The organism is Aureimonas sp. SA4125, assembly GCF_019973775.1.
Lineage (GTDB): Bacteria > Pseudomonadota > Alphaproteobacteria > Rhizobiales > Rhizobiaceae > Plantimonas.
Genome location: NZ_AP025032.1, coordinates 1 through 110,532 on the forward strand (window position 1 = coordinate 1; position 110,532 = coordinate 110,532).

The window sequence follows — 110,532 nt, forward strand, 5'->3', positions numbered from 1 at the left end:
GATGCGCGCGTTTGAGCCTTCCTCGGCCAGGATGCGGAGCATGTCGAACCCAGCGAGTGCCGTCAGGGACGGACGGAATGATAGAACGGACGACGACGGCATGGCAGAGATTCAGGCGATCAGCGGCGTGCGAAGCGATACCGAGATCCTCGAGCGGGCGAAGGCCCGGCTGAAGGCGCAGCTCGGCCAGGATATCTTTGCCAGCTGGTTCGAGCGCATGAAGATCGACGAGGTCTCCAAGGGCCTGGTGCGGCTGTCCGTCCCGACGGCCTTCCTGAAGACCTGGATCAACTCCCACTACAGCGACATCCTGCTCGCCATTTTCGCCGAGGAAGTGCCGGGAACGCTGAAGGTCGACATCGCCGTCCGCTCCGCCATCCGGAGCCAGGCCGCCGCCGCCGCGCGGGATCTGGCGCTGGCGGCCTCCGCCGCGACGGAGCGCAAGACGGCTTCAGCCAGCCTCCCTTCGCCGGCCAACCAGTCGGCCTTCGATCCTTCGACGCGCGAACGGGCCCAAAACGGCGCGCAGGGTCCCCACAGCGGCAACGGCTTCGGCTCGCCGCTCGACAACCGCTATGTCTTCGACACCTTCGTCGAGGGCGCGTCGAACCGGGTGGCATTGGCCGCCGCCAAGGCGATCGCCGAAAACGGCCCGCAGTCGGTGCGCTTCAACCCGCTCTTCGTCCACGCCAATGTCGGCCTGGGCAAGACGCACCTCCTGCAGGCCATCGCCAATGCCGCGACGCGCCGGGCCGATCAGCCGCGGGTCGTCTACCTCACGGCCGAATATTTCATGTGGCGCTTCGCCACCGCGATCCGCGACAACCAGGCGCTCGACTTCAAGGAGAATCTTCGCGGCATCGACATCCTGATCATCGACGACATGCAGTTCCTGCAGGGCAAGTCGATCCAGCAGGAGTTCTGCCATCTCCTCAACGCCCTGATCGATTCGGCCCGGCAGGTGATCGTCGCCGCCGACCGCCCGGCCTTCGAGCTGGAATCGCTCGATGCGCGCGTGCGCTCGCGCCTTGCCGGCGGCGTTGCGATCGAGATGGCCGCGCCCGACTTCGACATGCGCAAGGAGATCCTGACCACGCGCACGGCGGCCCTGAAACTCGAGGACCCGACTTTTGCGATCGACGACAAGGTGGTCGACACGATCGCCCGCCGCGTCATTGGCTCTGGCCGCGATCTCGAAGGCGCGTTCAACCAGATCGCCTTCCGCCATGCCGTCGGCCAGCCGCTCTCGGCCGACCATCTCGACGATCTCCTGAACTCGCTGACGCGCACGAACGGCGAGAAGCGCATCCGGATCGAGGACATCCTCAAATTCGTCTCGCGCCACTACAACATCTCGCGCACCGACATCCTCTCGGCCCGCCGGACCCGCACGATCGTGCGCCCGCGGCAGATCGCGATGTATCTGGCCAAGACCATGACGCCGCGCTCGCTGCCCGAAATCGGCCGGCGTTTCGGCGGGCGGGACCACACCACGGTCCTCCACGCCGTGCGCAAGATCGAGGGCGAGCGGGCCAAGGACGAGAAGCTCGGCGAGGAGCTCGACCTCATCCGCCGCATGATCGAGGAATAGGCCGGCACGGCCTCTGCGCCGCGGCCGCCGCATCGCGGATGCCGCGCCGGCAAAGGCTTTTCAAGCGGTCCACGAGCCTCTAAAAGGTTCGGACTCCCGAGGGGAGCGCCTCTTCACGGCGCTTCTTCGAACGAATTGGTTGCCTCACATGCGTATCATCATCGAGCGTTCCAACCTGTTGAAGACGCTGGGCCACGTGCACCGCGTGGTCGAGCGGCGCAACACCATCCCGATCCTGTCCAACGTTCTGGTCAAGACCGAGGACGGCGCGCTCCGGCTGAAGGCAACCGATCTCGACCTCGAGATCACCGAGACCGTGGCGGCCAATGGCGAGCAGGAAGGCGCGACGACGGTTCCCGCGCATCTCCTCTACGATATCGTGCGCAAGCTCGCCGACGGCTCGGAGGTGAAGCTCGCCACGTATGCCGAGGGCACCCAGATGACGGTCACCGCGGGCCGCTCGAACTTTCGCCTGCAGTGCCTGCCGGAATCCGATTTCCCCGACATCACCGCCGGCACCTTCTCGCATTCCTTCAAGATCCCGGCGGCCTCGCTCGCCCGCCTCGTCGAGCGCACGCAGTTCGCGATCTCGACCGAGGAGACGCGCTATTATCTGAACGGCATTTTTCTTCACACCATCGAATCGGAAGGCAAGCTGCGGCTGCGGGCGGTGGCGACCGACGGCCATCGCCTCGCCCGCGCCGAGATGGAAGCGCCCGCCGGCTCGGAGGGGATGCCCGGCATCATCATCCCCCGAAAAACGGTCGGCGAGTTGCAAAAGCTGCTCGATGATGGCGGCGACGACATCCTGGTCGAACTTTCCGATTCCAAGATCCGCTTCACCATCGGCCCCGTGGTGATGACCTCGAAGCTGATCGACGGCACTTTCCCCGACTATCAGCGCGTCATCCCGCAGGGCAACGACAAGGCGCTGACGCTCGACCGGCAGTCGTTTTCAGCTGCCGTCGACCGCGTGTCGACGATCTCGTCGGAGCGCGGCCGGGCGGTGAAGCTCGCGGTCACCGCAGGCCAGCTGACGCTGACCGTGAACAGCCCGGATTCGGGCACCGCGACGGAGGAGCTTGCCGTCGGCTACGAGTCCGACGACATCGAGATCGGCTTCAACGCACGCTATCTCCTCGACATCACCGGCCAGCTCTCCGGCGACGAGGCGGTGTTCATGCTGGCCGACCCGGGATCGCCCACCCTCATCAAGGACGGCGGTGACGACGGCACGCTCTACGTGCTGATGCCCATGCGGGTGTGACGCCCGTCACGCTTCCCAACGCAAACGATCTGGCGCCCTTGCAAGGCGGCGACGAGGCGCAGGGCGGACAGCGTTCGCCGTCCGCTGCCGGGTGCTCGCGCCTCTTCAGCCTGCGGCTTGCCGATTTCCGCAATTACGAGGTGCTTCGCCTGGAGCTTGCCTCTCGCTTCACCGTGCTCACCGGGGAGAACGGTGCGGGCAAGTCCAATCTCATGGAAGCCGTGTCGCTGCTGACGCCGGGCAGGGGACTTCGGCGCGCCGCCTATCCCGAGATCGCGCGGGTCGGCGGCAGCGGCGGCTTTGCCGTGCAGGCAAGACTCCTCGGCGACGACGGCGAGGTCGACATCGCCACCTCCGCGCGCCCCGACGCTTCGGGCGCCCTGTCGCGCATCGTCAGGATCAACGAGACGCAGGCCAGGAGCGCCGACGAGATGCTGGATCACCTGCGCATCGTCTGGCTGACCCCGGCGATGGACGGCCTGTTCACGGGGGCGGCGGGCGAGCGCCGCCGCTTCCTCGACCGCCTCGTCCTCACCGTCGACCCCGCCCATGGCCGCAGGGCCGCCGACTACGAACGCGCCATGCGCTCGCGCAACCGTCTCCTGTCGGAGGACCGCGGCAATGATTCCTGGCTCTCCGGCATCGAGGCGCAGATGGCCGAGCTCGGACTCGCCATGGCGATCGCCCGCAGCGAACTCGTCGGCCTCATCCAGGCGATGATCGCCGAGGCGCCGGCCGACCAGCCTTTTCCGAAGGCCGACCTCCTTCTCTCCAGTGGCTACGAGACCGAAGACCTCGGCGGTCCGGCGGTGGCGCGCGAGGACGAGGCGCGCCTGCGCCTGGCCCGCCAGCGCGGGCTGGACCGTGCCGCCGGCCGCACGCTGGAGGGGCCGCACCGCGCCGATCTTTCCGTCACCCACCGCGCCAAGGCGATGCCGGCGGCGCTGTCCTCGACCGGCGAGCAGAAGGCGCTTCTCATCGGCCTGATCCTTGCCCATGCCAAGCTCGTCAGGGCGATGACCGGCACCGCGCCCGTCCTTCTTCTCGACGAGATCGCCGCCCATCTCGATCCCGGACGGCGGGCGGCGCTGTTCGACATCATCGACGGGCTCGGCGTGCAGTCCTTCATGACAGGCACCGATGCCTCTCTTTTCGAGGCGCTGGAAGGCCGCGCGCAGCATCTGCGCGTCGACGACGGGAGAGTGGAATGACGCAGGACAAGTCAGGCGATCCGCTGTCGTCGGACGAACTCGGCCGCTATGCCCGGCATATCGTCCTGCCGGAGGTGGGCGGCGCCGGCCAGCAAAAGCTGAAGCGGGCCAGAATCCTCGTCATAGGCGCCGGCGGCATCGGCTCGCCGGTGGTTCTCTATCTTGCCGCCGCCGGCGTCGGCACGATCGGCATCGCCGACGATGATACCGTCTCCCTGTCCAACCTGCAGCGCCAGGTCCTGCATGGCACCGCCGACATCGGACGGGCCAAACTCGACAGCGCCGCCGAGCGCGTCGCCGCGCTCAATCCGCATGTCGCGATGTCTCCGCATGGCGTGCGGATCGACGCTGCGAACGGCGCTGCCATCGTCGCCGCCTACGATCTCGTCATCGACGGCTCGGACAATTTCGCCACCCGCTACGCCCTCGCCGATCTCTGCGCCGCCGCGGAAAGGCCTCTCGTGACGGCGGCGGTGAACCGCTTCAACGGCTCGCTGACGACGCTCATGCCCTATGCCACGAACGCCGACGGCAACGCGCTGCCGGGCTATCGCGACCTCTTTCCCGAAGCGCCGCCGGCGGGCCTCGTGCCAAGCTGCGCCGAGGCCGGCATTCTCGGCGTCGTCACCGGCATCCTCGGCACGCTGGCGGCGGCGGAGGCGATCAAGCTCGTCTGCGGCATCGGTGAGCCGTTGCTCGGGCGTCTTCTCCTCGTCGACGTCCTGCAGATGCGCTTCGAGACGATCCGCTATCGCCGCAGCAAGGCGGCGCCTGCCAGGGACTGAGGCGCCCTGCGTGCTTGTCCTGTCGAGGCAAGCTCGATGCCGAGTGATGCATGCAAGGGAGGCGTCTGGCCCTGGATGGATCCGGCAGGCGACACAGCTCGCGCCGTCCATGCCCGGCGGCGACACGGGCTGGGGCCGGCGGAAAACAAAGCGGAGACCTTCCGTTACAATTGGGAGGATTGTGCAACGCAACATCCGCTGCCTGCGCGGGTTCATCCCGGGCATCCCAAGGAGATCAGTTGCATGCGCATATCCAAGCTCGCTACCCTCGCCCTCGCCACGGCCCTTTCACTCGGCAGCTTCGCGGCCTCGGCCGATGCGCGCGAATCCTCCAAGGGCCGCGATGGTTCGCCACCGAAGACCATCGAGAAATGTCATGTGGAGCGCGTCAAAGTGCGGAGGAACGGCAGGGTGGTAACGGTGAAGAAGCGGGTCTGCGAGCGCGTCGCGGCGGGCCGCAAGGGCCGGTGAACCCATCAGCGAGGCGGTCAAGGCCAACGCCTCCGCCTCACGCGCCGGCCGGGGAGGGCTCGTCCCGGCTCGCGGTCGGCTGCGAGAACGTCGCCCTCAGGGGTGGCGGTGGAGGGGGTCGACCCAGTACACGTCTTCCGGCCTTTCGACCGGGTCGATGTCGGTGATGTTGACGACCACCGCCTCGTTGTCCGAGCGCACCAGCACACATTCGAGTGTCTGGCCGGGATCGGCGTTGATCTCCTGGTGCGGCACGAAGGGCGGCACGAAGATGAAGTCGCCGGCCTCGGCCTCGGCGACGAATTCCAGCCGCTCGCCCCAGCGCAGCCGCGCCCGGCCCCTCAGCACATAGATGACGCTTTCGAGCGCACCGTGATGGTGCACGCCGGTTTTGGCGTCCGGAGCGATGCTGACCGTCCCGGCCCAGATCTTCTCGGCCCCGACACGGGCATGGTTGATCGCCGCCTGACGGAACATGCCGGGCGTCTGGGCGGTATTGGGATCCAGCTGGTCGCCCTTGATGACGCGGATGCCGTCGTGCTTCCATCGGGGCTCGGCCTGCGGGGTCTCGCTGCCGGGCGCTGCGTCGTGATCATGCGTCATGTCGTGTCCTCCGGACGTGACGCTAGCGCGGCCGGCCCGCTCATGCGAGCCCCTGTGCTGGTCAGGACTGCTCGATCAAGCCCCTCGATCAAGCCCCTCGATCAGGCCTACTCAATTGGATTGCCGACCGGGCGTCCCGGGTGGCACAGGCCTCGGCCGCGCCAGCCTCGTCCGGCGGGGCCGGTCAGGCACCCACGATCACGCCAGCATGTCGCGGACCATCGGCGCGACCTTTTCGCCGTAGAGGCCGATACATGACATGAGCCTGTCGTGCGGCAGCGGGCCGGCGCTGTATTTCAGGTCGAAGCGGGCAAGTCCGAGCGTCCGGGCCGTCGTCGCGATCTTTTTCGCCACCGTCTCGGGCGAGCCGACATAGAGCGAGCCCCGGGCGATTTCCTGATCGAAGGCGGCGCGGGCAAGCGGCGGCCAGCCGCGCCCGGCGCCGATGCGGTCGTGCATCGCCTTGTAGTCCGGCCAGAACTCCTCGCGCGCCGTCTCGTCGCTCTCGCCGACATGGCCGGGAGAGTGCACGCCGATCGGCTGCACCGCCTGTTCCAGCTGCGCGAAGGCGCGGGCGTAGAGGTCGACATAGGAGCGGAAGCGCGCGGGATCGCCGCCGATGATGGCGAGCATCATCGGCAGGTCGTATCGCGCCGCCCGCACCACCGATTCCGGGCTGCCGCCGACGCCGATCCAGGTCTTCAGCCGGCCATTCTCGATCTTCGGAAAGACCTCCTGTCCGGCGAGGGGCGGCCGCGTATGGCCCTGCCAGTCGATGCGGTCGCGGCTGATCAGGGCCGAAAACAGGTCGAGCTTGTCGTCGAAGAGCGTCTCGTAGCGGTCGAGCGCGAAGCCGAAGAGGGGAAAGGATTCGGTGAAGGATCCCCGGCCGAGAATGACCTCGGCCCTCCCGTTCGACAGCGCGTCGAGCGTCGCGAAGCGCTGGAAGACGCGGATCGGATCGTCCGAGCTGAGGACCGTGACGGCCGAGCCGAGCCGGATGCGGCGCGTCCGCGCGGCGATGGCGGCGAGGACGACCTCGGGCGCCGATACGGCGAAATCGGCGCGGTGATGCTCGCCGACGCCGAAGAAGTCGAGCCCGACCGCGTCCGCAAGGACAGCCTGGTCGACGAGATCGCGAATCACCTGGGCCGTGGTCTCAGGATTCCGGTCGGATCCCCGGGTCACGTCGCCGAAAGTGTCTAGTCCAAGTTCGAGAGACTGGGCCAAGGGGATCTCCGCCGATGGGGACTGCGACGGCAAAAGCCGCGTCATGCCGTTGCCTGCTGGCCCGGTGGGAGCGGAATTAGGTTTTCCGTGTATGGCGCGCAACCGCGTCTGCCCGTGAAAGACGGTGCCGTGGTTGAACGAAGCGTCAACCAGACCTGACGTGGCACCCCTTGGCTCGGCGGCACTCGGTCCCGGCCCAGCCAGCGCGGCCGCAGGAGAGGGGCCGATTGCCGCCGCATCTCCGGGCCGCTGTCTCGCGCCGCATTCGGACGCGAAGGCGATCTTTGTGCGGCAGGCTGGCGATCGTCCGCCTGTCGCAACCGAGGGGAGAGCGGGCCGGGTATCAGCGCCGACGGAGCCTGGCGAACCGGCCGACCGGCGTCTCGGCCGACCGTCCGGTTTTCAGGCTGGACGAATTCAGAACTCTTCCCAGCCCTCGGCCGCCGGGGCGGCGCCGCCTTGGCCGGTGGTGCGCATCTGCGTCACCGGGCGGGCGGACGGCCGGGACGGCTGGCTGCGCGCCGGGGCGGCCTTGCCGGCGTGGCCGGTCCTGGTGGTGAAGCGCTCGACCATGGCGGCGAGCTCGTCGGTCTCGTCCGACAGCGTCTGCGCCGCGGCCGTCGCCTCCTCGACCATCGCGGCGTTCTGCTGCGTGACCTTGTCCATCTGGTCGGCCGCGCCCGAGACCTCGCGCAGCGAGATCGCCTGTTCCTTGGCGCTGCGGGCGATCTCGGCGACCACCGCCGACATCTCCGCGACCTGCGTGACGATGGCATCCAGCGACTTGCCCGACGCCGTCACCAGCTCGACGCCCTCGCCGACCTGTTTCGACGAGGTCGAGATCAGCGCCTTGATCTCCTTGGCCGCTTCCGCCGAGCGCTGGGCGAGCCCGCGCACTTCCTGCGCGACGACGGCAAAGCCGCGGCCCGCCTCGCCCGCCCGCGCCGCCTCGACGCCGGCGTTGAGGGCCAGAAGGTTGGTCTGGAAGGCGATCTCGTCGATGACGCCGATGATCTTGCCGATTTCCTCCGAGGAATGCTCGATCTGGCTCATCGCCGCGACCGCCTTGGCGACGATCTCGCCGCCCTTCTCGGCATTCTTCTGCGCCGCCGTCGCGCCGACCTGGGCCTGGGCTGCGCCCTCCGCCGTCTGGTTGACGCCCGTCGTCACTTCCGACAGCGCCGCGACCGTCTCCTCGAGGCTCGCCGCCTGCTGCTCGGTGCGCTGGGCGAGGTCGTTGGAGGCGACGGAGATTTCGGCAAGACCGGTGCGCAGCGTCGCCACGCCCCCGGCGACGCCGCCGATGGCGGCTTCCAGCTCGGCGACGCTGGCATTGAACTTCTCCCGGATCGGCTCGAACTCCGGCGCCACGGCCTGATCCATGCGCACCGTCAGATCGCCCGCCGACAGAGCGTCGAAGCTGTTCTCGACCGCGTGCACGAAGGTGCGCAGGTCCTCTTCCTTGGACTGATCGATGGCCGACTGCCGCTCGCGCTGGCTTGCCTGCGCCGCCCGCGCAGATGCCGCCTCGGCCGCCAGACGTTCCTGGTCGATCGCCGCCTGCTTGAAGGCCTCGACGGCGCCGGCCATCAGGCCGATCTCGTCGCCGCGCCCGGTGGCGGGAACCTCGATGCTCTTGTCGCCCGCCGCCAGCCTGCGCATGGCCTCGGTCATGGCGACGACGGGGGTCGCGATGCCCCGTGCCAGAAGCCAGCCCAGTGCGACCGAAAAGAGGATCAGGAAGCCGATGCCGGCCACCAGCGCCGTCACCGAGGTGGAATTGGCCTCGGTCTCGATCGTCCAGGCCTCCGCGACGGCGGCCTGCTCCGAAGTCACGATGGCGTCGATGGCATTCTCGGCGTCTTCGATCGCCTTGTCGGCGGCGTCGCTGGCAAAAAGGGCCAGCGCCTGCGGAAGCGTTGCCTCGTCGCGCGAGAGGGTGATGATCGGCGCGGCGACATTGCTGCGCCACGCAGCGACGGCAGCCGTGATCGCGTCGAGGTCTTTGGCGCGATCCGGGTCAAGGGCCCGGATCTTGTCGACATCGGCGGCGATCGCGGCGGCGCGCTTGTCCATCGCCAGGGTATAGCGGTCGTTGCGTGTCAGCATGAAAGCCCGCAGTCCGGCCTCCATGCGCGACAGGCCGAGCCGCGTCGCGGTGCTGATCGTCGTGACTTCCGTGTGGTGCTTGATGTTGTCGGTGGCGGCACTCATTTCGCCGAGCTGCGTGTAGACGGTCCCGCCCATGCCGGCCGCCGCCACAACGAGGCAGACGAACGCCGCCGAGATCTTTTGCGAAATCTTCAAATTGGCCAAAAACATCGTTCTTCCCACCTCGCACATGTCCCGCACTGACGAAGCGGGCACCGATCAGACCGCTTTACGGCAAAGAGTCTAAGGTTCTGTTGCCGATCGGGGCCAGATCCGGGCCTGATGATCAGCTTAAGAGTCGGTTTTCTGCCGACTATTGTTGACGACGCGGGTGCGTCTCTGCCGGCACGGAGAGACGTCGCGGCTGCGTCCGGCCCGGGAACCGCAGGCCGGCCGCCGCGATGTTGCCGGCTCCGAGTCCCGAGCGCGATGGCTTCTCTTCCGTTGCCGCGATTCCATGTTCCGGCAGGACACCGGAGAGCCGGGAGGTTGCCGTGCCGGATCGTGCCCGCAGAGCTGGCTTTCAAGTTGCCGCGCCGGATACTGCGAAAAACCGGTTCCCACTTTTTCGCCCGACGCTCTAGAACTCCGCCCAACTTTCCTCGCTCAGCCGGGACTGCGGTGCGACGCCGTCTCGGCCGTTGTTGCGCAGCTGCGCGACGGGTTGCGCTGGTCTTGGCGGGCTTGCCCGTGTCGGCCTCATGCCGGACGACAGGGTGGCCCGGGTCTGGAAGCGGCCGATCAACCCTGCCAGGTCCTCGGTCTCGTCCGAGAGGTTCTGCGCGGCGGCCGTCGTCTCTTCCACCATCGCGGCGTTCTGCTGCGTGACCTTGTCCATCTGGTCGGCGGCGCCCGAGACCTCGCGCAGCGAGATCGCCTGCTCCTTGGCGCTGCGGGCGATCTCGGCGACGACCGCCGACATCTCCGCGACCTGCGTGACGATGGCATCCAGCGACTTGCCCGACGCCGTCACCAGCTCGACGCCCTCGCCGACCTGTTTCGACGAGGTCGAGATCAGCGCCTTGATCTCCTTGGCCGCTTCCGCCGAGCGCTGGGCGAGCCCGCGCACTTCCTGCGCGACGACGGCAAAGCCGCGGCCCGCCTCGCCCGCCCGCGCCGCCTCGACGCCGGCGTTGAGGGCCAGAAGGTTGGTCTGGAAGGCGATCTCGTCGATGACGCCGATGATCTTGCCGATTTCCTCCGAGGAATGCTCGATCTGGCTCATCGCCGCGACCGCCTTGGCGACGATCTCGCCACCCTTCTCGGCATTCTTCTGCGCCGCCGTCGCGCCGACCTGGGCACGGGCTGCGCCATCCGCCGTCTGGTTCACGCCCGTCGTCACTTCCGACAGCGCCGCGACCGTCTCCTCGAGGCTCGCCGCCTGCTGCTCGGTGCGCTGGGCGAGGTCGTTCGAGGCGACGGTGATCTCGGTCAGGCCGGTGCGGATGGCGGTGATCGAATGAACCACCGATCCCATCGCCTCCTCCAGCTTGCCGACGCTGTCGTTGAACAGGCCGCGCATGGGCTCGTAGTCGGACGAGAAAGGCTTGTCCAAGCGGGCCAGAAGGTCACCGGCCGCCAGACGCTGGAAGCCCGTCTCGACCTCGCTCATGAAGAAGGCGTGCGCCTTGACATAGCCCTCGCCCAGCGCCTCCTGCTCGATGCGCTCGGCCTCCTGGGCGGCAACGGTTGCGGCGGCCTCCGCTTTCAACCGCTTCTGATCGAGCACCGCATGGCGCAGATGCTCCACGGATCCGGCCATGCGGCCGATCTCGTCGCCGCGCTGTTGTCCGACGACGACGACATCGGTCCTGCCGTCGGCAACGGCCGCGACGGTCTCGGCAAGGCTTTTGAGCGGCGCAAACATGCGACGGGCGAGCCAGAGCGCGACAAGACCGATGACAAGGGCCGCCACCACGGAGATCAAACCGAGGCGCCACTGCAATGCGGTGATCCCGGAAACGAATTCGGCTTTCGGAATGCCGACGTACAGGACGCCGATGGTCTTGCCGGCAGCATCCTTGATCGGATCATAGGCGGTGTAGAAGGGCGTGCCGAGAATGTCGGCCTCACCACGAAAAGGCTGGCCTGCGACGAACAGCGCGTCGTGCACCGGGCCGGGTGCGAGCTTGGTTCCGACGGCGCGGCTGCCATCCGGCTTCTTGACGTTCGTGGCGATGCGCGTGTCGCCCATGAAGACCGTCGCGGTGCCGCCGACCAGTTCCGTCACCCTGTCCACCGGCTCGAAGAAACCGTTCAGCTTCTGCGCGCCGGCATAGAGGCTATCGCTCTCGACGCGAAACTCCTTGCCATAGGTCGTCAGCACCTGCCAGGCGACACCCATGTTCGTCATCTGCCGGGCGGCAGCCCGTTCGACGCCTTCGCCGCGCAGGAGAAGGCTACCGGCGATGCCGAAAAGCAGCGTCAGGATCGCCAGCGACCCGACGACCATCAGCGAAACCCTGGCTGACAATGAGACTTTGCTGAGCATGGAAGGGCCCCCGGGACTACGCCGTCGCCGCCAGATCAGGGGCTTGGCAAGGTCGATGTCTGTCAGCGGATGATCCGGCGCTCTGTCCGGGCACGGCTGCTCTTTCCCCATTGATGGCCGCAAGAACTTAAAATACTGCCGCTGTCCAGCGGATGGTTCTTCCATGGTCCGTACCAGGCAATCCCGGCAATCGACGGTCGGCAGACATGCCAACGTCCGCGCGGCGGATCGACCGCCGCCTCTCGCGCTTTTCCCGGACATCCCGCTATAAACGGCGAGCGAATGTGGAGACCAACATGACGGCAGCGACGCGAATCGACGGCAAGGCCATGGCGGCCGCTATCATCGACGAGGTGAAGACGGCGACGGCGGCACTCGCGCCCGAGACCGTGCCGGGCCTTGCCGTCGTGATCGTCGGCGAGGATCCGGCCAGCCAGGTCTATGTCGGCGCCAAGGCGAGGATGGCCGAGGACTGCGGCTTCCACTCGGTCAAGCGCGTCCTTCCGGCGGAAACAGCCGAGGCGGCGCTTCTTGCCGTCATTGCCGACCTCAACGCCGATGCGGCGATCCACGGCATCCTCGTTCAATTGCCGCTGCCGCCGCAGATCGACGCCAACCGCGTCATCCAGACCATCAATGCCGACAAGGACGTCGACGGTTTCCATCTCCTCAATGTCGGCCGGCTCGGCACCGGCGCGATCGAAGAGGCTTTCGTGCCCTGTACGCCGGCCGGATCCATGGTGATGCTGAGAAAAGTTCTCGGCGACGACCTCTCGGGCAAGACGGCGGTGGTCGTCGGGCGCTCCAACATCGTGGGAAAGCCGATGGCGCAGCTGCTCCTGGCCGCCAACGCCACGGTGACGATCGCCCATTCGCGCACGAAGGACCTGGCCGCGGTCTGCCGCGCCGCGGACATCCTCGTCGCCGCCGTCGGCCGCCCGGAAATGATCCGCGGCGACTGGGTGAAGGAGGGGGCCGTCGTCATCGACGTCGGCATCAACCGCGTCGACGCGCCAGAGCGTGGCGCCGCCAAGACGCGCCTCGTCGGCGACGTCGCCTTCGCCGAAGCGTCCGAACGGGCCGCCGCGATCACGCCGGTGCCCGGCGGCGTCGGCCCGATGACCATCGCGATGCTGATGGCGAACACGGTGACGGCCGCCTATCGCGCGGCGGGCAAGGTGGCGCCGCGGTTCTGAACAGCCGTCGGTCGTATGGTCCGATTGGGGGCCGCCTATCGTGCGGCACCATTAGATGCGTCATCCCGGCTCAAGGCCAGGATGACTAACGTGATCGGGCCGCGGCTCTCGGTTGAAGGGGCCGCGATCCCAGCTTGAATGGACGGCGGCCCAGCCTGAACGGGCTTCAGCCGCAGCCTGAACTGGCTGCCGCCGTCGCTCCTCAGGCTGCGTCGTCGCTCGTCCCGTCCACAGGCTTCGGCTCCGCCATCACCTTCGGGCCGCCCTTGGCGACACCGACCATGGCGGGGCGCAGGACCCGGTCGCCGATGGCGTAGCCGTCCTGAACGACCTGGACGACGGTGTTGTTGGCAACCTCGGCGTTCGGAACCTCGAACATCGCCTGGTGGAAATTCGGGTCGAAGCGTTCGCCTTCGGGCTCGAGCTTCTTGACGCCGAACTTCTCCAGCGTCGCCAGCATGCCGCGCTCGGTCAGTTCGACGCCGTCGAGAAGCGTCGCAAGGCCGGTCTCGCCACCCTCGCGGGCGCCTTCCGGCACGGCGGCGATGGTGCGGCGGAGATTGTCCATGACCGACAGCATCTCGCGGGCAAAGCCGGTGACCGCGTAGGTACGGGCGTCCTTGACCTCGCGCTCGGTGCGCCGGCGCAGATTCTCCATGTCGGCGGCGAGCCGGAGCATGCGGTCCTTCAGATCGGCGTTCTCGGTCTCGAGCCCCTCGATCCGCTCGGCGGCGATGCTGGCGATGAAGGCCTCGGCCTCATCCTCGGAATAGTCGCCGCGCTCGAATGGCGAGCGCTCGCGGGCACCCTGCGATGCGGCCTCCGGCGCCGGGTCGACGTGGGTCTCGTTGCCGCGGTCTTCGGTGTCGCTCGTCATGATGGTCAAAATCCTCGCGTTTCGCACCCTCGCTGCCGACTCTCGCAGGAGGATCGGAAGGGGTGGATCGTTGAAATGTGCTGTGCCCGGGATATCGAATGCGGCGAGCGGAAAATCAAGGCTTTCGGCAATCCGATCGGCCCGGACGGCTGGCTGGCGCCACCCGTCCGGGGCCTTCGGCGATCAGGACCGCCGCGCCGCCGCGACCTGCGCCAGGAGCCGCGAGACGAGGCGGGCGGTGTAGTCGACCATCGGCACGATGCGGCGATAGTTGAGCCGTGTCGGACCGATCACGCCGACGGCGCCGATGACCTTCTGGTCGCCGTCGCTGTAGGGCGCGACGACGAGCGAGGAGCCCGACAGCGAGAACAGCTTGTTCTCCGAGCCGATGAAGATCCTGACGCCATTGCCCGTCTCGGCAAGGTCGAGCAGTTCGATGATGCCGCTCTTGGTCTCCAGCTCGTCGAAGAGGAGCCGCAGCCGGTCGAGGTCGTCCGACGCCGTGACGTTTTCGAGGAGGTTGGCCCTGCCGCGGACGATCAGCCGTGACGGCTGGCCGGAGGCCGCTCCCGACCAGACGGCAAGGCCTTTTTCGACAAGGCCCTGGCTGAGGATGTCGAGCGCCGTCGCGGCCTCGTCCTTCAAGGCCTGCACGCGGTCGCGCGCCTCGCCGAGAGTGCGGCCGACGACATGGGCGTTGAGGAAGTTGGAGGCCTCGACGATCTGCGCGGCCGTGACGCCGGCCGGGAGGTCGATCACCCGGTTCTCGACGTCGCCCTTTTCGCCGACGAGGACGGCGAGCGCCTTCGTCGGCTCCAGCCGGATGAACTCGATGTGCTTCAGGCGCATGTCCGTCTTCGCCGTCAGCACGAGACCTGCGCCGCGCGAGAGGCCCGACAGGAGTTGGCTCGCCTCCGTCAGGAGCGAATCGAACGGCCGGAGATCCCCCGTCGCCTTGACCTTTTCCTCGATCGCCTCCCGCTCGCCCTGCGGCAGGTCGCCGATTTCGAGGAAGGCGTCGACGAAGAAGCGCAGGCCAAGCTCGGTCGGCATGCGTCCGGCGCTGATATGGGGCGAATAGATGAGGCCGAGTGTCTCGAGATCGCTCATCACGTTGCGCACCGAGGCCGGCGAGAGCGCCGTCGTCAGCAGCTTGGACAGAGCACGCGATCCCACGGGTTCGCCGAGGTCGAGATAGGATTCGACGATCAGGCGAAAGATGTCCCGCGACCGCTCGTCCAGCATCGCGGGAAAATCCGGTGCGGGCAGTCTGAACTCGTTCATCGGGCGTTCTCTCAGCATCGGCCATCACTATACGGTGCTTGAAGAAACTGTCCAAGTGGCAAGGATGGGCGACGCCGAGTCGGACGGTGGCCGGTTCGCCAACAACCCATGGCAGCGCGTTTCGAACCGCTTTGGCCGGATTTATTTTGCCCATGGCCCCCGGCTCGTGGTTAAACGCCGGTTCGACGGGAATCGCATGAGCATGCGCCCTCACACAGTAGCGACCAGGGATCTGAACCATGCGGCCTTCCAAACGCGCCAATGACGAATTGCGCGCCGTCTCGCTCGAACGCGGCGTGTCCCTCCATGCCGAGGGCTCGTGCCTCGTCAAGTTCGGCAATACGCATGTCCTGTGCATGGCGAGCCTCGAGGAGCGCGTGCCGCCCTTCCTGAAGAATTCCGGCAAGGGCTGGGTCACCGCCGAATACGGCATGCTGCCGCGCGCCACGGGCGATCGCATGCGGCGCGAGGCGTCGAGCGGCAAGCAGTCCGGGCGCACCCAGGAAATCCAGCGCCTGATCGGCCGCTCGATGCGCGCCGTGGTCGATCTGGAAGCCCTCGGCGAGCGCCAGATCACCATCGACTGCGATGTCATCCAGGCCGATGGCGGCACCCGCACGGCCGGCATCACCGGCGCCTTCGTCGCCCTCAACGACTGCCTCGCCTGGATGGAAGGGCGCGGCATGGTCACGCGCTCGAAGGTCCTGAAGGACCACATCGCGGCGATCTCCTGCGGCATCTACAAGGGCGAGCCGGTGCTCGACCTCGACTATCTCGAGGATTCGGCCGCCGACACCGACGCCAATTTCGTCATGACCGGCCGCGGCGGCATCGTCGAGATCCAGGGCACGGCCGAAAAGGAGCCGTTCAGCGAGGCGGAGCTGGCGAGCCTGCTTGCCCTCGCCAAGGGCGGCATCGGCACGCTCGTCGAACTGCAGCGCCAGGCGATCGCCTGAGGGATTTCGAGATGAACCGCAGGATCGACGGCAAGAGGCTCCTCGTCGCCAGCCACAACAAGGGCAAGATCCGCGAACTCGACTTCCTGTTCGGCGGTCTTGCGATCGACCTCGTCACCGCCGGCGAGCTCGGCCTGCCCGAACCCGACGAGACCGGCACGACCTTCGTCGAGAACGCCCGGATCAAGGCGCTCGCTTCCGCGACGGCGGCGGGAGAAGTGGCGCTTGCCGACGATTCCGGCCTCTGCGTCGACGCCCTGGACGGCGCGCCCGGCGTCTACACGGCCGACTGGGCCGGCCCCGACCGCGACTGGTCGATGGCCATGCGCCTCGTCGAGGAGAAGCTGCACCAGGCCGGCGCCACCGAGCCCGCACGGCGCGGCGCGACCTTCGTCTCGCTGCTCTGCCTCGCCTGGCCCGACGGCCACACCCAGGAATATCTCGGCGAGCGCCGGGGAACGCTGGTCTGGCCGGGGCGGCACGGCGACATGGCCTATGGCTATGATCCGGTCTTCATGCCGGATGGCGAGACGCGCACCTATGGCGAAATGAGCGCCGAGGAGAAGCACGGCTCGATCTGGACCGCGCCCGGCCCGCTGTCGCACCGCGCCCGCTCGGTGCAGAAGCTCGTCGCCGAGGCCTTTCCGGAGGGCATCCGACCCGCCGCCCGGCCGGACGCCGTCGGATGAGCGCGGGATGACCGAGACGCCCGCTTTGCCCCCGGACGCTTCTGCCCCGTCTGCGACGGTCCGCAGCTTTCCGCCCGTGGCGCGCGAACCGGGTTTTGGCGTCTACGTGCACTGGCCGTTCTGCGCGGCGAAGTGCCCCTATTGCGACTTCAACAGCCATGTCCGCCACCAGGCGATCGACCAGGAACGCTACACCGCGGCCTTCACCCGCGAGATCGGCGAGATGGCGCGGCGCTCGGCCGGCGAGCGGGTGACCTCGATCTTTCTCGGCGGCGGAACGCCGTCGCTGATGCAGCCGCGCACCGTCGGGGCGATCCTCGACGCCATCGGGCGCGCCTGGCCGGTCGATGCGGATGCCGAGATCACGCTCGAGGCCAATCCGTCCAGCGTCGAGGCCGAGCGCTTCCGCGGCTACCGCGCGGCCGGCGTCAACCGCGTCTCGCTCGGCGTCCAGGCGCTGAACGATCGGGATCTGAAGTTTCTCGGCCGGTTGCACAATGTCGGCCAGGCGCTGCAGGCGATTGGCCTCGCCCGCGAGATCTTTCCGCGCCTGTCCTTCGACCTGATCTATGCCCGGCCTGGCCAGACCGTCGAGGGCTGGCAGGCCGAACTCACCCAGGCGATCGACCTCGCCGCCGACCATCTGTCGCTCTATCAGTTGACCATCGAGGAGGGCACGCCGTTCTATGCCTTGCGCAAGGCCGGCAAGCTGCCGGTGCCGGACGGCGAGCTGTCGGCGGCACTCTACGAGGCGACGCAGACCCTGACGGCGGCCCGCGGCCTGCCGGCCTACGAGATCTCCAACCATGCCGTGCCGGGCGCCGAATCGCGCCACAACCTCAGCTACTGGCGCTACGGCCTCTATGCCGGCGTCGGTCCCGGCGCGCATGGGCGGCTGATGGGTCCCGATGGGCGCCAGGCGATCGCCACCGAGCGCCATCCCGAGACCTGGCTGAAGATGGTCGAGGACTGGGACAATGGCATCGTGACCGACGACACGCTGTCGCCGTCGGAGGAGGCGGACGAGTTGCTGCTGATGGGCCTCAGGCTGACCGAAGGCATCGACCTCGCCCGCTGGCGCCGGCTGACCGGCCGCGACATCGACCCCGTCAGCGAGGCCGATCTCAAGGCGCACGGCATGGTCGAGCGCCTCGGCCCCGACCGCATCCGCGCGACGCCGGCCGGCATGCTGGTCCTCGACGCCGTCGTCGCCGATCTCTGCTAGGCTGGCGGCATGACCCCCGAGCGAAGTGAAGACGACCTTCCCGAGGCCCTGGAGCCCGCCGAGCCGTCCCGTGTCGACGACCGCGGTGCTGCCGGCGGCGCGGACGCGACACTCGGCTTTCGCGTCCGCGACAAGGCGTTTCTCGGGCACCGGCCGGAGCCCGGGCTCTATCTCGTGGCGACGCCCATCGGCCATCTCTCCGACATCACGCTCCGGGCGCTGGAGGTCATCGCCGGTGCCGACCGGCTGGCCTGCGAGGACACGCGCGTCACCGCGACGCTGCTCGCGCGCTACGGCATCAAGCGGCGGATGACGCCCTATCACGAGCACAATGCGGAGGAGTCCGGCGCGGGCCTCCTCGCCGAGCTCGTCGCGGGCAAAAGCGTCGCGCTGGTCTCGGATGCCGGCACGCCGCTCGTCTCCGATCCCGGCTTCCGCCTCGTCGGTCTCGCTATCGAAGCCGGCATTGCGGTGATCCCGATCCCCGGCGCCTCGGCGGTGATGGCGGCGCTCCTCGCCTCCGGCCTGCCGTCGGACGCCTTCTTCTTCGCCGGCTTCACCCCGCAAAAGCAAGGCGCGCGGCGGGCGCGGCTGACGGAACTGACGCGCATCCCCGGCACCCTCGTCCTCTTCGAGGCGCCGCACCGCATCGCCGACGCCCTCGCCGACATGGCCGCCGTCTTCGGCGCCGATCGCCCCGCCGCCGTCTGCCGCGAGCTGACCAAGGCCTACGAGACGATCTACCGCGGCACTCTCTCGACGCTGGCGGCTGAGTTCGCGGCGATGGAGCGGGTGCGCGGCGAGATCGTCGTCTGCATCGCGCCGCCGCCGGCGGAGGCCGCCGCGAGCTTCGAGGACACGGATGCGATCCTTGCCGGGTTGCTCCAGGAGATGAAGCCGACGCAGGCGGCGCAGGAGGCCGCACGCCTCACCGGCCTGCCGCGCCGCGACCTCTATGCCCGCGCCCTGGCGCTGAAGGCGCCGCGCTAGCGCCATGGCGCGGCCGGCGGCCCCGCGCGGACCCGAGGAACGCCGCCGGCGCTTCGCCCGCGGCCACCGCGGCGAATGGCTCGCCGCCTGGGCGCTGCGCCTCAAGGGGTATCGCATCCTCGCCACGCGGCACCGCACGAAACTCGGCGAGATCGACCTCATCGCCCGCCGCGGCGACCTCGTCGCCATCGTCGAGGTCAAGGCCCGCGCGAGTTTGGAAGAGGCGATGGACGCCGTCGGCCCGGCAGCGCAGCGCCGCATCGAGCGCGCCGCCGACCTCTGGCTGGCCCGGCAGCGCGACCATGCCAGGCTCTCGCTGCGCTTCGACATCGTCGCCGTGCTGCCGCGGCGCTGGCCGGTGCATGTGACGGATGCCTGGCGGGGGAGATAGAGCTAGCTAGTTTGCCGACGCGATCCACGGATTGCTGAGTGCCACCCCGGTCTGTTGAAAATCAGCCGTGTTTCGGGTGAGTACGGTCAAGCCATGACAGATGGCGGTGGCCGCGATCGGTCCGTCGGCAAGTCCGAAATGGCGGCCACGAAGACGTGCGTGGGCAGCCCTTTCGGCCCATGTCCTTGCCACCTGATGGTCGATGCCGATGATCCGGTCGGCATACCATTCTTCGGTTCGTTTCGCCCACGCAGCCAATTCACTTCTTCTTCGCCCCTGCGGAAGGATCAGGAGACCCCGACGGATCTCCGCGAGCGTCGTCACGCTCACAAAGAGGTCCTCGGACCTCTGGCTTTCGACGACCCGACGAACGTTGACGTCGGGCGCCGGCTTGTAAAGCTCAGAGATGACACAGGTGTCGACGAGAAACGGCATCTAGAATTCAAAGTCCACTTCGCGGGGAGAGCTTTTGTCGCGCTCCAGATCAAGCCCTTCGAATGAGGGACCGTTCAAGAGGTGCTCTTTGAAGCTCGGCTGTGGGACAAGCCGTGAATAATCCGCCGCCTTGACGACCACCACCGCCTCGCCCTCGCGCAGAATCGTCTGCGGTCCCTCGCTGAGGGCGCGGTCGATGATCTCGCCGATCCGGGTCTCGGCATCCTTCATGCGCCAGTCCATGATCGCCTCCTCGGATCGTCTCATCGCCTGCTTGGTCGTCGCGGCGCCATGCTTAGCACGTCCACCGCCACCGTTCACCGACGGCGCGATTGCCAGCGGCGCGTTTCCCCGATACCTCCCCGGCAACCAATGCCCGAAGGAGCGCCCCATGGCCCTTACCGTCGCGGTCCAGATGGACCATGTCTCGTCGATCTCGATCAAGGGCGACAGCACCTTCGCCCTGTCGCTGGAAGCCCAGCGCCGCGGACACAGCCTCTACCACTACACGCCCGAGCGCCTGTCGATGCGCGATGGCCGGGCCACGGCGCGGGCCGAGCCGATGGTGCTGCGCGAGGAAGAGGGCAACCACTTCACGCTCGGGCCGCAGGAGCGCATCGACCTTGCCGATACCGACGTGGTGCTGCTGCGCCAGGACCCGCCTTTCGACATGGCCTACATCACCTCGACGCACATCCTCGAGCGGGTTCACCCGAAGACGCTCGTCGTCAACGACCCGGCCGCGGTACGCAACGCGCCGGAGAAGATCTTCGTCACCGAATTTCCCGACCTGATGCCGGACACGCTGATCACCAAGGATCCGCTGGAGGTCGCCGCCTTCCGCGCCGAGTTCGGCGAGATCGTCATGAAGCCGCTCTACGGCAATGGCGGGGCCGGCGTCTTCCACATCACGAAAGAGGACCGCAACCTCACCTCCTTCATGGAGACCTTTGCGCTGCTCTTCCGCGAGCCTTTCATCGTCCAGCGCTATCTCAGCGACGTGCGCAAGGGCGACAAGCGCATCATCCTCGTCGACGGCGAGTTCGCCGGCGCGATCAACCGCGTGCCGTCGGAGACCGATGCCCGCTCGAACATGCATGTCGGCGGAAGGGCCGAGGCGACGGAACTGACGGAGCGCGAGCGCGAGATCTGCGCGCGGATCGGCCCCGCGCTGAAGGAGCGCGGCCTTCTCTTCGTCGGCATCGACGTCATCGGCGACTATCTGACCGAGATCAACGTCACGTCCCCGACCGGCATCCGCGAGGTCAAGCGCTTTGGCGGCGCCGATATCGCCAGCCTTTTGTGGGATGCCATCGAGGCAAGGACGGGCACCGGCCGCTGACATGCAAAGTTAATTTGATTTTAAGCAAATTTTCGAGCGCGTCGGCAAAACCGATTCGGCTGGTTTTGTTCACTTCTCGTTCTTGCTTTATCCAGATAAGTAAGATAGGTTTATCTTAGGAGAACATCCACGGGTTGCGGGCGCCGGACGGCGCCTGCGGTGGGAGGGCGCCGGATGGTGTCGCGGGTGAGGACGGTGGCATTCCAGGGGGTCGAGGCGATCCCCATCGATGTCCAGGTGATGATCGCGCCGGGCAAGATGGGGATGCAGATCGTCGGCCTGGCCGACAAGGCCGTGGCCGAGAGCCGCGAGCGGGTCCAGGCGGCCCTGCATGCTTCCGGCCTGTCGATGCCGCCGAAGAAGGTGACGGTCAATCTCGCCCCGGCCGACCTCCCGAAGGAGGGAAGCCATTACGACCTGCCGATTGCCCTCGGACTGATGGCGGCGCTGGGCGCCATTCCGTCCGACGCTCTTGCCGGCTTTCTCGTTCTCGGCGAGCTCTCGTCGACGGCATGATCGCCGCCGTCGCCGGCGTCCTGCCCGCCGCCATGGGAGCGAACGCGATCGGCGTCGGCCTGATCTGCCCGGCAGCCTGTGGATCGGAAGCGGCCTGGGCCAGCGCCGACATGCCGATCGTCGCGCCGCGCAGTCTCATCCAGCTTGCCAACCATTTTCGCGGCACGCAGGTTCTCGGCCGGCCCGAGCCGGCGATCCGCAGCGCGCCCGAGGGCGGCGCCGACCTCAGCGAGATCAAGGGTCAGATCGTCGCCAAGCGCGCGCTCGAGATCGCGGCCGCCGGTGGCCACAATCTCCTCATGGTGTGATACATAAACAGCAGGATCGCGGGTCTTGACGACTCAGTGGAGTGTTCTCCATGGGCGTAGCCTATACACGACTGGATTCCTGCTCACGATGGCACACGACAACGGTCAGGTCGTGACGATCGGCTGCAACTTGTGCAGGACGAGCCACCACTACCTACCTGCGGATCTGCGGACGTTGCTCGGCGACATCGACATCGATACGATCCCGCGTCGATCGACCTGCGAGGCATGCGGTCGACGGGACTACCTGCGTATCCGCGTATGGTCGCCGGTTCTGCCGGAGGAGCGAGCGGGCCTAGTGGTCCGACGACTTCAATGGGTCGTCACGATCCGGCGCCCGATCTGGCGCGAAGAGGGGTGGGAATGATGGGCTGGCGCACGGATGACGCATACGAGAAGACGCGGCAGGCCGACCATGCGGCCTGGCTCGCGTCGTTGTCCCGGCAAGATCGTCTGCGGGTCCTGGCTGGCGAGTGGTTCCGGCTGGCTGCCCTCGCCGGGTTCGTCGGCTTCGCCGCGTACCTGCTGACGCGCAGCACCCCGCCGACGTGAGCCGTCGCTCTCGTCGGCTTGAACGCGGACTCAGAGTACCGGAGCGGCGAGCATCGCGACCGCCCCTTGGCGGACGACGCGGGAGTTCTCGGGTGCGAGATCGGTTCCCGGGGTAGCCGCAGGAGCGGCGCCGCAGGCGGGGCGGGACCGACCACCCCCGACGAGCACACCACGCCCCCGGCAGGGTCTTCCGTCCTTGCTGGCCTCTTCCTGCGCGTCGGCGTTCGACAGGAGCGGCAAAGACGGTTCGGGTGGTGTCCAAGCCCACCCAAGGAGGCGAAGCGCTTAAAACGGCCTTCCTGCGAGCCGCCTGAGCGACAAGTTTGAGGCGGGTGGCACTTTCCTACCCCGGCGAATCCTTGCGACGTGGCAGGCATGCCAACGCCGTCAGACGGCCGCTAAGCTCCGCTTGCCCGTCCCTCGCGCCGCGAACTTCCCGGCGAGGGGGCCGCTCGCCGGGCCGGGTTCTCCCGACACCGCGGCGAGGAGGCGCCGGCCGCGAGCGCGCCAGTCCGACAGGCAGCGCGACGGGGCGCGGTCGGCGGCGATGAAAAGGTGTCGCCATCCGCTGAGGTCGTCGTCGGCGAGGGTCGCAAAGACGGCCTGGAGGGTGTCGTCGGTCGCGATGCTGAGGTCGCGGCCGAGGGTGCTGCACCAAGGCTCGCCGGGCTGGCGGACGCGGCGCCACTCGCGTCCGGACGACGTCGCCGTGACCTCGTCGGCGGAGAGCCAAGCGCCCAAGGATTCGTCGAGGACGATCCATTCGGTCGCGCTGCGGCCGGCGGCGCGTTCGCGAGTGTATTGCCGGAGCGCCGTGGCTTCCCGGCGGGATTCGAGAACGTCGGCGATGCCGGTCACGTCGGACGCCGTTCGTAGTCGTCCACCCGGGCCGGAGCTTCGGACTGCGCGACGACGGTCGCGGCATTCGGGTCGCGCTCGATTTCGGCTTTCCCGAGTTTACGGAAGGCGGGCAGGCTCGCCGTGACCTCCTCGCGGTCGGCCCGCACGAGGTCGCGGCGCTGGTCGTCGTCCAGGTGCGACGCGACGAATGCCCGGAGCGGCGGGTCGAGCTTACGCAACGCGGCGACATCTCCCGCGGCTGCCGAAAGGAGGAGGTCGGCCTCGCGGGTCTCCGAACGCACGGCCCGTAGTTTCGTTGCCGTGTCGGCAACGGAACCCGACTCGGCCGCCCAGGCTGCGGCCACGGCGGGCGGCGGCGTGTAGCCCGCGAGGTCGATGCCCTGCCTCTGGCACTCCAGCCAAAGGCGGGCCTGCGCCTCAGCCGGCCACGGGCCGTCCAGCGAGAGGCTGCCGCCCCAATCTTCGGCGGATTTGCTCGCGAGGGCGCGCAAGGTTTCGTCGCTGACGGGGCCAAACAAATCGACATGGTCGCCGCTGTCGAGGAGCTTGGATCGGCCGCTGAGGCCGACGCGGACCCCGGCGGGACTTTCGGTGACATCATTGAAACCTCGGCGGCGCCATTTGTCAGCCAGCGAGATCGCCTCGTCCTCGGAAACGGCTGATTTCCTTCGGGTCTTGCCCGGCTTAGCGGCCGTGGCGGTGCGTGCGAGGTGATCGATGCCGTAGCCGGTGGACTCTGCGATCGCGTTCGCGAGGGCGGCGGCATTCGCGCTGCGCGGTCCCCACATCGAGACAGTGCCGGACTCGTCGTCGGACTCCACCCAGGCGCCGTCGCGCATGAGGACGCGGACCTTCCGCGGGTCCTTGGCATCCACGAGGTACAGGGAGTCGGCGGTGCCGGGCGGGAGAACTGCGTCCGGAAAGCGATCGCGGAGCAAGCCGAGCTTGTAGTCTTGCCGATGCGGCGCCTTCGTCCGGCGGGCGGGGGCGCGGGCGAATCCGCGTGCTGAGAGTGCCATCTGTTTTTCCGTTTCCACGAGTTGGTTTTCAAGGATTCGCGTCTGACGCATCCCGGTGACGAGGGCGGATCGGCGATCGTGCGAGCGGCGTCTCCGGATCGCCGCGACGCGATCTTCTCCGAGCTTCGGTTCTGGCTCGCGAAGGTCACCACGGGCCGCGTAGGAGCGTGGATCGGCCCGGCGCCTGGAACCAGCGGCACAAAGGTGGTCGTTAATGATCGACGCGATGCGTCCGCGCTCGGCGGTCATGGCGTCGGCGAGCTTGCCGTCGCCGAAGCGTCCGCCGCTTTGGAAGATCGCGACGACGGCTGCGTTCCGGCTTGCGGCGAAGCCGGTCTCGGTGCCGGGGTCGAGCGTGCGAAGCGAGATGAGGAGATGCGCGTGGGGCTGCACCTCGTTGTCGCTCGCCATCGGGACGTGGATCGACGTGTCGACGATCGCGCCGGCCGCGACATAAGGCGCGGCGACGTCGGCGAGGAAGGCCCGCCAGCGGTCAGGCGGGAGGTCGCGCGGGATGGCCACTTGGGTCTCCCGCGCCGTATGCGCGTCGCGGCGTTTCTCGGCCAGTTCCGCGCGGCTCCATAGGGCCTCTCGGTCGTGGGCCCAGGCGGGCGCATCGGCGGGCGCCGTAATGAAGGAATCAAGGACACCCTTCTTCCGGCCGTAGTCCCAAGTCTGCCCCGTCCGCGCGTCCGTCAACCGCGTGCCGGCGCGGTAGGCGGCTGCTGCGACGGCGGACCTGCCGCGGCTTCGCTGAACGACGGTGAACCTCGTGCAGAGGTGAGCTTCGTGGGCGGGGAGCGAGGTCACGTACGGATGTCGGGTCCGTCGAAGGTCGCGAAATCGACCTCGCGGTCGTAGGAGTCCGGCATGACGAAGGAGTCGTCCGCCCCGTAGTCGAGAGCCGCGAGAACCGAGGTCGAGCGGCACCGCCGGTCCTCCTCACGCCGTGCGCAGGAGTCCGCACGGTGCCAGCGGTCGCGCGCCGCATCGGCGTAGTCGGCGAGCGCGTCATGATCGGCGCCGCGGACGCCAGCGAGCCGGGCCGAGACGAGGAGAGCTGAGGCGTGGTCCCAGGCTGTGCGCGTGGCCGCTGCGATCTCGCGATGGACGTCCATGATCTTCTCCCTGCCGGCGGCGGGGAGGCCTGCCCCGAAGGGGCGCGTGCGTCGGTCGAAGACCGATGTTGTAACGCGCCTTTGCCAGGAACTGGTTTCCCCTCTCGATGGTGCGGGCGCCGATTTGCTCGGTGCAACCTCCGCACTCACGCTTGATGTCGGGCGCTCCGCGTTGGGCGCCCCCCGGGCCGCGCGAAACCTCGAAAAACGGGGCGGCGGCCTGATCGACGGGAACGGATTCGGCCGTTCTGCGCGATGTGATTCCGCCGGCGGCTTTGGTCGACCGGCGCGACGGGGAGGACGGTCCAGATGGTTGACTTGTCGAAACTCTTGCAGCGGCGGGCACGACTGGAAGCGAGCCTCGCCGCGGCGACGACGACGTTGCGCGATGCCCAGCGGCGCGACGACACCCGCAGGAAGGTCGTCGCAGGCGCGTCGCTTCTGAATGCGATCCGGGATGGAGCGATCTCGGCTGACGTGCTGGCGACTCTCGTCTCACGGATGCAGCCTCGCGATGCCGCGTTGTTCGCCGACGTGGTATCGGTCGCGCAGCGCGACGGGGAGCCGAGCCAGTGAGTCCCGCTGATCTTCTCCGCGAGCCGCCCGCGACCGATGTCGCATGGGGAATCGTCACCACGATCCTGCCGCTCTCGTCGGACGCGACAGCCTTCGCCACCGTCATCCGATACCTGTCGGCGGGCCTACTCGTCGTCGCCTGTGGCTATCTTGGGTACGCGATCCTGTCCGCCGTCCTGCGAGCGGCGGAGCGCGGCGAGGCGTTGTCCGACCGCCAGTCCGGAGCGGTCGCCATGCTTCGCGTCGTGATCGGCCTCGGGTGCCTCGTGCCGGTCGCGGGCGGGTTGTCCGTGGTCCACTACATTCTGCGCGACGGTTTCGCCCGTCCGGGCATCAACATGGCAAACGCGGCGGCGGCATCCGCGGCGGAGTTCGTGCTGCGCGACGGTCATCCGCTGTCCCCTGTGAGCGCGGGCGGGCGCGATCTGGTTCTCGCCGTCGTAGAGTCCGAGGTCTGCGCGAGGGCATATGCCGCCGCGCGCGCGAACCAGGTGATCGGGGGGATGGGGGCGGCTGCGCAGCCATCCCCGTCAGGAGCGGAGGTCGTGAGCCCGGCGCGGGAAAGCTGGTTCCCGTGGAGCGAGGATCAGCCTGCGCGAACGACGGGTTACGTGTGGGATTGGGGGCGGGCCTGCGGGTCCGTGTCGCTCTCGACGGCAGAAGGATTCGGCGACGGCGAATTCGGGACCGCTCGGCGCGAGGCCGTCGCCGCGGTCGTGCGCGAGGTCCAGGCGATGGCATGGGTCGATCGTCTCGCGGGCGCGGTCAGGACGGCATCGGCGACGCATGTGGCCGGACCCGATGCCGAGGCAGCATTCGCCGGCCTCGGCATCCTGCGCGACGGCATCGACGCCGCGCTGCGCGAGGCGGGCGATCGGTACGACCGGGCGCTCTCGGCCGTCGCCGCGCGGCTTTCGACGGGCGACAACGGCGACATGCGCGCGCTCGTCCTCCGCGACATTGATGAGCGGGGCTGGTACGCCCTCGGCTCGTACTACCGGGTCATGGCGCATGCGTCCCTGGTGTCGGCCGAAGCCGTCGCGGAACGGCCGGAGCGGACCAAGCCGGACTCGGCTGCCTGGGAGTCGCTGGCCGGGCCGGTCGGCACCGCGCTCGCACTGGTCGACGGCCAGCTACGGCGAGGAACAGCCCTTGCCGCACTCTCGACGGGCGAGGCGCTGACGGGCGAGGCCACGGAAGGCGGGAATCTCTTCGCGACGCTAATGCAGTCGGCAACCGTGCCAGTGACCGACTTTCTCACGGGATACGACGGCCCCCGGGCGGACCCGATCGGCGATCTCATGTCGCTCGGATCGGTTCTTATGGTGTCCGGCCAAGGCGCATGGGCGGTCTCGCTTGCGGCCTACGGGACGTCCGAGTTTTTCATGGGCGCCGGCCGAGGCGTTATCGATTTCATCATGCTCGCGGGCTGGCCCCTCATCGCCCTGCTTTGGACCGTGGGCGCGATCTTCGCCTATCTCGTGCCGCTTATCCCTTTCATTTTCATGACCTTCGCCCTTGCGGCTTGGGCATGGGAGATCGTCAAGGCCGCGATCGCCGTTCCGATCTGGGCCTTCTTGCACGTCCGAATCGACGACCCCGAGATCGTCGGCCAAGCACAGCGGCAGGGGTACATCTCGCTCCTCGTCGGGGTGCTGCTCCGCCCGATCATCACCGTCGCGGCATTCATCGCCATGCATATGATCAATGCGGTGATCCTCAACGCTTTCCTCGCGGGCTACAACGCGGCCTTCAAAGGCTCGCAGATCGGCTACACGATCGGCGGGACGGGCGTTCTGATCTCGGTCGCTGTCATGCTCTACGTCGAATGGACGATCATTCTATGGAGCTACAGGATGACGACGCAGATGCCGCAAAAGGTTGCCGAGTTCATCGGGTACACGGCCTCGTCGTGGGGCGACGACGATGCCGGAAACACGGTCGTCGGGAGCGTGGCAGGCGGTGCGCGACACCTGCCGAAGCCTAGTAGCGGCTCGTCGTCCAAGGGAGGCGAAGGCGGGTCCGACGACGGCACCAAGCGCGCGGCGAAGGGTGCGGCGAAGCTCGGCGCCAGTGCGGCAGGCGGTCCCAGAGCGGGCGCGCCGGCAGGGGCGGCAGCCGAGAAGGTGTAGCGGAGGAATGGCCTACGCCAGAACGACGAAGGGACGCCGCAGGGTGCCCCTTTTCGGTTGCCGGGTCAGGCGTACAGGACCTTCCAGACGGCGAAGACGGCGGGCAGGACACCGAGGATCAGGAAAGCCGGTGCGGCCTTGGCGAGGATGATCAGGAGAGCGCGGCCGAGGCGGTTTCCGATGCTGGGGTTCATGGTCGTCTCCTGTTCGTTTGTCCGCCGCCCTGGCGGCCGTTCCGACCTCGTCCATCGGCATCGGGCCGGGGTAGCTGCCTCGTCCGCGTAGCGGTCGACGCCCCGCGCTTGGGCATGAACGTCAGCCAGCATGGTGCCGTAGAGTTGTTGAGGAACGGCATCCCGGACGTTCAGGATTCGATCGGATCGGGCTTGCTGGCAGCGGATTCGGCTATCCGTCCGGTCCTAGACCGACAAAAGGGCACCCGCTTGGGGCACCCGTTTTGTTACCCTCCCGCAGATGGGGAGATCGCTTACGAAACCCTGCTGCACATGGGCCGATGGGGTTTGCCCTCCCGCAGATGGGGAGAAATAGAGCCGCCTGTTCGGCGGATACAACCCCCAGAGGGGACCAATCATCTGGGTCGATCGGCCTTGCGGCCTTTCTCTCTCCTGACCCCTGACGGGATCAATCACATGCCCTTTGAAGGGAACCGGAACGGTAGATCGTCGCGGCCGAAGCCTTGATTTTCTAACCCCACGAGGGGGACTGAAACGGTGTCTCAGGGGCTAACCCCGTCAACGCATTCTTTGTCCCATATGGCTCGATAGGCGTCAACAGGATTGATCGAAAAATCATTTGAATCAAATTGTTACGCGCCGTTGAGCCGGGTCTGCCGTGCCGTCAGGACTTGCGTTCAAACGACCGGACAACTGTCCAATAGAGCCAAAGGATCCGAGCGGCAAGCGCCACAAATAAGAATCTCGCAACCAATAGTGTTCCGCTGTTTTCTTTCCACGCATGGTAAAAGAGCCAGGGAATCGAGAACCCAAAGAACAGAAAGAAAAGGACCTTGTCTCGAGCGGTGATCAGCATTTCTCTTTCTCCTGATAGGCGATCGTGGGGTGCAGGTGGAGCACATGCCATGCCGCCGCCTCGGCGAGGGACATGGCATGGCCGGAGGTCCTGGCCGGGAGGTCCATGAGGACCGTGCCGCTCCGGCCGATTACCAGAGCGCTCCAAACCCCGGCGACAACGGTTGCGTGGAGGGTCAGCCGCTCGTCGGCCTCCTCGTCCTCGTAAGGCGTGTCGGCGCCGTGGACGGCGGCGCTCCAGTCGCCCCGGTCCTCCATCCAGACCCCGACTCGAACGTCGCGCCGGACGGGGACGCCGACCGCGAGCGCGGATTTCTTGGGATCGACGCGTTCGTATCCGACGCTCGCGCGCTTCCAGCGGGCCTTCGCGATGTGAGTGACCTCGGCCATGCTACCGCCCCGCCGGGGCGTAGGACGGGTCCGCGGCGCGCACGATGGCGCGCTGGCGGTCGTCGAGCCGCCCCCACGCAACCGAGGGCGTTTCATAGCCCGTGCCGACGAGCTGATCGTGCCGATCGAGGGCGAGGCAGAGCGTGAGCCATTCCGAGCACGATGCCGTGCCGTAGTCTTCGATCGTCCTGTCGCCCGCCTTGATCGCGGCGAGCGCCTTGGTCTCCATACGCATGATGCAGTCTCCAGAGGGAACAGCCCCTCGCCGAGCCGTCGCGCAGCGCGACGGCCGGGACAGGGGCGGGCAGGATGCCCGCCGCCTCGTCAGCCCTTCGCGGCGCGGTAGGCGTTCGTCGCCGCGTCCGCCTCGCGGGCGATCTCGGGATGCCGCGCGCGAACGCGGTCGGCCCCGTCGCCCGTGCCGCCCCACATGCCGCGGCCGTACTCGTCCATCGCCACCCGCCACCAAGCCTGGCGCGTGCCGTCGAGCGCGATGTCGGTGTGGCCCAACGGGATCGCCGCGCCGTGGGTCAGGACGAGGTAAAACCTGGCCATCGCGCGACCGGAGGAGCAGCCCGCCGTCCCGCCCGTCGCAAAGGCCAGAATCTGGTCGGCGACCGTACCGGATGTCCGGGCTACGGTCTGGAGGTCCAAAGCGTGGCGGATCGCACCCTCGCGGACGCGCGGGCGCATTGCAGTCTCGATGTCCATGGGTCTCTCTCCGGGGGGGGGGGGAACCGCTCCCCGATGCGGCGCCGGTAGTCCCCGGCAGCTTGGTGGAGGGCGGCGGGCCGCAGCCCGCCGGGGTCGTCGTCAGGCAGCCTCGCGCTGCTCCCACATCTCGGCGGCGAGGTCTTTCGGCTCCCAGATGTAACGGCGGTAGAGGTCCATCCTCGCCGCGATGTCGTCGGGCCGGCTCACGACCGAAACCGTGCCTGGCTTCTCGGCGGGCGGGTAGAACATGGCGATCGCCTCGCCGTCGTCCACGCAGAGGTGGACGGTCCAACCGCGCGGGACGCCGGCAACGTGATCGACGGCGATGCCGGTCATCGTGTGGGGGTATGCGTCCGACCAGAAACGCTGATCCTTGGAGCGCAGGTTGACGCGCATCCAGTCGGACAGGGTGTGCCACCTGTCGGCATAGGGCGGCCGATCGCCCTCGCGCGAGGGCGTCAGATCTTTCTCGATGTCCATGGGGTGTCTCTCTGGAACTCCGCGTCCCGCTGCGGCGCCGGTCAGCCCGGCGGCTTGGTGAAAGGCGGCGGGCCGTAGCCCGCCGGGAACGCTAGAACGAGCCGTCGTCGGCGGCGCGATCGCGTGCGGCCTGCTGGTGCTGGACCCGGCGTACGAGGTCGTCGGCATCCAGGTCCTCCGGGACCAAGCGTCCGCCGAGGTAGAGGCGCACGGAGTCCACGGCGGCGAAGTCGGCATCTTCCTCGCGACGAACGTAGATGCCGACATCGACGAAAGGCCGTCCGCCGACGCGGCCGCATCCCTCCGTCATGTAGCGGGTGTCGCCGACTTCGCAGCCGTCGTTCTGAGTCGAAACGCGCATCAGGCCACCTCTTCCGTTGGAGCGGCCTTCGCGAAATCACGGGCGGCGCGTAGCGCCTGGGCGGCGGTGCCGTGCCACTCGACGGTCATCTCGTCGATGCCGTCCTTGGCGAGGATGAGGTAGAAGCGGCGGTCGGGAATGCGGCGTCCACGACCCGTCATGTAGTCGCCGCCGAACTCCAGCACCTGTCCCGGCTGCACGTCGGTGAGGTCCACCGTCGCTCCGCGGGCGGCAAGGAAGCGCCGCTCCATGCGAGCCGCGTTCGGACCAGTGAGGACGGCAGCCCAATTTCTCCCGCGTTTGTGCCGCTCGTACGCGGGGTTTTCGAGAGCACCGCCGTCCAGGGCGATCACTTCGCCCCGCCCCGTCGTCTGCGCCGCGTCGCCCGCGGCCTGCATGTCGTCCACGTCGGACATCGCAAAACTCCTTTCTGATCCATCGATCGACGGACTTGCCTGCGACCAAGCGGCTCCGTCCTTTCAAGATGCACATCAGAACATCCTTCGTCCAGGCCAAAAATGAGAAATATGGGATCAGTTTCAATATGGTTAACGGCCATCCTGTCTCCCAAATCCAAGGCAGAGGTAAGACTACATTGTTGACATGAGCGGTCCTCATTCTGAGGCATTGCATCGAGATGAGCGTTATGTCGGCGGAGTAAGCATGGCGAATACTTCACCCGAATCCTTTGCATGAACCGAATACAAGGATTCAAATCAGGTCCCTCGAAGGATTCGCAGGGGTTCGAGCCGCGACGGTCCTGGCCGCGGCAAGGATTCGTCGCGGCGGACTGCGTGACGATCTTGCCGACAGACGGCATCCCGACTGACGCGGCCGGACGGTCTCAGTGGTACGAGGTCGCCAGAACCGAGAGTGTTCCCGAGCGCGTGAACTTTTTTTCGATCAGGCCTCGCCCGCCATCCGCTTTGGCTTGATGAGGGTCGGCCGCAGGGATCCGGAACGGCAGCGAGCGCGGACGGTCCCCGGCACCCCGCCCCGTCCAGTGAAGGCGGCGGCGAGGGCGGACATGATCTGCGCGGCGCCGGGCGCGTCGGTCGCAAGGATCATGAGGGCGGCATCGGCAAGGGCAGCGCGGATCGCGTCGTCCGTCGCCAGCGGCGAACCGTCCGCGGATGCCGCGCGCTGCCGTTCCCGGGACGTGCGCTTGGCCTCGCGCATGTACGCGCGGCGCTCGTCGGCGGGCAGGTCGCGGACGGCGGTCGGTCGCGCTGCCTGCCGGGCGGCAACGGCCTCGTAGAGGGCGTGGAGAGGGTCGGTCGGCGGGGAGATCATGGGCGGATTCCTCGATCGTGTCGAAGAATGGTGCGGGCCGGATGAGCCAGATGCAATCTGTGTTTGACATGTCAAACACGATTTCAAAAATCGGCACTGAAGCTTGGGCCGGGCGGGAGAGGGTGTCGGGGCGTGGAGGCCTTGTCAGGCCCGTAGTGGCGGGAGTGGTGCGGGCGCAGGGCCGCAGGCCCGAGCCACGGTCCCGCCGCGGAGCGGCTTGACAAGGGCGGAGCGCTTCCAAGCTTTCGCAACCGGGGATGGACTGGACAAGGGCCGCAGGCCCGCCGACCTGCCCATCCCCGGACTAGCCTCGCGGCAATGAGCGATGTGTCCCCGTCCGGCCGAAGGCCGGACCTGGCCTACTTCCCGTGCGCCGCAGGCGCACAGCGCCGAAGGCGCTTACCCGCTTTCTGTGTCGGGGGTCGGGCTTGGCGCGAAAAGCCTTGCTCAGCAACGCCACGTCAACGGTTTATTGTCACACATCTAACGAACCATCCGACGTTTAATCGCATATCTAACGTCTCCGCTCTTCCCTCGTCCAACGGCACCGCCACGGCCGCAGAACCGTCCGCGCCGCTGAAACGAGCCTGGGCTTGCATGCTTTCTGTATCGGGTGTCGGGCTGGGCGCGAAAAGCCTTGTCCAGCAAAGCCGCGTCAACGGTTTATCGTCACACATCTAACGACTCGCCGTGCGTTTGATCGCACATCTAACGCCCTTGCGCCTGCCTCCGATCTGCTTCAGCATTTGATCGTAGGCCAACTCGATCGACGCGACGAGAAGGCGCGATCGGGAAGGGAATGAGATGAGTGTAGGGCACCGCCGCCGAAGGGCGCGTCTGCCGGCCGCGGTACTGGCCGAGGCGGCATCCGTTGCCCTCGTCGCTGACGGGTACGACGAGCCGAAGTTGGTTGAGGGGCTGTTCGCTCCTGCATCGCGCGGCGCACTCGTCGAAGCGTTCGCCGATGGCGGCTCCTTCGACCGCGTTGCCCCCGAGACCCCGCGTCCCGCCGAGATGCTGGAAACCGTCACGGTGTCCGGCGGCGCCTCGTTGACGGCCCAGGACCTCGCGCTGCACGAGTTCCTCGTCGCCTCGGCCTACGAGGCCGCTCTCGCCGCTTCCGAAGCGGGCGACGCCTTCCGCATCGTCGGGCGGGAGATGCGCATCCCGATGCGGTGGATTCTGCGGTTCCTCGGGCCGTCCGTGCGGCGGACGCATGTCCTGAAGTCCCTCGCTGCCCTTCGCTCCACGACGGTCTCCTATGGCCTGTCCGGCGGACGACGGTACACCGACGTTCCAATGCTCGTCGGCTGGGCTGAGGAGGACGCGAGCGCCGGGTCCGATGTCGTGGCCTACAGCTTGCCGAGTCCTGTCTGGCACCTCATGGCCGTCCAACCACGCTACGCCTATCTCGAACTCGCCGCGCTCGCCGGGATGGGGACACGGTACGGCATCTACCTCTACCGCCGCCTCGCGCTGCGCACGAACCTGGAGAAGTGGACACTCGACGAGACACCTCTCCGGATCGAGCTCACGCCCGAGGATGCCGCGAGCTGGATCGGGTACGAGGCCCGGCCGATCGTGGCGAGCCGCCTGACGACGACGTTGAAGCGTGCGGTGCAGGACATGGGATCGGTGCGGCGGTTCCAGGTCGAATGGTGCGACCCCGTGACCAAGCCGGGGCGCGGGGCGCCGGTCGCCCGATACGCGCTGAGCGTCACCCTCCGCCCGCCGGGGCGCCACGAGGTGCAGCCCGTGTTCGTGGACCGTGCGATCGTGCCTGTCGTCGGGGGCATGGACGTGCCGGAATACCAGGTGTCCGACGTCGTGTGGCGCAAGATCGACGCATTGGCGCGGAGGCAGCGCGTCTTCGCCCATCACGCCTACGTCCCGGACGCTTGGTTCGTCGCTCTTCAGGAGGCGCTGGTCGGCACGCCCGTCACCAACGACTTCGGCAAGCGGGAGTACCGCGGCCACGCCCTGATGGAGGCCATCCGCAAGCTCACTGCGGACGAGGCCGCCTATCGCTGGGCGGTCGAGGAACTGCGCAACCCCGACCTCATCCTCTTGTCGGAGGCGGTCGGGTCCGACCGCGCGGCCGAACTCACCCGGGAAGCCAAGCGCGCGCGGTTCGAGCGGGTCAACGACAGACGGTTCGGTGTCGACCGCAAGAAGAGGCACCGTCCGGAACGACGGACGCTGGAGGTTCAGGCCGATCGGGCGAAGCGAGCTCGCGAGGAGCGGGCTGCCGAGAGGCGGCGTCGCTGGCCCGAGGCGAACGTGATCTATCTCGAAATGTCCCGACCGGACGATCCTGATCGCGAGGTGGCAAGGCTCCGGCGACACCGCTGGTCCGGCGACACGCTGCGGCTGCTACGCATCCGGTACAGTGTCGGGCCAGAGTTCGTTATGCATGAGGTCGGCGGCGTCCCGGCGACGCTCGACGATGTCGAGGCGTTCCTTACCGGGGACGACCGGACGGCGTGGACCGCCCACTACGTCGCCGATCCGCGCCTGCTGCCGGCGACGCCCGTTACGTCGATCAAGAGGAAAATCGCTCCGTCCCCTGCCTTGGCCGAGGACGAGCCGCAGAGGATGGCGGATTGGGAGAGCGACTACCTGTTCGGCGACATCGAGGCACCCGATGCGATCGATTTCGACGACGACATGGAGACGACGGATGACATCCCGTTCTGAGGCGAGGCCCGTTATGGTGTTAGCGCTTTCGGCAACGATCCATCCCACGTCCGACGTAACGAACATCTCCACTACGAGATGGGGGCCGACTTTGGTTTCGCAATTCAAACCAGAGGTTCGGCATGAGACCGAAAGGGCGCGAGTTAAGTATCGAGCATGTCCCAGTCGTCGCCCAAAACCCATCGCAAGGCGCTCAACTTGCCATTGATCATGCCCCACTCGAAATCGTCCCAAGGGCCGAGGTCGTCGGGATACTTGGCCTCTACACGTTCGGCGGCTTTCAAAGCGCCTTCCCAAATATCGCGAACGACCACGTCCTGAGGGTAGCGACTCCCGGGCTTCCAATCGACCTTCTCGACGATCTTGATCCGACCGGACTCGACACCGTTCCTCAAGCCCCAATGTCGATTGTACCAAACTTTGTCGAAGAGCTCATCGATGGCAGCTAAGATCTCCGAAAGGCGCTTAGGCTCTTCGAACGACTCCATGTCTACATCGGGAAAATCGACGAACCAGTCTGGTGCGTGACCAGTCAGGACCTCCTGGAGATTCACCGAGAATGCGACGTCTTCCTCCTTGAATATGTCCTCAATGTCTGGGTGGGGATGGCGGCGGTCAGTTCCGCTAAAATCATGGTGGTTGTCGGTGACGAAGGCGAAGGTGACACCCGCCCCTCGTTCAGCCTTGACGACATCTGCGAAGGTCTCGATCAGGATGGCATCATCAACGCTGTTCTTCGACTTGTGAAAGGGTGCCCGCTTCTCGATCGCCCTAGTGGCAGCCTTGATCTTCAGGGAGTCCGTCGTCTCCTCGACATGGGATGTGGCTAGTTCCAGCCATATGCAAGTGTCGATCAGGAGGCGCATCATTCTGAGGATGTATCATGCGTTTGGCGGAATGTCCGCCCCAGCCGAGAACCGCGCCTCCGCCACGATGCGGCTGACGGTCGGTTGGCTCACGCCATAAAGCCGCGCCATGTCGGCTGCGGTCTTCCTCCCGGTTAGGACGCTTTCCGCAACCTCCTCGCGCTGGCGAGCGGTCAGCTTCGGTCGACGCTCACCGACCCGGCCTTCGATTCGGGCTTGTCGGAGACCGACCGCGGTTCTCTCTCGGATCATCGATCGCTCGAACTCGGCGAATGCGCCGATCATGTGTGCCATCATGCGCCCGGCTGGGGTCGTAGTATCGACGGCCTCCGTCAGCGACCGGAACCTGGCCCCAACAGCTTCGACACGCTCTATGATCGTCAGGGCGTCGCGGAGGGACCTCGACAGGCGGTCCAATTTCCACACGACCAAGGTATCGCCCGGCCGAAGGTGTTCGAGCAGCCGTTGAAGCTCCGGACGATCCCAGCGTCCGCCCGACGCGACCTCCTCGTAGACCCGCTCGCATCCGCCCCTCCCCCAGGGGAGGGTCTCACGCCTCTCGCGGGGGCGTTGCCGGGTTCGGACGGTTCGCGTCGGCTACGCCGACGCTCGCCGTCCGCGAATCCTTTGCAGGACACGGAGAGCCTTGGCCTCCTCGTCTGGGCGGGGCCTTTCCTCGACTCCGGCAAGTCCGGACGGGTCCGAGTCGTCGTTGAGCCAAAGGCGCCATGGCTGCATGCGGCTCGCGCCGACGATTGCTGGAACCTGATCGGCCGGGATGCCTGGGCGCGGTGTCAGGAGCGCCAACACTCCGATGCCGGGGTCGAAACTGACTTCGACAACAAGCTGTCGAAGCTGCTCGGCAAGCCGCGTGCGGATAGCATGGCGGTCGTCTCCGTCGGCCTCGTTCATGGCCCGACCTAGGTTTACCGCTTCGGCAAGCCGAACATTCAAGCCGGGGTCGGCGGCAGCCGACGCTGCGGCCTTCGCCGCTTCGGCGAGTTCCTTCTTGACCACATCAGCTTCCTCGCAGAGCGCAAGGTATCGAGACTTGGCATCGGCGCGGCCGTCTTGGACAAGGTCGAGAAGGTTTTCGCGGCCGACATCGATCTTTGCCAGTCGGGCGACGAGGATCGCCATGCGGTCTGCCTCCGCGGTCGACTGAGCGCCATGCAAGACGGCGCCGGCATCCAGGTAGGCGAGGCCTCGCAGAAGCCGGGCTTCGATGTGGTCAACGCGCCAGCGGCTGGAGTTTTCGCACCCGGCCTTCCGGCTGGCACTGGAACACGCGAAGTAGGTCCCGCCCTTCGGCTTGGCCCCCTTGTTCAAAATGTGCATCGCGCCGCCGCAGCGCGCACATTTTCCGCGACCAAGGAGAAGATGCGCAACTCCCTTCCCCTTTCGCCCACCCGCCACAAGGCGTCCTTTCGAGGCGACTTGCGCCCGGCCGTGAACACGTTCGTCGATGATCGGGGGGTAAAAGTTGGCGATCGGGGTCCCTTCCGGCTGACGGGTTCCAGCCCGGGCGCTACCCGAATGAGGCTGGTACTCGCCGAGAACAAGACGGCCGGTCAGGATCTTCCCGACTGTTGAGGTTTGCCAGCCGACGCCGCCGCGCCATGTCGGCGTGCCCGCGTGGTTCAACTTGGCAACGATCTGCCGTCGGCCGTAGCCCTCAATGGCCCACTGGAAAATCGTTCGCACTATCTCCGCACGGTCCTCGCGAACAACGAACTGCCCGTCTTCGATTGCAATCCATTCTGGGCAGCGCGACGTCAGCGGTCTCTTGTCCGTGCGTGCAGCCTCCTTCTTTCGCGCCCAAGCTGCCCCCACCCGTTCGCTTTTGAGCCGGGACTCCTCATGGGCGCGCGCCATAACCGTAATCGAGATGAGTAGCGGCATCCAATTCGTCCGCAGGCTCGCTTCGGAGTACACCTGCCCGTCAGATAGCGTCACCACAACGATACCTTCGCGGATCAGGTCAGTCAGTTGGTACACCGCATCGACTACAGCCTCGCGCGACAGGCGATCCAAGGACTCAACGATCAGGAAAGAACCGCTCGGAACCCTTCCCTCTGCAACCAAGCCGTGGAATCGTCTGAGGGCGCCGATGTCCCTGTTGGCTCCCTTAAACGCCGAGATGCCCATGTCCCGCAGGCTGTCGTCGAGTTCTACGCTGTTCTCGACACACCAAGCTCGGGCCGCGGCAAGGGTAGTGTCCGCGCTGGTGGTGGAAACTCGGATCTCAGATGGTGCGACGGAGGTGGCCACCGGATTGGCCGGCTAAGGTGGAGTTGCGAGACTTCAACCTGACCGGAGCACCCGATGACCGAGGACAGATTACCGCTTGCCGAGCTTCTGGCAAAAGCCGGAGACGGCGATTTCCTGAGGACGATAGCCGAGAGCGTGATGCAGCTTCTCATGGAGGCCGACGTGGAGGGCATGATCGGCGCCGGGCGCCATGAACGCACCCTGGAACGGGCGACCTATCGCAACGGCTACCGGGACCGCTCGTTCGATACCCGGCTTGGCTCCTTGCAGCTTCGCATCCCCAAGCTTCGACAAGGCAGCTACTTTCCGCCGTTCCTGGAACCGAGAAAGCTCTCGGAGAAGGCGCTTGTCGCGGTCATCCAGGAGGCCTGGATCAGCGGCGTGTCCACGCGTCGCGTCGACGATCTGGTGCAGGCCATGGGACTGTCGGGGATCGGCAAGAGCACGGTGTCGAAGCTGTGCAAAGATATCGACGACCGCGTCGGCGGCTTTCTCGATCGCCCGCTCACCGGCGACTGGCCCTATCTCTGGCTCGACGCGACCTACCTGAAGCAGCGCGAAGGCGGCCGTATCGTCTCGGTGGCGGCAATAATCGCTGTCGCCGTCAACACCGACGGCAAGCGCGAGATCGTCGGCCTTCACATCGGGCCCTCGGAAGCGGAGACCTTCTGGTCGACCTTCCTCAAGAGCCTCGTGCGCCGCGGCCTTTCCGGCGTGAAGCTCGTGATATCGGATGCCCATGAAGGGCTGAAGGCCGCCATCCGCCGGGTGTTCAGCGCCTCCTGGCAGCGCTGCCGCGTCCACTGGATGCGCAACGCCCTGTCCTATGTCCCGAAGGCGCAGCAAAGCATGGCGGCTGCGGCCCTGCGCCAGGCCTTCATCCAACCCGATCGCGCCGGCGCGGCCCAGGCGCTGCGCCACGTCGCCGACCAGCTCCGGGGAAAGTGTCCCAAGCTCGGCAGCTTCATCGACGACAGCGAGACCGACGTGCTGGCGCATCTGGACTTTCCCGGTCAGCATCGGACCCGGATCCATTCGACCAATTCCCTGGAGCGCCTGAACAAGGAGGTGAAGCGGCGCGCCGATGTCGTCGGCATCTTCCCGAACGAGGGCTCCATCATCCGCCTCATCGGCGCCGTCCTCCTCGAGGCCAACGACGAATGGCAGACGCAAAACCGCTACATGCAGACCGAACCCATGGCCGAACTCATGTCCAACAGCACCAAGCCCGAAACCGTACGTATTTCCACCGCAGCCGCCTGAAACCGAGCCGCTTCAGTTACACCCCAATTTCCACCACGTTGACGGACACGACCGCGGCAAGCTGGCGACGAAGGGAGTCCCCTTGTGCTTGCTCCGGGGTCGAGAAGCGGATGTATGAATATGCCTTCTTCAACGTCCGGTCTCCTTTTCGTCGATTCGGTTTATGTAGCACACCTTGCTGACCAGCAGGCCGCCCGGAAACCGCTGAGCGTAACGGATAAGTCCATGACGATCTAAGGCGTGAGGACAGTTATCTTCCAACCTGTCTCGAGTTGCCTTCGCCCAGTCGTGAACAACTCCACGACTGAAAGCGCTATCAAAGATGCGTGCGGCGAATCCAATACGTCATTGAAGATGCCTTAAGGGGAACAAGGCATTGTCTGACTTCCTCACTGCGCGTCCGTCTATGTCGCGGTAGTGTCGAGGGATCGGGAGAGGCACTTGGATCGTGACGATCGTCCGCGAGGTGCGCAGGAAATGCTTGCGGACGCATCGGCGCCGCCGCGTGACGTTGAGTTTCGCAGAGCCCGAATGCGATTGGACACACGCATAGCAACCGTTCTGGGCAAGGTCGGCCTGCGCCCCCGTCTCCTCTTCCTGCTCTTCCTCGCGATCGTGCCCCTCACGGCCCTCGTCGGCTATGTTCTGTGGTCCGAACAGCAGCAGACGCTGCAACGGGCAAGGGACGGCGTAAGCGAGGCGGCCCGCCTCGCCGCCTCCAGCCAGTCCAGCGTTTTCGACGAGGCTCGGTCAACCTTGAAAGTGTTGCAGGCGCTGCCGCAGGTGAGGGTGCCCGTGAGCTTCGCGGCCTGCTCCGCGATCGCCGCGAACCTGCATGCCGCGAACCCGAACTTCAACACCGTGGGTGCGGTGGATGCCGAGGGCATGATCACGTGCCACAGCAAGTTGACGCAGAGCCAGAGGTTCGGCGGCCTCGATCTCCTAGAGCAAGCCAGGACCGCCTTGGCCTCCGACTTCCTTGTCGGGCGCTTCACCATCGAGCGCGCGAGCGGCAAGCCGACCCTGATCACGTTGATGCCGCTCGTTGCCACGGACGGCTCCTTCGCGGGAGCCGTATTCGTCAGCCTCAGCCTCGAGCACATGTCGGCGGCCGCCGAAGCGTTATCGAACGGCGGCAGCCGAGTCGTCACGATGGTGGAGTCCGATACCGGGCGGATGCTCACGCGCTATCCACCGCTTCCCGTCCCGTTCGGAACGGCGTTTCCCGACCATCCGCTGGCCCGCGCGATGCGAGCCATGCCCAATGGCGGCGTCGTCGAAGCCAAAAGTCTCGACGGTGTCGAACGGATCTTTGGCTTCTCCCCGATGCGCGGCATCGAGAAGACGGGGATCATGCTCTCCATCGGCGAGCCCCGCGACCCGCTGCTGTCACCCGTGCGGACGCACCTTGTCGTTTCCGTCTCCATCCTCGCCGCCATCTTCGTCCTGGCCTTCGCCAGCACTTGGTGGCTGGGCTATTGGACACACTTGCGACCGATCAATCGTTTGCGGAAGACGGCCGAGCTTGTGGGCGATGGTGACCATGCGGCCCGGGCGACGCTGGAGCCATGGCAGGCACCTGAGTTCCAGCTCTTCGGCAAACGCCTCGACGAAATGGCGACGAAGCTTGCCGCCGGACGTGAAGCCGAGCTGGCCGTGGCCGAAAGCCACCGCTACCTGATGATCGCCGAGCGCCTCGCGCAGGTCGGATACTGGCAGTACGATCCGCGCACCGACCGGAGCACGTGGTCGGACGAGGTCTTTCGCATCTATGGCTTGCCCATCGGATCGCAACCGCCGTCCTTCGAAGACTGCGTCGCGGCCTGCCATGCCGACGAACGCCAGCTCGTAGGGTCCTCGTTCTCAGCAGCAGTGACCGCGGGAACGGAGTTCGAGATCCAGGTTCGCGTCATCCGTTCGACAGGGGAAGTCCGGCACACGCTGAACCGGGCTTGCGTCGAGGTGGACGAGGCAGGAAAGGTGTCGTTGGTTTATGGCGCGCTCCTCGACATCACGGACCTCAAGCAGGCGGAACTGAAGACCCAGGCAGCGAACGCCATGCTCCTGATGGCCGAGGAGGTTTCGGAGGTCGGCCACTGGCGTCTCGACCTGCGCTCGGGCTCGCTCGTGTGGTCGGAGCAGATCTACAGGATCCACGGCCGCGATCCCGGGACATACGTTCCCCTGCTGGATTCGGCCATCGATGCCTATCATCCGCACGACCGGGAGTCCGTCTCCATGTCGGTGTCGTCGGCCGTGGAGAGCAACGGGTCATTCGAGTTCCAGAAGCGAATCGTGCGACCAGACGGTGAGGTCCGCGAGGTGATCTCGCGCGGGCGCTGCGAGGTCGATCCCATGTCCGGAAGCGTCGTGGCGATCTTCGGCGTCATCATGGACGTGACGGCCGCCAAGGTTGCCGAACGCGAACTGCGGGCGAAGTCGACGCTCCTCGAGACGACGCTCGACACGATGGATCAGGGCCTAATTATGGTCGGGACGGACGGACGGCTCGACATCGGCAACCGACGGTTCGCCGAACTCCTCGACCTGCCCGATGAGTTGCTTCGGGAGGATCGCCCCGACTTCGACGACATCCTTGCCTTTCTGGACGCCCGAGGCGAGTACGCCGACGTCGATCCGGACTTCCGCCAGCATGTGCGCACGCGCGGAGCTCCCTTCACGCTGGGGACTTACGAGCGTCGGCGGCCGAACGGGCGCGTTCTCGAGGTGCGGACGATCGGCCTGCCGAATAACGACGGCATCGTGCGTACCTACACCGATATCAGCGACCGGCGGGCGGCCGAGAGGGGCATGAGGGAAAGCGAGCTGCGCTATCGCATGCTCGTCGAGAACGCCTCGGACATGATCTTCCGCCTCGACCGCGAACTGGTACGAACCTACGTCTCGCCCGCCTCGACCGAGATCATCGGGTACGCGCCGGAGGAGCTCGTAGGCCGTACCGCCGCGACGATGAGCCATCCCGACGAAGTCGCGTTGGTCGCGCAGACCTACGCGGACGTCCTGGATGGCCTCGAGCGTACCGACGTCACAAGCCGCATACGGCACAGGGACGGACGCTGGATCTGGGTCGAGGTGGAACTTCGCGCGTTGCGGGACCCCGTCACGAACGCCGTCACGGGCATCCTCGGTGCGCTCCGCGATGTCTCTGACCGCAAGCGGGCGGAGGAACTCGTGGCCGAAAGCGAAGCGCGGTTCCGCTTGCTTGCAGAGAACACCGCCGATCTCGTCACGCACGTCGACGCGACGGGCAAGCGCATCTTCGCCTCTCCCGCCGCCCGCGACCTTCTCGGGTATGAACCAGAGGAGCTGGTCGGCGGCCGGCCCATAGACCTCGCCTACCCAGACGATCGTGCCGTGCTTGGCGCTATGCTCACCGCCCTTGCGGAGGGGCAAGCCTCCGAACCCGTCCAGTACCGCGCCCGGCGCAAGGACGGCATCTACCGCTGGATCGAGGCGACGGGGCGGCCCCTCGGCCCGGAGCGCGGATACATCCTCGCCCTGCGCGACATCGAGCGCCGCAAGCAGGCGGAGGACGAGCTGGGAGCGGCCGTGCTGCGGCTCAACGAACTTGCGAACTCCGACGGCCTGACGGGACTGGCGAACCGCCGCTGCTTCGACGAGAGCCTAGAGCGGGAAATCTCGCGTGCGGCAAGGAGCGGCGCGCCCATCTCCCTCCTGCTGGCCGACGTCGATCATTTTAAGGCTTACAACGATACCTATGGCCATCCTGCCGGCGATGCCTGCCTACGTTCGGTCGCCGATATCCTAGCTCAGACGACCAGACGCCCGGGAGACGTGGCGGCACGATACGGCGGCGAGGAGTTCGCCGCGATCCTCCCTGAGACCGACGCCGCAGGTGCACTTGCGCTCGCGCAGTCTTTCCGTACGGCCGTTGCCGCGGCTTCGCTCGAGCATGTGCGCAGCGGCTTCGGCGTCGTCACGATCAGTGTCGGGATTGTGACGCTTGTGCCGGATCCCAGAATGACGAGGCCGTTAGACGTAATCGGGTCGGCTGACAGTGCGCTGTACCGTGCGAAGGGCAGCGGACGGAACTGTGTCATCCAATTCGAACGAGAAGAAACTACGCTGCCGAAGGCGAGCTGATCCGCTCGTCTTCGTGCGGGCGGCAGGCTTCATCACAAACCCGACGAACTAGCTTGTCGCAGTAGCCTTGAGTTGGCCGAGACTGTTTTTGCAATTATCGGGCGTACGTTTCGACTCGACTGCGCTGAACCCGCCCACCATCGCGGGCGGTTATGTATCACACCATCTTAATGCTGAGCCGCCCGGACATCCCTAACGTACCGAAGAAGTCCATGACGGTATTGGACGGAAACCGTCTATTCCGCGAACGCATGGACCATAGAACGCCAGACATCGGTTCGGTCGCGTGATCTGGCTTAAACCAAGCCCTGTACCAGTTGCCACAACGCACCCGCCGTCGCGCACCCGAGAAGGGTCGGCACAACGCCGATCCTGAAGCGGAACAGCGCGACGGCGGCAGCGACGGCAAGGATGAACGCGGGAACGTCAACGGTCGAGAGAACGGGAACATCTAACGAAATCGGTCCCGATGATCTGTCATCCACCTGTCTGAAGAGGACGTGCAGACCGAACCAGACCGCAAGGTTCAGGATCACCCCGACCACCGCTGCGGTGATCGCCGCGAGCGCTCCTGACAACGCCCGGTTCCCGCGCAGGCGCTCGATGAAAGGAGCGCCAAGGAATATCCACAGGAAGCACGGGGTGAAGGTCACCCAGGTCGTGAGCAGCCCGCCGAGCGTCCCGGCGACGTAGGGGTTCATCGAGCCCGGATCGCGGAACGCGGCGAGGAAGCCAACGAACTGGGTGACCATGATCAACGGCCCTGGTGTCGTCTCGGCAAGGCCGAGTCCGTTCAGCATCTCGCCCGGGGACAGCCAGCCATAATGGTCGACGGCCTGCTGCGCGACATAGGCGAGGACCGCATAGGCGCCGCCGAAGGTGACCACTGCCATCTGGCTGAAGAACACCGCGATGTCGGCAAAGACGTTACCCGACCCAAGGGCGAGGACGAGGAGCGCGACGGGCACAAGCCAGAGTGTCAGGAACACAGCCGAGATGCGAAGTGCCCAGCCGACGTTCGGCCGGGCATGGTCCGGCACACCCTCGCCGAGGGCGGAGTCGGCATCTGCGAGAACCGCCCCCTTGGACGGGCCGTGGCCGCCACCTCCGGAGAAGGCGGGCAAACCCGCGCGCGCTCCGAGGAAGCCGACGATCCCGGCGACGAGTATGATGGCGGGGAACGGTACGTCCAACAGGAAGATCGCGGCGAAGGCGCTGGCCGCGATGGCCAACATGGTCCTGTTGCGAATGGCCCGCTTTCCGATCCGGTGAACGGCCTCCAGCACGATCGCGAGGACGGCCGCCTTCAAGCCGAAGAACAGCCCGGCGACGATGCCGACGTTCCCGAAAGCGACATAGACCCAGCTCAAGGCCATGATCGCGAGAAGCCCCGGCAGGACGAACAGGGCGCCGGCGACAAGGCCACCCTTCGTCCGGTGCAAGAGCCAGCCGATGTAGGTGGCAAGCTGCTGTGCCTCAGGTCCCGGTAGGAGCATGCAATAGTTCAGGGCGTGGAGGAACCGCTCCTCGCCGATCCATCGCTTCTCGTCGACGAGGATGCGATGCATGAGAGCGATCTGCCCCGCCGGGCCGCCGAAGGACAGGCAGGCGATCTTCGCCCAGACGCGGACAGCCTCGCCGAAGGGGATGCCGTGCTCCGGAGCGCGGACGGAAGCGACGGCCGCTGGCTTGCTGGAAGTGGTGACATCCGTCATCTCAGGTTCCTCCCTTCCTGACTGGCCAGTTGTGCGTCTCGTCAGTGGCGTCCCGGCACCAGCGGTAGAATGCGTCGTAGAGGAGGAGGCCCGCCTCCAGTTGCTCGAGGTCGTCGGCGAACATGCGCGACAGGCCGAGAGACGCGGCCAAAAGTCCCGGTGCTTCAGGCGCGAGATCGGGCCGTGCGGTGTCGGCCCCGCGGACGAGCGTCGCCAGCCGAAGCAGCGCCGGGGTGCCAAGGCCCAACTCCTCGACCATCGTATCGAAGGTGCAGCGTTCCCCGCGGTGGCTCCAGAAGACGTTCTCGACGTCGAACGGCGCCGCCTCGAACCGTTGGCCCACCGCCTCGACCTCGGACGGCTGGACGAAGAGGAACACGGCGAAGGGGTCGACGAAGCGGCGGATCAGCCACGGGCATGCGATCCGGTCGACCTTCGGCCGGGCACGGGTGACCCAGACCGTCCTGCCGCGCCCGTCACGTTGGGGGAGCTTCGCTTCCGGAACCGTCGGATGACCGGCGGCAGTCCACGCCTCGTGGCCTCCCTCCAGCACCTCGGCGGCGACTCCCTCGTGCCGCAGCCATGCCGCGACGCCGTGGCTGAGCTTGGCTCCGGCCTGGCAGACGACGACGACCGGGCGTGTTTGAAGGTCGGCGCCCCATGACGCCACGGTCGCATAGTCCCTGCGCACTGCGCCGGGGACGAAACGCGGATCGGCGGCGAAGTCCTCTTCTGTGCGCACGTCGACAACGAGCGGAGCCTTCGGGGTGCCGACGAGGCGGAGGAGCTTGTCGCAAGAGATGGTGATCGTCGAAGCCATGACGCGCCCTTCCAGGATGGAGATGTGGACGCGATTCTTCGGCCGTGGCCTCGTGGGGAGATCGCCGTCCCCATGGCCGCATTCAGCCCGAGTACCCAAGGATGTCAAGCACGGTCTCCGCGACCTTGACCCTGCCACGATCCGCGCCGACAAGTTTCGCGCTGGGAGTGGAGACCATGCTCCGGCAAGCCCCGATCCATCAACGAGACGCATGCCTGTCGCGCGCGGCCCGCATTCCCTCGTCCTCGTCCGATGGTGCCAGATCGACTCACGACCGGACGAACCACCATCCGGCGGCCAAGTCGCCGCCGAAGTCGAGATCGGTCGCTCATTGTGCCGACGTTTATGTAGCACATCATGCTAGTGCTGAGCCGCCCGTGCAGCCCCGACGTACCGGAGGAAGCCATTACGACTTGGGGTGCAAAGGCGACAGGCAGCGGCGATTTAAGCGAAGGGCGCCCCCCCACTTCGTAAAGATGCGGCGCTATCCTCCGCTCATAGCGCCACGAAAGTCTGTTACGTCTGTGCTCGGAAAAATGCTCGACAGCCCATCCGGCAATGCAGGAGCAAAATCCGCATCGCGCCGTGTAACGAACGGCCTGGGCGCGACGAAGAGGGGACATGATGCCTGCGTTCCCGCCTCGGTTCGAAGGTCTCGACGCACTTCTGCGGGCGGCCCTTCAGGGAGACGACAGGGCCTATGGCGCGTTCCTGAGGGAGGCGGCGGCGGCCCTGCGGGCGTTCGCGTTCCGCCGCGCCCCGGCGGCACCCGGTTATGACCCGGAAGACCTCGTGCAGGAGATCCTGATGGCCGTGCATGCCAAGCGCCACACATGGAGGCAGGACGAGCCGCTTGCGCCTTGGCTCTTCGCCATCGCCAGGCACAAGGCCGTTGATGCCTACCGCAAGCACGGCCGCAAGCTTGAGATCGACATTGAGGACTTCGCCGAGATCCTCACCTGTCCGGGGGCAGAGGCTGTCCCGACACCGCGGGACGTCAGCCGTGCGGTGGACAGCCTCGACGGGCGTCAGCGCGCGGTCGTCACATCGATCTCGGTCGAGGGACAATCCATTGGCGAGACGGCGGAAAAGCTGAAGATCACAGAGGGTGCCGTCAGGATCGCCTTTCACCGGGGTCTGGCGGCCATCGCCGCCCGCTTCGGGAGCCATTAGGATGAAAACCGACACGCTGATCGAGACGCTCGAAGCCGATGCGCGCCGAGCACCCGTCCGTAGCCTGCCGTCGTGGGCGGCTGCGGTTCTCCTTTGCGTCGGAGCGGCAGCCCTCATGCAGTTCTTAACGAGGGGTTTTCGCCCCGACTTCATCGAAGCGCTCGGCTCGATGCGGTTTGACCTCAAGTTCGTCCTGACGGGCCTGACGGCGCTGGGCGCGCTGATTTCCGTCCGTGACCTTCGCCACCCAGGATCCTCAGGAGGACGCGGGCTGGCATGGCTGGTCCTGCCAGCGGTCCTTCTCGCCGCTGCCGTCATCGGTGAACTGATGGTGGTGCCCGCGAGCCTGTGGGAGCTGCGGCTCGTCGGATCGAACGGCCTCGCCTGCCTCGTCGCCATTCCGGCGATGGGTGGCATCCCGCTGGCGATCCTCCTCTGGTCGGTCCGCAAGGGCGCGACGACCCGGCCCACTCTGGCTGGCGCCCTCTGCGGCCTAGCCGCCGCTGCCGTCTCGGGCTTTTTCTACGCCGCCCAATGCATCGACGACTCCCCGCTCTTCGTAGCCGCCTGGTATCCGCTCGCGGGGGGCGTCCTTGTCGCGATCGGGATGTTACTCGGCCGAAGGATCCTTCGCTGGTAACCAGCCGTTCCATCGGAACCCTACTTGAATGGAGATGACCATGATGCGCCGTGCTTTTCGACCCGCCGTTCTTTCGCTCGCCATTCTCGGATACGTGGTCGCGGCACATGGAGCGGAAGGCTTGAACGTCCGCGATGCGGCGGGATCGGTCGACGAAACCGTCTCGCGCCTCACGACTGCGATCGAGAGTGCAGGAGCGAAGGTCGTCGCCGTCGTCGACCACGCGGCGAATGCGCAGTCGATCGGCGAGACACTACCGGAGACGAAGCTCGTCATCTTTGGCAATCCCAAGCTCGGCACGCCGCTGATCATGGAAAACCCGCTCGTTGCGCTCGACCTGCCCCAGAAGATGCTCGTCTGGCGCGACGAGGGCACCACCAAGGTTGGATATCTTGAACCGGAAGCCATGGCGAACCGCTACGGCATCGCTCCGCAATTCGGGCCCGTGACAGCGATGAAGGCCGCGATGGACCGCCTGGCCATCGCGGCGGCCTCTCGCTGACCCTCGATCAAGAGGCTACCGGTGCCTCGGCGGATGCCAACACCACGATCGGCGTCCCGTCGGGCACTCGCTCGTAGAGATCGGCAACGTCCTGGTTCAGGAGACGGATGCATCCGGAGGACACCGCCCGACCGATGGACCATTCCTGATGGGTGCCATGCAGGCGATAGAGCGTGTCGCGCCCGTCCTGGAAGATATAGAGGGCACGCGCGCTCAGCGGATTCGTAAGGCCCGGGGGCATCCCGCCGTTGGCGATCGAGTAGCGTTCGAGCTCGGGCTGGCGAGCCACCATCTCGTCCGGCGGCGTCCAACGTGGCCATTTGCGCTTGTACTGGACCTTGGCGCGACCGGACCATGAAAAGCCCTCCCGCCCGACGCCGATCCCGTAGCGCATGGCCGAACCGTCGGCTTGCGTGAAGTGGAGGTATTTGCCGTCCGTATCGACAACGAGGGTGCCGGGCGGCTCGTTCGTCGTGTTCCTGACTTCCGTGCGCCAGAAGCTCGGATCCACCTTCGAGACATCGACGGCCGGCACGAAGAACGCTTCGTTCGGCATCGCATCATACATGAGAGGGCGCATGGGTGGGGGTGGAGGTGCCGAGGGGGCGGGCGCGCGTTCCGGCGAGCGTGAAGTGCCGACGCATCCCGTCAGCGCGAGTCCGGCCAAGCCAATGACGACGTGGCGGCGCGACAGCGCCCAACGGTCAGTGGTGCGTACAGTCAAAGTGGGACTTTCGTTCGAGTCGCGAGGTGCGGGAGGCGATGCCGAAGCGTCGCTTCGCAAGAGCAATCAGTCGGTGGCGGGAACCGAGCCGCGGACTGGGTAGTCGTTCGCGATGACGAACTTCAGTCCCTCCAGGAGGTCGTCCAGGCAAGGCCGCGCGAAGGGGACGTTCTGGAGGTGCAGCGCGTAGATGCGTCCGTCGGGATATACGACGGCGAAACCGGGCTCGGCGAAGCGATCGGGCTCGGTATCCTTCGCCTTGGCAGAGATGAAGAGGCCCCAGTCTCGTGCGCTCTCCTCGGACAAGCCGTATCCGATCGGGAGTGCGCCGACATTCCACTCGTTCGCCTGTCGCTCGGCACGTTCGGGGGAGCCCATCGAGATCGCGTAGACCTCGACGCCGAGCACTCGGAACGCCTCGAGCTTGCCGGAGAGCTCTTCCAACTGGCTCTTGCAGATCGGGCAGTGCACGCCGCGATAGAAGAAGATGGCGGTGAAGGCTTCGGGCTTGGCATCCGAAAGGTCGAACGCCGCCCCTCCGAGGACCTGGAACCTGAGCGTGGGGGCGCGGTCGCCGGGAAGCGGGGTCGTATGGTTCATGGTCTTGTCCTTACGAATTCAAATGGGCGGGCTGGCGAAGTGAGCGTCTCAGCCCTCGCCCGAGGAACCCCCGGATCGGCCGCCGCTCGGCGTAGCGGGCGCGAGCATCGCGATCTGGCTGTCGGCTAGGGCGCGGAGATAGGCCGTCCCGGAGGCGGTTCGCGACATCACGCGGATGGACACGATCGTGCCGAGGATGGCCTTTGCGAAGGCCGGAGCATCCAGGCGGTCCGAGATGGATCCGTCGGACTGGCCGCGAACCACGGCGCGGTGAAGGGCCTCCTCCACCTCGCGCAGGCCTGCCGCGACGTCTTCGCCGAGTTCCACGTCGTGGGCGGCAACCTCTGCTGCCGAGTTGACGAGGAGGCAGCCGTCCCGGCTCTGCGAGGACGCCTCGACGATCGCATCGAGGAATGCCTCGATCGCCTCGCGGGGAGAGGGGCTGGCATCGAGTAGTGCCACACGCTGGCGGCTCGATCGGTCGAGGTAATGTTGGAGCGACCGCTTGAAGAGCGAGCGCTTGTCGCCGAACGCATTGTAGAAGCTTGCCGAACTCATGCCCATGGCCCTTTCCAGGTCACGCACGGAGGTCGCGCCGTAGCCATGTGACCAGAACAGCGATACCGCCCTGTCCAGTACTTCGGTCTCGTCGAAGCTTCTGTTTCGTCCCATCACTCAAAATCCTCGATCGATCACGACAGCGGCATGCCACCGTCGAGTGCTTGTCATTTAAGAACGACCGCTCCAAAAAAGAAGCCCCAATCACTTGCGAGGACAACACATGAGCGTCACCACATTCAGGACCGCGACAGCGGCCATCCTTCTTTCGGTCGTGGCTTTCGAACCCGGGCTTGCCCTTGCCGCAGAGATCCTGCCCTTCGAGACGGCCGCCTTCGAGAAGGCGCAGGCGGACGGCAAGCCGATCGTCGTCGACGTCGCGGCACCGTGGTGCCCGACCTGCGCGGCGCAGAAGCCGATCATCGAAAAGCTGGCGGCCGATCCTGCCCACGCCGACATGCAGATCTTCCAGGTGTCCTTCGACGACCAGAAAGAAGTCGTGCGGGCCCTCAACGCGCAGAGGCAGTCGACGCTGATCGCCTTCGACGGGACCAAGGAAACCGGGCGCTCCGTCGGGGACACGAACGCGGACTCCATTGCCGCCCTGTTTGCCTCCACTAAGGGAGAGTGACCGTGACCGCGCTGTTCGCACTCCTGGCGGGCGTGCTCTCGACGTTGTCGCCATGCGTCTTGCCGCTCTTGCCTGTCGTGCTGGGCACCGCGGTTTCGCAACACCGCATGGGACCCGCCGCGCTCGCCGCGGGTCTCGCCATATCCTTCGTGACGATCGGGCTGTTCGTCGCTCTCGTGGGGTTCTCGATCGGCCTCGATCTCGGCGTGTTCCGCACGATCGGCGGCTTCGTCCTCATCGGCATCGGCGCGGTCCTGATGGTGCCCCAGCTTCAGATGCGGCTGGCAACCGCTGCAAGTCCCGTCGGGTCATGGACGGAGCGTCGGTTCGGCGGAATCGAGGGAGGCGGTCTCAAGGGTCAGTTCCTGGTCGGCCTGCTCTTGGGAGCGGTTTGGAGCCCCTGTGTCGGACCCACCCTCGGCGCAGCATCGATGATGGCTGCGAACGGCGAGAACCTCTGGCAGGTCGCGATGACCATGTTCGCTTTCGGCGTCGGTGCTGCCCTGCCGCTTCTCGTGCTTGGCGCCCTGTCGCGCGAGGCGCTGCTTCGCTGGCGAGGTCGCCTGCTCGGAGCGGGCAAGGGCGGCAAGATGATCCTAGGTGCCGTTCTCGTGACGGTCGGCATCCTCGTGGTGTCGGGTCTCGACAAGCGGGCCGAGGCGGCCCTCGTAGCGGCGTCGCCGCAATGGCTCACCAACCTCACCACTCGCTTCTGATGCGGCGGCTTGTGGACGTTCCGGCCCGGACACTGGGGTGAGCAACGAAATCCGCTGCGACGTCTGCGTCGTGGGAGCTGGATCCGGCGGCCTGGTAACAATCCTGCGCAAGCTTCCGAACTGGTAGCGGGACAGCGGCGCAGGGCGCCTCCTTGCGGCTCGCCCATTGAAAGGTACGGTGCATGTCCCGTCGCGGGTGGCTTCTTATCCTCGTTCTCGCCGTGCTCACGATTGGCGCCTATGCCATGGGCGTGTCCGACCTTCTCAGCATCGAGACAGTCAAGGCGTGTCGGGGTGATCTTCTCGCCCTGGTGGAGGCCCGTCCCCTTGTGTCGGGAGCGGCCTTCCTCGTCGTCTACGTCGTCGTCGTCGCCATGTCCCTGCCAGCCGCATCCGTCATGACGTTGCTCGGCGGCTTCCTTTTCGGCACGCTGGTCGGGGGCACCTTGGCGGTGATCGCCGCAACGGTCGGGTCTACCGTCCTTTTCCTGGTGGCGCGTTCGTCGTTGGGCGGAGCCCTGCGCGAGCGGGCCGGGCCGCTGGCCGAGCGTGTGTCGGAGAACCTCCGGCGAAACGCCTTCGAATACCTCCTGTTCATGCGCATCGTGCCGCTGTTCCCCTTCTTTGCGGTGAACATCGTGCCGGCTCTCATCGGCGTCGGGCTGCGGACGTTCGCCGTGGCGACGCTCATCGGCATCATTCCCGGAACATTCGTCTATGCGCATCTCGGACGAGAGCTGGGGACAATCTCCAGCCTGTCGGACCTCATGTCGATGGATGTTCTCGTGGCCTTTATCCTGCTCGGCCTCGTCGCCCTTCTTCCAGTCGGCTATCGCCGTTGGAAGTCGGCTCGATCGGGTCCTGCCCTTCTGCTGACGCTGATCGCCTTGGGTCTCGCGGTTGCAGGCGGGACCGGCTCGCGCACGGCGTTGGCGGCAGACGCCCGTTACGAGGCATTCGTCGCGACCTATGACGGCCTCCTGCGCGACCATGTCCGTCCGGCTCGTAAGAACGCCATCGCTTACGCCGGCGTCGACTACGCCTCGTGGCGTAAGGATCCAAGGCACGCCAAGGCGCTGTCAGCCCTGCTGGCCTCCGACCCGGCAGAGGCCTCGTCGCGTCCGCAGAAGCTCGCCTACTGGATCAACGCGTATAACTTCCTGACGGTCGACCTCATCGTCAGGGAGGGCGAGACGCGCTCGATCAAGAACCTCGGCGGCGTCCTCTCCAGTCCATGGAAAAGGTTCCGCTGGCCGATCGGCGGGAAGGAACGCAGCCTCGACGACATCGAGCACGGCATCATCCGCAAGCTCGGCGATCCAAGGATTCACTTCGCGGTCAACTGCGCTTCGATCTCATGTCCGGACCTTCGCGCCGAACCGTATGCCGCCGGAATCCTCGACGCGCAGCTCGGCGACCAGGTCGCGCGTACCTTCGCCAACCCTTCCAAAGGTTACTCGACCGACGGCTCCGCCGTCCGTGTGAGCAAAGTCATGGACTGGTATGCGGAGGACTTTGACACTGGCGACGTCGCGGGCTGGATCCGTGCCAACGCTCCCGTCGCCTTGCCGAAGGGCGCAAAGGTCGGCTTCATCGCCTACGACTGGGCATTGAACGACCGTTGAACGGAGGTGCAGAAACGTGTCGATCCTACCTTCGCATTTAATGTATCACACTATGCTGATGATCGGCCCGCCAGGATCGGGCAAGTCGATGCTGGCGCAACGCCTGCCGTCGATCCTGCCGAACCTCAGCCCGCGCGAGCTTCTGGAAGTCTCGATGATCGCCTCGATCGCCGGCGAACTGGCCGGCGGCAAGCTGTCGGACCGGCGGCCGTTTCGCGCCCCCCACCATTCCGCCTCGATGGCCGCCATGGTCGGCGGCGGGCTCCGAGCCCGACCGGGAGAGGTCTCGATGGCTCACCGCGGCGTGCTGTTTCTCGACGAATTTCCCGAGTTCAACCCGGCCGTTCTCGACTCCCTGCGCCAGCCGCTGGAGGGCGGGGAGAGCGTGATCGCCCGGGCCAATCACCGCGTCACCTATCCCGCACAGTTCCAATTGATCGCCGCCATGAATCCCTGTCGCTGCGGCATGGCCGGCGAGCCCGGCCACAGTTGCCCCCGCGGGCCGCGTTGCGCCGGCGATTACCAGGCGCGCATTTCCGGACCATTGCTCGACCGCATCGACCTGCGCGTCGACGTGCCGGCCGTTACCGCCTTCGACCTGATCCGTCCCGCCCCGGCGGAAAGTTCCGTGACGGTGAAGGCGCGAGTTTCCGCCGCCGGTGCCCTGCAGAGCGAGCGCTACGAGAGCCTCGGCCTTCCCGCGCCGACGCTGAACGCGCAGTGTTCCGCAGCGCTGATCGAGACGGTGGCCGCTCCGGACGAAGCCGGCGCGCGGCTCCTGCGCGATGCCGCCGAGCAGATGAAGTTCTCGGCCCGGGCCTATCACCGCATCCTCAAAGTTGCGCGGACGCTCGCCGACCTCGAAGGCGAAGAGACGGTGCGGCGCATTCATCTCGCCGAGGCGATTTCCTACCGGATTGCGGGAGAGCGCACGCAGGCGGCGGCCTAGAGCATGATCCCGAAAGCTGGGTTCCGGCTTTCGGAAAAGACCATGCGAGGACGATAACCTAAAGCGGGTCGGCGATTGGAGGAAAAGCCATCCCGCTTTAGCGGCTGAAACGACTTCCCGCCGCGAACCCCGGCCCGGGATCACCACGAGCGGGTTGCTGGAGGATGTTTCAACGGTACCGCGCCGGTCGCATGTTCACCTGACGTCTCTATCAAAAGACGCGAGGGCGGCATGTCGCTGAAAGGAGCCATACGGATGCTGTCGACACAGCGAATGCCTTGAAAGTCGACCGGCGAAGCTGTGCCCCGCCGGCTTGAGGGGATAGTGCGAAACGTCAGTCCACCGGCGCGACGCGCATGATCTCGCCGCCGGAACCGTCGGTGAGGACATAAAGGGCGCCGTCCGGACCCTGCTTCACGTCCCGGATGCGCTTGCCGAGATCGCCGAGGAGGCGCTCCTCGCCTTTCACCGTCCGCCCGTCGAAGGCCACCCGGACCAGATCGCGGCTGGCAAGCCCGCCGAAGAAGGCGCTGCCCTGCCAGTCCGGCACGCCGTCGCCCGTGTAGAACGCCATGCCGGAGGCGCCGATGACCGGGGTCCACTGGTGGAGCGGCTGCGTCAGGCCTTCGCCCTCGGACTTGCCGGTGCCGACGGGTGTGCCGTTGTAGTTGACGCCGAAGGAGACGAGCGGCCAGCCGTAGTTCTTCCCCGCCTCCACGACGTTCACTTCGTCTCCGCCCTTCGGGCCATGTTCGGAGAACCAGACCTCGCCCGTCGCCGGGTGCAGCGCGCCGCCCTGGATGTTGCGCTGACCGTAGGACCAGATCTCCGGCAGCGCGCCCGCCTGGCCGATGAAGGGGTTGTCTGCCGGCACCGACCCGTCGCGGTTCAGCCTGACGACCTTGCCGAGGTGGTTGTCGAGCTTTTGCGCGCCCTCGCGGATCGGCGTGTCGGAGCGTTCGCCGAGGCCGATGAAGAGATGACCCTCGCGATCGAAGACGATGCGCGAGCCAAAATGCTTGTTGCCGGCATGTTTCGGCAGCTGCGTGAAGATCTTTTCGAAGCCCTCGAGGCGGGTGCCGTCGTCGGCCAGGCGACCGCGCCCGGCCGCAGTGGAATTGCCGCCGTTGCCGGCCTCGGAATAGGTGAGATAGACGAGGCGGTTGGTGGCGAAGTCCGGGTCGAGCGCGACATCAAGCAGGCCGCCCTGGCCACCGGCGTCGATGTCGGGAAGGCCCTCCAGGGCCGGTCCGACGGTGCCGTCGGCCGCGACGAGCCGCAGTGTGCCGCCCTTCTCCGTGACAATGAGGGAGCTGTCGGGAAGAAATTCCATGCCCCATGCCGAATCCAGGCCGTCGGCGATCGTGGTGACCTGCAGATCGCCGATCTGGCTGGACACGACCGTGTCGACCGCCCATGCGTTCGTGGGAAGACTGGCGGCGGCAAGGGCGGCGAATAGGCGCGTCGGTGTCATCGTGGGTCTCCTCTGGGGTGTCGTCCGCCCCTTACCTCGGAACGGACGACCGCGAGACCAAGCCTTCTCAAGCCAACGTGATGGCCGCGTGCCCCGAGCGCCGCAAAGCCGCGCCGGTATTGCGGCCCTGTCAGGCCGGGATGCCGGCGAGGATCGAGGCTGCTGCCGGCAGCAACTTCAGTGCCTGCTGCGGGCGGGGGCCGATCTGCTCGATGATGTGGCCGGCGGCGATGGCGCCGAGGGCGGCACTGTCGGCATGGGCCAGACCGGCAGTATAGCCGCGCAGGAAGCCCGCGGCGAAGAGATCGCCGGCGCCGGTGGTGTCGAGAAGGCGCGCGAGCGGGACGGCCGGGACGGTCGTGTGGGCGCTGCCCTCGACGATGACGCAGCCCTTTTCGCTGCGGGTCACCGCGACGAGGCTTGCATCCTCGCCCAATTTGGCGAGCGCCAGGTCGAAATCATCGGTCTCATAAAGCGCCAGCGCCTCGCTCTCATTGGCGAAGACGATGTCGACCGTGCCCGAACGCATGAGTTCGAGGAACTCGTCGCGGTAGCGATGGACGCAGAACGAATCCGACAGCGTCATGGCGACCTTGCGGCCGTTTTCACGGGCGATCCTGGCGGCCTTGCGGATGGCATCCTTGGCGCGCGGCGGGTCCCAGAGATATCCTTCGAAATAGGTGACTTTCGCCGCGGCGACGAGCGCCTCGTCGATGTCGTCGGGGCCGAGCTCGACGCAGGCGCCGAGAAAAGTCGACATCGAGCGCTCGCCGTCCGGGGTGACGAGGATCATCGAGCGCGCCGTCGGCGGGTTGCCGGCGAGCGGCGCGGTCTCGAAGCGCACCTTCTGGGCACGGATGTCGTGGGTGAAGATGGTGCCGAGCGCGTCGCTCGAAACCTTGCCGATATAGGCGCCGGTACCGCCGAGGCTGACGACGCCGGCGACCGTGTTGGCGGCCGAGCCGCCCGACGTCTCCACCGCCGGTCCCATGGCATCGTAAAGCTGGTGCGCGCGGGCCGTGTCGATCAGCGTCATGCCGCCCTTCTGGACGTCGTGCGTGGCGAGGAAGGCGTCGTCGGCCTGCGCGATGATATCGACGATGGCATTGCCGATCGTCAGGACGTCGTAATCGGTCATGGAAACTCCAGGGTTTGATCGCCCTGCCCCATAGCCGGATTGGCCGGAAATGGCGAGGCTTCGCCGTCGGCCGGTCGCTCGCCTGCTCTCGGATTTCTGGCCCCGGGATTGCTGGGAGCGACGGGGCCGCTTATCTCGGAAGCACAACCGGAGCCCGTCCATGATCCTCGTTTCCGCCAGCCGTGCCATCGCCGACATCTTCACGGCGCCCTTCCGCGCCGCCCTGTGGAAATCCCTCGGCCTGACTCTCGCGGTCCTCGTCGCCCTCTGGTTCGCCCTCAGCGCCGGTTTCGAGACCTGGCTGCTGCCGATGCTGACGGGGTTCTTTCCCGACATGCCGGCCTGGATCGACAGCCTCGGCAGCCTTGCTGGCTGGGTCGCGGGCTTGGCGCTGGCGGTTCTCCTCGCTTTCCTCATCGGACCGATCTCGGCCGTCATCGCGAGTCTCTTCCTCGACGACGTAGCCGAGGTGGTGGAGCGCGAGAGCTATCCTGCGGTGCGGCCAGGCGAGGCGATGCCCTTCGTCGCGGGACTGGTGATGTCGGTAAAATTCTTCGGCATCGTGATCCTCGGCAATCTCGCCGCGCTGTTCCTGCTGCTCATTCCCGGGATCAATCTCGCCGCCTTCTTCCTCGTCAACGGCTACCTCCTCGGGCGGGAATATTTCGAGTTCGCGGCGCTGCGATACCGGCCGGAAGTCGAGGCGAAAGCGCTGCGTCGGCGCCATGCCGGAACGGTGTTTCTCGCCGGCCTCGTCATCGCCGCCTTCCTCGCCGTGCCCTTCCTCAACCTTCTGACGCCGCTCTTTGCCGCGGCGATGATGGTGCACCTCCACCAGCGGGTTGCCGCGCGGGACGGTGGGCTGCCCGCGGCCCGGATCGGGGCTGGCGTGATTGAGGCTGGCCTCACGCCATCGGCGGCAGGCTCTGCGTCGCTGGAGCCGGCTCGTCGGCCATCGGCACCAGCAGCGCCGGAACGTCCGTCGTCTTGATCTCGGCCCTGCAGAGGTCGGCGATGACGCAGATGGCGCATTCGGGCTTGCGCGCCTTGCAGACATAGCGGCCGTGCAGGATCAGCCAGTGATGGGCATGGCGGAGATACTGCGGCGGGATGATCCTCAGGAAGCCGCGCTCCACCGCTTCCGGCGTCGTGCCCGGCGCGAGCTTCAGCCGGTTGCCGATCCGGAAGATGTGGGTGTCGACGGCAAGCGTATGCTCTCCGAAGGCGGTGTTGAGGACGACATTGGCGGTCTTGCGGCCGACGCCCGGCAGCGCCTCCAGCGCGGCGCGGTCCGCTGGCACCGCGCCGCCATGGTGCTCGACGAGAAGGCGCGACAGCGCCACGACGGCCTTCGCCTTGTTGCGGTAGAGCCCGATGGTGCGGATGTGCTCGCGCACCGCATCCTCCCCGAGCGCCAGCATCCCGGCCGGCGTGTCGGCGGCGGCGAAGAGGCCGCGCGTCGCCTTGTTGACGCCGACATCCGTCGCCTGGGCCGACAGGACGACGGCGACGAGGAGGGTGAAAGGATTGGAGAAGTCGAGTTCCGGCCGCGGTTCGGGCCGCTGCACCGAGAACCGCCGAAAGATCTCGGTGACCGCGGCCTTGGTATAGGAGATGCGGCGGCGCGGCGGGGCGGCGATGCCGTCCCCTTCCGAAGCGCGGCGGGGCGATCGGTCGCGGCCGCCGGGGGTGGTCGAAGGTTTGGCGGGGGGAATGTTTTCTGCCATGCTGACGACATAGCGAGCAGGGCCCATGACTGACAACGCCTCGAACGCCCTTTCCGACGAAACCGGAGCTCCGGCCGACGCCCCGCTGTTCCGGGCGCTGCTGATGCCGCACCGCTCGCTCGGGCGGCGCGGCTTCCACACTCTGATGCTCTTCGTCGGCGCGGTGAGCCTCGCCACCGGCATCGGCTTTCTCCTGAAGGGGGCCTGGCCCGTGGTCGGCTTCTTCGGCCTCGACGTCCTCCTCGTCTTCCTCGCGTTCAAGGCGAGCTACCGGGCGGCGCTGGCGCGCGAGGAGGTGTCGGTCTCGCGCACAGATCTCTGCGTGCGCAAGACCTCGCCGAAGGGGACGGTTCTGGAAAGCCACTACAACCCGTTCTGGGCGCGTTTCCATGTGGCCCGGCATACGGAAATCGGCATCACCCGCATGGCCGTCTCCGGTCAGGGACGGTCGACCGAGATCGGCGGGTTCCTCAATCCGGACGACCGGGAGAGCTTTGCCGATGCGTTTGGCCGCGCTCTGTCCCAGGCGCGGAGAGGCTAGGCCGACCCTCCCGGGGGCACTCAGGAAAACGGGTGGCGGATCGGGACGCCAGCTGCTGTGATGCCGGCAACAGACGAGGATTCCCTGATGTCCAGCCTATCCGCCATTGCCTCTGTCCAGCCCCGCCGGCTGCCGACCCTTCATGCCGATGGCGCCAATGCCGACAGTTCGGACTACGGCCTGGTCAGGCGGGCGATCGAGTTCATTTCCGTGGAATACCGCGACCAGCCGTCGCTCGCGGCGATCGGCGAAGCCGTCGGCCTCGAGCCGGAAGCGGTCCAGGCGCTTTTCCAGCGTTGGGCCGGCCTGTCGCCAAAGGCGTTTCTGCAGGCGGTGACGATCGATCACGCGCGCCGGCTCCTCGGCGAGGGTGCATCGCTCTTCGACGCCGCCTACGATGTCGGCATGTCCGGCCCATCCCGGCTGCACGATCTCTTCGTCAAGCACGAGTCGATGTCGCCCGGCCTCTACAAGGCACGCGGTGCCGGGATCGAATTTGCCTATGGTTTCGACGAATCGCCCTTCGGCCGGGCGCTGGTCGTGGCGACCGACAGGGGCCTGGCGGGTATCGGCTTCTCCGAAGGCGGCGAGGACGGCGACGCGATCGCCTTCGAGGATATGCGGCGGCGCTGGCCGATGGCGCGCTTCACCCGCGACGACGCCCGCATCGGGCCAATGGCAGGGCGCGTCTTCCGGCCGGACGAATGGGCGGAAGACCGGCCGCTCCGGATCGTGCTGATCGGGACCGATTTCGAGATCCGCGTCTGGCAGGCGCTGCTGGCGATCCCCGTCGGCCGTGCGAAAACCTATTCGTCGGTCGCCGGCGAGGTCGGCCTGCCCAAGGCGGCGCGGGCGGTGGGAGCGGCGGTCGGCCGCAACCCGATCTCCTTCGTCGTCCCCTGCCACCGGGTGGTCGGCAAGTCGGGGGCGCTGACGGGCTATCACTGGGGCATCGCCCGCAAGCGCGCCATGCTCGGCTGGGAGGCCGGCCTCCTGGCGCGGGAGTGAGCGAAGGCACGGCGCCGCGGCAGCAGTTCGCGACCTGTTATCCTTGCGGTCTCTGCCGCTGGTTCGCCGCCACCCGAGGCGGTGGCGAACCAGCCTCCGGCCTCAGTGGCTGAGGACGGTTTTTTCGGCGACGGTCGAATCGGCGTTCAGGCGGTAGACGATGGGAATGCCGGTCGAGATCTCCTCGGCGACGATGTCGGCCGGCGACATGCCTTCCAGCGCCATCACCAGCGAGCGCAGCGAGTTGCCGTGCGCGGCGACGACGACGTTGTCGCCCGACAGGACCTTCGGCAGGATGCGGTGGATGTAGAAGGGCCAGACGCGCGCGCCGGTATCGCGAAGGCTCTCGCCGCCGGGAGGGGCGGTGTCGTAGGAGCGGCGCCAGATCAGCACCTGCTCCTCGCCCCATTTCGCCCGGGCGTCGTCCTTGTTGAGGCCCGACAGGTCGCCATAATCGCGCTCGTTCAGGGCGGCGTCGCGGATCGTCGGGATGTGCGGCTGGCCGAGTTCCTCGAGGAGGATGCTGAGCGTGCGCTGGGCGCGGAACAGCTCGCTGGTGAAGGCGGTGCCGAAATGCAGCCCGTATTCCTTCAGGCGATAGCCGGCGACGCGCGCCTCCTCGACGCCCTTCTCCGTGAGGTCGGGGTCTTTCCAGCCGGTGAAGAGGTTCTTCAGATTCCACTCGCTCTGGCCGTGGCGGACGAGGACAAGGGTACGGGTCATGCGGTGCTCCCGGGAATGGTGTCGGTTGTCGCGGCCGTCGTACTCTCGATCGATCCGTTGCGGCAGTCGCCAACGGGTTTTGCCGCATGCCGGGCCAAGATGGAAGAGCGCGGTACCCAGGCTTCCGGTTCGACGTCAGCCCCGGGCAAGATGTCCGGTAGAATCAGGATGATAAGGCGGGCAACGGGTGCAGTGCACGCGCTCCCGCCGGCCGCCCTCGAGCCTCAGGCGGGCCGCGGCGCGGCAAGTCCGAGGACGTCCTGCATGGTGTAGAGGCCGGCCGGGCGACCCTGCGCCCAGAGCGCCGCGCTGAGGGCGCCGCGGGCGAAGATCGAGCGATCCTCCGCACGGTGGACGAGTTCCAGCCGCTCGCCGTCGGCGGCGAAGATGACGCTGTGCTCGCCGATCACCGAGCCGCCGCGCAAGGCGGCAAAGCCGATCGCGCCGGGAACCCGCGCGCCGGTCTGGCCTTCGCGCGAGAGCACCTCCACCGAGGCGAGATCGACACCGCGCCCGGCTGCGGCGGCCTTGCCGAGCAGCAGCGCCGTGCCGGAAGGAGCGTCGACCTTGTGGCGATGGTGCATCTCGGCGATCTCGATGTCGACGCTCCCGGCCGGCAGCGCCCGCGCGGCGAGTTCGACGAGCCCCGCCAGAAGATTGACGCCGAGGCTCATATTGCCGGATTTGACGATGCGCGCCCCGTCGGCGGCGAACCGCGCGATCGCGGCATCGTCCGCGGCCGAGCAGCCGGTGGTCCCGATGACATGCACGAGGCCCGCCGCGGAGGCCCGCGCCGCCAGCGCGACGCTCGTCGCGGGTGCGGTGAAGTCGATGATGCCGTCGGCCCCGGAGAGTGCCGCATCGAGGTCGGCGGTCACCGCGAGGCCGAGAGACCCCGCGCCGGCGAGGATCCCGGCATCGACCCCGACCGCCTCTGCGCCCGGCCGCTCGACGGCTGCGTGCAGAGTCACACCCTTGGTCTCCCCGATCAGGGCAACCAGCGTCCGGCCCATGCGTCCTGCCGCCCCGACGACCACCAGCCTCATTTCGTCCATCTCGGCGTCTCCCTGCCGTGGCGGCCGTCCAGACCGGGCGGGCCGCATGTCGTTGCCGTCTGTTTCGTGCTCCGGTTCAAGCAATCTCCGCCGGCGCAAAACCCTGACCAAGCGGTGTAGGACCTCGGCGCCTAGCCGGCTGCCGACCGGGCGGCGCCCTGCATGCCGTGAAAGGACGAATAGAGCCCCTCGGTGCGGCCGAGAAGCTCGCGGTGCGTCCCCTGCTCGACCACCTCGCCGCCGTCGACGACGAGAATCTGGTCGGCGCCGACGATGGTCGACAGGCGGTGCGCGACGACGATCGTCGTGCGCCCCTTCATCACCGTCTCCAGCGCCGCCTGAACCAGCGTCTCCGAGCGCGTATCGAGGGCCGAGGTCGCCTCGTCGAGGAGAAGGATGGGCGCCTGTCGCACCAGAGCGCGGGCGATCGACAGGCGCTGGCGCTGGCCGCCGGACAGGCTGGTGCCGTTCTCGCCGAGCGGCGTGTCGAAGCCCTTGGGCTGGGTCACGATGAACTCCGTCGCCTGGGCGAGCGCTGCGGCTTCCTCGATCTCGGCGTCCGTCGCATCGGGCCGGCCATAACGTATATTGTCGCGGATCGTGCCTTCGAACAGGTAGGGCTGTTGCGAGACATAGGCGATATTGCCGCGCAGCGAGGCCTTGGTGACGCCGGCGATGTCCTGTCCGTCGACGAGGATGCGGCCTTCCCAGCTGTCGTAGAAGCGCTGCAGGAGGGCGATGACGGTCGACTTGCCGCCGCCCGAGGCCCCGATGAGTGCCGTCGTCGCGCCGGCCGGGGCGGTGAAACTCAGCCCCTTCAGCACCGGTTCGCCCGGATGGTAGCCGAAGACGACATTCTCGAAGACCACTTCGCCGCTCGCGACCGACAGCGCGGGGGCACCCGGCGCGTCCGGCTGGCGCGGCTTCAGGTCGAGAATTTCGTAGATCATCTGCGCGTTGACCAGCGCCCGCTCGAGCTGGACCTGGAGCTTTGCCAGCCGCCGTGCCGGATCGTAGGCGAGGAGGAGGGCGGTGATGAAGGCGAACATCGAGCCGGGCGAATAGCCGTAGGCGATGGCGCGGTAGCCGGAATAGCCGATGACGGCGGCGATCGCGATGCCGGCGACGGTCTCGGTCACCGGTCCCGAGCGCTCGGTGATCGCCGCGATCCGGTTCGAGCGCTCCTCGGCGGCCAGGATCAGCTTTTCGATCCGGCCCCGCAGCGTCTCCTCCATGGTGAAGGCCTTGACCACGGTAATGCCCTGGGCGGTCTCCTGCATCGAGGCGAGGACGCGGGCATTGAGGTCGATCGACTGGCGCGTGGCGACGCGCAGCTTGCGGGCCAGGCTCGCGATCATGAAGGCGATGGGCGGGCCGGCCAGAAGCGCGATCGCCGACAGGACCGGGTCCTGGACGATCATCACGCCGATCAGGAAGACGAGCGTCAAGAGATCGCGGGCAATCGAGGTGACGGTGAGGTTCAGCGTGTCGCGGATGCCCGAGACGTTCTGGTTGATGCGGGCGGCCAGATGCGCCGACCGGTTCTCTCCGAAGAAGTCGACGGAGAGCTCGGTGAGATGAGCAAACAGCCGGCGCTGGTAGCGGGCGACGATGTTGTTGCCGATTCGCGAGAGGATCACGCCCTGGAAATAGGTGGCGATGCCGCGCAGGAGAAAGGATGCGAAGACGGCCAGCGGCAGGGTGAAGAGGACGGCACGGTTCTGCTCGACAAAAATCTCGTCGATGACGTCGCGCATGATCCAGGCGAGAAATGCCGTCGCGGCCGACACCACGACGAGGCAGGCCACGGCAATGGCGTACTGGCCGATATAGTCTCGCCCGTTCTCGGCGAAGACCCGCTTCAGAAGACGCAGCACGAGGCCGCGTTCCTGGGGATCGGACAGGGAAATCTTCTGCTTTTTCACGCTGGGCTTCGCCGATCGGGACTGTCGTTCCGGCGTCTATAGACCGTCGAGCCGCCCCTGCCTATGGCAGCAGGCGGTGCTCAGGCCGAGACCGTCCAGCGGCGGCCCGTCGTTTCGATGCCGAAGAAGCGCGGGGAGCGGGCGAAGGTGGCAAGCCCCGTCAGCGCCGCCAACGGCTCGGTGATGACGTAGAGCGGGATACCCTGCAGGAGCGCGCCGTGGGGTGCCTTGTCCTCGAAAGCCTGCCGGAGCACCTCGGCCTTCACGATCGGCAGGAGGCGCTGGAAGATGCCACCGGCGATGTAGACGCCGCCGCGCGCCATGAAGATCAGGGCAAGGTCGCCCGCGACGCGGCCGAGATAGGTCGCAAACAGCTGCACCGCCTCCGACGACTGCGGGTCGCTCGAGGTCATCGCGGCTTCGGTGATCTCGGCCGGGTCGACGCGCACCGGCTCGATCCCGTCGGCCCGGCAGATCGCCTCGTAGAGGTTGACGAGGCCGCGGCCGCACAGGATCTGCTCGGCCGAGACGCGGCCTTCGATCGTCTTCAGATGCGGCCAGATGGCCCGATCCCGCTCGCTCCGCGGTCCGAGGTCGACATGACCGCCTTCGCCGGCGACCGGGATCCACATCTTGCGCGCCCTGACGAGACCGGCGACGCCGAGGCCGGTGCCGGGCCCGACGACGACGCGGCTCGCACCCTCATGCGGAACGCCGCCGCCGATCTTCTGGCGTGATGTCTCCGGCAGCGAGGAGACGGCCAGCGCCTGCGCCTCGAAATCGTTGAGGACGATGATCTCGCTGAGGCCGAGGGTCTCGAGCATGGCGCGCGGGCGCACCACCCAGGGACAATTGGTGAGGTCGATCTCGTTGCCGTCGATCGGGCCGGCGACGGCGAGGACCGCCGATTTCGGCTGCAGCGACGTCTTGTCGAGGACGCAGGCCTGGATGGCGTCGTCTAGCGTCGGGTAGTCGGCCGTCTGCGCGATCGGAAAGGTCTTCGGATCGGCGAAGGCGTCGACGAGAATGGCGAAACGCGCATTGGTGCCGCCGATATCCCCGATCAGGATCGGAAACTTCAAGGCTTGGCCGCTGTCGAGGGTCAGGGACATGCACCACCTGGGTTCAATCGATTAAGTGTATACCGGCGGTTACCGCATTCCGGCAGCGAAAGCAAAGGTCGGCCAGACGCCTGAGAGCGTCCGTATCCCGACTCTCACGGCAGCGGCCGCGGCGCGGGGATCGGCACGGCACCGGGTAGAGGCGGGAAACTGGTTCCGCCGTCGGGCGCCATGGCGGCGAGCGTGGGGGCCGCCGGCGCAACCTGGCGCGGGCCGCCATCGGCTGCCGCCAGCACGGTCTGGCACGCCTTCGGCAGCGCCGCCATCGTCATCGGCGCCGGTCGCTTCCAAGGCTTGGCGCCGGGCTTCGGCGGCTTCAGCGCGACATTGAACCAGTAGTCGAGATCGTCGCAGCCGTCCTTCGCCACCACGGGCTCCTGTGGCTGGCAGCCGGGCGAGCCGGCCTGACAGAACAGGCGGATGTGGAAATGCTCGTCATGCCCGTACATCGGCCGCACCTTGGCGAGCCAGGAACGGTCGCGGCCGGCGACCTGGCAGAGCTTCCGCTTCACCCCGGGATGGACGAAGATACGCTGCACCTCGGGGCTCTCGGCGGCGAGCCGGATCAGCCGGCCATAGCGGTCGTCCCAGGTCCGCTCGTCGACCTGGAGCGTGCCCTTGCGCAGGACCGAGCGGAAGGGAAAGTCCTCGCGCTGGCCCGCGGTCAGGCGCTGGGCCGGCATGGGCTGGGCCCAGATGTCCACGTCGAGGCCGATCTGGTGCGATGCGTGGCCGGAGGGCATGGGTCCGCCGCGCGGCTGGCTGAGGTCGCCGACGAGAAGACCCGGCCAGCCGGTCTCGGCGACCGCCCGCTGCGCGAACCTATCGAGGAAGGCGACAAGGTTCGGATGGCCCCAATGGCGGTTGCGCGACAGCCGCATGGACTGCCAGTGCGGCCCGTCGGCCGGCAGTTCCACCGCGCCCGCGATGCAGCCCTTGGCGTAGGAGCCGAGGCTCTGGGTACGGAGCGCCGCCGGTCTTTCCACGGCGCCGAAGAGCTCCTTGGCCGGAACGCTCTGGGCGGCGGCGGGAAGGGGGAGAAGTCCCATGCCCAGCAGCGCGGCCCATCCCGCGACATATGCAAGCTTCATCGAATCCAATCCCCGCGAAACCGTCACCCGACCCTGGCACAGCGCATGCGGCCGTTTCGTGACCGCCCAAAGGACGCCGTCAGCCCTGCGCCAGCCTGTCGCGTACCGCGCGATGAGAGGAGGCCGCTCAGCCGCGCAGCACGCCACCCGTCGCCTTGGCGACCTGTGCGACGATCCTTGCCGAGACCGCCTCCAGTTCCTCCTCGGTCAGCGTCCCCTCGCTCGGCCGCAGCGTGACCTCGATCGCCACCGACAGTTTTCCCTCGCCGAGCGAGGGGCCGGTGAAGAGATCGAAGACCCGGACCTCGGAAACGAGCTTGCGGTCGGCCCCTTCCGCGGCGCGCACGATCTTCTGCGCCTCGGTGCCGGCATCGACGACGAAGGCGAAATCGCGACGGACCGGCTGGAAGCTGGAGAGGGACAGCACGGGCTTGGTGCGCGTCGCCTTCTTCTTCGGCTCGGGGATCTCGCCGAGGAAGACCTCGAACCCGGCAAAGGCGCCCGCAGCGTCCAGCGTCTTCAGGGCACGCGGGTGAAACTCGCCGAACTCGGCGAGCACGACCTTCGGCCCGAGCTTGATGCGGCCGGAACGGCCGGGATGATACCAGTCGCTCGCCCCCCGCTCGATCTGCAGGTTCGCGACCGGCGCGCCGGCGGCCTCGAGCGCGGCCAGCGCGTCGGCCTTGGCGTCGAAGACGCCGACCGGCTCGGCATGGCCGTTCCACGAGCGCCCGGCTCCGGCACTTCCTGCCGTGCCGCGGCGGATGCCGGCGGCGACGCGGCGCTGGCCTTCCGGCTCCGGCGAGGCATAGACGTGGCTGACCTCGAACAAGGCGACGTCCGGATGGCCGCGCGCGGCATTGCGCGTCGCCGCCGCGATCAGGCTCGGCAGCAGCGAGGGGCGCATGTCGGAAAGGTCGGCAGAGATCGGGTTGGCAAGCCTCAGCGCCGCCGACCCGCCGCCGAACGCCTTTGCCGGCGCTTCGGCGATGAAGGAATAGGTCACGGTCTCGACCATGCCGCGGGCCGCCAGCGCGCGGCGCGAAGCCTTGTCGCGGATCTGCGCCGTGGTCAGAATGCGACGCGACACCGCGCCAAGGCGCGCCAGCGGCTGCGGTTCGATCAGGTCGACGCCCTTGAGGCGCATCACCTCCTCGACGAGATCGGCGCTGCCCTCGATGTCCGGCCGCCAGCTCGGCGCGACGACGTCGGCGCCGGCATCGTCGGTCGTCACGGCAAAGCCGAGGCGGCGCAGGAGGCCCACCTGCTCGTCGGCGGAGGAGGCGAGGCCCGTCAGCCGCTCGACCTCGGTGAAGGGAAGGCGGATCGTCGGCGTTGCCCGCGCAGGCGGCGCGATCACCGTCGCTTCCGACGCCGTGCCGCCGCAGATCTCCAGCACCAGCTGCGTCGCCCGGTCGAGACCCGGCTGCATGAAGTCGGGGTCGACGCCGCGTTCGAAGCGGTAACGCGCATCGGTGATGATGCCGAGCGCGCGGCCGGTGCGGGCGATGTTCAAGGGCTCCCACAGTGCCGATTCGATCAGCACCTCGGTCGTCGTCTCGTCGCAGCCGGAAGCCTCGCCGCCCATGATGCCGGCAATGGATTCCACACCCTTGTCGTCGGCGATGACGCACATGCCGGGCGCGAGCGCATAGGTCTTGCCGTCGAGGGCGAGGATCTCCTCGCCGGCCCGGGCCGACCGGACGACGAGATTGCCGGCGACCTTCCTGGCGTCGAAGACGTGCAGCGGGCGTCCGCAATCGAAGGTGAGATAGTTGGTGATGTCGACGAGAGCGCTGATCGGGCGCAGGCCAATGGCGATCAGCCGCTTCTGCATCCAGTCCGGCGACTTGCCGTTGGTAACCCCCGTCACCTTGCGCAGGGCAAAGCCGCGGCAGAGGCTTGCGCCCTCCGGGAAGTCGAGCGTCACGCTGACGGGACAGGGGGCGGCGGCAGGGATGGCGGAGACGGCCGGCGTCTTCAGCGTGCCGAGGCCGGCGGCGGCGAGATCGCGGGCGATGCCGTGCACGCCCGTCGCGTCCGGGCGGTTCGGCGTCAGGCCGATCTCGATCACCGGATCGGCAAGGTTGGCATAGTCGGCGAACGCGGCGCCGACCGGCGCATCCGCCGGCAGGTCGATGATGCCATTGTGCTCGTCGGAGAGTTCGAGCTCGCGCTCCGAGCACATCATGCCGTTGGATTCGACGCCGCGGATCTTGCCGACGCCGAGCGTCGTGTCGAGGCCGGGGACGTAGGTGCCGGGGAGACCGAGCACGCCGACGAGGCCGGCGCGGGCATTCGGCGCGCCGCAGACGATCTGCAGCGGCTTGCCGCCGTTCACTGCGGGCCCGGCATCGACCATCAGCACCTGCAGCTTGTCGGCATCGGGATGGCGCTCGGCGCTGATGACGCGGGCGATCGTGAAGGGCCGCATCGCCGCCTTGTCGTCGATGCCGTCGACTTCGAGGCCGAGCGCGGTCAGCTTGTCGGCGATCGCGGCCAGCGGCGCCTCGGTCTCGAGATGGTCCTTCAACCAGGACAGGGTGAACTTCATGTTTCGTCGACCTCGAATTATCGGCCGGGACGTCGCCGCGGCGGAACAGGTGTTGGCGGCCATGCCGCCGTGGCGCCCGGAAGGGCCGCCGCGAATGGTAGTTCAGAGCGGCGCGCGGGGCGGCGGGTCGCGCGGCAGGGGCGCTTGCGGCGCCTGATCGCGGTCGGTGCCGAGGCCGGCAACCCGGGTGAACACGAAGCGATAGACCAGGAGCGACGACAGCGCGAAGCCGAAGACTGCCAGCAGCGGCCCGATCGTCGTCGCGGCATTGCCGATCAGCACCGCTCCCGCCAGAACCGGCAGCACAAAGCCGACGAAGAAGGAGGCGAGCGCCGCGGGAGTCTGCGACAGATAGTGGTAGAAGACGGCAAAGATCACGCTCGCCACCACCGCGACCGCCATGCCGCCGAACCCGTCGACCAGAGCGAGATAGTCGCCGGCGAACAGCCAGGCGAGGATCAGGAACACCAGGACGCCGATCACAGCACCGCAGATGACGCCGATCGCTTCCAGAAAGATCAGTCGGATGTTCATCAGGACCCCGTCGATGGTGTTGGTGGAGCCGGCAGTGGCGGAACCGCACCGGGCGCCTTCTGGCCTCGCAGGATGCTGGCGATCGAGATGTCCTCGTCCAGCGTCGGACAGTGCAGGCCCATCGGCGACAGCTCTACCGCGACCAACGCGGCAGGGTCGGCGCCCGCCAGACGCGGGTACCACCATAGCGGCGCCTGCAGTTCGCGGCCATCCAGCAGCCGCACGCGCAGCGCACCGTCACGGCACACTGCTTCGACCGGCCTGATGGTCTCGATCTCAACTTCCAAAATCGTCACGCCAGACCTCCAGAAAACTCCCTGACGCTCCCGGGCGACACTCATAATCTGGTTGAGGTCCGCTCGGAAAAGCCGGCATTGGCCGCAAGACGAATGTCCCGCAGCCAGATCTTCGCTTCGCGCCCGTTCTTCACGACATGGATATGGGGCGGTTACCCGTCATCTGCAGAATAGAAGAAGAAGCGATATCCCTTCCACCGCAGAAGCGTTGGCATGTCAGTTGCTCAAGCCGCCGAACAGCGTCGGCACGTCGAGCGGGCGAAACCCGTAGTGTTCGATCCAGCGCACGTCGGCCTCGAAGAAGTCGCGCAGGTCCGGCATGCCGTATTTCAGCATGGCGATGCGGTCGATGCCCATGCCCCAGGCAAAGCCCTGATATTCCGCCGGATCGAGCCCGACGCCCCGGAGGACATTCGGGTGCACCATGCCGCAGCCCAGGATCTCGAGCCAGTCCGTGCCCTCGCCGAAGCGAATTTCCGAGCCCGAGCGGTCGCACTGGATGTCGACCTCGAGGCTCGGCTCGGTGAAGGGGAAGAAGGAGGGGCGGAAGCGCATGGCGAGGCTATCGACCTCGAAGAAGGTCTTGCAGAACTCGGTCAGCACCCATTTCATGTTGGCGACATTGGCCGTCCTGTCGATGACGAGGCCCTCGACCTGGTGGAACATCGGCGTATGCGTCGCGTCGGAATCCTGCCGGTAGGTCTTGCCGGGGATGACGATGCGGATCGGCGGCTTCTGCTTCTCCATGGTGTGGATCTGCACCGGCGAGGTGTGAGTGCGCAGAAGCTTGCGCTCGCCGTTTTCGTCCGGCGCGAGGAAGAAGGTGTCGTGCATCTCGCGGGCGGGATGGCCTTCGGGAAAGTTCAGCGCCGTGAAGTTGTAGTGGTCGGTCTCGATGTCGGGCCCCTCGGCGATGGCGAAACCCATGTCGGCGAAGATGGCGGTGATCTCGTCGATGACCTGGCTGATCGGATGGATGCGGCCGCGCGAAGCGGGCGAGGCGCGCACCGGCAGCGAAACGTCGACCGTCTCGGCCTTCAGCCGGGCTGTGATGGCGACGTCCGCCAGCGCCTCGCGGCGCCCGGCCAGTGCCGCCTGGACGCGATCGCGCAGGCCGTTCAGCTTCGGCCCTTCCTCGCGGCGCTCGTCCGGACTCATCTTGCCGAGGCCCTTCAGGAGCTCGGAGATCTCGCCCTTCTTGCCGAGCGCGCCGAGGCGCACCGCCTCGAGCCCGGCCTCGTCGCCGGCGGCCTCGATCGCCTGCGTCAATCTCGTCTCAAGCGCCGTCAGATCGGTCACATCGCACTCCATGGCAGTCGCGGCGGGGGCGCCCCGCCGTTGCGTCTGGCCGCCTTCTAACGCGGGGGGGCGCCGAAGAAAAGCCGAGCCCGGGCGGCCATCCTTCGGGCCCTGTCCAAAAGGTTACGGGCCAGCGGAGATTTGACGCCCGAGAGCACGCGCGACACGTTGTCGGGAGAGAGACAGACATGCGTTGCGGCGCGACCGCAGGCCATGGAATCGTTCCGCCGTCCCGCTTCTTCGGAGGAACCCCGCCATGATCCCGCTGTCCCGTCTCGCCGGCGCCATCGCCGCAGCGAGTTTCGCCGTCACCGCCGTCACCGCCTTCGCCGCCGAGACCCGCCCCTATGACGCCCAGAGCTTCGCCGCGGCGCAAGCGGCCGGTTCGCCGATCGTCGTCGAGATCAGCGCCCCCTGGTGCCCGACCTGCAAGGCGCAGAAGCCGATCATCGAGAACCTGGCGAAAAGCGATGCCTACAAGGACCTCGTCATCTTCGAGGTCGATTTCGACAGCCAGAAGGACGCCGTGCGCAGCCTGGACGCCCGGATGCAGTCGACGCTGATCGCCTTCGACGGCGACAAGGAGACCGCCCGTTCGGTCGGCGACACCAAGCCGGACTCGATCGCGGCGTTGTTCCAGAGCGCCATCGCGCAATAGACGATGGCCAGCAGCGCGCTTTTCGCCTTCCTCGCGGGTGTCCTGTCGGTGCTGTCGCCCTGCGTCTTGCCGCTCCTGCCGATCGTCCTCGGCACGGCGGTGTCGCAACACCGCTTCGGACCGGCGGCGCTGTCCGGCGGCCTGGCGCTTTCCTTCGTCGCGATCGGCCTGTTCGTCGCAACGATCGGCTTTGCCGTCGGCCTCGACGCCGGGCTCTTCCGCAGCATCGGCGGCCTGATGCTGATGGGTGTCGGCATCATCCTCCTGCTGCCGGTGCTGCAAGTGCAAATCGCCGCCGCCGCCGGGCCTTTCGGCAACTGGACGGAACAGCATCTGGGCGGCTTCGACACCGCGGGGCTGCAAGGCCAGTTCGGCCTCGGGCTTCTGCTCGGCGCCATCTGGAGCCCCTGCGTCGGACCGACGCTCGGCGCCGCCTCCGTGCTGGCGGCCAGGGGCGAGAATCTCGGCGAGGTGGCGCTGGTGATGGGCGTGTTCGGCCTCGGCGCGGCACTGCCGCTGCTCGTCCTCGGCATGCTCTCGCGCGAGACCATGCTGCGCTGGCGCCATCGGATGATGGGTGCCGGCAAGGGCGGCAAGCAGGTCCTCGGCGGCCTGCTGGTGACGGTCGGCCTGGCCATCGTCACCGGTCTCGACAAGCAGCTGGAGGCGATCCTCGTCGGCGTGTCGCCGGCCTGGCTGACGCGCCTGACGACACAGTTCTGACCGGCAGACCGCCGCGACGCGCTCTGGGCCGAAAGCCGCGAGACGGAAACGCAGACAAGCAAAAGGCCCGCCGGCGATGCCAGGCGGGCCTTTGAACGTCAGGCGCCGAGGCGCAGCTGTCAGGCGGCGACGGTCGTGACCGGCTCGCGAACGGCGCGCTCGAACGAGCCGGGGTTCTGGCCCTTCAGGTATTCCAGGGCGGCCTTGGCCGAATCGCAGAGCGCGGCGAAAGCCTCGGGCTCGTGGATGGCGAGGTCGGACATGACCTTGCGGTCGACCTCGATGCCGGTCTTCGACAGGCCGTCGATGAAGCGGGCATAGGTCAGGCCGTGCTCGCGGACCGCGGCGTTGATGCGCTGGATCCAGAGGGCGCGGAAATTGCGCTTCTTGGTGCGACGATCGCGCGTCGCGTACTGCTTCGACCGGTCGACGGCGGCGAGCGCCGTGCGGATGGTGTTCTTGCGGCGGCCTCGGAAACCCTTGGCCTGCTCGAGAACCTTCTTGTGCTTGGCGTGCGAGGTGACGCCTCTTTTAACGCGTGCCATGATCTTGCTCCTTGATCTTTATGTCTGCCGGACCGCTCAGCGGTTGTACGGCATGTAAATCTTGACGATCCGCTCGTCGGGCTTGGACAGAATCATCGTCCCGCGCGCATTGCGAAGAAAGTCGTTGGAGCGTTTGATCATGCCATGGCGCTTGCCGGCGGCACCGGCCTTGACGTGGCCGTTGGCGGTGAACCGGAACCGCTTCTTGGCGCTGGCCTTGGTCTTCATCTTGGGCATTTTGCTCTCCTTGATGGGAAGCGCGACGGCACCCACCGCGCCGCGGTGGAGGGTGCCTGCAATACGAAGGACTTCGGATTGACGCGCATAGCGTTGGGAGCGAACACGGCATGCCCTGCCGGCCCGCTCGCTAGACGGCGCTGCTATAACCGGTTTGTGCCTGCCAAGGCAAGACCGGGATCGTGCGACATGTCCACTTGGCGCGCCACCGGCAGGCCGGCTCTCGCAGGCTGCCGGCAGGGGCCGGTGGACAGGGCGCGGCGGCTCAGGCGCGGGGAGCCAGAACCATCATCATCTGCCGGCCCTCGAGCTTGGGCTCGGCTTCGACCTTGGCGATCTCGGCCGTCTCCTCGCGAACCCGGTTCAGCAAGACCATTCCGAGGTCCTGATGCGCCATTTCGCGGCCACGGAACCGCAGCGTCAGCTTGACCTTGTCGCCCTCCTCGAAGAAGCGGCGGACCGCCTTCATCTTGGTCTCGTAGTCGTGATCGTCGATGTTCGGACGCATCTTGATCTCTTTGACCTCGACGGTCTTCTGGCGCTTGCGCTGCTCGGCGGCCTTCTTCTGGCCTTCGTATTTCAGCTTGCCGAGATCGAGGATCTTGCAGACGGGCGGATTGGCGGTCGGCACGATCTCGACGAGATCGAGGCCGGCCTCTTCGGCCATGGCAAGAGCCTCGGCGGTCGGTGTCGGCCCCCGGTTCTGTCCGTCGGTATCGATCAACTGGACAAAGGGAATCCGGATGTCCTTGTTGGAGCGCGGCCCCTCCTTCTGGGCGGGCGGCGCGCGAAATGGTCTGCGAATGGTCGTCGTCTCCTGGCTGTTTACGGTACGTCCTGGCTTCTGGTCCCAGTTCCGGATCGCCGGCATTCGCCGGGCGCCCGAGGCTGGTGGACGGGACAAGATCGGCGCCGACATGCCGGCGCCTGATCCCGCCGAATTCGTCGTCACCTACGCGGCACAAACCGTTGGTTTACGCGCGCCGAGCCCATATCTCCCATGATATAGCACGTTCGATCGAGGTTTTCACCTCGTCAAGCCAAGAATTGGCACTCCGCTGCTTCGAGGCCCCCGCCGAGGTTCCCGTGATGTCCCCCCTGCAACCGATCGATCTCCCACCTGAGTATCTGGATGTCGGCACGGGAACCGATCGCCGCGCCGTCGCCTACCGCGTCCAGTCGGGAGCGACGCCGTCGCTGCTGTGGCTCGGCGGCTACGCGTCCGACATGAAGGGCACCAAGGCTGCGCGGCTGGCGGCACTGGCGGCACGCGAGGGCTGGGGCTTCTGCCGGTTCGACTATTCCGGCCACGGCGAGTCGGCCGGCCCGTTCGTCGACGGCACGATCAGCCGGTGGTGCGAAGAAGCCGAGTCCGTGCTCGCAGCGACGCTTTCCGGCCCCGTGATCCTCGTCGGCTCGTCGATGGGCGCCTGGATCGCGCTTCGCCTCGCCGCCGGGATGCGGGCCCGGGGCGGCGGCCCGGCCGCGCTTCTGCTTCTTGCCCCGGCACCCGATTTCACCCGCCGGCTCGTGGTGCCGAACCTCTCCGCGGCCCAATGCGCCGATCTCGCGGCAAAGGGATACTGCACCGAACCCTCCCCGTATGGTCCGCCGATGATCTACAGTCGCGCCCTGATCGAGGACGGCGAGAGAAACCTCGTGATGGAAGGGCTGATCGAGACCGGCTGCCCCGTCCACATCATCCAGGGCATGCAGGACCCGGACGTGCCCTATTCCCACGCCCTCGATCTCGTCAGCCTGCTGCCGGCCGACGGCGTGACGCTCACTCTCGTGAAGGACGGCGATCACAGGCTGTCGCGCGCGGAGGATTTGGCCAGGATGGAGAGCGCGGTGAGGGCCCTCAGAGCCGAGGCGCAGATCACCCTGTCGCGATAGGTTCCCGCTGCCGGCGTGGCCGTTTCAATTCGTCTTGCAATTGAGATAATTTTGTCACACCGGCCCGCGCCGGAGTGGCGATGGATCCGCAGTCCATTGATGGGCAGGGGATTTTCGCTGAAGCCTTGTTTCCAGCACCCGCGCGCGGACATTGTGCACCCGGCCGTCCAACCCGTTCGCACCCGCTCTACTTGTGTGAACCCTGTGTCACCACCGCGGCCCCCAGATTGCAGGCGTTGACAGTTTTCTGCAACGCACTCACCATCCCTAGATCAACTTTCGCATCCATCCGCTCACCGGAGGATATAGAATGCATAAAATCCGCGCATATGGCGCCGGGTTAGCGCTTGTTCTTTGCCTTGTACTGCCGTCTCAAGCAGAAACGGTAGCGCCGGACTTCATGTCGATAGGATCGAGCGCCGTTGCGCCACTTGGTCATCGCTTGTTCTGCAAGGCGCAGCCGAATGAGTGCCGCACGGATACGCCGGCTCCGGCAGAACGGCTAGAACTCGAACCGGAGATCATGAAAACGATCGCGGAGATCAACACGGCGGTCAATCAGATGATCCGTCCGGTATCGGACCAAATCCAGTTCGGCGTCGAGGAACACTGGACCTATCCCGACAACAGCGGCGACTGCGAAGACTATGCCCTCTTGAAGCGTCGCAAGCTCCACGCTGCCGGGATCGCCCTGTCGGATCTCCTCATCACCGTGGTCCGAAAGGCCAATGGCGAAGGCCACGCGATCCTGACCTTGACCACCACCTCCGGCGACTATGTGCTCGACAATCTGGACTGGCGGGTGAGGCCATGGCGGGAGGCCCCCTATACCTACTTGAAGCGGCAGAGCAGCGACGATCCGGAGAAGTGGCAGACCATCACCGCCGATACCGACGTCCTCGTCAGCGCCGTCGCGCGCTGACGCCGGCCGACCTTCCGGCAGGCCTGTCGCGAATGGCCACGCATGGGCCATTGCGCTTCGACGGGCGTTGCCGCGCTGCCGGCGGGAGGCGCCCCCAAACTTTTCGCCGATCAGCCGCGCTTTATAAACCAGTTAAGGGACGGCTTCGCTAGGAGGCTTATAACCTCGACTTTCCATCGATGAGGATGGCAGACGTCGAGGACCCAAGCCCGATGACCCAAGCCCGATGATCGACGATCGTTTTCAGGATGACGCGTTGAGCGACGCGGCGCTGGCGAGAGCGGTGGAAGCGGCCCTGCGCCGACTGCGGATCGTCGCTGTCGGATCGGACGAGGCACGGTTGCGCTCGGCCGTCGACGAACTCGGCAGCAAGAAGACGCCGCGCCTCGCCGCCCCGAAACTCGCCGACAATCCTTACGCGGAAACGCAGATCCAGCCGTTTTGCGCCGAATCGGCGAGGGCCGATCGTCGAGATCCCGCCTGAGCCGGCATTGCAAGCCGGGTAGAATTCAGGTCTCGTCGTCGCCGGACATTTCGTCCGACGGTCCGGGAATTACATAGCGGCCTGACAGCCATCGGTTCAGGTCCACGTCCTTGCAGCGGGCGGAGCAGAACGGATAGGCCTCGCGATCGGAAGGTCGTCCGCATTCAGGGCATTTGCGCTTCGGCCGGAGCGGCGTGACGACGCCGTCGCTCATGTCGCAGCGGCCGCCTGGCCGGCCTCGCGCCACGGCGCGTGGATGTCAAATCCCTCGCCGCCGATCAGAGCGATCGTCTCGTAGAGCGGCAATCCGACGACATTGGTGTATGAGCCGACGAGGCGCACGACGAAGCTGCCCGCCAGGCCCTGGATGGCATAGCCACCGGCCTTGCCGCGCCATTCGCCGGAAGCGATGTAGGAGTCGATGTCGTCGCGCGACAGCCGCTTGAAACGCACGCGCGTTTCCACCAGCCGCTGACGCTGCGTGCCGTCCGGGCCAATCAGGCAGACCCCGGTATGAACGCGGTGGGTGCGGCCGGAAAGGATGCGCAGATTGGCGACGGCTTCCTCGGCAAGTTCTGCCTTCGGCAGGATCTGTCGTCCGACGGAGACGACGGTGTCGGCGGCAAGTACCATACGTCCCTCCCTCTCGCCGCGCTCGTTCAAAACGTCGAAAGCTGCTTCCGCCTTGGTCTTGGCGAGCCGTTTGGCCAGGGATCGCGGATGTTCGCTCTTCTGCGGCGTCTCGTCGATATCGGCCGGCAGCAGGCGCTCCGGCTCGATGCCGGCCTGCTGCAGAAGTTCCACGCGCCGCGGCGAGCCGGAGGCCAGGACGAGGTAAAGCCGCTGTGCCATCGGCAGGGTGGCCCGCCGACTACTTGAAGCGGTAGGTGATGCGACCCTTGGACAGGTCGTAGGGGGTCATCTCGACCAGCACCTTGTCGCCGGTCAGCACGCGGATGCGGTTCTTGCGCATCCGACCGGCCGTATGAGCGATGATCTCGTGGTCGTTCTCGAGCTTGATGCGGAAGGTCGCATTCGGGAGGAGTTCGGTCACCAGACCCGGGAATTCGAGAACTTCTTCTTTCGCCATAAGCGTCTTAACCTCAAAGGGGCCGCGATCGGGCAGGCCCGTACGGCAGGGAATCGCCGCATCCTGCGGCGGCCATGCATTTCAGAATTGGCCCTAGATCAGATGGATTGGCCGAAAAAGCAAGGCGAGATGGCGCTAATACACCATCGTGCCAGCGAAATCAGCTTCCCTGCGATCTGTCGGATCGCCCTGGGTGGAAGCGGTCCCGGCCCGTCGCTAGCCGGAGATACGCTCCACGTCGGCGCCGCAAGCCACGAGCTTCTCCTCCAGCCGCTCGAAGCCGCGGTCGAGATGGTAGACGCGGTTGACCGTCGTCTCGCCTTCCGCGACGAGTCCGGCGATGACCAGCGACACCGAGGCGCGCAGATCCGTCGCCATCACCGGGGCACCGGCCAGCCGCTCCACGCCCTCAATGCGCGCCACCTGGCCGGAAAGCGAAATCTTCGCGCCGAGCCGGGCGAGTTCCTGGACATGCATGAAGCGGTTCTCGAAGATCGTCTCGGTGATGTGCGAGATGCCGGACGAGCGCGTCATCAGCGCCATGAACTGCGCCTGAAGATCGGTCGGAAATCCGGGGAAGGGGTCGGTGATGACGTCGACGGGGTGCACCCCGCCGCCGTTGCGCGTTACCCGGATGCCGTTCGGCGCCTGGCTGATCTCGGCGCCGGCCTGGCGAAGGGCGGTGAAGGCGCTCTGCAGGAGGGCGGCATCGGTGCCTTCGAGAACGACGTCGCCGCCGGTCATCGCGACGGCCATGGCATAGGTGCCGGTCTCGATGCGGTCGGGCAGGACGCGGTGGCGGGCACCGGACAGGGAGGTCACGCCCTGGATGGTGATGGTCGGCGTGCCGGCGCCCGAAATCTTCGCGCCCATGGCATTGAGGCAGGTCGCAAGGTCGACGACTTCCGGCTCGCGCGCGGCGTTCTCGATGACGGTCTCGCCCTTGGCAAGCGAGGCCGCCATCATCATCACATGCGTCGCGCCGACCGAGACCTTCGGGAAGACGAAGCGGTTGCCGACGAGGCCGCCCTTGGCCTCGGCGTTGATGTAGCCGCGGTCGATGTCGATCGTGGCGCCGAGCGCACGCAGGCCGTCGATGAAGAGATCGACCGGACGCGTGCCGATGGCGCAGCCGCCGGGAAGCGAGACCTTGGCCTTGTGCATGCGGGCCAGCAGCGGACCGATCACCCAGAAGCTCGCGCGCATTTTCGACACCAGCTCGTAGGGCGCGGTGGTATCGACGATGGTGCGGGCGGTGAAATGGATGGTGCGCCCGTTCGCCGGCGTCTGGCTGAGACGCTTGCCGGAAACCGAATAGTCGACGCCGTGATTGCCGAGGATGCGGATCAGCTGCTCGACATCGGCCAGATGCGGCACGTTCTCGAGCGTCAGCGTGTCGTCCGTCAGGAGCGAGGCGATCATCAGCGGCAGGGCCGCGTTCTTGGCGCCGGAAATCGGGATCACCCCGTTCAGCGTGTTACCGCCCCTGATGCGAATACGGTCCATGAAGTCGGGTCCAAGCTTGCCGAGAGTGCCAGAAGTGCCGCCACTGGTAGCGATCTGCACAGGGATGGGGGGCCGGCGGATGCAGGACGTGGGGCAGAGCCCCGTCCGTCGCGGCCGCGCGCACAGCCCCTATGATGGCCCGATCTACACCAGTGCCGCCTTACATTCAAATGCGTTGCCCATCGACGGAAACTTCGGCCGGGAACCTCCGGCGGATCAGGGCCGCACGAGGATGGTGAGCCCGAAGACGACGAAGGCGACGACCGCCAGCTTCCAGAAATCGCCGCGCTTGCGCAGGCCCGGCAGGCCGAGCGGCCGGATCAGCTGGACCAGCATCAGGAGAATGAAGAGGGCGGAGAAGAACTTGGTCATCGGGTGACCGTCTTAGCGAAGCGCACGAGGCTTAGCCAGTCGCCGGACGGAGCGGCAGTCCGGGACGCGGCCGAAACCCCTGTCTGGTGTTTTCGCGATTTTCGCGAAGGAACCGCGCCAGACCCTCTCGGGGATGCGGAAAGGGTGAACACTGCCGCCAAGGTCCGCGCCTCGATGTAGGGCTTTAGATCGCCTGCAGTTCGCCCTGGGCGACGACGGGACCCGTCGGATTGCCGGTCGGCGATCCGCCGAGGGGTTCGAGCGTGATGGCGAGAACGCCGCCCTTGGCGACCAGCGCCGGCGGAATCTCGATGCGCAGTGTTCCCTGCTGTGCCAGGACGCCGAGCGAGAGCGGCGCCTTGCCGGGTTCGATCAGCCAGAGCTCATGCGCATGCGCCGGGTCGGCGCCGACGGCGATGGGGACGAGCGTCGCGCTCGCCGAGCCGGGATAGACCACCGCCGCGTAGAGCGGCGGGCCGCTTTCGCCGGCGAGCGAGGCCGTCAGCGGTTCGACCGGCGGACCGGGGCTGGCGGCGACGAGGAGTGCGGCAAGGCTCGCGGCGGCGACGCCAAGCGAGCCGAGCCCGAGCCACTGCCAGGCGCCGGAGACGCGGCGGCCCGTTGTGGCGCGTGCCTCCGCCCTTGGGGGAAAGGCTGCCCGCACCCGCAGGATGCGGCCGAGATCGCCGTCGATCGACTCCCAAAGGCCGGCGGGGGGTGCCACGGACTGCGCAGCAGCAACCATCGGACCGAGGCGGTTCTGCCAGTCGTCGACGGCGCGAGCGAAGACGGCGTCGTGGCGCATCCGCCGCTCGGCCTTGATGCGCCCGGCACTATCGAGCACGCCCAGAGCATATTCCGCGGCGAGCATGTCGTCTTCGGGAGGATCGGTGAATTCGCTCATGGCTGCAGGCAGTTCTTCAGGCGCTGCAGGCCGCGGCGGATGAGGCTCTTCATCGTGCCGAGGGGCAGGCTCTCGTCGGCGGCAAGGGTCTCGTAGGTCCGCCCGCCGAAGAAGGCCGAAACGATCGCGCCGCGTGTCCTGGCGTCGAGTGTCTCGAGGCAGGCCGTGAGCTGCCGGTTCTCCTCGACGCGCTCCATCTGCGTGAGGACGTCGGGCGCATCCTCGGCGACGTCGAGAGCATCGTCGATGGCGCGGTGGAAGGCCCGCGGGCCGAGGGCGCGCTGGCGGTCGATCGCGCGGTTGCGGGCAATGGTGGCCAGCCAGGTGATCGGGCTGGCGCGCGAGGGATCGAACCGCTCCGCCTTGTTCCACACCGTAAGGTAGACATCCTGCAGCACGTCTTCCGCCTCTTCCCTGTCGGGCAAGATACGCAGGCAGACGCCAAATAGCTTCGCGGACGTCCGCTCATAGATGTCGCGCAAGGCGGCGCGGTCGCCCCCTGCCACGGCTTCGAGCCGTTCCACCAGATACTGCCGCCCCTCGTCCGGTGTCACCGCGTCAAAACTCACCTGTCTCCATCCCGGCCACAGCCGAACAGCCCCGTCCGACGAAAGTCAACCGCCGGCCGCGGCGTCGGGCCTCAATAGGGCGCCTCGGCCGTCCCCATCTCGACATAGACCGATTTCAACTGGGTATAATGTTCGATCGCCGCCCGTCCGTTCTCGCGGCCGAAGCCCGAGCGCTTCATGCCGCCGAACGGCATCTCGACCGGCGTCAGATTGTAGGCGTTGATCCAGCAGGTGCCGGCCTTCAGCCGGGCCACGACGCGGTGGCCGCGGGCGATGTCGCGGGTGAAGACGCCGGCGGCAAGTCCCATCTCGCTGTCGTTGGCGCGGGCGATCACCTCCTCCTCCCCGTCGAAGTCGAAGACGCACATCACCGGGCCAAAGATTTCCTCGCGGCCGATCCGCATCGTGTCGGTGACATCGGTGAACACCGTCGGCTCGACGAACAGGCCGTCGGCGAAGTTCTCCGGCCGCGCCGCCCGGCCACCGGCGGCGAGCGTCGCACCCTCGGCCTTGCCGAGGTCGAGATAGGCGAGGACGCGGTCGTACTGGGCGCGCGAGACCAGCGGGCCCATTTCGGTCGCTTCGTCCAGCGGATCGCCGAGGCGGATCTTTTCCGTGCGGGCGACGAGCTTTTCCACGAAGGCTGTGCGCACCGAGCGCTCGACGAAGACGCGCGTGCCGTTCGAGCAGATCTGCCCGGTCGAGTAGAAATTGCCGAGAATCGCGCCGGAGACGGCCGCGTCGAGATCGGCGTCGGCAAAGACGATGATCGGCGACTTGCCGCCGAGTTCGAGCGTGACGGGCTTGAGGCCCTCGCTCGCCGCCTGCATCACGCGCACGCCGGTGGCGATCGAGCCGGTGACGGACACCTTCGCCACCTTGGGATGGCCGACAAGCGCCGCGCCGACCTCGCCGCCGCCCTGGACGACGTTGAAGACACCGGCGGGCAGGCCGGCCTCGACAAGAACCTCGGCGAGCTTCAGCGCCGAGAGGGGAGTCACTTCAGAGGGCTTGAAGATCATCGCATTGCCGCAGGCGAGCGCCGGCGCGGCCTTCCAGCAGGCGATCTGGACCGGATAGTTCCAGGCGCCGATGCCGACGCAGACGCCGAGCGGCTCGCGGCGGGTGTAGGCGAAGGAGCCGCCGAGATCGATGTATTCGCCCTTGATGTCGGCAGCGAGCGCGCCGAAGAATTCGAGGCAGTCGGCACCGGAGGCCGCGTCGGCGACGAGCGTTTCCGCCAGCGCCTTGCCGGTATCGAGCGTCTCGAGTTCGGAGATCTTGCGGTTGCGGGCCCGCAGGATGTCGGCCGCACGGCGCAGCACCCGGCCGCGCTCGGCGCCGGTGCGGGCAGCCCATTCGGCCTGTCCGCGCGCGGCGGCGGCGACCGCCGCCTCGATCAGCGCCGGCGTCGCCGCATGCAGGCGCGCGATGACCTCGCCGGTGGCGGGATAGAGGCTGTCGAAGCCTGCGCCCGCTGCGTCCTCGACATAGGCGCCGTCGATGAAGTGGGAGTGTGTCGGCTGTGCGCGCATCGGATCGCCCTTTTCTTCCGTCGTCGCGGCACTTCTACAGCGACGCGGCGCCGAGGCTACCCCATTTGCGACAGGTACCCTGCAAGCCAGGCTTCGGAACTCTCCGGCGAAAGCTCGGTTTGACGACAGGCAACCCGTCAACGAGGAGACCAGAGATGAGCACGCTGCAACCGACGCCGCATATCACCGTCACGCCCGAGACGCGGCCGGTGAACGTCTTCCTGAACGACAATGTCATCGCCTCGACAAAGCAGGCGCTGGTCCTGCAGGAGGGAAACGCCCAACCGGTGCTCTACATCCCGAAGGAGCATGTCGCGATGGAATTCCTTCTGCCAACCGATCGGCGTACGACCTGTCCCCATAAGGGCGAGGCCAGCTATTGGACGATCTCGGCCGGTAATGCGTCGGCCGAAAACGCGGTCTGGGGCTACGACACGCCGAAGGACGGCGTGCTGGCAATCGCAGGCCATGTCGCCTTCTATCCCGACAAGGTCCGCATTCAGGTGGGCTGACCGCAAGGCCACAGGGCGACAGGCCGGGCGGAACCGTTGGGGGTGCAACGGGTTAGGGCTGCCAGGGACGTCTCACTGCAAGGAAATTCCAATGCGCAAGCTTCTTCTCGCCACCGCAGCGCTCGCCGCGCTCGGTGCCGGTTCCGCCATGGCTGACCAGATCGTCGTCAAGGACAGCGGGCCGATGGCCGGGCCTGTCGTCGCCGTCGTTCCCGCGCCGGACAGTGTTCGCAGCTACGTCGTCGCCAATCCGCGGCCGGCCGTTCGCCTCGAGGGCGAGATCGTGCAGGGCTATGTCGTGCCCGGCGATGTCGAACTCGTGCCGGTGCCGGATAACCCCGACTATGTCTACTTCTACGCCGGCGACAACCGCCCGGTGATCGTTCGCGCTGAGGATCGGTCGGTCGTCTATGTCGACGCCGACACGGTGGTCGACGACGGCATCCCGGACGAGCTGATCGGCTATGTCCGCGACAACCCGGTCGATCCCCTGGTGCTCGAGGGTGACATCGCCGTCGGCTACGAGGTGCCGGTCGATGCCCGGCTGCAGCCGGTCGACGGCTACAAGGGCTACAGCTACTTCTATCACAACGGTCAGCCCTACGTGGTCGACCAGACGAGCCGGCGCGTCGTCTACTACCCGCGCTGAAGCGTCAAACAGACCTTAGGAAACGCCGCCTCCGGGCGGCGTTTCGCGTTTGCGCTAGAGCATGATCCGGAAAGGTGGCTTCCGGCTTTCGGAAAGAGATCATGCGGAAACAAAGGACGAAAGCGGGACGGCGAGTCGAAGAAAAGCCATCCCGCTTTAGCGGTCGCTGTGCCCGAGGTCGCGGCCGGGATCCATGACGTCGCGCACCCTCTGCTTCAACACCTTCGCCTCGGGAAAGCCGCCGTCGCGCTTGCGCTCCCAGATCAGCGCACCGTCGCAACTGATCTCGAAGATGCCGCCCGTTCCCGGGATCAGCGCCACTTCCCCAAGATCCGGTCCGAAGGTCGACAGAAGCTCCTGCGCCATCCAGCCCGCGCGCAGCAGCCACTGGCACTGGGTGCAATAGGTGATGGTGATCCGGGGTCCGGGCATGTCGATCCTCGCTGGCGGTTGTTCCAGACATGGCTGGGCCCGGCGCCGCTGGCAAGCGGTCCGGGCCCACACGTGGCATTCCGGGAGGAGCGGCTTCCGCCGAAGGAGCGGCCGGCCGATACGCGCCGGCCTTCCTATCCGCTGGCGACTGCGTGGAATCAGCTCTTGGCGCTGGCGACGAGCACCGGCGTGTTGCGAAACTGCTCGGGGAACATCTCTTTCAGATTGTCGATCTTCGGCTGGTCGTGGATGACGATGTAGGGATAGGTCGGATTCTGCACGAGGAAGTCCTGGTGATAGGCCTCGGCCGGGAAGAAGCGCGCCCCGTCCTCGAGCGTCGTGACGATCTTGCCGGGATAGACGCCGGTCTTGTCGAGCTGGGCGATATAGGCCGCCGCGACCTTGGCCTGCTCGGGCGTCGTCGGAAAGATCGCCGAGCGGTACTGCGTGCCGCTGTCCGGGCCCTGCCGGTTCAGCTGGGTCGGATCGTGCGCGACCGAGAAATAGATCTGGAGAAGTTCGCCATAGGTCACTTCCCGGGGATCGTAGGTGATCGCGACGGCTTCGGCATGGGCGCTCCGTCCGCCCGAAACGGTCTCGTAGGTGGCTGTTTCGGGCGTGCCGCCGGCATAGCCGGAGACGGCATTGCTGACGCCCTCGACATGCTGGAACACGCCTTGGACGCCCCAGAAGCAACCGCCGGCGAGGATCGCGGTCTCCTGGGTCTTGCCGGCGCTCTCGTCGACGGCCGGGGCGGGAATGACGAAGGCGGCATCCGCCGCCTGAGCCGGAAGCCGGCCCATGAGGGTCGCCCCGCCGGCGACGACCAGCGTGACGACCGCGGCAGAGGCGGCGAAACGCAAGCGCCGGGAGCGGCTGGCTGAAGTCGAGGACATCGATGTTTCCCTTATCTGGTGAGCGTCTGGTCGGCGTCTGGCAAACGGCGGGGCGCCCTCTGGCGCGATGCGGCGGCCATACCGGCCACGCCTGCCACTGATGAGCGGTGACCCGCCGCATTCCGGCTTTGGTGAAGAACTCCGCCCATCGATAAATGCGCATGCCGCGCATCCCGTGCAAATCACAGCTGCGGCAATGACGATGACAGGATCGAAGGGTGGCCGGCCGCCCCGACCCCGCGCGGGATCGGGGCGGGGTCGCAGGTCAGCTCGGGCAGTCGGTCTTCGCGGGATCGGATGCCGTCGCGGCGGTCGCCATCGCATCGGTCGACGCCATGGCGTCGCCGGGCTTCATGGCGTCGGCGGTTTTCATCGCATCGCCGGCTTTCATGGCATCGTCGGCTTGCATCGCATCCTCGGCTTTCATGGCATCGGCAGGCGCCATCGCGTCGGCGGCTTTCATCGCATCGGCCGACATGGCGTCGTGCGGCTTGGCGCAGTCGGCCATCGCATCCATGGCCAAAGCCCCGCCCGAAAGCGCGGCGGAGCCGCTCAGGACGAGGAGCGTCAAAGCGATGGTACGCAGGAGCATGGTCATGACAGTTTCCTTCATTGCGGGAATCGCGCCCGTCCCGGGTCGCGCTTTGCGTCGCCGCGAATGCGGCGCGACGCGCCTGTTGCAGCGGCCTGCCGACCCGCGGGGACGGGCCGGTCGCTGCCATTGCCAAAATCGGCGCCAAAATCGGCGCCGGAACCGGCGGACTCTCCTCCGATCGTCGCGTCTTGCGATGCGACTGAAGCCGCCGGCTTCGTCAAAGGAGAATTCGCAGAAGCAACGGGATCGGTTACGCTCTCACCCCTTCGTGATGGGCGCTCGCCTCACAGGCCGCCCCGCTGTGCCCCGGCACCCGGCATTCTCGTGTTATATTTTCGTGCTATCGTGTAACCGGAGGGCCCGTTCCCACGAACTCATCGTGGTGTGGAGGCCGAACGGACATGGCGTGATCCCCATCGAAACACGGATGAAGGCGCTGATGATTGCCGGCCTCGGGGGCGACGCGGTCTCCTATCGCGCTCTCCTCGAGGAACTCGGCCGTTATCTCAGGCGCTATTTCGTCCGCCGTCTGGGGCCGGGCCGCGTGGACGACGCGGAGGATCTCGTGCAGGAGACGCTCATCGCCGTCCATGACCGGCGGGGTACCTACGATATCGAGAGGCCCTTCACCGTCTGGCTGCATGCGGTGGCGCGCTACAAGCTGATCGACTATTTCCGACATCATAAGGTTCGTGCCGCCGTACCGATCGACGATGTCGACGGCTTGTTCGCCGCCGATGCAGCGGAGGCGGCCATGGCTCGCCTCGACGTCGACCGCCTGCTCGAATCGATTCCGCCGCGCTCGCGTGCCCTGATCCGCAGCGTCAAGTTGAACGGCGATACCATCGCCGAGACCGCCGCCGTCACCGGCATGTCGGAATCGGCGGTGAAAGTCGGGATCCATCGCGGCGTGAAAGCACTGGCCATGAGAATGCGAGGGCAGGTTGCGCGGCGCGACGAATGAACTCATCGACCGGCTGAGCGCCGATCTCGCGCCCGTGAGCCGACATGCGCTGGCGCGGCGGCTTGGCATGGGGCTTCTTACCGGTGCGCTCGTGGCCGTGGTGGCGATGCTCGTGGGCATCGGTCCACGGGCCGATTTCGTCCCCGCGCTCGCCCTGCCGAGCTTCTGGATCAAGCTGGTCTATACGGCGCTGCTGCTGCTGGCCGGCTTTCTGTCGCTCGGCGACGTGGCCCGGCCAGCGGGGTCGGCGCGACGCGGTGCATGGCTCGCCCTCGTCGTGCTGGCGATCGTCGCGGTCATGGGCACGGTGCAGTATCTGACGACGTCGCCGCCGGCCCGCAATGGCGTGCTGTTCGGGCATTCCGCCAACGTCTGCCCCGTCGCCATCCTGGCGCTGTCGGTGCCGATCTTCCTCGGTGCGGTCTGGGCGCTGCGGGGACTGGCGCCGACACGGCTGACGCTTGCCGGTGCCGTCGCCGGCTTTTGCGCCGGCGCCGCGTCTGCGCTGATCTACTCGTTTTCCTGCGGCGAGACCGGCATCGCCTTTCTCGCCAGCTGGTACACGCTGGGAACGCTTGCCAGCGCCGGCCTCGGCGCACTTTTCGGGCGCCTGGCGCTGCACTGGTAGCGCCCGTCGACGGAGCGGGCGAAATCGACCGCCCGGCCGATTGATCCCGGCTGCGTCCACGCTATGTGAGCGCGATGCTTCTGGCGCGGACACGGCGCGGCTGCTAGCCTTTTCCCACCGCAATGGACTGATCGCAGCCGATGGCATCGCTGTACAAATACGCCTGGAAGCACACAAAGCGCGACCAGATCTGGATGCTGGTCGTCGTGGCCCTGTCGATCCCGGCGCTTTTCTTCTCGCTGAACCTCCCCAAACTCATCGTCAACGGCCCGATCCAGGGCCAAGGTTTCGAGCGCGGGATGAGCACCCAGACCTATCTCGGGATCTCGCTGCCCGATTGGCTGCCGCTCGGCGGCGGCCTCTCCTTGTTCGACGGCTTCACGCTCGACCGCCTGATGGCGCTCTACGTCCTCAGCGGCCTCTTCCTCTTGATGGTCATCGTCAACGGCTGGTTCAAATACTACCTCAACACCTACAAGGGCCGGCTCGGCGAGCGCATGCTGCGCCGCATGCGCTTCGAGTTCGTCGATCTCGTCCTGCGCTTTCCCATCCTGCGCTTCCGCCAGCTCCGCTCGCCCGAGGTCGCCTCGATGATCAAGGACGAGTTGGAGCCGATCGGCGGCTTCATCGGCGAAGCCTTCGTCACCCCCGTCTACCTGATCAGCCAGGTGCTGACGGCGATCGTCTTCATCTTCGTCCAGAGCGTCCAGCTCGGCATGGTGGCGATGGCGGTGATGGTCATCCAGATCGTGCTGATCCCGCGCATGCGGCGGCGCCTGCTCGTTCTCGGCCGCCAGCGCCAGCTGACGGCGCGCATGTTCGCCGGCCGGGTCGGCGAGATCGTGGAGGGCATCGCCAGCGTCCACACCAACGACACGTCCAACTACGAGCGCGCCGGGGTCGCCGAAGAACTCGGCCGCATCTACCTGATCCGCTTCGACATCTACCAGTGGAAGTTCCTGGTCAAATTTCTGAACAATTTCCTCAGCCAGGTGACACCCTTCATCTTCTATCTCTTCGGCGGCTATTTCGCGATCCGCGGCCAGCTCGACATCGGCCAGCTGGTCGCGGTGATCGCCGCCTACAAGGACCTGCCCTCGCCGCTGAAGGACCTGATCGACTGGGACCAGAGCCGGCTCGACGTGACGGTTAAGTACGAGCAGGTGGTCGAGCAGTTCGACGTCGACAACATCGCTGATGCCGCGCTGCAGAAGCCGGTGATGGAGCGCATCCCGGCGCTCGCCAGCGGCTTCGCCCTGACCAGCGTCGGAGCCAAGGACGATTCCGACGGGCGCCTGTTCGAGCAGGTGACGCTCGACCTGCCGCTCGGCGAGCGGGTCGCCGTGGTCTCGGGCATCGGCGAGGGGGCCGAGCATGTCGCCGAGGTGCTGGGGCGGCTGCGGCCGGCTGATGTCGGCCAGATCATCCTGGCCGGCGAAGCGCTCGACAAGCTGCCGGAGGCCGTGACGGGCCGGCGCGTGGCCTATGTCGATGCCTCGCCGTATTTTCCAAGGGCGACGCTGCGCGATACGCTCCTCTATAGCCTGCGCCATTATCCCGTGAAACAGGGCCCCCGCGGCAAGAACGCCGAGGAGGCGAAAATCCGCCACGAGACGAAACGCTCGGGCAATACGCTGCTCGACGTGCGCGACGACTGGATCGACTACGAGGCGCTGGGGCTTGCCTCGCCTGAAGAGCTCGGCCACCGCCTCGCGGAGATTCTGAAGCTCGTGATCCTCGATCGCGACGTCCACCTCTTCGGCCTGCGAACGCGCGTGCCGGCCGAATTCCAGGAAGAGGTCGCCGCGACGGTGCTCCAGTCGCGGCATGCCTTCCGCGACCTGCTCGCGGCCGAGGACATGGAGGCCTATGTCGAGCCCTTCGATTCCGATCGCTACATCGCCAATGCCTCGATCATGGAGAACATCGTCTTCGGCGCGCCCGTCGACCAGCGCCTCGGCCTGTCGCAGTTCTATGTCCACCCGTTCGCCCGCGACACCCTGCGCGCCACGGGGCTTTCGTCCGACCTCTTCGAGATCGGCCGCAACATCGCCGCGACGATGATCGAACTGTTCGGCGAGCTCGAGCCGGGAAATCCGCTGCTGCAGCGCATCTCGGTGATGACGCCGGAGGAACTCGGCGACTACCGCCAGGTCCTCTCGCGCGCCGCCGGGCGCACCTACGAGCAGGCGGGCGATGCCGAGCGTGCGGCCCTCGTGCGGCTCGCCCTCAGCTATATCGAGCCGAGCCATCGCCTGGGGATCATCGACGATGCCTTCAGGCAGCGCGTCGTCGAGACCCGCCGCATCTTCCGCGAGAAGATCCCCGAGGAACTGGCCGGCATGCTGGTCTTCCACGATGCGGACGCCTTCAACCCGGCCGCCTCGATCCAGGACAACATCCTCTTCGGCCGCATCGCCTACGACCTCGCCAATGCGACCGCGGCGGTGGAGGGCCTTCTCCTGCGCACCTTCGACGAACTCGGTCTGTCCGACATCGTCCAGGCGGCCGGCCTCTACTACGACGTCGGCGCCGGGGCCAAGCGCCTGTCGGTCGGCCAGCAGCAGAAGCTCGCGCTCGCCCGCGCACTGATGAAGGCGCCGGACTACCTCATCGTCAACCGCGGTCTTTCGGCGCTCGATGCCGACAGCCAGTCCCGCATCATCGAGGCGACGCTGGCCTATGGGAAGCGTGCCGAAGCGCCCTTCGGCACCTTCTGGGTTCTCGCCTCGGCGCAGCACGCCGAGCTTTTCGACAGGGCGATCGAGTTCAAGGCTGGCCGCGTCGTCGCCGATGCTCCGATCGAGGGCAAGGTGCCGGCCTTCGTCGAGGAGGTCGAGGAGATCGAGGAAGCCGAAGCGGGGCAGGCGAGCAACGGATCCGCCGGTCCACAGGCCGGCAAGACCCGCCCGGAGATGGCAGGATCGCCCACCGAGGACGAGGCGGAAGTGCCGGGGGAGACCCCTTTGCCGCCCCCGCCTGAAGCCGGAAGCGCTGCGACGGTTCGCTGATGGGCCCGTCTTCGCTCCGTTCCGGCTGTGAACTTGGCACGCGACGGGGCTTGTCACCTGCTTTGGGATGACGGACAGTCACGCAGGCACCATATAAAACGTGATCTGTCATCAAGCGGATCAAAGACTTCAGTAGAGCAAGGCGTTTCATCTCTTGCGGAGATCGTTGACGACATGAGCCAGTTGAAGAACGAGGTCGATATCCTGCGGCGGGTGCCGCTGTTTTCGGGCGTCGATTCGCCGAAACTGAAGCTCCTCGCCTTCACCTCGCAGGTGGTCCGCTACCGCAAGGACGAGACGCTCTTCCGGGAAGGCGATGTCGGCGACAGCGCCTATGTCATTCTCAGCGGCAATGCCCGGGTCTTTGCGACCACGCCCCAGGGCCGGATCGACCTTGCCGAGGTCGGCGAGACCGATTTCGTCGGCGAGATCGCCATCCTCTGCGACGTTCCGCGCACGGCGACCGTCGAGGCGACGTCGGATCTGACGGCGTTGAAGGTCAACAAGGAGTGTTTCGGCGAACTCCTGACCACTTTCCCCTCCATGGGCATCGCGATGCTTCGGGAACTCGGTTTTCGACTCAGCCGGACGACGGCGGACCTCGTCGCGGCCGAAAGCCGGAACGCCCGTGGGTGATGCCGCAGAGGTAAGGTCGGGAAGGCGCGCGGCGTCCTTTCCCGCCCGCAGGGGCTGATGGCGGTGGACGGGGCGGACGGCGGTGCTTTCACCATCAAGGTCTGGGGTGCCCGCGGTACCTTGCCAGGCTGCGGCGAGGGGCAGACCGCCTTCGGCACGGAAACCTGCTGCGTCGAGATGCAGATCGACGGCCACCGGCTGATCTTCGATGCGGGAACCGGCATCGTCGCGCTGGGCCGTGAGATGGCGGCCGAAGGCGCCGGCGGTGCCGATCTCTTCTTCAGCCATGTCCACTACGACCACATCATGGGCCTGCCCTTCTTCCTCCCGCTCTACAAGCCGGGATGCAGGATTTCCGTCTCGGCCGGGCACATGCTGGACGGGCGATCCTGCGCCGACATCGTCACCGACTATATGCGCGCGCCCTTCCTGCCGATCACGCCGAAGGTCTTCTCCGCCGACGTGGACTATCGCAGCTTTCAGCCGGGGGACGGGCTGACCCCGCAGGCCGGAATCGAGATCGCGACGGCGCGGCTGCGCCATCCGAACGGCGCCGTCGGTTACCGCGTCAGTCATCGGGGTCGCGTGGCCGCCTATGTCACCGATACCGAGCACGAGCCGGGCGAGACGGACGCAGCGGTGCTCGGCCTGTTCGAGGGGGCGGACATCGTCTTCTACGATACCACCTACACCGATGAGGAGATGGAAAAGTACCGGGGCTACGGCCACTCTTCCTGGCAGGAGGGCGTTCGCCTGGCCGAGGCGGCCGGCGCCCGCCAGCTCGTGCTTTTCCATCACGCCCATTACCGCGACGACGCCGCCCTGGCGCGCATCGAGGCGGAGGCGCGCGCCGTCTTCCCGAACGTGGTCGTCGGCCGCACCGGGCTCGCCTTCCGCCTTGCCGAGCCGGTCGATCGCCGGGAGGACGTGGATGGCGGTCACGACTGAAGAGGACGATGCGCAGCGCGTGACGGGTTGGATCCGCCCATCGGAGATCCTGGCCCAGCTTCGCGGCGCCGATCTCGCCCAGACGCTGTCTCCCAGCATCAGGGAGCAGGTGGTGCGCAAGGACGATGTCGGCGAGGTTCTGGTGAAGATCATCCAGATCTTCATCGTCTCCTTCGTGGCGCTCCTCTACGTGCTGGCGCCGCGGCCGACCGACATCGGCACGCTGTGGTCGCCGACGCCCTATTTTCTCTCCGCCTATCTCGTCCTGACCTTTGCCGGGCTCCTCTGGGCCCTGCATCCGCCGGTGCCGGCCTTTGCCATCTACGCCTCGATCGCGCTCGATTTCATCCTGCTCTACACCCTGATCTGGAGTTTCCACCGGCAATACGGGCAGCCGCCGAGCTTCGTCTTGAAGTCGCCGACGCTCCTTTACGTCTTCCTGTTCATCGCCATCAGGACGCTGCGCTTCGAGGTCCGCTTCGTCGTCGCGGCGGGCGTGATGGCGGCGCTCGGCTGGGTCGTGATCCTCGCCTGGGTCATCCTCGTCGACCCCGAGCATGCGATCATCACCCGCAACTACGTGACCTATCTGACCAGCAACACCGTTCTAATCGGCGCCGAGATCGACAAGATCCTCCTCATCACCATGGTGACCGCCGTGCTGGCGCTGTCGCTGACCCTCGCCAAGCGGCTGCTCGTCTCCTCGATCAGCGAGGCGCAGGCGGCCGGCAACCTGTCGCGCTTCTTCGATCCGGCTGTCGCCAGCGACATCCGCGACCAGGATGGCGACACCGCCCCCGGCGACGGCGAGCTTCGCAACGCTACCATCCTCTTCATCGACCTGCGCAATTTCACCACGATCGCCGCAAGCCGCCCGCCGGCGGCCGTCATCGGGGCGCTGGCGGCCGCCCAGGCGGTGCTGGTGCCGATCGTGCGCGAGCATGGTGGCACGATCGACAAGTTCATGGGCGACGGCATCATGGTCACCTTCGGCGCCGTCAGGCCGAGCGTGGGGCACGCCGCCGACGCGCTGCGCTGCGCGATCGCGGTTCTCGACGGCTTTGCCGACTTCGCGCGGGCCGAGGACGGATCCTGGTTCGCGGCGGAAGGGCTCGGCGTCGCCGCGGTGACGGGGCCGGTCATTTCGGGACTGGTCGGCGTCGAGGGCCGCCTCGAATTCACCGTCATCGGCAGCGCCGTCAATCTCTGCGCCAAGCTCGAGAAGCACAACAAGGTGCTGGGCTCGCAGGGGATGACGACGGCGACGACGCTCGCTCTGGCAACAGGGCAGGGCTATGCCGCCGAGCCTGACCTTTCCTCCGAGATCGTCGCCATTCCCGGCATCGTCGACCCCGTCGAGATCGTCGTCCTGCGCCGTCCGGGAGGGATGGCGGGCGGCCGAGAGCGATGAGCGAGGACACGCTCGTCGAGCGGATCGGCGACTGGCTGATCGAACAGGCGCTGGCCGACAGCCCCTTCCCGGGCACCTTTCGCCAGTTCTGCCTGCGCTTGCGGTCGATCGGCATCCCCGTGGTGCGCGCCCGCGTCATCTGGCCGACGCTCCACCCGCTCTTCCGCGCCGAGACGCTGCTCTGGCATCTGGACGAGCCGCTCGAATTCCAGCAGTTCAACCATCAGGACAGGGAAAGCGAGGCCTGGAAACAGAGCCCGATCCGCTGGATGCTGGAAGAGGACGTCACGGTCATGCGGCGCCGGCTGACGGGCCCCGATCCGCAGCTCGATTTCGCTCTCCTCGAGGAACTGGCGGGGGAAGGCTATACGGATTTTCTGGGCATCCGCACCTCCTTCACCGGCAGCCGCCCGGCGCTGCGGCCCGACGGCCGGGCCGATTTCGGCCTCCACGTCACCTGGGTGACGGAGCGCCGGTCGGGCTTCTCGGACGCGGACATCGGCGCGCTTCAGCGCCTCCAGCCCTATTTCGCGGTGGCCTGCAAGACCGCGATCCAGCCGAGGATGACGGCCAACATCACCGATGCCTATCTCGGGCCGACGGTGGCGCGGCAGGTGCTTTCGGGCCAGATCCAGCTTGGCAGCGGCAGCCATACGCTGGCTCTGGTCTGGTACTCGGACCTGCGCGATTCCACCCGTTTCTCGGAGACCCTCGACGAGACGCGCTATCTCGCCCTCCTCAACGCCTATTTTGGCTGCGTCGCGACGGCTGCCATCGAGGCGGGCGGCGAGGTGCTGGCCTTCATCGGCGATGCGGTGCTCGCGATCTTTCCGATCAAGGGCGAGGGCTGCGAGGTCGGCGAGACGCTCGACGACGTCGTGCGGGCCGCGACGGAAGCGGCGCACCAGGCGCGGGCGGCCGTGGCGGCGCTGAACGCGACGCGGCAAGCCGATGGCGAGAGGCCGATCGGCTTCGGCATCGCCATGAACATCGGCGAGGTGATGTTCGGCAATGTCGGCATCCCCCGGCGGCTCTCCTTCTCGATCGTCGGCCCGACGGTCAACGAGGCCGCGCGGATCGAGAAGATGACGAAGACGCTCGGCACCGGCGTCCTCGCCACGCACGCCGTCGCCGCGACCGACCCGTCGGCCTGGACCTCCGTCGGCGCCCATTTGCTTGCCGGCCTGGAGCACCCGGTGGAGCTCTACGCGCTGCTGGAAGCGGCGGCCGTCGACCCGCTCCGGCTCGCGGCACCCGCGGCGGAAGGGTTTCGCTGAGGCTCCAAGGTCGGTCTGCGAGCCCGCGAAATGGCTCCAGCAGACCTTCTCACGGCCTCACTCCAGGTCTTCGTCATGCCTTTCCCAATCTTGATGGCAAAAAGCCGACTGCACTGAACCCGGTCGCGAAGGCGAAGCCACGCGGCATGGGTTCTCCAGCCCGAGAATGACTATCCTCATGCGTTTGGCGTTTCAGCTCTCCGGGTTGCTACTGCCGCCCGAGCTTCCCTCTCAGTTCGACGAATGCGGATCCACCGCGTCGCGCAGCCCGTCGCCGAGGAAGGAGAAGGCCAGCACGGTGAGCATGACCGGGAGCATCGGCATCAGCAGCCAGGGATAGAGCGCCACCGCCTCGATGTTCTGCGCTTCCGACAGGAGGACGCCCCACGAGGTGATCGGGGGGCGCAGGCCGAGGCCGAGGAAGCTGAGGGCGGTTTCCGCGAGGATCATGGAGGGGATTGATAGCGAGGCCGAGGCGATGAGGTGGCTCATGAAGTTCGGCAGGAGATGGCGCGAGATGATGCGGCCGGGGGTGGCTCCCATCACGACGGCGGCGGCGGTGAAATCCTCCTCGCGAAGGGACAGGAGCTTGGAGCGCACGGCGCGGGCCAGCCCCGGCCAGTCGAGGAGGGCGAGGATCAGCGTGATGCCGAAATAGACGAGGATCGGGCTCCAGGTGACCGGCAGCGAGGCCGAGAGGGCCAGCCACAGCGGCAGTTCCGGGATGGAGCGCAGCGTCTCGGTGGTCCGCTGCACCCAGTAGTCGATCCTGCCGCCGAAATAGCCGGCGATGCCGCCGAAGAAGAGACCGAGGGCAAACGACATGGCGACGCCGACGAGGCCGACCGTCAGCGAGATGCGCGCGCCGTAGATCAGACGCGACAGCATGTCGTGGCCGAGCCGGTCGGTGCCAAGCGGGAACAGCGTGCTCCCTTCCGGCGGACAGACGAGGTGGAAGTCGCCGGGCACGAGGCCCCAGAAATTGTAGGAGTCGCCGCGGCAGAAGAAGCGGATCGGCCGCGGCTCGGTGCCGGCCGTGTAATGGCGCTGCAGCGTATCGAGATCGAGTCTGCCCACCATGTCGTAGACGAAGGGGCCGACGAAGCTGCCCTCGTGGAAGAGGTGGATCGCCTGCGGCGGCATGAAGATATGCGTGGTGTTGCGCGTCTCCAGCCCGTAGGGCGCGATGATCTCGGTGAAGAGGACGCTGAGATAGGCCGGCACAAGGAAGGCCAACGCGATCAGCGCGATGCGGTGCCGCCGGAAACGCCACCAGATCAGCTGGCGCTGCGAGGCCTGCATGTATTTTTCGGAATAGTACGACCCCTCCGCCATCGTGCGCTCGGGATCGAAGGGCTCGGTCGAAACGGTGTGCGGGAGCGCGCTCATGCCTTGCGCGTCCCGGTCAGCCGGACCCTCGGGTCGATGATGGCGAGCATGACGTCGGAGACGAGCATGCCGATCACGGTGAGGACGGCGAGAAACATCAGGAAGGATCCGGCCAGGTACATGTCCTGGCTTCTGAGGGAGGAGAGCAGCATCGGGCCCGTCGTCGGCAACGACATCACGGCGGAGACGATGACCGAGCCGGAGACGACCTGCGGCAGCAGCGTGCCGATATCGGCGACGAAGGGGTTCAGCACCGCACGCAGCGGATACTTGCGCAGGATCTTGCCCTCCGACAGGCCCTTGGCCCTCGCCGTCACGACATAGGGCTTTTGCAGCTCGTCGAGGAGATTGGCGCGCAGGCGCCGGATCATGCCGGCCGTGCCGGACGTGCCGATGACCAGGACGGGCACGACGAGATGGCCGAGAAGCGAGGCGATCTTGGCGCCGGTCCAGGGCGCGTCGGTATAGATCGGATCCATCAGCCCGCCGACCGAGATGCCGAAGAAGCTGTTCGAGGCATAGAGGAGGATCAGCGCCAGGAGAAAGTTCGGGGTGGCGAGGCCGAGATAGCCCAGGAAGGACAGGCTGTGATCGGCGACGGAATACTGGTGCGTGGCGATGTAGACGCCGATCGGAAACGACACGGCATAGATGAAGAGGATGGTGACGAAGTTCAGGACCAGCGTCAGGAACAGCCGGTCGCCGACGACCTCGGATACCGGCATGGCATATTCGAAGGAATAGCCGAGATCGCCCTGGAGAAGGCCGGTGACCCATTCGAGATATTGCAGCGGCATCGGCTTATCCAAGCCGTACTGCTCGCGAAGGAAAGCGATCTTATCGTCGGTGACGGACTCGCCCCCGGCACGGAGCTCGGCGATGTAGGTCGAGAGATAGTCGCCCGGCGGCAGCTGAATGATGATGAAGACGAGCACGGAAATGACGGCGAGCGTGCCCAGCATGGTCAGGACGCGACCGGTAAGGTAGCCGAGCATGAAGGCCTCTTTTTATTGCGGCACTGAAGCCTGTTGCTGCTGCGGCTCGCCGAAGAAGAAGGTGTCGGGACGGTAGACGCCGAAGAAGGCGCCGGGATTGTAGTTGAAGACGGCCGTCTCCGGCACGTTCTGCAGCCGGTCCGAGACGATGACGATCTGGTCGACGCCCGACACGATCCCGATGCGGAAAGCCTCGTCGGCGTCGATGGTCAGCATTTCCCGCCAGATATCCGCCTTGGCCGCCACATCGGTGGTCACGCGCCAGGCCTGGTTCAGCTCCAGGAGTTTCTGCGCGGCGGGAAGTTCCGGGGCGGTGCCCATCTTGCCCTTGGTCTCGTAGTGCATGCCCCAGACCGGCCATTCGTTCTGCTCGGAATTCGTCGGCGCCAGCTCGGCCGGGCTCGATTCCGGCGTCGGATAGGCGTTTCCGAGGCCCGTCCAGACCGACATCAGGGTGGCACCCGAGGCGAGGCGCCGGGACAGCATGTCGCGCTCCGTCGGCTTGGCGAGAATCTTGATGCCGATCTTGCGATAGTCCTCGGCGATGAGGCCGAGGACGTCGATCTGCTCGATGTCCTCGCCGGCGGTCTCGACGACGATCATCATCGGCCGCCCGTCCGGCAGGAGCCGGATGCCGCCGCCGTCCTTTTCGGTGAGGCCGAGGCCGTCGAGCAAGGCATTTGCCTGGTCCGGATCATAGGATGCCCAGCGCCCGGCGAGCCTTGCGTCGTAGAGCGGCGATCCCGGCATCACCGTGTCCGTCATCGGAACGGCGAGGCCATAGTAGATCGCCTGGTTGATGTCCTCGCGGTTGATGCCGAGCGACAAGGCACGACGGAAATCGGCCTGGTGAAAGAGCTTGCGCCAAGTCTCGTCGGCGGAGTTGAGATTGGGAAAGATGGCGATCTTGGCGCCCTTGCCGTTCGTCCAGCGGCGGACCGCGTAGCCTTTGTCCTTGGCCGCGCGCTTCAGGAAGGCGTAGTTGCCGAAGGAGAGATAGTTCGCCTGGAGATCCGCCTCGCCGGCGCCGACCTTGGCCGGGATCAGACGGGAGCTCGAGATCGTCATCGCCACTTCGTCGATATAGGGAAGCTGGTGCCCGGCGGTGTCGACGCGGTGGAAATAGGGGTTGCGGGCGAAGATGAAGCGGTCCGATGGGGGCTCGGTCGCCAGTACCCAGGGCTGCAGCGAGGGCATGTCGATATTGGAGTTCTTGTAGGACTGGTCGTATTTGAAATGCAGCGCCACCCAGTTGCGCTGGCCCTTCTTTTCGATCAGCGCGGCAAGTTTTTCCGGATTGGCATATTTCTTGTGGAATTTCTTGAGGTAGTGGGCCGGGCGATAGATGTCGAGCGGCTGCGCGCCGGCCAGCGCGGGCAGGAAGAAGGGGTTCGGCTTCGACCATTCGTAGCGCACGGTAACGTCGTCGACGAAGGTGACGATCGGCGGCTCGCCGTCGACGATGAGCTCACGCGGGGCGCCGTGCGGCGTCATCTCCGCGTCGCCGACGATGTCTTCCCAGTAATAGCGGAAGTCGTCGGTGGTGAAGGGCTTGCCGTCCGACCAGCGATGGCCGCGCCGGAGATGGATGGTGAAGATGCGGCCCTCGACGACGTCGACGGCGCGCGCGATGTCCGGCACGATCTTCTGATCGGGCGTGTAGCCGACGAGCCGGGCATAGCCGTAGACGACCATGCGCCTCGTATCCTTGGCCTGCGCCTCGACGATGCGCAGCGTGCCGCCATAGTCGCCGACCTGCTTGCCTTCGGTGGCAAGGTCCGACACGAGCGGCTCGGCCGGGATGCGTTCGGCGACCGGCGGCAGTTCGCCGGCGAGCACTTTCGGGGCGAGCACCGGCGGCTCCAGCATGTCCGCGGCGCCGGCAGAGCCGGTGATGCCGAGAGCAAGCGTGATCAGGAGAGCGAGACGCGTGCGGGTTCGGTGAGCCGCGCCCGCATGCCTGCCGGTGTCGGTTGCGCGGATCATCGTCGTCCTCCTCGTCAGTCGCCGTCCGGCGCGATCAGATAATTGGCATGGCCCTTGTCCGAGAAGATCCGCTCGACACGGTATCGATGTTCCTTCAGCCAGTCCCGGAACAGAAGGGTGTTATCACCGGCAATTTCGATGAAGATGACAGGACGGTTCCGCGCGATGGTTCTCCGCGCACCGGCCAAAACTTGCAACTCCATTGATTCTACATCGATCTTCAGAAAGTCCACGGGCGTCGTCAAGGTCTCGTCGAGCGTCGTGACGGCGATCTCGCCCTCCGGGTCCTCGACGAGGCGCGACGCGCCGAGGCCGCCGCGCTCGGAGCGCACGATCCCCATCCGGCCGCAACGGTCGGAAAGGCCAAGGCGAAGCCGGGACAGGTCGACATTGCCGAGCCGGTTCTCCGCAACCGCCCGCTCCAGCACCGACGCGATTTCAGGCAAGGGCTCGAAGGGCAGAACCGAGACCGCCTGCATCGGTCCGGCGAAATAGACCGTGTGGTTCCCGGTATTGGCGCCGATGTCGACGATCCGGCGGCCCGGTCCGAGCCGGATCCGGAGCGCGCCGAGCTCTGCCGCCTCGAAGAAGTCTCCGCGCGTCTGGTCGCGCTCGATGCCGGCATTGCGACCGGTATAGGGCAGCCGGTAGACCGTTTCCCCGAAGGCGACGGGCAGAAAGGCGGGATTTGCCGCCAGCCGCGCCAGCACCTTGTCCCGCTCGGCCGCAGGCAGGGGCGGGGGAACTGTCGCCATATCCGTCAGGGGCGCGGCGAATTTGATGCAGCGGTGCGCCGACCAGAGGCGGAAAAGGGCGCCGATCCAGTCGTCGGCCGGCTTCCGATCGCCGGTGAGCGCCAGCGCGACGTCCGTGCGCACGAAGGGTGTCTCGCCGATCCACCAGTTGAGGATCGCATGCGGCAGCCGCTCCGCCTCGTCGAAGGCGAGGCGCGACGGACGATGGACGGCGTCACCGCTGCCCCTGACATGCACCGCGCCGAAGACCGCGTCATACGGGCCGATCGCCGGCGCGAGGAGGGCGAGCGCGTCGGCCCGCAGGCTCTCGCCGGAGCCGGGGGCCACCAGCCAGCCGCATCCGGCCTCGGCCGCCAGCAGCGCGGCGGCGGCGAGACGATCAAGCGCGCTCTCGCCCTCCGGTGCTGTCCGGAGAATGCCGACCACGCTATCGAAGCCGCCGGGCGCAAGGCGCGTCGGCGGCGTCTCGGCGACGATGGCGAGGTGCGGCGAAGCCGACCGAGACGTCACGCGACCTCGGGCGTTCGCACGACTGCATGCAGCCGGCTCGGATCGACCGCGTCGAAACTGTCGCCGCGGCTGTAGTTGTCATGGAAGGCGACGAGCGGGTTTTTGATCGGCCCGCTGGCATAGAGGCCGAGCTTGAAATAGGGCTGCTTCACCTCGTTGCGGTAGCCGAGCGGTCCGCTGAAGGAAAAGAGCGGCCTGCCACCGAGAAAGGCTTCGATTGCCGAGGTGCCGTGGCGCGACCAGACGATCTTGAAGACGAAGTCCATCCACGTGCCGAGCGGCGGCGCCGGCATGCGGTGGAAGACGTAACGCTCGGCCGGATCCGACGAGGCGACCGCGTCGAAGGCGCCGGTGAAGCGCAGGCCGCCATCGAGATAGCGGATCGCCAGCGGCGGCTTGCCGGAGGGATCGCCCAGCGCCGCCTGGTCGTGCCATTGCGCCAGCACCACGCCGGTATCGAAGGGCGGCGCGAAGTTTTCGGGCAGCAATGTCGAGAAGCCGTACCAGACGGGCGTCTCGTGCGGCGGATTGTACCAGTCGCGCAGCTCGGCCCGGAGCCCCTGGCTGACATGGTCGCCCGGCCGAAGCTCGAAGCGGCAGGCCTTCGACCCCGCGCGAAACACGTCCGACTGGACCATGGCCGAATGCGGGCCGGCCAGGCGCCGGACGCTCCACCCGTCGAGCGTGCCGGCCTCGAAGTCGAGATGGACGCTCGGCTCGCCCTTCGGGTCGGTCCACAGGGCCGCTGCGATCTCGGCATGCTCGGACTCGCTGCGCCCACCCCGGTCCATGCGCGGCGGGATCTCGTGGGCGCGGACATAGTGGTCGTCCTCGACCTCGATCAGATGCGGCTCGCCGGTGGCGTCGGCGGCAAAGGGCACGCCCCAGGCTTTCGGATCCGACTGCCGCTCTAGGCTGATCTTGTCGAAGTCGAGCCGGCGATGCGGATCGGGCTGCGGCACGGCGGAAATCAGCGCCCTGGTGTAGGGATGCAGCGGCTCGCGGAACAGCGCCTCCCGGCTCGCCAGTTCGACGATGCGCCCCGCGGCCATCACGGCGATGCGGTCGGCGAGATAGTCGACGACGGCGAGATTGTGCGAGATGAAGAGGTAGGTGAGGCCCAGAGCTGATTTGAGATCCCGCAGCAGATTCAGGATCTGCGCCTGGATCGAGACGTCGAGCGCCGAGACCGGTTCGTCGAAGATGATGAGTTCGGGCTCCAGCGCCAGCGCCCGGGCAATGCCGAGGCGCTGCCTTTGCCCGCCGGAGAAGGAGTGCGGATAGCGGTTCATGTGCGTGTCGTCGAGGCCGACGAGCCTCAGAAGTTCGCTTACTCTTTTCCGGCGCGCGGCGGCATCGCCGATGCCGTGGATCACCAGCGGCTCGGACAGGATGCTGAGAACCGTCATCCGCGGGTTCAGCGCCGAGAACGGGTTCTGGAAGACGTATTGCACGCGCGTGCGCCATTGCCGGAGCGGCACGCCTTCGAGCGCGAGGACGTCGATCACCGACGTGCCCTCGACCATCTCGACGGTGCCGGCATCGGCAGTCTCCGAGCGCACGATGATCTTCGACAAGGTGGTCTTGCCGCAGCCGCTCTCGCCGACGAGGCCGAGACACTCGCCGCGGCGGATGTCGAGGCTGACCTCGTTGACGGCGAGCGCCGACGCCTCGGCCTTGCCACCGAACCAGCGCGTCTCGCTGCGGTTGACGAAGCCCTTCGAGACGCCGCGCACCTTCAAAAGGACGTCGTGCGTGCCGGCTTCGGGCGCGGCATGCTTGCGCCGCCCGGCGGCGCTCGCCATGTCGACCTTGATCTCGCGGATCGGCGTCAGCCGCTCGCCCGGCTTCATGTCGAAGCGCGGCACGGCATTGAGCAGCGCCTTGAGATAGGGGTGGCGCGGCTCGGCGAAGAGTTCGTTCGCCGTGCCGCTTTCCATGATCTTGCCGTGATGCACGACGACCATCTCGTCGGCCATGTTGGCGACGACGCCGAGATCGTGGGCGATCAAGAGGATGGCCGTCCCGTGCTTGTCCTGCAGCGCGCGCATCAGCTTCAGGATCTCGGCCTGAACCGTCACGTCGAGCGCCGTCGTCGGCTCGTCGGCGATGAGGAGTGCCGGCTTGCAGATCATCGCCATGGCGATCATCGCACGCTGGCAGAGGCCGCCGGAAAGCTCGAAGGGATAGGCGTCGACCTTCTTCTCGGGATCGGGAAAACCGACGGCGGCCAGCGCCTCGATGGTCGTGGCGCGCGCTGTCTTGGCGTCGGCGCCCTCGTGGATCTTCAGCACCTCGCCGATCTGGTCGCCGATCGTGTGCAGCGCCGAGAAGGAGGTCGTCGGTTCCTGGAAGATCATCGAGATGCGGCCGCCGCGGATGGCGGCATACTGGGGCGACCGCGTGTCGAGGGCGGCAAGATCGATCGCCTCGCGGCCGGCGTCCTTGAACAAAATGCTGCCGCCCAGGCGCCGTGCGATCGGCGGCAGGATGCCCATGATCGCCTGTGCCGTCACCGACTTGCCGGAGCCCGATTCCCCGACGATGGCGACGGTCTTGCCCGCCTCGACGCGAAAGCTCAGGCCGCTGACCGCCCGCGTGCGACCGGCCATCGTCTGGAACTCGACGGTCAGGTCCTCGACACGCAACAGATCGCTCATCGGGCGGTGGCTCCTTTGCCTTCTGCCTCAAGACCTAGCAGCGTTGCGGCTGAAAGCCAGCGGCAGAAGTCGTGCCTCGTCGTTGCCTGCAAGAGATTTCTGACGAAACCGAAGGTTTCGTCGTCCTGCACGAGATGGTGGGTGAGAATTCCCGTCGCCTCCCGCCTGTCGGCCTCGCCGGTCGACAGGCGTCGAAGCCGCTCGCAAAGCCGCCCGAGCACCCGCTCTTCGCCGAGAAAGCCGCGGCCCCCGTGCCAGTCGACCGGATCGACATGGGTGTTGATGCGCGCCAGCCCCTGGCCGCGCGGGAAGGCGTCGGAGGGCACCGGCCGGTCGCCATAGACCGACAGCGCCTCGAATCCGAGCCCCGGCAGGCGGGTGACGATGCTGTCGTCGATCCGGTTCCAGGGCGGCACGAGGATCGGCGCCGTCAGGGCGAACATCGACAACTGGTCGTGGCCCCTGGCCAATTCCCTGAGGACGACGTCAGCCGGCCGTTCGGACCCAAGCTCGCATTTCTTGGCGCCGGGGGCGCTATGGTCGGCATGGGAAAAGCCGTGCTGCAGGACCGTGACTGCGGCAAGCGGACACAGCCGCTCGGCCAGCGCCGGCGTCGCGCCGGCCGGGATGACGGCGAGTGCCAGCGGTGCGTCGTATTCTGCGGCAAGGTCGATCAGCCGCTCGAGGGCCGGTCCCGGCGCCACGGCATCGTCGTCCCGCAGCCAGAAATCGACCGGTCGCCCGTCGGCGGCAAGAGATGTGAGAGCCGCGTCGAGGGCATCCCAATGCTGCCCCCGAGGCCCTCTCGGCATCATAGCGAGCGTCGCCGTGCGTGCAGGGCGACGATCTCTGCCGTCCGGGCGGCCCCGTCGAGGGCAAAATCGACCGGCGCCATGGCGCGGCGGCGCGGTGCGTCGGCCAGTGCGGCGTCGATCGCCTGGGCGAGCGTGCCGAGCGCGGATTCCTCCAGCACCTGGAGATATCCCCGCTCGGCAAGACGCCGCGCGCGGTCCTCCTGCTCGGTTTCCTCCTCGGCGCCGAAGGGCACGACGATGGCCGGCACGCCCGCGCGCAGGAGGTCGATCGTGGTGTTGTAGCCGCCTTGCGACACCGACAGCGCCGCCGTCCGGAGCAATTGGGGAAAATCGGGACGAAACCGCTCGACGGTCACCGTACCGCCGCCCATGGCCTCGGCTGCCGCGGCCTGCGCAACGACGGCCTGGAAAGACGCTTCCGGCAGACGAGGCCCGGTCAGGAGGCGCCAGTCGAGCGCGGCGGCCTTCGTCTGGGGGCGGGCGGCGAGCGCCGCCTGCATCAGCGGCAGCCCGGCCGCACCGCCGCCGGCCGAGACGATCACCTCGCCGGGCCCCTCGGCCGGCGGCGGCTCGCCACCGGTGCGGATCTCGGAGCTGACATAGCCGGTATAGCGCAGCCTGTCGGCGATCCGCTCGGCGGGTCCAAAACTGTCGCCGAAGGAGACGAAGGCGGGGTCGCCATGGACGAGGATCTCGTCGAAGGCGCGGGCGATGAGGTCGGCCGCCTCGGTCTCGCGCTCGGCCTTCACCGGCCGGACCAGGATGTCGCGCACCGAGGAGAGGATCGCCGGACGCGGCGACCAGGTGCGCACCTCCTCGATCAGCGGCAGCAGCTCGAAACGGAACTGCCGGCGGCCGAAGGGAAACAGCTCGAACAGGACGACCTGGGGCCGGAGCGTCCGGGCAAGGCCCAGAAGATCGTCGCGGCGCCGGGCGCGCCACGCGTCGTCGGCATCGTTGCCGTCCGCGTCGACGAGGTTTGAGAAGTCGTTGCCGCGGATGCCGGCGGGCGGCAGCTGGTGGACGGTCGCGCCGGGATAGGCGACGTCCGCCACCGCGGCGCCGCCATGCGCGACCGTGACGGCGAGCCCGGCATCGGCCATCGCCGCGGCGATCGCGGCGGCGCGCTTGAGATGGCCGATGCCGAGGAGATGCTGGACATAGAAGAGGACGCGGTCACTCACGGCAGGACTTCCTTGTCTGGCCTGTCTGGCCTGTCTGGCTTGTCTGGCGCTTCCGGCCCGGCGGGAAGAGCGGCAGCGCCTGCGCAACGCCGGAGCGGGATGTTCGGTTCGGCCAGCGCCAGCGTGCCGGCCTCCAGGGTGAAGCGGTGGCAGCAGCCATCGCGGATCTTGATACTCGGCGCCGCCCGCATGTCCCAGCCCGTCGCGAGGGCAAAGAGCGGCCGCAGCACGCCCTTGTGGGTGACGACCACGCTGTCCTCCTGCAAGGCCGCAAGGCCCGAGAGAGCCCGACGCCCGACCTCGCGCGGGCTCTCGCCGTCCGGCGGGCGAAAGTCGAGGCCCTTCGCCTCCTCCGCGGCGAAGGCCTCGCCGAATTCCTGTCTGAGGTCGGCGAGACGTCGGCCCTCGTAGCGGCCCCAGTCCATCTCGATCAGGGCGGCAGAGACCCGCGGCACGAGCCCCATCGCCGCGGCCGTCTGCACCGCCCGCTGCAGCGGGCTCGACAGGCAGTGCCAGCCCTTGGCGAAAGGCGGAAGCCTCCAGGTCGCCGCCTCTGCGGCGCCGTCTCCGGACAGCGCGATGTCCGACCGGCCCTGGATTCGCCTGTCGGCGTTCCACGGCGTCGGCGCATGCCGTAGCAGCAGGAGCTCGATCATGGCCGCCTGCTTTCTGTACGCCGGCTTATCAAATCTGCGAGATCGGAGGCGAAAAGCCCGGCTGCCGCCGAGATGTCGTTGACTTCGGCAGCCCGGCGCGCGCCCGCGACGCCCATCGCGGCCCGTGATGACGGGTCGTCGAGCAGGCTCGCAACCGCCTTGGCCAGCGCAGAGGCATCGCCGGCGGGAACCACGAGCCCGGTCGCGCCGGCGGCGACGACGTGGTCGATGCCGCCGGAGCGACCGGCGACGACCGCAAGGCCTGATGCGGCCGCCTCCAGGAAGACGAGCCCGACCGCCTCCTTCACCGCCGGCCAGACGAAGAGGTCCGCCCCGGCATAGGCGTCGAGAAGCCTTTCTCCCTCGCACAGGCCGGCGAAGACGACACGGGCGCCGAAAGGCGCCATCAGATCCCGCACCGCCGGAGCCGCCGGGCCGTCGCCGACGACGAGGAGCTGCCAGGGGCGGCTGCCGAGAAGCGCCAGGGCCTTCGCCAGGACGGCGTAGGAGCGCAGCTTCTGGTCGTCGCGCATCATCGCGACGGTGAGCAGCAGCGGAACCTCGGGGAGAAGCCCGCAGGTGCGTTCCAGTTCGTCCCGCGCCAGAACCCTTGCGCCTTCCGGACGGCGGTAGGGCGCGGTGTCGACGAAGGGCGGCAGGTCGGCGAGGACGTCCGGCCCCGCCACCACGGGCGCGAGGCAGGCGGCATCGACGGGGTTCAGGCAGTAGATGCGGTCGGCCGCCCGGATGGCAGCTTCCGCCGCGCGAAAACCCTGATCCCAGGGCCCGCCGGCCTGCTTTGGCGCATGCGAGGCCTCGGCGACGACATAGGGAATGCCGAGGGCCGCGGCGACGACGGGGCCGAGATGGTCGGGCGCCTTGTGGTAGAGATGGTAGGTGAACCAGAGGTCGGGCTTTTCCGCCGGCCGCGCCCGCCAACGCGCAAGCAGACGCTGGGCGAGCCGCCTGCCGAGCCCTGCCAACCGTTCCTGGCGCACGGGATCGCCGCGGTCATAGGCGCGAAAGGACGAAGCCACCGTCACCGTGGCGCCGCCCCGCTCCAGTGCCGCGACGAGGAGGCGCGCGACGCGGCGGTCACCCGAGGGCACGGGATCGCCCGGCGGCTTCATCGGGGCGTAGAAGGTGACCCTCATCGGCCTCGCCCGAGCGTCTCCCCGATCCGCCGGAAGATCGTCTTGACGCCGGCGGCGTAGCCGAAATGCCGGGTGACGCGGTCGAGCCCCGCGGCGGCGAGGCGTCGGCGCAGCGGCGGATCGGCGATGGCGCGCGCGAGCGCCTCGGCGAGCGCCCGCGGATCGTTCGGTGGCACGAGAAGACCCGTCTCGCCATCGACGACGAGCTCGGGCACCGCCGACACCCGTGTCGAGACGCAGAGGAGCCGCTGGCTCTGCGCCTCCATCAGGACGTTCGGCAGGCCGTCGCGGTCGCCATCGTCGGAGACGCGGCAGTTCAGCGCAAAGATGTCGGCGGCCCGGTAGCGCCCGAGGACCTCCGCCTGCGCCATCGCGCCGAGAAAGGCCACGCGATCGGCGATGCCAAGGGTCTTCGCGCGCGATTTCAGCTCGGACTTCAAGGGACCGCCGCCGATGATGTCGAGGCGCCAGTGACAGTCGGCGGGAAGAAGCGCGAGGGCGTCGAACAGGCCGCGATAGCCCTTCTTGTCGACGAGGCGACCGACGGTCAGGAGGCGGACGGGGCGGGTGGGATCGCTGCCGTCCCTGCTATCGACGTCGGGCGCATCCGCCGCCGGCGGCGGAAACCGCCCGAAATCGAGTCCGTGATAGACGAGGCCGACGCGCGCCGGGTCGGGCGCCAGGCCCTTGAGGTGCACGGCATTGGCCTCGGTACAGGTGACGAGGAAGGCGCAGTCGGCAAGCTTCTCGCGCTTTTCCCAGTCTTGAAGCGTCCAGATGTCCTTGGCATGGGCCGAGACGGCGAAGGGGAGGCCCAGCATGCGCCCGGCATAGCGCGCGACCGAGCCCGGCGTGTGCAGGAAGTGCACATAGATCAGCCCGACATCTCCGGGCATTTCCGCCGCGAGCACGAGGGCCTGCCCGAAACGGCGGCCGCGATTGTGCGTCGGGTCGCGCCGCCAGTCCTTCAGGAACTGCCGTCTCGCCTCGGCATAGAAAGGCAGCTTGCGGGCGATCCGCCAGGAGCGGAAGACCCGGAGGGGGTCGGTGTAGAGATATTCCGGCAGGTAGTTGGGCACCTCGGCAATCTCGCCATGCACGGGGTGCTCGCGCTCGTCCGTCGGCAGGCGCAGAGAGACCAGCGCCATCGGCAGCCCGAGTTGCTTCAGGCCGAGGATCTCCTGGGCGATGAAGGTCTCCGAAAGGCGCGGATAGCCTTTGAGGACGATGGCGACCCGCGGCCGCGCGATGCCGTGCTCCATGTCTTGCGTCAGTCGCTGATCAGGGCGGGACGCCGACTGCGCTCGCCCACGGCGGCACTGAAGAGAGTCTCGATCTGCTCCAGCCCCGACAGGAGCCCCGGCAGCTGTGCCACCGAGGGCTTCGGCTGGAAGGGAAGGCCGTGCAGGGCCTCGGCCATGCGCCCGGCGTCGTTGGTGTCGCCCTCGGGCAGCATCATCCGGGCAAGGCCGAGTTCCTGCGCCCGCGACGCCCGGATGTACTGCTCCAGCCGCGGATGCGTGCGCGGCACGATCAGCGCCGGCTTGTCGAAGGAAATGATCTCGCAGAACGTGTTGTAGCCGCCCATGGTGACGAGACCGGCGGCGCCCTCGACCATGGCCTCCATGTTGGTGTGGAAGTTGATCGCCTGGATGCGGTCGAGCCGCGCCACCCGGTCGCGAAAGACCTGGCGCTCGTCGCCGGACAGGAAGGGCCCGAAGACGATCTTGGCCCGGTGCGGCAGGCTCGGATCCGCCTCGTAGGCGCCGATGAGCCAGTCGAGCATGACCGCCCCGTCATTGCCGCCGCCGGCGGTGACGAGGATGTACGGCTCTTCCTCGTCCGGCGTCTCTTCGGAAAACGCGCCGACGGCGCGGCGGAGATAGCCGGTGTAGCGGATGCGCTGCATGGTTCTGTCGGCCAGGCCGACGCCCTCCAGCGGCTCGAAGACCGCCTGCGGCCCATAGACCCAGATCTCGTCGTAGAGCTGATCCACCGCGTCGATGGCGCCCTTGCGCTCCCACTCTTCGCGCAGCCGCGCCGGATCGTCCATGACCTCGCGGATGCCGAGAATGTTGCGCGTACCCGCCTGCTTCAGATGGATCAGCGTGTCGTTCACCTCGCCGCGCAGGCCAAGCGGCTCCTTGTCGACGAGGAAGACGTCCGGCTTGTAGCGTCGCGCCGTCTCCAGGATGATCACCGAGCGGATTTCCATCAGCTCCTCGGTCGTCACCCCCAGCGCCGTCGGCGCATAGGTGTTGTTGTCGACCTTGACGATTCCGGGCACGCGGATGAAGTCGACGCGCGGATGCAGGTCGAAGGATCCGACCACCGGCGAGCCGGAAATGATCAGCACCGACAGGTCGTCATGCCGCGAGGAGAGGTGGTTGGCGATTGTCTGGCAACGCCGGAGATGGCCGAGACCATAGGAATCATGACTGTAGATGAGAAGCCGCTTACCGGTCATCCGAGGTCATCCAGTTGGCCGAGCGTGCGTCGGTTCGGGCAGGGGCGTCTGGTGGGCATCCTATCCCGCCATCGGCGCAGTTTTGCAAGCCGGGCACGCCATTAAGACGGGGGGCGGCGCAGGACGCCGGGGTCGGTGCCTCGGCAAGGGCCGGGCTCGATCCCCTGCCCGTCGGTCCTCCCCCGCCTTTCGGGCTGTCCGGGCTTCATGCCACGCCACTCCCCGAACAATGGGGGGGGCGGTCTTATCCAAGTTTCAATCACTTTTGTTCACTGATGGAAACGATTGGCGGCGCCTTGGCACCGTCACCCATTCGACGACAAGGCCTGCCGAAAGTCCTGAAACAGGCGACCGAAAGCGAGATACTGATGAGCGACGCGCCAATCAAGCGACCCCTATGGATCCGGATCACCGCCTATGGCTTTGCCGCGGTGCTGTTCGCCAGTGCCGCGATCGGAGGCCTCGCCTGGTATCGCCAGTCGATCATGAGCAGCCAGTTCATCGCCTCCGAACTGACCGACGACATGGCCCATATCCAGGCCGACATGGACGCGCAGAAGCGTGTCGCCTCGGCCCTCGCTCTTGCCCTCGCCGGCGAACCCGAAACCGGCTATCTCATTCAGTCATACGCCCGCGAGGACATCATCCGGCGCTACGCCGACGCCTACCCGGCGATCGTCGCCAACGGCGCGCTGCAGCTGATCACCTTCGTCGACGCCAAGGCGGAGGTCGTCGCCCGCATCCACGAGCCCGACAAGTTCGGCGACAACATGACCGGACGCCGCAAGATGGTGGTCAAGGCGATCGCCGAGGGAAAGCTGATGGCCGGCACCGAGCCCGGTCGCACCGCGGTCAGCATGTTCGCTTCCGCCCCGGTGATGCAGAACGGCGTCGCCGTCGGTGCCGTCGATATCGGCACCAAGCTCACCAATGATTACTTCGCCCGCCTCGCCGACGAGGTTCAGGCCGATGTCGCCGTCTACATCAACGGAGCCGAGGGCCTGGTCAGCCAGGCCTCCACCTTTGCGGACAAGCCGCTGCTGACGCCCGAAGAGCTGAAGGCGACCCTCGAGGGCACGGTGATCCAGCACACCGTCACCACCGCGACGGGAACCTATGCCGTCACCGCCCTGCCGTTCGCCGACTTCTCCGGCACCAAGGTCGGCGTCATGGAGCTGGCCTCGGACATCACCGCGCTGGTCGAGGAGCAGCAGGCGGCCCGACTGGAAGCGATCATCGGCATGATCGCCGTTTGCCTCATCTCGCTCGTCGGCTTCCTGCTCTTCGCCCGCTCGCTCGGGGGCCTGATCCAGCGCCTCACCAAGACCATGGGAAGCCTGGCGGCGGGGTCGCTGACCGTCGAGGTCGTCGGCCAGGACCGGCCGGACGAGATCGGGGCGATGGCCCGGGCCGTTCAGGTGTTCAAGACCGCGGCGCTCGAGAACAAGCGCCTGGAAGCGGAAGCTGCATCGGCGCGGGCGGCGCAGGCGAGCCAGCGCGAGCGGCAGTCGGCCATCGATCAGTCCAAGGAAGAGGACCTGCGCACCTTCGTGCACGCGGTCGAGAACAGCTTCGACGCTCTGTCGGCGGGCGATCTGACGGTGCGCATGGATCAGGCCGTGGCGCCGGAGTTCGAGCCGATCCGG

Annotated in this window: 109 protein-coding genes and 4 pseudogenes (1 of these 113 only partly in view); 46 read left to right on the forward strand and 67 right to left on the reverse strand. The window is 67.1% G+C overall.

The window, feature by feature from the left end:
• Positions 1-100: 100 nt before the first annotated feature.
• The 5 genes from dnaA to Sa4125_RS00025 all read left to right on the forward strand — a co-directional run bounded on the left by dnaA (position 101) and on the right by Sa4125_RS00025 (position 5,325).
• Entirely contained in the window at positions 101-1,591 is a 1,491-nt protein-coding gene (gene dnaA, locus Sa4125_RS00005) for a chromosomal replication initiator protein DnaA (protein WP_224002310.1), read from the forward strand.
• A 148-nt stretch (positions 1,592-1,739) separates the two neighbouring features.
• Complete coding sequence (gene dnaN / locus Sa4125_RS00010; protein ID WP_224002312.1) at positions 1,740-2,858, forward strand: DNA polymerase III subunit beta; 1,119 nt, start codon at positions 1,740-1,742, stop codon at positions 2,856-2,858.
• Positions 2,859-2,968: 110 nt separating this feature from the next.
• Positions 2,969-4,069 carry a DNA replication/repair protein RecF gene (recF, locus tag Sa4125_RS00015; protein WP_224008192.1) on the forward strand — a complete coding sequence of 367 codons (1,101 nt, stop codon included), beginning with the start codon at positions 2,969-2,971 and terminating at the stop codon, positions 4,067-4,069.
• On the forward strand, positions 4,066-4,854 hold the full coding sequence (gene moeB, locus Sa4125_RS00020; protein WP_224002314.1) for a molybdopterin-synthase adenylyltransferase MoeB: 789 nt from the start codon (positions 4,066-4,068) through the stop codon (positions 4,852-4,854). Before recF ends, moeB begins: the two co-directional genes overlap by 4 nt.
• A 243-nt stretch (positions 4,855-5,097) precedes the next feature.
• Positions 5,098-5,325, forward strand: coding sequence for a hypothetical protein (locus tag Sa4125_RS00025; RefSeq protein WP_224002316.1), 228 nt, complete (start codon positions 5,098-5,100; stop codon positions 5,323-5,325).
• 96 nt (positions 5,326-5,421) lie between these two features.
• Here Sa4125_RS00025 and Sa4125_RS00030 read toward each other — a convergent pair whose 3' ends face one another.
• From Sa4125_RS00030 to Sa4125_RS00045, 4 genes are all read right to left on the reverse strand, one after another.
• On the reverse strand, positions 5,422-5,928 hold the full coding sequence (locus Sa4125_RS00030; RefSeq protein WP_224002318.1) for a cupin domain-containing protein: 507 nt from the start codon (positions 5,926-5,928) through the stop codon (positions 5,422-5,424).
• Between the two features lie 198 nt (positions 5,929-6,126).
• Positions 6,127-7,158: an LLM class flavin-dependent oxidoreductase gene (locus Sa4125_RS00035; RefSeq protein ID WP_224002320.1), complete on the reverse strand. Its 1,032-nt coding sequence runs from the start codon at positions 7,156-7,158 to the stop codon at positions 6,127-6,129.
• Positions 7,159-7,575: 417 nt separating this feature from the next.
• Complete coding sequence (locus Sa4125_RS00040; RefSeq protein ID WP_224002328.1) at positions 7,576-9,480, reverse strand: methyl-accepting chemotaxis protein; 1,905 nt, start codon at positions 9,478-9,480, stop codon at positions 7,576-7,578.
• Positions 9,481-9,889: 409 nt separating this feature from the next.
• Entirely contained in the window at positions 9,890-11,800 is a 1,911-nt protein-coding gene (locus tag Sa4125_RS00045; RefSeq protein WP_224002336.1) for a methyl-accepting chemotaxis protein, read from the reverse strand.
• Between the two features lie 296 nt (positions 11,801-12,096).
• Between Sa4125_RS00045 and folD the strand changes: the two genes are divergently transcribed.
• Positions 12,097-12,996 (forward strand): bifunctional methylenetetrahydrofolate dehydrogenase/methenyltetrahydrofolate cyclohydrolase FolD, encoded by a 900-nt coding sequence (gene folD / locus Sa4125_RS00050; RefSeq protein ID WP_224002338.1) that lies wholly within the window; start codon positions 12,097-12,099, stop codon positions 12,994-12,996.
• A 202-nt stretch (positions 12,997-13,198) separates the two neighbouring features.
• Here the strand turns inward: folD and grpE are convergent, their stop codons facing one another.
• Positions 13,199-13,873, reverse strand: a complete 675-nt coding sequence (gene grpE, locus Sa4125_RS00055) for a nucleotide exchange factor GrpE (protein WP_224002340.1) — start codon at positions 13,871-13,873, stop codon at positions 13,199-13,201.
• A gap of 183 nt (positions 13,874-14,056) precedes the next feature.
• Positions 14,057-15,157: a heat-inducible transcriptional repressor HrcA gene (hrcA, locus tag Sa4125_RS00060; RefSeq protein WP_224002342.1), complete on the reverse strand. Its 1,101-nt coding sequence runs from the start codon at positions 15,155-15,157 to the stop codon at positions 14,057-14,059.
• Between the two features lie 239 nt (positions 15,158-15,396).
• Between hrcA and rph the strand changes: the two genes are divergently transcribed.
• Genes rph through Sa4125_RS00085 form a run of 5 tightly spaced genes read left to right on the forward strand, consistent with a single transcriptional unit; the run spans position 15,397 to position 19,408 of the window.
• Positions 15,397-16,113 (forward strand): ribonuclease PH, encoded by a 717-nt coding sequence (rph, locus tag Sa4125_RS00065; protein WP_188848882.1) that lies wholly within the window; start codon positions 15,397-15,399, stop codon positions 16,111-16,113.
• A gap of 11 nt (positions 16,114-16,124) precedes the next feature.
• A complete protein-coding gene (locus tag Sa4125_RS00070; protein ID WP_224002344.1) occupies positions 16,125-16,802 on the forward strand; it encodes a non-canonical purine NTP pyrophosphatase in 678 nt (225 codons plus the stop codon).
• A 7-nt stretch (positions 16,803-16,809) separates the two neighbouring features.
• On the forward strand, positions 16,810-18,027 hold the full coding sequence (gene hemW / locus Sa4125_RS00075; RefSeq protein WP_224002346.1) for a radical SAM family heme chaperone HemW: 1,218 nt from the start codon (positions 16,810-16,812) through the stop codon (positions 18,025-18,027).
• Between the two features lie 9 nt (positions 18,028-18,036).
• Positions 18,037-19,017 carry a 16S rRNA (cytidine(1402)-2'-O)-methyltransferase gene (rsmI, locus tag Sa4125_RS00080; protein WP_224002348.1) on the forward strand — a complete coding sequence of 327 codons (981 nt, stop codon included), beginning with the start codon at positions 18,037-18,039 and terminating at the stop codon, positions 19,015-19,017.
• A gap of 4 nt (positions 19,018-19,021) precedes the next feature.
• Entirely contained in the window at positions 19,022-19,408 is a 387-nt protein-coding gene (locus Sa4125_RS00085) for a YraN family protein (protein WP_224002350.1), read from the forward strand.
• Between the two features lie 6 nt (positions 19,409-19,414).
• On the opposite strand, the gene Sa4125_RS00090 is transcribed toward Sa4125_RS00085, so the two are convergent.
• Positions 19,415-19,843 (reverse strand): type II toxin-antitoxin system VapC family toxin, encoded by a 429-nt coding sequence (locus Sa4125_RS00090; RefSeq protein ID WP_224002352.1) that lies wholly within the window; start codon positions 19,841-19,843, stop codon positions 19,415-19,417.
• The gene (locus Sa4125_RS00095; protein ID WP_224002361.1) at positions 19,844-20,086 is read right to left on the reverse strand and encodes a type II toxin-antitoxin system prevent-host-death family antitoxin; all 243 of its coding nucleotides are present in this window, start codon (positions 20,084-20,086) and stop codon (positions 19,844-19,846) included.
• A gap of 148 nt (positions 20,087-20,234) precedes the next feature.
• Here Sa4125_RS00095 and gshB point away from each other — a divergent pair, with 148 nt between their 5' ends.
• The 4 genes and pseudogenes from gshB to Sa4125_RS00115 all read left to right on the forward strand — a co-directional run bounded on the left by gshB (position 20,235) and on the right by Sa4125_RS00115 (position 22,561).
• Positions 20,235-21,185, forward strand: a complete 951-nt coding sequence (gene gshB / locus Sa4125_RS00100) for a glutathione synthase (protein WP_224002363.1) — start codon at positions 20,235-20,237, stop codon at positions 21,183-21,185.
• Between the two features lie 174 nt (positions 21,186-21,359).
• Positions 21,360-22,006 (forward strand): annotated as a pseudogene (locus Sa4125_RS00105) (magnesium chelatase domain-containing protein); the annotation flags it as partial.
• A 91-nt stretch (positions 22,007-22,097) separates the two neighbouring features.
• Positions 22,098-22,376 (forward strand): hypothetical protein, encoded by a 279-nt coding sequence (locus Sa4125_RS00110; protein ID WP_224002365.1) that lies wholly within the window; start codon positions 22,098-22,100, stop codon positions 22,374-22,376.
• Entirely contained in the window at positions 22,373-22,561 is a 189-nt protein-coding gene (locus tag Sa4125_RS00115; RefSeq protein ID WP_224002366.1) for a hypothetical protein, read from the forward strand. Before Sa4125_RS00110 ends, Sa4125_RS00115 begins: the two co-directional genes overlap by 4 nt.
• 387 nt (positions 22,562-22,948) lie before the next feature.
• Here Sa4125_RS00115 and Sa4125_RS00120 read toward each other — a convergent pair whose 3' ends face one another.
• From Sa4125_RS00120 to Sa4125_RS00130, 3 genes are read right to left on the reverse strand one after another with little or no spacing between them, the layout of a single operon-like run.
• The gene (locus Sa4125_RS00120; RefSeq protein ID WP_224002368.1) at positions 22,949-23,419 is read right to left on the reverse strand and encodes a hypothetical protein; all 471 of its coding nucleotides are present in this window, start codon (positions 23,417-23,419) and stop codon (positions 22,949-22,951) included.
• Positions 23,416-25,251 carry a MobA/MobL family protein gene (locus Sa4125_RS00125; RefSeq protein ID WP_224002370.1) on the reverse strand — a complete coding sequence of 612 codons (1,836 nt, stop codon included), beginning with the start codon at positions 25,249-25,251 and terminating at the stop codon, positions 23,416-23,418. The genes Sa4125_RS00120 and Sa4125_RS00125 overlap by 4 nt, the downstream gene beginning before the upstream one ends.
• Positions 25,248-25,559: a hypothetical protein gene (locus Sa4125_RS00130; RefSeq protein ID WP_224002372.1), complete on the reverse strand. Its 312-nt coding sequence runs from the start codon at positions 25,557-25,559 to the stop codon at positions 25,248-25,250. The genes Sa4125_RS00125 and Sa4125_RS00130 overlap by 4 nt, the downstream gene beginning before the upstream one ends.
• Positions 25,560-25,868: 309 nt before the next feature.
• Here Sa4125_RS00130 and Sa4125_RS00135 point away from each other — a divergent pair, with 309 nt between their 5' ends.
• Together Sa4125_RS00135 and Sa4125_RS00140 are read left to right on the forward strand one after the other, a co-directional pair.
• Positions 25,869-26,135 (forward strand): hypothetical protein, encoded by a 267-nt coding sequence (locus Sa4125_RS00135; RefSeq protein ID WP_224002374.1) that lies wholly within the window; start codon positions 25,869-25,871, stop codon positions 26,133-26,135.
• Positions 26,132-28,267 (forward strand): DotA/TraY family protein, encoded by a 2,136-nt coding sequence (locus Sa4125_RS00140; RefSeq protein WP_224002376.1) that lies wholly within the window; start codon positions 26,132-26,134, stop codon positions 28,265-28,267. Before Sa4125_RS00135 ends, Sa4125_RS00140 begins: the two co-directional genes overlap by 4 nt.
• Positions 28,268-28,332: 65 nt before the next feature.
• Here the strand turns inward: Sa4125_RS00140 and Sa4125_RS24145 are convergent, their stop codons facing one another.
• The 9 genes from Sa4125_RS24145 to Sa4125_RS00180 form a co-directional block, all read right to left on the reverse strand.
• A complete protein-coding gene (locus Sa4125_RS24145; RefSeq protein WP_267461351.1) occupies positions 28,333-28,461 on the reverse strand; it encodes a hypothetical protein in 129 nt (42 codons plus the stop codon).
• Between the two features lie 664 nt (positions 28,462-29,125).
• On the reverse strand, positions 29,126-29,317 hold the full coding sequence (locus tag Sa4125_RS00145) for a hypothetical protein (protein ID WP_224002378.1): 192 nt from the start codon (positions 29,315-29,317) through the stop codon (positions 29,126-29,128).
• Entirely contained in the window at positions 29,311-29,706 is a 396-nt protein-coding gene (locus Sa4125_RS00150; RefSeq protein ID WP_224002380.1) for a hypothetical protein, read from the reverse strand. The genes Sa4125_RS00145 and Sa4125_RS00150 overlap by 7 nt, the downstream gene beginning before the upstream one ends.
• 1 nt (position 29,707) lies before the next feature.
• On the reverse strand, positions 29,708-29,941 hold the full coding sequence (locus Sa4125_RS00155; protein WP_224002384.1) for a hypothetical protein: 234 nt from the start codon (positions 29,939-29,941) through the stop codon (positions 29,708-29,710).
• Positions 29,942-30,030: 89 nt separating this feature from the next.
• Entirely contained in the window at positions 30,031-30,417 is a 387-nt protein-coding gene (locus tag Sa4125_RS00160) for a hypothetical protein (protein WP_224002386.1), read from the reverse strand.
• A gap of 102 nt (positions 30,418-30,519) precedes the next feature.
• Entirely contained in the window at positions 30,520-30,900 is a 381-nt protein-coding gene (locus tag Sa4125_RS00165) for a hypothetical protein (RefSeq protein ID WP_224002388.1), read from the reverse strand.
• A gap of 91 nt (positions 30,901-30,991) precedes the next feature.
• Positions 30,992-31,261 (reverse strand): hypothetical protein, encoded by a 270-nt coding sequence (locus Sa4125_RS00170; protein WP_224002390.1) that lies wholly within the window; start codon positions 31,259-31,261, stop codon positions 30,992-30,994.
• A complete protein-coding gene (locus Sa4125_RS00175; RefSeq protein WP_224002398.1) occupies positions 31,261-31,677 on the reverse strand; it encodes a hypothetical protein in 417 nt (138 codons plus the stop codon). Before Sa4125_RS00175 ends, Sa4125_RS00170 begins: the two co-directional genes overlap by 1 nt.
• Before the next feature lie 487 nt (positions 31,678-32,164).
• Complete coding sequence (locus Sa4125_RS00180; RefSeq protein WP_224002400.1) at positions 32,165-32,554, reverse strand: hypothetical protein; 390 nt, start codon at positions 32,552-32,554, stop codon at positions 32,165-32,167.
• Positions 32,555-33,358: 804 nt separating this feature from the next.
• Between Sa4125_RS00180 and Sa4125_RS00185 the strand changes: the two genes are divergently transcribed.
• Positions 33,359-35,251: a hypothetical protein gene (locus Sa4125_RS00185; RefSeq protein WP_224002402.1), complete on the forward strand. Its 1,893-nt coding sequence runs from the start codon at positions 33,359-33,361 to the stop codon at positions 35,249-35,251.
• A gap of 143 nt (positions 35,252-35,394) precedes the next feature.
• Here Sa4125_RS00185 and Sa4125_RS00190 read toward each other — a convergent pair whose 3' ends face one another.
• From Sa4125_RS00190 to Sa4125_RS00200, 3 genes and pseudogenes are all read right to left on the reverse strand, one after another.
• Positions 35,395-36,117: a PIN domain-containing protein gene (locus Sa4125_RS00190; protein ID WP_224002404.1), complete on the reverse strand. Its 723-nt coding sequence runs from the start codon at positions 36,115-36,117 to the stop codon at positions 35,395-35,397.
• 15 nt (positions 36,118-36,132) lie between these two features.
• Positions 36,133-36,645 (reverse strand): annotated as a pseudogene (locus Sa4125_RS00195) (recombinase family protein); the annotation flags it as partial.
• A 69-nt stretch (positions 36,646-36,714) separates the two neighbouring features.
• On the reverse strand, positions 36,715-38,388 hold the full coding sequence (locus tag Sa4125_RS00200) for a recombinase family protein (protein WP_224002406.1): 1,674 nt from the start codon (positions 38,386-38,388) through the stop codon (positions 36,715-36,717).
• A gap of 54 nt (positions 38,389-38,442) precedes the next feature.
• Between Sa4125_RS00200 and Sa4125_RS00205 the strand changes: the two genes are divergently transcribed.
• Complete coding sequence (locus Sa4125_RS00205) at positions 38,443-39,651, forward strand: IS256 family transposase (RefSeq protein WP_223998612.1); 1,209 nt, start codon at positions 38,443-38,445, stop codon at positions 39,649-39,651.
• Positions 39,652-40,092: 441 nt separating this feature from the next.
• Complete coding sequence (locus Sa4125_RS00210) at positions 40,093-43,776, forward strand: PAS domain S-box protein (RefSeq protein WP_224002409.1); 3,684 nt, start codon at positions 40,093-40,095, stop codon at positions 43,774-43,776.
• Between the two features lie 296 nt (positions 43,777-44,072).
• Here Sa4125_RS00210 and chrA read toward each other — a convergent pair whose 3' ends face one another.
• Both chrA and Sa4125_RS00220 read right to left on the reverse strand, forming a co-directional pair.
• Positions 44,073-45,491 carry a chromate efflux transporter gene (chrA, locus tag Sa4125_RS00215; RefSeq protein ID WP_224002411.1) on the reverse strand — a complete coding sequence of 473 codons (1,419 nt, stop codon included), beginning with the start codon at positions 45,489-45,491 and terminating at the stop codon, positions 44,073-44,075.
• Position 45,492: 1 nt separating this feature from the next.
• Positions 45,493-46,311, reverse strand: coding sequence for a sulfurtransferase/chromate resistance protein (locus tag Sa4125_RS00220; RefSeq protein WP_224002413.1), 819 nt, complete (start codon positions 46,309-46,311; stop codon positions 45,493-45,495).
• Positions 46,312-46,932: 621 nt separating this feature from the next.
• Here Sa4125_RS00220 and Sa4125_RS00225 point away from each other — a divergent pair.
• Genes Sa4125_RS00225 through Sa4125_RS00235 form a run of 3 tightly spaced genes read left to right on the forward strand, consistent with a single transcriptional unit; the run spans position 46,933 to position 48,626 of the window.
• Entirely contained in the window at positions 46,933-47,484 is a 552-nt protein-coding gene (locus Sa4125_RS00225) for a sigma-70 family RNA polymerase sigma factor (RefSeq protein WP_224002415.1), read from the forward strand.
• A gap of 1 nt (position 47,485) precedes the next feature.
• Entirely contained in the window at positions 47,486-48,124 is a 639-nt protein-coding gene (locus tag Sa4125_RS00230) for an NrsF family protein (RefSeq protein ID WP_224002423.1), read from the forward strand.
• Between the two features lie 40 nt (positions 48,125-48,164).
• The gene (locus Sa4125_RS00235; RefSeq protein WP_224002425.1) at positions 48,165-48,626 is read left to right on the forward strand and encodes a DUF302 domain-containing protein; all 462 of its coding nucleotides are present in this window, start codon (positions 48,165-48,167) and stop codon (positions 48,624-48,626) included.
• 7 nt (positions 48,627-48,633) lie between these two features.
• Here the strand turns inward: Sa4125_RS00235 and Sa4125_RS00240 are convergent, their stop codons facing one another.
• The 3 genes from Sa4125_RS00240 to Sa4125_RS00250 all read right to left on the reverse strand — a co-directional run bounded on the left by Sa4125_RS00240 (position 48,634) and on the right by Sa4125_RS00250 (position 50,622).
• A complete protein-coding gene (locus Sa4125_RS00240) occupies positions 48,634-49,182 on the reverse strand; it encodes a L,D-transpeptidase (protein WP_345944306.1) in 549 nt (182 codons plus the stop codon).
• A 234-nt stretch (positions 49,183-49,416) separates the two neighbouring features.
• Complete coding sequence (locus tag Sa4125_RS00245) at positions 49,417-49,950, reverse strand: redoxin domain-containing protein (protein ID WP_224002428.1); 534 nt, start codon at positions 49,948-49,950, stop codon at positions 49,417-49,419.
• 48 nt (positions 49,951-49,998) lie between these two features.
• Positions 49,999-50,622, reverse strand: coding sequence for a TetR/AcrR family transcriptional regulator (locus tag Sa4125_RS00250; RefSeq protein WP_224002430.1), 624 nt, complete (start codon positions 50,620-50,622; stop codon positions 49,999-50,001).
• Positions 50,623-50,731: 109 nt separating this feature from the next.
• Between Sa4125_RS00250 and Sa4125_RS00255 the strand changes: the two genes are divergently transcribed.
• The 4 genes and pseudogenes from Sa4125_RS00255 to Sa4125_RS00270 form a co-directional block, all read left to right on the forward strand.
• Entirely contained in the window at positions 50,732-51,139 is a 408-nt protein-coding gene (locus tag Sa4125_RS00255; RefSeq protein ID WP_224002432.1) for a thioredoxin family protein, read from the forward strand.
• A complete protein-coding gene (locus Sa4125_RS00260; RefSeq protein ID WP_224002434.1) occupies positions 51,136-51,855 on the forward strand; it encodes a cytochrome c biogenesis CcdA family protein in 720 nt (239 codons plus the stop codon). Before Sa4125_RS00255 ends, Sa4125_RS00260 begins: the two co-directional genes overlap by 4 nt.
• A 182-nt stretch (positions 51,856-52,037) precedes the next feature.
• Positions 52,038-53,480, forward strand: a complete 1,443-nt coding sequence (locus Sa4125_RS00265; RefSeq protein WP_224002436.1) for a DUF547 domain-containing protein — start codon at positions 52,038-52,040, stop codon at positions 53,478-53,480.
• A gap of 52 nt (positions 53,481-53,532) precedes the next feature.
• Positions 53,533-54,429: pseudogene (locus tag Sa4125_RS00270) on the forward strand (ATP-binding protein); the annotation flags it as partial.
• Positions 54,430-54,763: 334 nt separating this feature from the next.
• On the opposite strand, the gene Sa4125_RS00275 reads toward Sa4125_RS00270, so the two are convergent.
• Both Sa4125_RS00275 and Sa4125_RS00280 read right to left on the reverse strand, forming a co-directional pair.
• On the reverse strand, positions 54,764-55,903 hold the full coding sequence (locus tag Sa4125_RS00275) for a PQQ-dependent sugar dehydrogenase (RefSeq protein WP_224002438.1): 1,140 nt from the start codon (positions 55,901-55,903) through the stop codon (positions 54,764-54,766).
• Between the two features lie 130 nt (positions 55,904-56,033).
• Positions 56,034-57,041: an adenosine kinase gene (locus tag Sa4125_RS00280; RefSeq protein WP_224002440.1), complete on the reverse strand. Its 1,008-nt coding sequence runs from the start codon at positions 57,039-57,041 to the stop codon at positions 56,034-56,036.
• A gap of 160 nt (positions 57,042-57,201) precedes the next feature.
• Between Sa4125_RS00280 and Sa4125_RS00285 the strand changes: the two genes are divergently transcribed.
• Positions 57,202-58,032 (forward strand): sulfate transporter family protein, encoded by an 831-nt coding sequence (locus tag Sa4125_RS00285; protein ID WP_224002447.1) that lies wholly within the window; start codon positions 57,202-57,204, stop codon positions 58,030-58,032.
• Here Sa4125_RS00285 and nth read toward each other — a convergent pair.
• A complete protein-coding gene (gene nth, locus Sa4125_RS00290; protein ID WP_224002449.1) occupies positions 57,947-58,768 on the reverse strand; it encodes an endonuclease III in 822 nt (273 codons plus the stop codon). The genes Sa4125_RS00285 and nth overlap by 86 nt on opposite strands.
• A gap of 25 nt (positions 58,769-58,793) precedes the next feature.
• Here nth and Sa4125_RS00295 point away from each other — a divergent pair, with 25 nt between their 5' ends.
• A complete protein-coding gene (locus Sa4125_RS00295) occupies positions 58,794-59,309 on the forward strand; it encodes a DUF2244 domain-containing protein (RefSeq protein ID WP_224002452.1) in 516 nt (171 codons plus the stop codon).
• A gap of 87 nt (positions 59,310-59,396) precedes the next feature.
• Positions 59,397-60,317: a bifunctional helix-turn-helix domain-containing protein/methylated-DNA--[protein]-cysteine S-methyltransferase gene (locus Sa4125_RS00300; RefSeq protein ID WP_224002454.1), complete on the forward strand. Its 921-nt coding sequence runs from the start codon at positions 59,397-59,399 to the stop codon at positions 60,315-60,317.
• Between the two features lie 102 nt (positions 60,318-60,419).
• Here Sa4125_RS00300 and Sa4125_RS00305 read toward each other — a convergent pair whose 3' ends face one another.
• The 10 genes from Sa4125_RS00305 to pheS form a co-directional block, all read right to left on the reverse strand.
• On the reverse strand, positions 60,420-61,040 hold the full coding sequence (locus Sa4125_RS00305) for a 2,3-bisphosphoglycerate-dependent phosphoglycerate mutase (RefSeq protein WP_224002456.1): 621 nt from the start codon (positions 61,038-61,040) through the stop codon (positions 60,420-60,422).
• 224 nt (positions 61,041-61,264) lie between these two features.
• Positions 61,265-62,095 (reverse strand): 4-hydroxy-tetrahydrodipicolinate reductase, encoded by an 831-nt coding sequence (gene dapB / locus Sa4125_RS00310; RefSeq protein WP_224002458.1) that lies wholly within the window; start codon positions 62,093-62,095, stop codon positions 61,265-61,267.
• Positions 62,096-62,226: 131 nt separating this feature from the next.
• The gene (locus Sa4125_RS00315; protein ID WP_224002460.1) at positions 62,227-64,020 is read right to left on the reverse strand and encodes an ABC transporter ATP-binding protein; all 1,794 of its coding nucleotides are present in this window, start codon (positions 64,018-64,020) and stop codon (positions 62,227-62,229) included.
• Between the two features lie 80 nt (positions 64,021-64,100).
• Positions 64,101-65,132: a glucokinase gene (locus Sa4125_RS00320; protein ID WP_224002462.1), complete on the reverse strand. Its 1,032-nt coding sequence runs from the start codon at positions 65,130-65,132 to the stop codon at positions 64,101-64,103.
• A gap of 104 nt (positions 65,133-65,236) precedes the next feature.
• The gene (gene mepA / locus Sa4125_RS00325; protein ID WP_224002471.1) at positions 65,237-66,232 is read right to left on the reverse strand and encodes a penicillin-insensitive murein endopeptidase; all 996 of its coding nucleotides are present in this window, start codon (positions 66,230-66,232) and stop codon (positions 65,237-65,239) included.
• A gap of 127 nt (positions 66,233-66,359) precedes the next feature.
• Positions 66,360-68,786: a phenylalanine--tRNA ligase subunit beta gene (gene pheT / locus Sa4125_RS00330; RefSeq protein WP_224002473.1), complete on the reverse strand. Its 2,427-nt coding sequence runs from the start codon at positions 68,784-68,786 to the stop codon at positions 66,360-66,362.
• Between the two features lie 102 nt (positions 68,787-68,888).
• Positions 68,889-69,320: a hypothetical protein gene (locus Sa4125_RS00335; RefSeq protein WP_224002481.1), complete on the reverse strand. Its 432-nt coding sequence runs from the start codon at positions 69,318-69,320 to the stop codon at positions 68,889-68,891.
• Positions 69,320-69,616, reverse strand: a complete 297-nt coding sequence (locus Sa4125_RS00340) for a DUF2442 domain-containing protein (RefSeq protein ID WP_224002483.1) — start codon at positions 69,614-69,616, stop codon at positions 69,320-69,322. The genes Sa4125_RS00335 and Sa4125_RS00340 overlap by 1 nt, the downstream gene beginning before the upstream one ends.
• Before the next feature lie 41 nt (positions 69,617-69,657).
• Entirely contained in the window at positions 69,658-69,750 is a 93-nt protein-coding gene (locus Sa4125_RS00345) for a hypothetical protein (protein WP_224002485.1), read from the reverse strand.
• Between the two features lie 82 nt (positions 69,751-69,832).
• Positions 69,833-70,915, reverse strand: a complete 1,083-nt coding sequence (pheS, locus tag Sa4125_RS00350) for a phenylalanine--tRNA ligase subunit alpha (RefSeq protein ID WP_224002487.1) — start codon at positions 70,913-70,915, stop codon at positions 69,833-69,835.
• A 256-nt stretch (positions 70,916-71,171) separates the two neighbouring features.
• Here pheS and Sa4125_RS00355 point away from each other — a divergent pair, with 256 nt between their 5' ends.
• Positions 71,172-71,573, forward strand: coding sequence for a thioredoxin family protein (locus Sa4125_RS00355; protein WP_224002490.1), 402 nt, complete (start codon positions 71,172-71,174; stop codon positions 71,571-71,573).
• A gap of 3 nt (positions 71,574-71,576) precedes the next feature.
• Positions 71,577-72,296, forward strand: a complete 720-nt coding sequence (locus Sa4125_RS00360) for a cytochrome c biogenesis protein CcdA (RefSeq protein ID WP_224002492.1) — start codon at positions 71,577-71,579, stop codon at positions 72,294-72,296.
• A gap of 119 nt (positions 72,297-72,415) precedes the next feature.
• On the opposite strand, the gene rplT is transcribed toward Sa4125_RS00360, so the two are convergent.
• The 3 genes from rplT to infC form a co-directional block, all read right to left on the reverse strand.
• Positions 72,416-72,841, reverse strand: coding sequence for a 50S ribosomal protein L20 (gene rplT, locus Sa4125_RS00365; RefSeq protein ID WP_224002494.1), 426 nt, complete (start codon positions 72,839-72,841; stop codon positions 72,416-72,418).
• Between the two features lie 36 nt (positions 72,842-72,877).
• Complete coding sequence (rpmI, locus tag Sa4125_RS00370) at positions 72,878-73,078, reverse strand: 50S ribosomal protein L35 (protein ID WP_224002496.1); 201 nt, start codon at positions 73,076-73,078, stop codon at positions 72,878-72,880.
• Between the two features lie 265 nt (positions 73,079-73,343).
• Positions 73,344-73,883, reverse strand: a complete 540-nt coding sequence (gene infC, locus Sa4125_RS00375) for a translation initiation factor IF-3 (RefSeq protein ID WP_188849280.1) — start codon at positions 73,881-73,883, stop codon at positions 73,344-73,346.
• Here infC and Sa4125_RS00380 point away from each other — a divergent pair.
• The 4 genes from Sa4125_RS00380 to Sa4125_RS00395 all read left to right on the forward strand — a co-directional run bounded on the left by Sa4125_RS00380 (position 73,882) and on the right by Sa4125_RS00395 (position 76,380).
• Positions 73,882-74,082: a hypothetical protein gene (locus Sa4125_RS00380; RefSeq protein WP_224008208.1), complete on the forward strand. Its 201-nt coding sequence runs from the start codon at positions 73,882-73,884 to the stop codon at positions 74,080-74,082. The genes infC and Sa4125_RS00380 overlap by 2 nt on opposite strands.
• 85 nt (positions 74,083-74,167) lie before the next feature.
• Positions 74,168-74,974: an alpha/beta hydrolase gene (locus Sa4125_RS00385; protein WP_224002498.1), complete on the forward strand. Its 807-nt coding sequence runs from the start codon at positions 74,168-74,170 to the stop codon at positions 74,972-74,974.
• Positions 74,975-75,374: 400 nt separating this feature from the next.
• Entirely contained in the window at positions 75,375-75,896 is a 522-nt protein-coding gene (locus tag Sa4125_RS00390; RefSeq protein WP_224008194.1) for a transglutaminase-like cysteine peptidase, read from the forward strand.
• A gap of 226 nt (positions 75,897-76,122) precedes the next feature.
• Positions 76,123-76,380 carry a hypothetical protein gene (locus Sa4125_RS00395; protein WP_224002500.1) on the forward strand — a complete coding sequence of 86 codons (258 nt, stop codon included), beginning with the start codon at positions 76,123-76,125 and terminating at the stop codon, positions 76,378-76,380.
• Positions 76,381-76,405: 25 nt separating this feature from the next.
• Here the strand turns inward: Sa4125_RS00395 and yacG are convergent, their stop codons facing one another.
• The 8 genes from yacG to betB form a co-directional block, all read right to left on the reverse strand.
• Positions 76,406-76,594, reverse strand: coding sequence for a DNA gyrase inhibitor YacG (gene yacG / locus Sa4125_RS00400; RefSeq protein ID WP_224002502.1), 189 nt, complete (start codon positions 76,592-76,594; stop codon positions 76,406-76,408).
• Positions 76,591-77,232 (reverse strand): Maf-like protein, encoded by a 642-nt coding sequence (locus Sa4125_RS00405; RefSeq protein WP_224002504.1) that lies wholly within the window; start codon positions 77,230-77,232, stop codon positions 76,591-76,593. The genes yacG and Sa4125_RS00405 overlap by 4 nt, the downstream gene beginning before the upstream one ends.
• A gap of 19 nt (positions 77,233-77,251) precedes the next feature.
• The gene (infA, locus tag Sa4125_RS00410) at positions 77,252-77,470 is read right to left on the reverse strand and encodes a translation initiation factor IF-1 (protein WP_056509387.1); all 219 of its coding nucleotides are present in this window, start codon (positions 77,468-77,470) and stop codon (positions 77,252-77,254) included.
• Positions 77,471-77,686: 216 nt separating this feature from the next.
• Complete coding sequence (gene murA / locus Sa4125_RS00415; protein ID WP_224002506.1) at positions 77,687-78,976, reverse strand: UDP-N-acetylglucosamine 1-carboxyvinyltransferase; 1,290 nt, start codon at positions 78,974-78,976, stop codon at positions 77,687-77,689.
• 216 nt (positions 78,977-79,192) lie between these two features.
• Positions 79,193-79,348, reverse strand: a complete 156-nt coding sequence (locus Sa4125_RS00420) for a hypothetical protein (RefSeq protein ID WP_224002508.1) — start codon at positions 79,346-79,348, stop codon at positions 79,193-79,195.
• A 184-nt stretch (positions 79,349-79,532) separates the two neighbouring features.
• Positions 79,533-80,252, reverse strand: coding sequence for an anti-sigma factor (locus Sa4125_RS00425; RefSeq protein ID WP_224002510.1), 720 nt, complete (start codon positions 80,250-80,252; stop codon positions 79,533-79,535).
• On the reverse strand, positions 80,249-80,821 hold the full coding sequence (locus tag Sa4125_RS00430) for a sigma-70 family RNA polymerase sigma factor (protein ID WP_224002512.1): 573 nt from the start codon (positions 80,819-80,821) through the stop codon (positions 80,249-80,251). The genes Sa4125_RS00425 and Sa4125_RS00430 overlap by 4 nt, the downstream gene beginning before the upstream one ends.
• A 71-nt stretch (positions 80,822-80,892) precedes the next feature.
• Positions 80,893-82,356, reverse strand: coding sequence for a betaine-aldehyde dehydrogenase (gene betB, locus Sa4125_RS00435; RefSeq protein WP_224002514.1), 1,464 nt, complete (start codon positions 82,354-82,356; stop codon positions 80,893-80,895).
• A 155-nt stretch (positions 82,357-82,511) separates the two neighbouring features.
• On the opposite strand from betB, the gene Sa4125_RS00440 reads away from it, so the two are divergent.
• Positions 82,512-82,868: a DUF427 domain-containing protein gene (locus Sa4125_RS00440; protein WP_224002516.1), complete on the forward strand. Its 357-nt coding sequence runs from the start codon at positions 82,512-82,514 to the stop codon at positions 82,866-82,868.
• Positions 82,869-82,959: 91 nt separating this feature from the next.
• Positions 82,960-83,517, forward strand: a complete 558-nt coding sequence (locus Sa4125_RS00445) for a DUF1236 domain-containing protein (protein WP_224002517.1) — start codon at positions 82,960-82,962, stop codon at positions 83,515-83,517.
• A gap of 156 nt (positions 83,518-83,673) precedes the next feature.
• Here Sa4125_RS00445 and Sa4125_RS00450 read toward each other — a convergent pair whose 3' ends face one another.
• The 3 genes from Sa4125_RS00450 to Sa4125_RS00460 form a co-directional block, all read right to left on the reverse strand.
• Positions 83,674-83,949, reverse strand: a complete 276-nt coding sequence (locus Sa4125_RS00450) for a SelT/SelW/SelH family protein (protein ID WP_224002519.1) — start codon at positions 83,947-83,949, stop codon at positions 83,674-83,676.
• Between the two features lie 158 nt (positions 83,950-84,107).
• Entirely contained in the window at positions 84,108-84,845 is a 738-nt protein-coding gene (msrA, locus tag Sa4125_RS00455) for a peptide-methionine (S)-S-oxide reductase MsrA (protein ID WP_224002521.1), read from the reverse strand.
• 265 nt (positions 84,846-85,110) lie between these two features.
• Positions 85,111-85,443, reverse strand: a complete 333-nt coding sequence (locus Sa4125_RS00460; RefSeq protein WP_224002523.1) for a hypothetical protein — start codon at positions 85,441-85,443, stop codon at positions 85,111-85,113.
• 424 nt (positions 85,444-85,867) lie between these two features.
• Here Sa4125_RS00460 and Sa4125_RS00465 point away from each other — a divergent pair, with 424 nt between their 5' ends.
• The 7 genes from Sa4125_RS00465 to Sa4125_RS00495 all read left to right on the forward strand — a co-directional run bounded on the left by Sa4125_RS00465 (position 85,868) and on the right by Sa4125_RS00495 (position 94,315).
• Positions 85,868-86,404, forward strand: coding sequence for a sigma-70 family RNA polymerase sigma factor (locus tag Sa4125_RS00465; protein WP_224008196.1), 537 nt, complete (start codon positions 85,868-85,870; stop codon positions 86,402-86,404).
• Positions 86,385-87,032 (forward strand): DUF1109 domain-containing protein, encoded by a 648-nt coding sequence (locus tag Sa4125_RS00470; RefSeq protein WP_224002525.1) that lies wholly within the window; start codon positions 86,385-86,387, stop codon positions 87,030-87,032. Before Sa4125_RS00465 ends, Sa4125_RS00470 begins: the two co-directional genes overlap by 20 nt.
• Positions 87,033-87,172: 140 nt before the next feature.
• Complete coding sequence (locus tag Sa4125_RS00475) at positions 87,173-90,043, forward strand: ABC transporter transmembrane domain-containing protein (RefSeq protein ID WP_224002526.1); 2,871 nt, start codon at positions 87,173-87,175, stop codon at positions 90,041-90,043.
• Between the two features lie 174 nt (positions 90,044-90,217).
• Positions 90,218-90,679, forward strand: coding sequence for a Crp/Fnr family transcriptional regulator (locus tag Sa4125_RS00480; RefSeq protein WP_224002528.1), 462 nt, complete (start codon positions 90,218-90,220; stop codon positions 90,677-90,679).
• 57 nt (positions 90,680-90,736) lie between these two features.
• Positions 90,737-91,627 (forward strand): MBL fold metallo-hydrolase, encoded by an 891-nt coding sequence (locus tag Sa4125_RS00485; RefSeq protein WP_224002530.1) that lies wholly within the window; start codon positions 90,737-90,739, stop codon positions 91,625-91,627.
• Positions 91,611-93,038, forward strand: a complete 1,428-nt coding sequence (locus Sa4125_RS00490) for an adenylate/guanylate cyclase domain-containing protein (RefSeq protein ID WP_224002532.1) — start codon at positions 91,611-91,613, stop codon at positions 93,036-93,038. The genes Sa4125_RS00485 and Sa4125_RS00490 overlap by 17 nt, the downstream gene beginning before the upstream one ends.
• Positions 93,035-94,315 (forward strand): adenylate/guanylate cyclase domain-containing protein, encoded by a 1,281-nt coding sequence (locus tag Sa4125_RS00495; protein WP_224002534.1) that lies wholly within the window; start codon positions 93,035-93,037, stop codon positions 94,313-94,315. The genes Sa4125_RS00490 and Sa4125_RS00495 overlap by 4 nt, the downstream gene beginning before the upstream one ends.
• A gap of 231 nt (positions 94,316-94,546) precedes the next feature.
• Here Sa4125_RS00495 and Sa4125_RS00500 read toward each other — a convergent pair whose 3' ends face one another.
• The 12 genes and pseudogenes from Sa4125_RS00500 to Sa4125_RS00555 all read right to left on the reverse strand — a co-directional run bounded on the left by Sa4125_RS00500 (position 94,547) and on the right by Sa4125_RS00555 (position 108,886).
• Positions 94,547-95,704: an ABC transporter permease gene (locus Sa4125_RS00500; protein ID WP_224002536.1), complete on the reverse strand. Its 1,158-nt coding sequence runs from the start codon at positions 95,702-95,704 to the stop codon at positions 94,547-94,549.
• Positions 95,701-96,699 (reverse strand): ABC transporter permease, encoded by a 999-nt coding sequence (locus Sa4125_RS00505; RefSeq protein WP_224002538.1) that lies wholly within the window; start codon positions 96,697-96,699, stop codon positions 95,701-95,703. The genes Sa4125_RS00500 and Sa4125_RS00505 overlap by 4 nt, the downstream gene beginning before the upstream one ends.
• A 12-nt stretch (positions 96,700-96,711) precedes the next feature.
• Positions 96,712-98,685 (reverse strand): ABC transporter substrate-binding protein, encoded by a 1,974-nt coding sequence (locus Sa4125_RS00510; protein WP_224002540.1) that lies wholly within the window; start codon positions 98,683-98,685, stop codon positions 96,712-96,714.
• Between the two features lie 14 nt (positions 98,686-98,699).
• On the reverse strand, positions 98,700-99,950 hold the full coding sequence (locus tag Sa4125_RS00515; protein ID WP_224002541.1) for an FkbM family methyltransferase: 1,251 nt from the start codon (positions 99,948-99,950) through the stop codon (positions 98,700-98,702).
• Positions 99,947-100,741 (reverse strand): polysaccharide lyase, encoded by a 795-nt coding sequence (locus tag Sa4125_RS00520; protein ID WP_224008198.1) that lies wholly within the window; start codon positions 100,739-100,741, stop codon positions 99,947-99,949. The genes Sa4125_RS00515 and Sa4125_RS00520 overlap by 4 nt, the downstream gene beginning before the upstream one ends.
• A gap of 126 nt (positions 100,742-100,867) precedes the next feature.
• Positions 100,868-102,610, reverse strand: a pseudogene (locus tag Sa4125_RS00525) (ABC transporter ATP-binding protein); the annotation flags it as partial.
• Positions 102,607-103,425 carry a polysaccharide deacetylase family protein gene (locus Sa4125_RS00530; RefSeq protein WP_224002543.1) on the reverse strand — a complete coding sequence of 273 codons (819 nt, stop codon included), beginning with the start codon at positions 103,423-103,425 and terminating at the stop codon, positions 102,607-102,609. The pseudogene Sa4125_RS00525 and the gene Sa4125_RS00530, both read right to left, overlap by 4 nt.
• Entirely contained in the window at positions 103,422-104,609 is a 1,188-nt protein-coding gene (locus Sa4125_RS00535; RefSeq protein WP_224002545.1) for a glycosyltransferase, read from the reverse strand. Before Sa4125_RS00535 ends, Sa4125_RS00530 begins: the two co-directional genes overlap by 4 nt.
• A complete protein-coding gene (locus Sa4125_RS00540; RefSeq protein WP_224002559.1) occupies positions 104,606-105,265 on the reverse strand; it encodes a histidine phosphatase family protein in 660 nt (219 codons plus the stop codon). Before Sa4125_RS00540 ends, Sa4125_RS00535 begins: the two co-directional genes overlap by 4 nt.
• Positions 105,262-106,419, reverse strand: coding sequence for a glycosyltransferase family 4 protein (locus Sa4125_RS00545; protein WP_224002561.1), 1,158 nt, complete (start codon positions 106,417-106,419; stop codon positions 105,262-105,264). The genes Sa4125_RS00540 and Sa4125_RS00545 overlap by 4 nt, the downstream gene beginning before the upstream one ends.
• Entirely contained in the window at positions 106,416-107,681 is a 1,266-nt protein-coding gene (locus Sa4125_RS00550; protein ID WP_224002563.1) for a glycosyltransferase family 4 protein, read from the reverse strand. The genes Sa4125_RS00545 and Sa4125_RS00550 overlap by 4 nt, the downstream gene beginning before the upstream one ends.
• 8 nt (positions 107,682-107,689) lie before the next feature.
• Complete coding sequence (locus tag Sa4125_RS00555; protein ID WP_224002565.1) at positions 107,690-108,886, reverse strand: glycosyltransferase; 1,197 nt, start codon at positions 108,884-108,886, stop codon at positions 107,690-107,692.
• A 368-nt stretch (positions 108,887-109,254) separates the two neighbouring features.
• Here Sa4125_RS00555 and Sa4125_RS00560 point away from each other — a divergent pair, with 368 nt between their 5' ends.
• Positions 109,255-110,532: the 5' portion of a methyl-accepting chemotaxis protein gene (locus Sa4125_RS00560; RefSeq protein ID WP_224002567.1), read on the forward strand. 942 nt of this gene lie beyond the right edge of the window; the window shows 1,278 of its 2,220 coding nt (coding positions 1-1,278); the start codon lies at positions 109,255-109,257; its stop codon lies beyond the right edge, outside the window.

Excerpts from the sequence above, each read along its gene's own strand:
- dnaA (WP_224002310.1), top strand. The coding sequence starts at position 101 with ATGGCAGAGATTCAGGCGATCAGCGGCGTGCGAAGCGATACCGAGATC.
- dnaN (WP_224002312.1), top strand. The coding sequence starts at position 1,740 with ATGCGTATCATCATCGAGCGTTCCAACCTGTTGAAGACGCTGGGCCAC.
- moeB (WP_224002314.1), top strand. The coding sequence starts at position 4,066 with ATGACGCAGGACAAGTCAGGCGATCCGCTGTCGTCGGACGAACTCGGC.
- Sa4125_RS00025 (WP_224002316.1), top strand. The coding sequence starts at position 5,098 with ATGCGCATATCCAAGCTCGCTACCCTCGCCCTCGCCACGGCCCTTTCA.
- Sa4125_RS00030 (WP_224002318.1), bottom strand. The coding sequence starts at position 5,928 with ATGACGCATGATCACGACGCAGCGCCCGGCAGCGAGACCCCGCAGGCC.
- Sa4125_RS00040 (WP_224002328.1), bottom strand. The coding sequence starts at position 9,480 with ATGTTTTTGGCCAATTTGAAGATTTCGCAAAAGATCTCGGCGGCGTTC.
- Sa4125_RS00045 (WP_224002336.1), bottom strand. The coding sequence starts at position 11,800 with ATGCTCAGCAAAGTCTCATTGTCAGCCAGGGTTTCGCTGATGGTCGTC.
- folD (WP_224002338.1), top strand. The coding sequence starts at position 12,097 with ATGACGGCAGCGACGCGAATCGACGGCAAGGCCATGGCGGCCGCTATC.
- grpE (WP_224002340.1), bottom strand. The coding sequence starts at position 13,873 with ATGACGAGCGACACCGAAGACCGCGGCAACGAGACCCACGTCGACCCG.
- hrcA (WP_224002342.1), bottom strand. The coding sequence starts at position 15,157 with ATGAACGAGTTCAGACTGCCCGCACCGGATTTTCCCGCGATGCTGGAC.
- rph (WP_188848882.1), top strand. The coding sequence starts at position 15,397 with ATGCGGCCTTCCAAACGCGCCAATGACGAATTGCGCGCCGTCTCGCTC.
- Sa4125_RS00070 (WP_224002344.1), top strand. The coding sequence starts at position 16,125 with ATGAACCGCAGGATCGACGGCAAGAGGCTCCTCGTCGCCAGCCACAAC.
- hemW (WP_224002346.1), top strand. The coding sequence starts at position 16,810 with ATGACCGAGACGCCCGCTTTGCCCCCGGACGCTTCTGCCCCGTCTGCG.
- rsmI (WP_224002348.1), top strand. The coding sequence starts at position 18,037 with ATGACCCCCGAGCGAAGTGAAGACGACCTTCCCGAGGCCCTGGAGCCC.
- Sa4125_RS00085 (WP_224002350.1), top strand. The coding sequence starts at position 19,022 with ATGGCGCGGCCGGCGGCCCCGCGCGGACCCGAGGAACGCCGCCGGCGC.
- Sa4125_RS00090 (WP_224002352.1), bottom strand. The coding sequence starts at position 19,843 with ATGCCGTTTCTCGTCGACACCTGTGTCATCTCTGAGCTTTACAAGCCG.
- Sa4125_RS00095 (WP_224002361.1), bottom strand. The coding sequence starts at position 20,086 with ATGGACTGGCGCATGAAGGATGCCGAGACCCGGATCGGCGAGATCATC.
- gshB (WP_224002363.1), top strand. The coding sequence starts at position 20,235 with ATGGCCCTTACCGTCGCGGTCCAGATGGACCATGTCTCGTCGATCTCG.
- Sa4125_RS00110 (WP_224002365.1), top strand. The coding sequence starts at position 22,098 with ATGGCACACGACAACGGTCAGGTCGTGACGATCGGCTGCAACTTGTGC.
- Sa4125_RS00115 (WP_224002366.1), top strand. The coding sequence starts at position 22,373 with ATGATGGGCTGGCGCACGGATGACGCATACGAGAAGACGCGGCAGGCC.
- Sa4125_RS00130 (WP_224002372.1), bottom strand. The coding sequence starts at position 25,559 with ATGGACGTCCATCGCGAGATCGCAGCGGCCACGCGCACAGCCTGGGAC.
- Sa4125_RS00135 (WP_224002374.1), top strand. The coding sequence starts at position 25,869 with ATGGTTGACTTGTCGAAACTCTTGCAGCGGCGGGCACGACTGGAAGCG.
- Sa4125_RS24145 (WP_267461351.1), bottom strand. The coding sequence starts at position 28,461 with ATGAACCCCAGCATCGGAAACCGCCTCGGCCGCGCTCTCCTGATCATC.
- Sa4125_RS00145 (WP_224002378.1), bottom strand. The coding sequence starts at position 29,317 with ATGCTGATCACCGCTCGAGACAAGGTCCTTTTCTTTCTGTTCTTTGGG.
- Sa4125_RS00150 (WP_224002380.1), bottom strand. The coding sequence starts at position 29,706 with ATGGCCGAGGTCACTCACATCGCGAAGGCCCGCTGGAAGCGCGCGAGC.
- Sa4125_RS00155 (WP_224002384.1), bottom strand. The coding sequence starts at position 29,941 with ATGCGTATGGAGACCAAGGCGCTCGCCGCGATCAAGGCGGGCGACAGG.
- Sa4125_RS00160 (WP_224002386.1), bottom strand. The coding sequence starts at position 30,417 with ATGGACATCGAGACTGCAATGCGCCCGCGCGTCCGCGAGGGTGCGATC.
- Sa4125_RS00165 (WP_224002388.1), bottom strand. The coding sequence starts at position 30,900 with ATGGACATCGAGAAAGATCTGACGCCCTCGCGCGAGGGCGATCGGCCG.
- Sa4125_RS00170 (WP_224002390.1), bottom strand. The coding sequence starts at position 31,261 with ATGCGCGTTTCGACTCAGAACGACGGCTGCGAAGTCGGCGACACCCGC.
- Sa4125_RS00175 (WP_224002398.1), bottom strand. The coding sequence starts at position 31,677 with ATGTCCGACGTGGACGACATGCAGGCCGCGGGCGACGCGGCGCAGACG.
- Sa4125_RS00180 (WP_224002400.1), bottom strand. The coding sequence starts at position 32,554 with ATGATCTCCCCGCCGACCGACCCTCTCCACGCCCTCTACGAGGCCGTT.
- Sa4125_RS00185 (WP_224002402.1), top strand. The coding sequence starts at position 33,359 with ATGAGTGTAGGGCACCGCCGCCGAAGGGCGCGTCTGCCGGCCGCGGTA.
- Sa4125_RS00190 (WP_224002404.1), bottom strand. The coding sequence starts at position 36,117 with ATGCGCCTCCTGATCGACACTTGCATATGGCTGGAACTAGCCACATCC.
- Sa4125_RS00205 (WP_223998612.1), top strand. The coding sequence starts at position 38,443 with ATGACCGAGGACAGATTACCGCTTGCCGAGCTTCTGGCAAAAGCCGGA.
- chrA (WP_224002411.1), bottom strand. The coding sequence starts at position 45,491 with ATGACGGATGTCACCACTTCCAGCAAGCCAGCGGCCGTCGCTTCCGTC.
- Sa4125_RS00220 (WP_224002413.1), bottom strand. The coding sequence starts at position 46,311 with ATGGCTTCGACGATCACCATCTCTTGCGACAAGCTCCTCCGCCTCGTC.
- Sa4125_RS00225 (WP_224002415.1), top strand. The coding sequence starts at position 46,933 with ATGATGCCTGCGTTCCCGCCTCGGTTCGAAGGTCTCGACGCACTTCTG.
- Sa4125_RS00230 (WP_224002423.1), top strand. The coding sequence starts at position 47,486 with ATGAAAACCGACACGCTGATCGAGACGCTCGAAGCCGATGCGCGCCGA.
- Sa4125_RS00235 (WP_224002425.1), top strand. The coding sequence starts at position 48,165 with ATGATGCGCCGTGCTTTTCGACCCGCCGTTCTTTCGCTCGCCATTCTC.
- Sa4125_RS00240 (WP_345944306.1), bottom strand. The coding sequence starts at position 49,182 with ATGCCGAACGAAGCGTTCTTCGTGCCGGCCGTCGATGTCTCGAAGGTG.
- Sa4125_RS00245 (WP_224002428.1), bottom strand. The coding sequence starts at position 49,950 with ATGAACCATACGACCCCGCTTCCCGGCGACCGCGCCCCCACGCTCAGG.
- Sa4125_RS00250 (WP_224002430.1), bottom strand. The coding sequence starts at position 50,622 with ATGGGACGAAACAGAAGCTTCGACGAGACCGAAGTACTGGACAGGGCG.
- Sa4125_RS00255 (WP_224002432.1), top strand. The coding sequence starts at position 50,732 with ATGAGCGTCACCACATTCAGGACCGCGACAGCGGCCATCCTTCTTTCG.
- Sa4125_RS00265 (WP_224002436.1), top strand. The coding sequence starts at position 52,038 with ATGTCCCGTCGCGGGTGGCTTCTTATCCTCGTTCTCGCCGTGCTCACG.
- Sa4125_RS00275 (WP_224002438.1), bottom strand. The coding sequence starts at position 55,903 with ATGACACCGACGCGCCTATTCGCCGCCCTTGCCGCCGCCAGTCTTCCC.
- Sa4125_RS00280 (WP_224002440.1), bottom strand. The coding sequence starts at position 57,041 with ATGACCGATTACGACGTCCTGACGATCGGCAATGCCATCGTCGATATC.
- Sa4125_RS00285 (WP_224002447.1), top strand. The coding sequence starts at position 57,202 with ATGATCCTCGTTTCCGCCAGCCGTGCCATCGCCGACATCTTCACGGCG.
- nth (WP_224002449.1), bottom strand. The coding sequence starts at position 58,768 with ATGGCAGAAAACATTCCCCCCGCCAAACCTTCGACCACCCCCGGCGGC.
- Sa4125_RS00295 (WP_224002452.1), top strand. The coding sequence starts at position 58,794 with ATGACTGACAACGCCTCGAACGCCCTTTCCGACGAAACCGGAGCTCCG.
- Sa4125_RS00300 (WP_224002454.1), top strand. The coding sequence starts at position 59,397 with ATGTCCAGCCTATCCGCCATTGCCTCTGTCCAGCCCCGCCGGCTGCCG.
- Sa4125_RS00305 (WP_224002456.1), bottom strand. The coding sequence starts at position 61,040 with ATGACCCGTACCCTTGTCCTCGTCCGCCACGGCCAGAGCGAGTGGAAT.
- dapB (WP_224002458.1), bottom strand. The coding sequence starts at position 62,095 with ATGGACGAAATGAGGCTGGTGGTCGTCGGGGCGGCAGGACGCATGGGC.
- Sa4125_RS00320 (WP_224002462.1), bottom strand. The coding sequence starts at position 65,132 with ATGTCCCTGACCCTCGACAGCGGCCAAGCCTTGAAGTTTCCGATCCTG.
- mepA (WP_224002471.1), bottom strand. The coding sequence starts at position 66,232 with ATGAAGCTTGCATATGTCGCGGGATGGGCCGCGCTGCTGGGCATGGGA.
- pheT (WP_224002473.1), bottom strand. The coding sequence starts at position 68,786 with ATGAAGTTCACCCTGTCCTGGTTGAAGGACCATCTCGAGACCGAGGCG.
- Sa4125_RS00335 (WP_224002481.1), bottom strand. The coding sequence starts at position 69,320 with ATGAACATCCGACTGATCTTTCTGGAAGCGATCGGCGTCATCTGCGGT.
- Sa4125_RS00355 (WP_224002490.1), top strand. The coding sequence starts at position 71,172 with ATGATCCCGCTGTCCCGTCTCGCCGGCGCCATCGCCGCAGCGAGTTTC.
- Sa4125_RS00360 (WP_224002492.1), top strand. The coding sequence starts at position 71,577 with ATGGCCAGCAGCGCGCTTTTCGCCTTCCTCGCGGGTGTCCTGTCGGTG.
- rplT (WP_224002494.1), bottom strand. The coding sequence starts at position 72,841 with ATGGCACGCGTTAAAAGAGGCGTCACCTCGCACGCCAAGCACAAGAAG.
- rpmI (WP_224002496.1), bottom strand. The coding sequence starts at position 73,078 with ATGCCCAAGATGAAGACCAAGGCCAGCGCCAAGAAGCGGTTCCGGTTC.
- Sa4125_RS00380 (WP_224008208.1), top strand. The coding sequence starts at position 73,882 with ATGGTCGTCGTCTCCTGGCTGTTTACGGTACGTCCTGGCTTCTGGTCC.
- Sa4125_RS00385 (WP_224002498.1), top strand. The coding sequence starts at position 74,168 with ATGTCCCCCCTGCAACCGATCGATCTCCCACCTGAGTATCTGGATGTC.
- Sa4125_RS00390 (WP_224008194.1), top strand. The coding sequence starts at position 75,375 with ATGTCGATAGGATCGAGCGCCGTTGCGCCACTTGGTCATCGCTTGTTC.
- Sa4125_RS00395 (WP_224002500.1), top strand. The coding sequence starts at position 76,123 with ATGATCGACGATCGTTTTCAGGATGACGCGTTGAGCGACGCGGCGCTG.
- yacG (WP_224002502.1), bottom strand. The coding sequence starts at position 76,594 with ATGAGCGACGGCGTCGTCACGCCGCTCCGGCCGAAGCGCAAATGCCCT.
- Sa4125_RS00405 (WP_224002504.1), bottom strand. The coding sequence starts at position 77,232 with ATGGCACAGCGGCTTTACCTCGTCCTGGCCTCCGGCTCGCCGCGGCGC.
- infA (WP_056509387.1), bottom strand. The coding sequence starts at position 77,470 with ATGGCGAAAGAAGAAGTTCTCGAATTCCCGGGTCTGGTGACCGAACTC.
- murA (WP_224002506.1), bottom strand. The coding sequence starts at position 78,976 with ATGGACCGTATTCGCATCAGGGGCGGTAACACGCTGAACGGGGTGATC.
- Sa4125_RS00420 (WP_224002508.1), bottom strand. The coding sequence starts at position 79,348 with ATGACCAAGTTCTTCTCCGCCCTCTTCATTCTCCTGATGCTGGTCCAG.
- Sa4125_RS00425 (WP_224002510.1), bottom strand. The coding sequence starts at position 80,252 with ATGAGCGAATTCACCGATCCTCCCGAAGACGACATGCTCGCCGCGGAA.
- betB (WP_224002514.1), bottom strand. The coding sequence starts at position 82,356 with ATGCGCGCACAGCCGACACACTCCCACTTCATCGACGGCGCCTATGTC.
- Sa4125_RS00440 (WP_224002516.1), top strand. The coding sequence starts at position 82,512 with ATGAGCACGCTGCAACCGACGCCGCATATCACCGTCACGCCCGAGACG.
- Sa4125_RS00445 (WP_224002517.1), top strand. The coding sequence starts at position 82,960 with ATGCGCAAGCTTCTTCTCGCCACCGCAGCGCTCGCCGCGCTCGGTGCC.
- Sa4125_RS00450 (WP_224002519.1), bottom strand. The coding sequence starts at position 83,949 with ATGCCCGGACCCCGGATCACCATCACCTATTGCACCCAGTGCCAGTGG.
- msrA (WP_224002521.1), bottom strand. The coding sequence starts at position 84,845 with ATGTCCTCGACTTCAGCCAGCCGCTCCCGGCGCTTGCGTTTCGCCGCC.
- Sa4125_RS00460 (WP_224002523.1), bottom strand. The coding sequence starts at position 85,443 with ATGACCATGCTCCTGCGTACCATCGCTTTGACGCTCCTCGTCCTGAGC.
- Sa4125_RS00465 (WP_224008196.1), top strand. The coding sequence starts at position 85,868 with ATGAAGGCGCTGATGATTGCCGGCCTCGGGGGCGACGCGGTCTCCTAT.
- Sa4125_RS00475 (WP_224002526.1), top strand. The coding sequence starts at position 87,173 with ATGGCATCGCTGTACAAATACGCCTGGAAGCACACAAAGCGCGACCAG.
- Sa4125_RS00480 (WP_224002528.1), top strand. The coding sequence starts at position 90,218 with ATGAGCCAGTTGAAGAACGAGGTCGATATCCTGCGGCGGGTGCCGCTG.
- Sa4125_RS00485 (WP_224002530.1), top strand. The coding sequence starts at position 90,737 with ATGGCGGTGGACGGGGCGGACGGCGGTGCTTTCACCATCAAGGTCTGG.
- Sa4125_RS00490 (WP_224002532.1), top strand. The coding sequence starts at position 91,611 with ATGGCGGTCACGACTGAAGAGGACGATGCGCAGCGCGTGACGGGTTGG.
- Sa4125_RS00495 (WP_224002534.1), top strand. The coding sequence starts at position 93,035 with ATGAGCGAGGACACGCTCGTCGAGCGGATCGGCGACTGGCTGATCGAA.
- Sa4125_RS00500 (WP_224002536.1), bottom strand. The coding sequence starts at position 95,704 with ATGAGCGCGCTCCCGCACACCGTTTCGACCGAGCCCTTCGATCCCGAG.
- Sa4125_RS00505 (WP_224002538.1), bottom strand. The coding sequence starts at position 96,699 with ATGCTCGGCTACCTTACCGGTCGCGTCCTGACCATGCTGGGCACGCTC.
- Sa4125_RS00510 (WP_224002540.1), bottom strand. The coding sequence starts at position 98,685 with ATGATCCGCGCAACCGACACCGGCAGGCATGCGGGCGCGGCTCACCGA.
- Sa4125_RS00520 (WP_224008198.1), bottom strand. The coding sequence starts at position 100,741 with ATGGACCGGGGTGGGCGCAGCGAGTCCGAGCATGCCGAGATCGCAGCG.
- Sa4125_RS00530 (WP_224002543.1), bottom strand. The coding sequence starts at position 103,425 with ATGATGCCGAGAGGGCCTCGGGGGCAGCATTGGGATGCCCTCGACGCG.
- Sa4125_RS00540 (WP_224002559.1), bottom strand. The coding sequence starts at position 105,265 with ATGATCGAGCTCCTGCTGCTACGGCATGCGCCGACGCCGTGGAACGCC.
- Sa4125_RS00545 (WP_224002561.1), bottom strand. The coding sequence starts at position 106,419 with ATGAGGGTCACCTTCTACGCCCCGATGAAGCCGCCGGGCGATCCCGTG.
- Sa4125_RS00550 (WP_224002563.1), bottom strand. The coding sequence starts at position 107,681 with ATGGAGCACGGCATCGCGCGGCCGCGGGTCGCCATCGTCCTCAAAGGC.
- Sa4125_RS00555 (WP_224002565.1), bottom strand. The coding sequence starts at position 108,886 with ATGACCGGTAAGCGGCTTCTCATCTACAGTCATGATTCCTATGGTCTC.